This window comes from Pseudomonas sp. W15Feb34 (genome assembly GCF_023127765.1).
Taxonomy (GTDB): domain Bacteria; phylum Pseudomonadota; class Gammaproteobacteria; order Pseudomonadales; family Pseudomonadaceae; genus Aquipseudomonas; species Aquipseudomonas synxantha_A.
This window is the reverse complement of the sequence record NZ_SPKN01000045.1, coordinates 57,942-173,284: the sequence shown is the minus strand read 5'-3', so window position 1 is coordinate 173,284 and position 115,343 is coordinate 57,942. Positions and strand designations below refer to the sequence as shown.

97 protein-coding genes and 1 tRNA gene (2 of these 98 cut by a window edge) are annotated in these 115,343 nt (G+C 59.8%); 60 read left to right on the top strand and 38 right to left on the bottom strand.

Annotated elements, in window-relative coordinates:
• Both E4O97_RS22665 and E4O97_RS22660 read right to left on the bottom strand, forming a co-directional pair.
• Window positions 1-1,074 carry the 5' portion of an ATP-binding protein gene (locus tag E4O97_RS22665; protein ID WP_216092044.1) on the bottom strand. Its footprint begins 963 nt before the window's first position, so only the first 1,074 of its 2,037 coding nucleotides appear in the window; the start codon lies at window positions 1,072-1,074; its stop codon lies off the left edge, out of view.
• Window positions 1,075-1,120: 46 nt separating this feature from the next.
• The gene (locus E4O97_RS22660) at window positions 1,121-2,038 is read right to left on the bottom strand and encodes a putative 2-dehydropantoate 2-reductase (protein ID WP_248162315.1); all 918 of its coding nucleotides are present in this window, start codon (window positions 2,036-2,038) and stop codon (window positions 1,121-1,123) included.
• Between the two features lie 123 nt (window positions 2,039-2,161).
• Between E4O97_RS22660 and E4O97_RS22655 the strand changes: the two genes are divergently transcribed.
• Window positions 2,162-2,647, top strand: a complete 486-nt coding sequence (locus E4O97_RS22655) for a YajQ family cyclic di-GMP-binding protein (protein WP_003193880.1) — start codon at window positions 2,162-2,164, stop codon at window positions 2,645-2,647.
• Between the two features lie 136 nt (window positions 2,648-2,783).
• Window positions 2,784-3,626, top strand: a complete 843-nt coding sequence (locus E4O97_RS22650) for a mechanosensitive ion channel family protein (protein WP_005790935.1) — start codon at window positions 2,784-2,786, stop codon at window positions 3,624-3,626.
• Between the two features lie 181 nt (window positions 3,627-3,807).
• Here E4O97_RS22650 and E4O97_RS22645 read toward each other — a convergent pair whose 3' ends face one another.
• Entirely contained in the window at window positions 3,808-5,106 is a 1,299-nt protein-coding gene (locus tag E4O97_RS22645) for an OprD family porin (RefSeq protein WP_078822193.1), read from the bottom strand.
• Between the two features lie 741 nt (window positions 5,107-5,847).
• Between E4O97_RS22645 and E4O97_RS22640 the strand changes: the two genes are divergently transcribed.
• Together E4O97_RS22640 and E4O97_RS22635 are read left to right on the top strand one after the other, a co-directional pair.
• Window positions 5,848-6,273 (top strand): HIT domain-containing protein, encoded by a 426-nt coding sequence (locus tag E4O97_RS22640; protein ID WP_032879698.1) that lies wholly within the window; start codon window positions 5,848-5,850, stop codon window positions 6,271-6,273.
• A gap of 3 nt (window positions 6,274-6,276) precedes the next feature.
• On the top strand, window positions 6,277-6,483 hold the full coding sequence (locus E4O97_RS22635; protein ID WP_005790924.1) for a SlyX family protein: 207 nt from the start codon (window positions 6,277-6,279) through the stop codon (window positions 6,481-6,483).
• Between the two features lie 72 nt (window positions 6,484-6,555).
• Here E4O97_RS22635 and E4O97_RS27540 read toward each other — a convergent pair whose 3' ends face one another.
• The gene (locus E4O97_RS27540) at window positions 6,556-7,158 is read right to left on the bottom strand and encodes a cold-shock protein (protein WP_005790922.1); all 603 of its coding nucleotides are present in this window, start codon (window positions 7,156-7,158) and stop codon (window positions 6,556-6,558) included.
• Between the two features lie 428 nt (window positions 7,159-7,586).
• On the opposite strand from E4O97_RS27540, the gene E4O97_RS22625 reads away from it, so the two are divergent.
• The 30 genes from E4O97_RS22625 (at window position 7,587) to E4O97_RS22480 (ending at window position 47,751) form a co-directional block, all read left to right on the top strand.
• Window positions 7,587-8,060 (top strand): Dps family protein, encoded by a 474-nt coding sequence (locus E4O97_RS22625; RefSeq protein ID WP_003193874.1) that lies wholly within the window; start codon window positions 7,587-7,589, stop codon window positions 8,058-8,060.
• A 181-nt stretch (window positions 8,061-8,241) separates the two neighbouring features.
• Window positions 8,242-8,595, top strand: coding sequence for a ribbon-helix-helix domain-containing protein (locus tag E4O97_RS22620; protein ID WP_032803701.1), 354 nt, complete (start codon window positions 8,242-8,244; stop codon window positions 8,593-8,595).
• A gap of 170 nt (window positions 8,596-8,765) precedes the next feature.
• Window positions 8,766-8,987 (top strand): zinc ribbon domain-containing protein, encoded by a 222-nt coding sequence (locus E4O97_RS22615; protein ID WP_003193872.1) that lies wholly within the window; start codon window positions 8,766-8,768, stop codon window positions 8,985-8,987.
• A gap of 108 nt (window positions 8,988-9,095) precedes the next feature.
• Window positions 9,096-10,871, top strand: a complete 1,776-nt coding sequence (gene aspS, locus E4O97_RS22610) for an aspartate--tRNA ligase (protein ID WP_005790914.1) — start codon at window positions 9,096-9,098, stop codon at window positions 10,869-10,871.
• A 136-nt stretch (window positions 10,872-11,007) separates the two neighbouring features.
• Entirely contained in the window at window positions 11,008-11,754 is a 747-nt protein-coding gene (locus E4O97_RS22605; protein WP_032879699.1) for a YebC/PmpR family DNA-binding transcriptional regulator, read from the top strand.
• 171 nt (window positions 11,755-11,925) lie between these two features.
• Entirely contained in the window at window positions 11,926-12,450 is a 525-nt protein-coding gene (gene ruvC, locus E4O97_RS22600; protein ID WP_076949748.1) for a crossover junction endodeoxyribonuclease RuvC, read from the top strand.
• 68 nt (window positions 12,451-12,518) lie between these two features.
• Window positions 12,519-13,130: a Holliday junction branch migration protein RuvA gene (ruvA, locus tag E4O97_RS22595; protein ID WP_005790908.1), complete on the top strand. Its 612-nt coding sequence runs from the start codon at window positions 12,519-12,521 to the stop codon at window positions 13,128-13,130.
• Complete coding sequence (ruvB, locus tag E4O97_RS22590; RefSeq protein ID WP_005790907.1) at window positions 13,131-14,189, top strand: Holliday junction branch migration DNA helicase RuvB; 1,059 nt, start codon at window positions 13,131-13,133, stop codon at window positions 14,187-14,189. It abuts the gene before it with no gap.
• A gap of 140 nt (window positions 14,190-14,329) precedes the next feature.
• Window positions 14,330-14,785 (top strand): tol-pal system-associated acyl-CoA thioesterase, encoded by a 456-nt coding sequence (gene ybgC / locus E4O97_RS22585; protein ID WP_003175800.1) that lies wholly within the window; start codon window positions 14,330-14,332, stop codon window positions 14,783-14,785.
• Between the two features lies 1 nt (window position 14,786).
• Window positions 14,787-15,482, top strand: coding sequence for a protein TolQ (tolQ, locus tag E4O97_RS22580; RefSeq protein WP_003193865.1), 696 nt, complete (start codon window positions 14,787-14,789; stop codon window positions 15,480-15,482).
• A 23-nt stretch (window positions 15,483-15,505) separates the two neighbouring features.
• The gene (tolR, locus tag E4O97_RS22575; RefSeq protein WP_161793227.1) at window positions 15,506-15,958 is read left to right on the top strand and encodes a protein TolR; all 453 of its coding nucleotides are present in this window, start codon (window positions 15,506-15,508) and stop codon (window positions 15,956-15,958) included.
• The gene (gene tolA, locus E4O97_RS22570) at window positions 15,958-17,031 is read left to right on the top strand and encodes a cell envelope integrity protein TolA (protein ID WP_005790902.1); all 1,074 of its coding nucleotides are present in this window, start codon (window positions 15,958-15,960) and stop codon (window positions 17,029-17,031) included. The genes tolR and tolA overlap by 1 nt, the downstream gene beginning before the upstream one ends.
• Window positions 17,032-17,048: 17 nt before the next feature.
• Entirely contained in the window at window positions 17,049-18,329 is a 1,281-nt protein-coding gene (tolB, locus tag E4O97_RS22565; protein WP_032803700.1) for a Tol-Pal system beta propeller repeat protein TolB, read from the top strand.
• A 55-nt stretch (window positions 18,330-18,384) separates the two neighbouring features.
• A complete protein-coding gene (gene pal, locus E4O97_RS22560; RefSeq protein WP_003193861.1) occupies window positions 18,385-18,885 on the top strand; it encodes a peptidoglycan-associated lipoprotein Pal in 501 nt (166 codons plus the stop codon).
• A 6-nt stretch (window positions 18,886-18,891) separates the two neighbouring features.
• Window positions 18,892-19,722 (top strand): tol-pal system protein YbgF, encoded by an 831-nt coding sequence (gene ybgF / locus E4O97_RS22555; RefSeq protein ID WP_032879701.1) that lies wholly within the window; start codon window positions 18,892-18,894, stop codon window positions 19,720-19,722.
• Window positions 19,723-19,886: 164 nt separating this feature from the next.
• Window positions 19,887-20,534 (top strand): 7-carboxy-7-deazaguanine synthase QueE, encoded by a 648-nt coding sequence (queE, locus tag E4O97_RS22550; protein ID WP_032879702.1) that lies wholly within the window; start codon window positions 19,887-19,889, stop codon window positions 20,532-20,534.
• A 123-nt stretch (window positions 20,535-20,657) separates the two neighbouring features.
• Window positions 20,658-20,733, top strand: a tRNA-Lys gene (locus tag E4O97_RS22545).
• Window positions 20,734-21,132: 399 nt separating this feature from the next.
• Window positions 21,133-22,854 carry a ShlB/FhaC/HecB family hemolysin secretion/activation protein gene (locus E4O97_RS22540; protein ID WP_282445366.1) on the top strand — a complete coding sequence of 574 codons (1,722 nt, stop codon included), beginning with the start codon at window positions 21,133-21,135 and terminating at the stop codon, window positions 22,852-22,854.
• A 30-nt stretch (window positions 22,855-22,884) separates the two neighbouring features.
• A complete protein-coding gene (locus E4O97_RS22535) occupies window positions 22,885-36,078 on the top strand; it encodes a hemagglutinin repeat-containing protein (RefSeq protein ID WP_248162313.1) in 13,194 nt (4,397 codons plus the stop codon).
• 4 nt (window positions 36,079-36,082) lie between these two features.
• Window positions 36,083-36,466 carry a hypothetical protein gene (locus tag E4O97_RS22530; protein ID WP_248162311.1) on the top strand — a complete coding sequence of 128 codons (384 nt, stop codon included), beginning with the start codon at window positions 36,083-36,085 and terminating at the stop codon, window positions 36,464-36,466.
• 311 nt (window positions 36,467-36,777) lie between these two features.
• Window positions 36,778-37,059 (top strand): hypothetical protein, encoded by a 282-nt coding sequence (locus tag E4O97_RS22525; RefSeq protein ID WP_248162309.1) that lies wholly within the window; start codon window positions 36,778-36,780, stop codon window positions 37,057-37,059.
• A 37-nt stretch (window positions 37,060-37,096) separates the two neighbouring features.
• Entirely contained in the window at window positions 37,097-37,690 is a 594-nt protein-coding gene (locus E4O97_RS22520) for a hypothetical protein (RefSeq protein WP_248130808.1), read from the top strand.
• Window positions 37,691-37,891: 201 nt separating this feature from the next.
• Window positions 37,892-38,488, top strand: coding sequence for a hypothetical protein (locus E4O97_RS22515; RefSeq protein WP_248162364.1), 597 nt, complete (start codon window positions 37,892-37,894; stop codon window positions 38,486-38,488).
• Complete coding sequence (locus E4O97_RS22510; RefSeq protein WP_078822188.1) at window positions 38,485-39,072, top strand: hypothetical protein; 588 nt, start codon at window positions 38,485-38,487, stop codon at window positions 39,070-39,072. Before E4O97_RS22515 ends, E4O97_RS22510 begins: the two co-directional genes overlap by 4 nt.
• Window positions 39,073-39,140: 68 nt before the next feature.
• Window positions 39,141-41,744: an autotransporter outer membrane beta-barrel domain-containing protein gene (locus E4O97_RS22505; protein ID WP_248162307.1), complete on the top strand. Its 2,604-nt coding sequence runs from the start codon at window positions 39,141-39,143 to the stop codon at window positions 41,742-41,744.
• A 288-nt stretch (window positions 41,745-42,032) separates the two neighbouring features.
• Window positions 42,033-42,773: a helix-turn-helix transcriptional regulator gene (locus E4O97_RS22500; protein WP_248130812.1), complete on the top strand. Its 741-nt coding sequence runs from the start codon at window positions 42,033-42,035 to the stop codon at window positions 42,771-42,773.
• Between the two features lie 260 nt (window positions 42,774-43,033).
• Window positions 43,034-44,515, top strand: coding sequence for a TolC family protein (locus E4O97_RS22495; protein WP_248162305.1), 1,482 nt, complete (start codon window positions 43,034-43,036; stop codon window positions 44,513-44,515).
• Window positions 44,512-45,663 carry an HlyD family secretion protein gene (locus tag E4O97_RS22490; RefSeq protein WP_248162297.1) on the top strand — a complete coding sequence of 384 codons (1,152 nt, stop codon included), beginning with the start codon at window positions 44,512-44,514 and terminating at the stop codon, window positions 45,661-45,663. Before E4O97_RS22495 ends, E4O97_RS22490 begins: the two co-directional genes overlap by 4 nt.
• On the top strand, window positions 45,656-47,203 hold the full coding sequence (locus E4O97_RS22485; protein ID WP_248162294.1) for an MDR family MFS transporter: 1,548 nt from the start codon (window positions 45,656-45,658) through the stop codon (window positions 47,201-47,203). The genes E4O97_RS22490 and E4O97_RS22485 overlap by 8 nt, the downstream gene beginning before the upstream one ends.
• A gap of 86 nt (window positions 47,204-47,289) precedes the next feature.
• The gene (locus E4O97_RS22480) at window positions 47,290-47,751 is read left to right on the top strand and encodes an SRPBCC family protein (RefSeq protein WP_032879718.1); all 462 of its coding nucleotides are present in this window, start codon (window positions 47,290-47,292) and stop codon (window positions 47,749-47,751) included.
• A 144-nt stretch (window positions 47,752-47,895) separates the two neighbouring features.
• Here E4O97_RS22480 and E4O97_RS22475 read toward each other — a convergent pair whose 3' ends face one another.
• On the bottom strand, window positions 47,896-52,851 hold the full coding sequence (locus tag E4O97_RS22475; RefSeq protein ID WP_248162289.1) for a hemagglutinin repeat-containing protein: 4,956 nt from the start codon (window positions 52,849-52,851) through the stop codon (window positions 47,896-47,898).
• Window positions 52,852-52,957: 106 nt separating this feature from the next.
• A complete protein-coding gene (locus tag E4O97_RS22470; protein WP_216092022.1) occupies window positions 52,958-54,673 on the bottom strand; it encodes a ShlB/FhaC/HecB family hemolysin secretion/activation protein in 1,716 nt (571 codons plus the stop codon).
• A 471-nt stretch (window positions 54,674-55,144) separates the two neighbouring features.
• Between E4O97_RS22470 and nadA the strand changes: the two genes are divergently transcribed.
• The gene (gene nadA / locus E4O97_RS22465; RefSeq protein WP_032879720.1) at window positions 55,145-56,203 is read left to right on the top strand and encodes a quinolinate synthase NadA; all 1,059 of its coding nucleotides are present in this window, start codon (window positions 55,145-55,147) and stop codon (window positions 56,201-56,203) included.
• A 123-nt stretch (window positions 56,204-56,326) separates the two neighbouring features.
• Here the strand turns inward: nadA and E4O97_RS22460 are convergent, their stop codons facing one another.
• The 12 genes from E4O97_RS22460 to arcD (E4O97_RS22405) all read right to left on the bottom strand — a co-directional run bounded on the left by E4O97_RS22460 (window position 56,327) and on the right by arcD (E4O97_RS22405) (window position 70,709).
• Complete coding sequence (locus E4O97_RS22460) at window positions 56,327-56,815, bottom strand: RDD family protein (protein WP_005790850.1); 489 nt, start codon at window positions 56,813-56,815, stop codon at window positions 56,327-56,329.
• Window positions 56,816-56,909: 94 nt separating this feature from the next.
• A complete protein-coding gene (locus E4O97_RS22455) occupies window positions 56,910-57,122 on the bottom strand; it encodes a cold-shock protein (RefSeq protein WP_007253000.1) in 213 nt (70 codons plus the stop codon).
• Between the two features lie 393 nt (window positions 57,123-57,515).
• Window positions 57,516-58,640: a glycine cleavage system aminomethyltransferase GcvT gene (gene gcvT, locus E4O97_RS22450; RefSeq protein WP_248162288.1), complete on the bottom strand. Its 1,125-nt coding sequence runs from the start codon at window positions 58,638-58,640 to the stop codon at window positions 57,516-57,518.
• A 39-nt stretch (window positions 58,641-58,679) separates the two neighbouring features.
• Window positions 58,680-60,056 (bottom strand): L-serine ammonia-lyase, encoded by a 1,377-nt coding sequence (locus E4O97_RS22445; protein WP_005790847.1) that lies wholly within the window; start codon window positions 60,054-60,056, stop codon window positions 58,680-58,682.
• 159 nt (window positions 60,057-60,215) lie between these two features.
• Window positions 60,216-63,053, bottom strand: a complete 2,838-nt coding sequence (gene gcvP, locus E4O97_RS22440; RefSeq protein WP_248162286.1) for an aminomethyl-transferring glycine dehydrogenase — start codon at window positions 63,051-63,053, stop codon at window positions 60,216-60,218.
• A gap of 10 nt (window positions 63,054-63,063) precedes the next feature.
• Entirely contained in the window at window positions 63,064-63,447 is a 384-nt protein-coding gene (gcvH, locus tag E4O97_RS22435; RefSeq protein WP_032879722.1) for a glycine cleavage system protein GcvH, read from the bottom strand.
• A 350-nt stretch (window positions 63,448-63,797) separates the two neighbouring features.
• A complete protein-coding gene (locus E4O97_RS22430) occupies window positions 63,798-65,306 on the bottom strand; it encodes a sigma-54-dependent transcriptional regulator (RefSeq protein WP_248130828.1) in 1,509 nt (502 codons plus the stop codon).
• A gap of 208 nt (window positions 65,307-65,514) precedes the next feature.
• Entirely contained in the window at window positions 65,515-65,877 is a 363-nt protein-coding gene (locus tag E4O97_RS22425) for a DUF5064 family protein (RefSeq protein ID WP_005790842.1), read from the bottom strand.
• Between the two features lie 18 nt (window positions 65,878-65,895).
• Window positions 65,896-66,825 carry a carbamate kinase gene (arcC, locus tag E4O97_RS22420; protein ID WP_248162285.1) on the bottom strand — a complete coding sequence of 310 codons (930 nt, stop codon included), beginning with the start codon at window positions 66,823-66,825 and terminating at the stop codon, window positions 65,896-65,898.
• A 151-nt stretch (window positions 66,826-66,976) separates the two neighbouring features.
• A complete protein-coding gene (locus E4O97_RS22415) occupies window positions 66,977-67,987 on the bottom strand; it encodes an ornithine carbamoyltransferase (protein WP_005790837.1) in 1,011 nt (336 codons plus the stop codon).
• A 12-nt stretch (window positions 67,988-67,999) separates the two neighbouring features.
• Window positions 68,000-69,256 carry an arginine deiminase gene (gene arcA, locus E4O97_RS22410; RefSeq protein WP_216092020.1) on the bottom strand — a complete coding sequence of 419 codons (1,257 nt, stop codon included), beginning with the start codon at window positions 69,254-69,256 and terminating at the stop codon, window positions 68,000-68,002.
• 25 nt (window positions 69,257-69,281) lie between these two features.
• Window positions 69,282-70,709, bottom strand: a complete 1,428-nt coding sequence (arcD, locus tag E4O97_RS22405; protein WP_032879725.1) for an arginine-ornithine antiporter — start codon at window positions 70,707-70,709, stop codon at window positions 69,282-69,284.
• A gap of 404 nt (window positions 70,710-71,113) precedes the next feature.
• Here arcD (E4O97_RS22405) and arcD (E4O97_RS22400) point away from each other — a divergent pair, with 404 nt between their 5' ends.
• Window positions 71,114-72,541 (top strand): arginine-ornithine antiporter, encoded by a 1,428-nt coding sequence (arcD, locus tag E4O97_RS22400; protein ID WP_005790831.1) that lies wholly within the window; start codon window positions 71,114-71,116, stop codon window positions 72,539-72,541.
• A complete protein-coding gene (locus E4O97_RS22395; protein ID WP_248162284.1) occupies window positions 72,538-73,401 on the top strand; it encodes an AlkA N-terminal domain-containing protein in 864 nt (287 codons plus the stop codon). The genes arcD (E4O97_RS22400) and E4O97_RS22395 overlap by 4 nt, the downstream gene beginning before the upstream one ends.
• Window positions 73,402-73,503: 102 nt before the next feature.
• Here the strand turns inward: E4O97_RS22395 and E4O97_RS22390 are convergent, their stop codons facing one another.
• The 6 genes from E4O97_RS22390 to E4O97_RS22365 all read right to left on the bottom strand — a co-directional run bounded on the left by E4O97_RS22390 (window position 73,504) and on the right by E4O97_RS22365 (window position 78,540).
• Entirely contained in the window at window positions 73,504-74,853 is a 1,350-nt protein-coding gene (locus E4O97_RS22390) for a CoA transferase (RefSeq protein ID WP_248162283.1), read from the bottom strand.
• Between the two features lie 40 nt (window positions 74,854-74,893).
• Window positions 74,894-76,237 (bottom strand): HAMP domain-containing sensor histidine kinase, encoded by a 1,344-nt coding sequence (locus E4O97_RS22385; protein WP_078822170.1) that lies wholly within the window; start codon window positions 76,235-76,237, stop codon window positions 74,894-74,896.
• A gap of 65 nt (window positions 76,238-76,302) precedes the next feature.
• Window positions 76,303-76,761: a hypothetical protein gene (locus E4O97_RS22380; protein ID WP_005790823.1), complete on the bottom strand. Its 459-nt coding sequence runs from the start codon at window positions 76,759-76,761 to the stop codon at window positions 76,303-76,305.
• 103 nt (window positions 76,762-76,864) lie between these two features.
• Window positions 76,865-77,542 (bottom strand): response regulator transcription factor, encoded by a 678-nt coding sequence (locus E4O97_RS22375; protein ID WP_078822169.1) that lies wholly within the window; start codon window positions 77,540-77,542, stop codon window positions 76,865-76,867.
• 100 nt (window positions 77,543-77,642) lie between these two features.
• On the bottom strand, window positions 77,643-77,942 hold the full coding sequence (locus E4O97_RS22370) for a YciI family protein (protein ID WP_005790820.1): 300 nt from the start codon (window positions 77,940-77,942) through the stop codon (window positions 77,643-77,645).
• Window position 77,943: 1 nt separating this feature from the next.
• Window positions 77,944-78,540, bottom strand: a complete 597-nt coding sequence (locus tag E4O97_RS22365; protein ID WP_005790819.1) for a septation protein A — start codon at window positions 78,538-78,540, stop codon at window positions 77,944-77,946.
• Window positions 78,541-78,627: 87 nt separating this feature from the next.
• Here E4O97_RS22365 and E4O97_RS22360 point away from each other — a divergent pair, with 87 nt between their 5' ends.
• The 6 genes from E4O97_RS22360 to rluB all read left to right on the top strand — a co-directional run bounded on the left by E4O97_RS22360 (window position 78,628) and on the right by rluB (window position 83,585).
• Window positions 78,628-79,491, top strand: a complete 864-nt coding sequence (locus E4O97_RS22360; RefSeq protein WP_078822167.1) for a PHP domain-containing protein — start codon at window positions 78,628-78,630, stop codon at window positions 79,489-79,491.
• A gap of 13 nt (window positions 79,492-79,504) precedes the next feature.
• Window positions 79,505-80,134, top strand: coding sequence for an L-threonylcarbamoyladenylate synthase (locus tag E4O97_RS22355; RefSeq protein ID WP_003193796.1), 630 nt, complete (start codon window positions 79,505-79,507; stop codon window positions 80,132-80,134).
• A 120-nt stretch (window positions 80,135-80,254) separates the two neighbouring features.
• Window positions 80,255-80,953, top strand: a complete 699-nt coding sequence (locus E4O97_RS22350) for a ScpA family protein (RefSeq protein ID WP_164365898.1) — start codon at window positions 80,255-80,257, stop codon at window positions 80,951-80,953.
• A 12-nt stretch (window positions 80,954-80,965) separates the two neighbouring features.
• Window positions 80,966-81,880, top strand: a complete 915-nt coding sequence (gene scpB / locus E4O97_RS22345; protein ID WP_032879731.1) for an SMC-Scp complex subunit ScpB — start codon at window positions 80,966-80,968, stop codon at window positions 81,878-81,880.
• Window positions 81,881-82,028: 148 nt separating this feature from the next.
• Complete coding sequence (locus E4O97_RS22340) at window positions 82,029-82,220, top strand: DUF1289 domain-containing protein (RefSeq protein WP_216092016.1); 192 nt, start codon at window positions 82,029-82,031, stop codon at window positions 82,218-82,220.
• 144 nt (window positions 82,221-82,364) lie between these two features.
• Window positions 82,365-83,585, top strand: coding sequence for a 23S rRNA pseudouridine(2605) synthase RluB (gene rluB / locus E4O97_RS22335; RefSeq protein ID WP_248162281.1), 1,221 nt, complete (start codon window positions 82,365-82,367; stop codon window positions 83,583-83,585).
• A gap of 191 nt (window positions 83,586-83,776) precedes the next feature.
• On the opposite strand, the gene E4O97_RS22330 is transcribed toward rluB, so the two are convergent.
• Entirely contained in the window at window positions 83,777-84,736 is a 960-nt protein-coding gene (locus E4O97_RS22330) for a leucyl aminopeptidase (RefSeq protein WP_248162280.1), read from the bottom strand.
• 73 nt (window positions 84,737-84,809) lie between these two features.
• Entirely contained in the window at window positions 84,810-84,947 is a 138-nt protein-coding gene (locus tag E4O97_RS22325) for a hypothetical protein (protein ID WP_003237751.1), read from the bottom strand.
• Window positions 84,948-85,594: 647 nt separating this feature from the next.
• Between E4O97_RS22325 and E4O97_RS22320 the strand changes: the two genes are divergently transcribed.
• Entirely contained in the window at window positions 85,595-87,013 is a 1,419-nt protein-coding gene (locus E4O97_RS22320; RefSeq protein ID WP_032879735.1) for an amino acid permease, read from the top strand.
• 109 nt (window positions 87,014-87,122) lie between these two features.
• Window positions 87,123-87,536, top strand: coding sequence for an alternative ribosome rescue aminoacyl-tRNA hydrolase ArfB (gene arfB / locus E4O97_RS22315; protein ID WP_003193787.1), 414 nt, complete (start codon window positions 87,123-87,125; stop codon window positions 87,534-87,536).
• Here arfB and E4O97_RS22310 read toward each other — a convergent pair.
• The 3 genes from E4O97_RS22310 to E4O97_RS22300 form a co-directional block, all read right to left on the bottom strand.
• Window positions 87,533-88,729: an MFS transporter gene (locus E4O97_RS22310; protein WP_005790807.1), complete on the bottom strand. Its 1,197-nt coding sequence runs from the start codon at window positions 88,727-88,729 to the stop codon at window positions 87,533-87,535. The two genes, arfB and E4O97_RS22310, sit on opposite strands and share 4 nt — an antisense overlap.
• A gap of 103 nt (window positions 88,730-88,832) precedes the next feature.
• A complete protein-coding gene (locus E4O97_RS22305) occupies window positions 88,833-89,015 on the bottom strand; it encodes a hypothetical protein (protein ID WP_032879737.1) in 183 nt (60 codons plus the stop codon).
• 360 nt (window positions 89,016-89,375) lie between these two features.
• Window positions 89,376-89,687 (bottom strand): DUF962 domain-containing protein, encoded by a 312-nt coding sequence (locus E4O97_RS22300; protein WP_005790802.1) that lies wholly within the window; start codon window positions 89,685-89,687, stop codon window positions 89,376-89,378.
• Window positions 89,688-89,848: 161 nt separating this feature from the next.
• Here E4O97_RS22300 and E4O97_RS22295 point away from each other — a divergent pair, with 161 nt between their 5' ends.
• Window positions 89,849-90,907 carry an AraC family transcriptional regulator gene (locus tag E4O97_RS22295; protein WP_248162271.1) on the top strand — a complete coding sequence of 353 codons (1,059 nt, stop codon included), beginning with the start codon at window positions 89,849-89,851 and terminating at the stop codon, window positions 90,905-90,907.
• Here E4O97_RS22295 and E4O97_RS22290 read toward each other — a convergent pair.
• The 6 genes from E4O97_RS22290 to E4O97_RS22265 all read right to left on the bottom strand — a co-directional run bounded on the left by E4O97_RS22290 (window position 90,864) and on the right by E4O97_RS22265 (window position 97,980).
• Window positions 90,864-92,318, bottom strand: a complete 1,455-nt coding sequence (locus tag E4O97_RS22290; protein WP_032879741.1) for a TrkH family potassium uptake protein — start codon at window positions 92,316-92,318, stop codon at window positions 90,864-90,866. The genes E4O97_RS22295 and E4O97_RS22290 overlap by 44 nt on opposite strands.
• A 221-nt stretch (window positions 92,319-92,539) precedes the next feature.
• Window positions 92,540-93,868, bottom strand: a complete 1,329-nt coding sequence (locus E4O97_RS22285; RefSeq protein WP_248162269.1) for an imelysin family protein — start codon at window positions 93,866-93,868, stop codon at window positions 92,540-92,542.
• 126 nt (window positions 93,869-93,994) lie between these two features.
• Complete coding sequence (locus E4O97_RS22280) at window positions 93,995-96,046, bottom strand: GGDEF domain-containing phosphodiesterase (protein WP_078822163.1); 2,052 nt, start codon at window positions 96,044-96,046, stop codon at window positions 93,995-93,997.
• A gap of 193 nt (window positions 96,047-96,239) precedes the next feature.
• Complete coding sequence (locus tag E4O97_RS22275) at window positions 96,240-96,449, bottom strand: hypothetical protein (RefSeq protein ID WP_143508477.1); 210 nt, start codon at window positions 96,447-96,449, stop codon at window positions 96,240-96,242.
• A gap of 156 nt (window positions 96,450-96,605) precedes the next feature.
• A complete protein-coding gene (locus E4O97_RS22270) occupies window positions 96,606-97,202 on the bottom strand; it encodes a Fe-Mn family superoxide dismutase (protein WP_003212997.1) in 597 nt (198 codons plus the stop codon).
• A 178-nt stretch (window positions 97,203-97,380) separates the two neighbouring features.
• On the bottom strand, window positions 97,381-97,980 hold the full coding sequence (locus E4O97_RS22265) for a LysE/ArgO family amino acid transporter (protein ID WP_216092015.1): 600 nt from the start codon (window positions 97,978-97,980) through the stop codon (window positions 97,381-97,383).
• Window positions 97,981-98,080: 100 nt separating this feature from the next.
• Between E4O97_RS22265 and E4O97_RS22260 the strand changes: the two genes are divergently transcribed.
• The 10 genes from E4O97_RS22260 to E4O97_RS22215 all read left to right on the top strand — a co-directional run bounded on the left by E4O97_RS22260 (window position 98,081) and on the right by E4O97_RS22215 (window position 109,322).
• On the top strand, window positions 98,081-98,974 hold the full coding sequence (locus E4O97_RS22260; RefSeq protein ID WP_032879751.1) for a LysR family transcriptional regulator ArgP: 894 nt from the start codon (window positions 98,081-98,083) through the stop codon (window positions 98,972-98,974).
• A gap of 52 nt (window positions 98,975-99,026) precedes the next feature.
• Window positions 99,027-100,025, top strand: coding sequence for an NAD-dependent epimerase/dehydratase family protein (locus E4O97_RS22255; RefSeq protein ID WP_032879753.1), 999 nt, complete (start codon window positions 99,027-99,029; stop codon window positions 100,023-100,025).
• 126 nt (window positions 100,026-100,151) lie between these two features.
• Window positions 100,152-100,976 (top strand): ATPase, encoded by an 825-nt coding sequence (locus tag E4O97_RS22250; protein WP_032879754.1) that lies wholly within the window; start codon window positions 100,152-100,154, stop codon window positions 100,974-100,976.
• Window positions 100,977-101,161: 185 nt separating this feature from the next.
• Window positions 101,162-102,421: an AGE family epimerase/isomerase gene (locus E4O97_RS22245; RefSeq protein ID WP_248162267.1), complete on the top strand. Its 1,260-nt coding sequence runs from the start codon at window positions 101,162-101,164 to the stop codon at window positions 102,419-102,421.
• A 104-nt stretch (window positions 102,422-102,525) separates the two neighbouring features.
• Window positions 102,526-103,812 carry an ABC transporter substrate-binding protein gene (locus tag E4O97_RS22240; RefSeq protein WP_032879756.1) on the top strand — a complete coding sequence of 429 codons (1,287 nt, stop codon included), beginning with the start codon at window positions 102,526-102,528 and terminating at the stop codon, window positions 103,810-103,812.
• A gap of 166 nt (window positions 103,813-103,978) precedes the next feature.
• The gene (locus tag E4O97_RS22235) at window positions 103,979-104,887 is read left to right on the top strand and encodes a sugar ABC transporter permease (RefSeq protein WP_248092668.1); all 909 of its coding nucleotides are present in this window, start codon (window positions 103,979-103,981) and stop codon (window positions 104,885-104,887) included.
• Entirely contained in the window at window positions 104,880-105,725 is an 846-nt protein-coding gene (locus tag E4O97_RS22230; protein ID WP_005790778.1) for a carbohydrate ABC transporter permease, read from the top strand. The genes E4O97_RS22235 and E4O97_RS22230 overlap by 8 nt, the downstream gene beginning before the upstream one ends.
• Before the next feature lie 2 nt (window positions 105,726-105,727).
• Window positions 105,728-106,891, top strand: a complete 1,164-nt coding sequence (gene ugpC / locus E4O97_RS22225) for a sn-glycerol-3-phosphate ABC transporter ATP-binding protein UgpC (RefSeq protein WP_078822159.1) — start codon at window positions 105,728-105,730, stop codon at window positions 106,889-106,891.
• 137 nt (window positions 106,892-107,028) lie between these two features.
• A complete protein-coding gene (locus E4O97_RS22220) occupies window positions 107,029-108,378 on the top strand; it encodes a carbohydrate porin (RefSeq protein WP_078822158.1) in 1,350 nt (449 codons plus the stop codon).
• Window positions 108,379-108,476: 98 nt separating this feature from the next.
• Window positions 108,477-109,322 carry a D-hexose-6-phosphate mutarotase gene (locus E4O97_RS22215; protein WP_005790774.1) on the top strand — a complete coding sequence of 282 codons (846 nt, stop codon included), beginning with the start codon at window positions 108,477-108,479 and terminating at the stop codon, window positions 109,320-109,322.
• A 121-nt stretch (window positions 109,323-109,443) separates the two neighbouring features.
• Here E4O97_RS22215 and E4O97_RS22210 read toward each other — a convergent pair whose 3' ends face one another.
• A complete protein-coding gene (locus tag E4O97_RS22210; RefSeq protein WP_169856377.1) occupies window positions 109,444-110,304 on the bottom strand; it encodes a MurR/RpiR family transcriptional regulator in 861 nt (286 codons plus the stop codon).
• A 219-nt stretch (window positions 110,305-110,523) separates the two neighbouring features.
• On the opposite strand from E4O97_RS22210, the gene zwf reads away from it, so the two are divergent.
• Genes zwf through E4O97_RS22195 form a run of 3 tightly spaced genes read left to right on the top strand, consistent with a single transcriptional unit; the run spans window position 110,524 to window position 113,373 of the window.
• Complete coding sequence (gene zwf / locus E4O97_RS22205) at window positions 110,524-111,990, top strand: glucose-6-phosphate dehydrogenase (RefSeq protein ID WP_032879759.1); 1,467 nt, start codon at window positions 110,524-110,526, stop codon at window positions 111,988-111,990.
• Window positions 111,977-112,690, top strand: a complete 714-nt coding sequence (gene pgl / locus E4O97_RS22200; protein ID WP_032879760.1) for a 6-phosphogluconolactonase — start codon at window positions 111,977-111,979, stop codon at window positions 112,688-112,690. Before zwf ends, pgl begins: the two co-directional genes overlap by 14 nt.
• Window positions 112,691-112,707: 17 nt before the next feature.
• Window positions 112,708-113,373, top strand: a complete 666-nt coding sequence (locus E4O97_RS22195; protein WP_032803689.1) for a bifunctional 4-hydroxy-2-oxoglutarate aldolase/2-dehydro-3-deoxy-phosphogluconate aldolase — start codon at window positions 112,708-112,710, stop codon at window positions 113,371-113,373.
• Window positions 113,374-113,575: 202 nt separating this feature from the next.
• On the opposite strand, the gene E4O97_RS22190 is transcribed toward E4O97_RS22195, so the two are convergent.
• Window positions 113,576-114,751: an aminotransferase class V-fold PLP-dependent enzyme gene (locus E4O97_RS22190; protein ID WP_248130848.1), complete on the bottom strand. Its 1,176-nt coding sequence runs from the start codon at window positions 114,749-114,751 to the stop codon at window positions 113,576-113,578.
• Between the two features lie 10 nt (window positions 114,752-114,761).
• Entirely contained in the window at window positions 114,762-114,998 is a 237-nt protein-coding gene (locus E4O97_RS22185; RefSeq protein WP_005790761.1) for a DUF3820 family protein, read from the bottom strand.
• 204 nt (window positions 114,999-115,202) lie between these two features.
• Here E4O97_RS22185 and E4O97_RS22180 point away from each other — a divergent pair, with 204 nt between their 5' ends.
• Window positions 115,203-115,343, top strand: the 5' portion of a protein-coding gene (locus tag E4O97_RS22180; RefSeq protein WP_003175720.1) for a PA2169 family four-helix-bundle protein. The gene runs 327 nt beyond the window's last position; the window shows 141 of its 468 coding nt (coding positions 1-141); the start codon lies at window positions 115,203-115,205; its stop codon lies beyond the right edge, outside the window.

Here is a 115,343-nt window from a genome sequence, read left to right as displayed (position 1 = left end):
TATCCGCTCCACCGAGTGTTGCTCCACCGTTGCCTTGATTTGTGGCAGGTACGGCTTGAGCGGCTGGAAGGCCAGAAAGATCGGCTGGTTCAGGGCTTCGTCCAGGCGCGTGCCGGAGAGAGCAGTGGCTTCCTGGTTCCACTGAGTGACGTAGAGCTGTTCATCCAGGGCGATCAGCGCCGAGGGCATCGAGTCGATGATGCTGTTGAGGTAGTTCTGGAAACCGGTGAGTTTTTTCTCGATCTTGCTGCGCACCTGAACTTCCAGTTCGAGCTTGCGGTTGGTATGCCGGGTTTCTTCGGCCAAACCCTGGGCCTGGTCGTAGGCGGCCTGGGAGTCGTCGCGGGCGCGCTTGAGTTGCTGCTCGCGGGCTTCGATACGCGACAGCATGGTGTTGAAAGCTTCGGCCAGGCTGCCGATTTCATCATGGTTGCCGGGCCCTGCGCGCAGGGCGTAGTTCTCTTCGCGGGTGACCTGGCGCGAAAGCTCTTCCAGTTCATGGATGGGGCGGGTAATCAGGCGTTTGATCTGCCGGGCGATGACCAGCCACAGCAACACACTGAAGATCAGGATGCCCAGGCTCGCGGTCAGCGTGCCGGTATAGAAGGCCATCGGCAGCTCACTTGTGGCCACCAGCAACAAATGCCCGGAAGGCTGGTTGCCACGGGGCAGGGTGATGACCTGGTTGCTGCGAAACTCGGTAACACGCCACGCTTCAATATGCCGGTAGTGGTCCGGCAGGTGCAGGCGGTCGCCGTGTTGCATCTGCGCCAGGCGGTTGCCTTCGCCGTCATACAGGGCGGCGGCGCGCAACGGTGAATAGCTGGTCAGTTCGTTGAGCAGTGCCTCGGCCTTGGCCGGGGATTCAAGCGCCTGTGCGGCAAGCGACGGGTTGGACACCAGCCGACCGATGGCCTGCAAGGCCTGGGGGGCCATGCTTTCCTGGGAGATCCAGTAAGCAGCGCTGATAAACGTCAGGTTGGCCACCAGCAATACGGTGGTCAACAGTACTAGCAGGGCCGCCAGCAGTTTCTGTCCTACCGGTAGATTTTCAAGACGCTGGCGCAATGGCATCAGGGTTTTCCCAGGTGATAGACAGGTAGGCAGGGTAGCGCGTGCCTCAGTCGCTGGCCAATCCGCGTGCGAGCAAATGCGTCACCAGGCGCGTGTGCACCTGTTGCAGATGCGGCACTGCCAACTGATGGCGGGCCGCGGCCTGGCAAGCGTAGCCCAGCAGGTAGCTGATCTCGGTACGTCGGGCGTTGGCGACGTCCTGGTACATGGAGGAATAGTTGGCGGCGGTGGCCTGGATCACTCGCTCGACTTCGCTGTGCAAGTCCTGTGCAGCCGCAGGCTGGCCGCAGCGCTCCAGCAGTTCGGCCAGCTCGGCGCAGAGCGTGGCGACCTCGCAGTGGTGGGCGCTCAAACCGCCGTTGCGGCAGTGATACAGCACGGTCAGTGGGTTGATGGCGCAATTGAGCGCCAGCTTGCGCCACAGGCGCGTGAGGATATCGCTGGCCCAATCGTGGGGAATGCCGGCTGCTTGCAGGTCGTCCAGCCACAGCGGTGGCGTGGGGTGGCTCGCATCCCCCAGCCAGGTGTAGCCATGCCCGGCAAACCCCACCCGCCAGTCGCCTTCGCGAAACGCACCTTCAGTACTCGAGGCAAAGATACAGCGGGCCGACGGCACTTGTGCAGCCACTGCGTCCTGGCTGCCGAGGCCATTTTGCAGCAGGATCAGTTCGGCGTCGGGCGCCAGTCGATGTTGCAACTGGGCGATAGCGCTTTGGGCGTCGTAGGCTTTGCATGCGACCAGCAGGCGATGAATCGGCTCCAGGCTGTCAGGCGCTTCGCCGACTACCGGGTAAGTCTGTTCCACACCGTGCTCGACCAGGGTCAGCCCTTGGCCAGCTCGATAGTCGGCAAGGCGTGCCTCATTGCGCAGGATCAGCCTGACGGGCACCCCCGCGCGCGCCAGCCGCGTGGCCCACAGGGTGCCCAGGCTGCCGGCGCCAAGAATATGCCAGGGGGTCGACATCAGTGTGTACTCCATAAGGTCGCCAGCGGTGAACGGCGTGAAAGAACCGCTATAATGCCTCGGCATTTTAGCTCGGGCGCGCTCCATCTCTACTGAGCCCGCCCCTTATATTGGAGAAATCACATGCCTTCGTTCGACGTGGTATCTGAACTGGACAAACACGAAGTCACCAACGCCGTCGAGAACGCCGTCAAGGAACTGGACCGTCGCTATGACCTGAAAGGCAAGGGCAGCTTCGAATTCAAGGAAAAGGAACTGACCGTCAACCTGACCGCTGAAGCCGATTTCCAGCTGGAAGCGATGATCGAGATCCTCAAGCTGGCCCTGGTCAAGCGCAAGATCGACGTGCAGTGCCTTGAAGTCAAGGACGCCTATGCTTCCGGCAAGCTGATGAAGCAGGAAGCCGTGCTCAAGGAAGGCATCGATAAGGAGCTGGCGAAGAAGATCGTCGCCCACATCAAGGACGCCAAGCTCAAGGTCCAGGCCGCCATTCAGGGCGAGCAGGTTCGCGTCACCGGCAAGAAGCGCGATGATCTGCAAGAGGCTATTGCGGCCCTGCGTGCCAAGACTTTCGATATGCCGCTGCAGTTCAATAACTTCCGCGACTGATGGCACTTTGGGGAACCTGTGGGTGTTTTTGACGTCCCACGCCCCAGAATCAGTGCCTACAATTGAGCCCTTCGGGGCTCAATTGCGTTTTCAGGCAGTCAATAGAGCCCTATCGCCGCACCACAGGAGAAAGTAGATGGATTTGAACGCTGAAATGGATCACCTGATCAAGACCTCTCAGTCTTGGATCCCCATGATCATGGAATATGGCAGCCGGGTATTACTGGCAGTGATCACCCTCGCCATTGGCTGGTGGCTGATCAATGTCTTTACCCATCGTGTAGGCCGTTTGCTGGCCGTGCGCAACGCCGACCTGGCGCTGCAGCACTTCGTCACCAGCCTGGCGAACATCGCGCTGAAAGTCATGCTGATCGTCAGCGTGGCCTCGATGATCGGTGTGGCAACCACCTCGTTCGTCGCTGCCATCGGTGCGGCAACCCTGGCGATCGGCCTGGCATTGCAGGGCAGCCTGGCGAACTTCGCTGGTGGTGTGCTGATTCTGCTGTTTCGTCCGTTCCGCATCGGTGACTGGATCGAAGCGCAGGGCACCTCGGGTACCGTCGATAGCATCCAGATCTTCCACACCGTGATCCGTACCGGTGACAACAAGACAGTGATCGTGCCGAACGGCATCCTGTCCAACGGCATCATCACCAATACCAACCGCCAGCCGACCCGCAAGGTGGTTTTTGATGTGGGCGTGGACTACGAGGCCGACCTGCAAAAAGCCCGTGAAGTGTTGCTGGAGCTGGCCAAAGATCCCCGCGTGCTGGCTGATCCTGCGCCTGTAGCGGTGGTATCGACCCTGGGCGACAGCTCCATCACCGTTTCGCTGCGCTGCTGGACCAACACCCCGGATTATTGGGACGTGGTGTTTATGTTTAATGAACTGGCACGTGACCGTTTGAAAGCGGCAGGGATTGATATTCCGTTTCCACAACGGGTTATTCGAGTGATGCAGGAAAGTGCGCCGAAATAACTTGGCGTACTGCTGTCGAAGTTGGCCGAAAGGTCAGCTTTGATAAACTAGTTACTTAGCTTGCTAGTTGTTTTGTTGTTTGAAACAAAACTGCAATAAAAAAGCCGCTCCCTGTTAAACGCAGGAGCGGCTTTTTGTTTAAGGCCGAAGCCTCAAGCCATCGTTGTAATTAAACCGGCAATTACAAGATGTTCAGCGGGTAGTTCGCGATCAGGCGCAGTTCGTCGATCGAAGGCGAACCGTAGTAAACGCCATCCCCGGAACGATAAGTCGCTTGACGCAGGCGCAGGCTCAGGTTTTTTGCCGGGCCGCTCTGGATCACGTACTTGGCTTCGATGTCGCGTTCCCATTCTTTGCCGTTGCTGGTAGTGCCGGTGTTGGCGCCGCTACCGGTAACGTAACGCGTCATGAAGCTCAGGCCAGGAATGCCGAAGGTTGCCATGTTGATGTCATAGCGCGCCTGGTAGGACTTCTCGCCTTCGGCGTTGAAGTCGGAACGGGCGATGGAGTTGGCCAGGAACACCGTGCCGCCGCCGTCTACGCCGTAGCCGTAGTCGCCGTCACCGGTAACCTTCTGGGCTGCCAGGGTGAAGGTGTGCGCGCCGATGGTATAGGCACCCTGCAAGCTGAACGCGCGGTTGTCGAGCTTGGTCACGCCATCCTTCTCTGCACGTTGCAGGCCGGCGCCATCGCTCTTGGTATCGTAGATGTTGAAGTCCAGCGCGAACGACTGGTCATCGCTCAGGGCGTGGGTCCAGTTCAGGTTGCTGTAGTACTTGCGGAAGTAATCTTCGGTTTTCGCGTAGTACAGGCTACCGGTGACTTCTGGAGTGAAGGCATAGACGCCGCCGACAAAGTCGGTTTTGGTCAGGCCCAGGCTGTCATGGTAGGTCTGGTTTTGCGCGACGCTTGAGGTGAAGTGGCCGCCCTCAAGCTTCAGGCCCTTGATCTCGTTGCTGGTGATCGAGATACCTTGTGGCAGCTCCGGCAACAGACGGCTGTCATCAGAGGCGAACACCGGTGCGGTGGTGTATTGGTCACCCACTTTCAACACGGTATTGGAGATGCGGAACTTAACTGCGCCGCCGCCTTTGGAGTAGTCGTCCTGGGAGCGACCGTCGGAACCGGTAGGGAACAGACCTGTGCCGGCGCGACCCTTGCCGCTGTCGAGCTTGAGGCCCATCAGGCCGATAACGTCCACACCGACACCAATGGTGCCCTGGGTGAAGCCCGATTCGTACAGGGCATTGAAGCCCAGGCCGGTTTCTTCGGCGCGGCTTTTACGCTTGCCGTTGACGGTGCTGTAACCGCCCCCTGGCTCATTACGGAAGTCGCGGCTGAAGTACAGAGCGCGAGTATTGATGCTGAAAGTACTGTCTTCAACAAAGCCCTTGGAATCGTCCTGGGCGGACGCCATTGCGAACTGCGAGGTGCCTGCTGAAACAGCCAGGGCGATCATGCTCCACTTCATCACGCGCATCGTGATTTGCTCCTTTGGTTTTAGGAAGAGTACTGCCGTCCCACCTGTATTTTTATCTGGGCGGCTCTTTCTTTTTTTGCCGGCGCAAAGTTATCTCACGCAGGCTCTATTGACGATACTTACTCAATTATCCTTTCAGCTTCTTTACGAGGCTGTCGTAAATCGCTAGATCCATGTCGCAAATTCACAGCCAGAAATGTATCCAGGCTGACAACTTCAATGCTGTTTTCAGACTTCTTTCAAAGTTTGAACACTTCCTTGATACACACTGAAACGCCACTATTTTTATCGCGAAACACCTGCTTCCAGACGGGTGCCGTTGCCGACGATACGGGGGTGAATGCAACAAGCGTGCTCAAACCGGCAGCTGAATGTCATTTTTTCGTGAAAAACGTGATGGGAATGTAAAAACCGCATAAGCACGGGCCTTTTACGCCGTTTGGTTTGGGCTTGACTCCCAAGGTGTTACCGCTGTTCGGTGCTACGCAATACCTGCACCTGGGTAAAACGTTACCGGTTCACCCCTCTAAGTGGGTAATTGGCGGATCCCTTTGACGCACGAGTGGGTCATTTTGGTGCGTGCCGTTGAGGCCCGGTCTAGCGTAGATCAACTGTTTTTCTGCCTCCAAAAGGTGCATTTTTTCCCCCGCCCGCCTCAACAGTGCCAGGATTGGCCGTGAAGCCTTGGGCGTTCAAAGGTATGCTGGGCGCCTGTCCCGACCTGCCGAACGGAGTGCCCACGTGTTCGCCTTAGATCAACGCCTGCAACAAGACACCTTGGCCATTGGGGACTTCCCGCTCTGTCGCCTGCTGCTGTCCAATGACGCCAATTACCCCTGGTTCATTCTGGTGCCACGCATCGACGGTATCAGCGAAGTGTTTCAACTGGATGTCGCAGATCAACAAACCTTGTGGCAAGAAACGACGGCCCTGGCGCAACTGCTTAACGAGGGGCTGGCCGCTGACAAGATGAACATCGGTGCGCTGGGTAACGTCGTCAGCCAATTGCATGTGCATGTGATTGTGCGCAAACGCGATGACGCCGCCTGGCCGGCACCGGTGTGGGGCAAGCACCCGGCCCGGCCCTATACCCAAGAGCAAGTGGCGGCGATTCGCGCTCGATTGCGTGCGCTGTTGCCTGCCGATTTCATCTTTACCCAGGACTGAATCATGGACCTGCAAGAGCGCGTTACCGACCTGGAAAGCCGCCTGGCTTTCCAGGACGACACCATCGAGACCCTCAACGACATCCTGGTCACACAGCAGCGGGCGGTTGAACGCCTGCAATTGCAAATGACGGCCTTGCTCAAGCGCCAGGAAGAAATGGGCGGCCAGTTCGAGTCATCCGAAGAAGAAGCGCCGCCGCCGCACTATTGAATGTGCAGGCAATAAAAAACCGCGATCCAGCCAACGCTGGATCGCGGTTTTTTTTGCTGCGAAGGCTTGGGATCAGCGACGCGGCAGGGCAGCGATGACGTCTTCGGCTTGCAGGCCCTTGTCACGGTTCATCACCGAGAACTCCACGCGCTGGCCTTCGACCAGCACGCGATGGCCTTCGCCACGGATAGCCCGGAAGTGGACGAAGATATCGTCGCCCGAATCGCGGGAAATGAAGCCGAAGCCTTTGGAGGTGTTGAACCACTTGACGGTACCGGTATCCCGGTTGGTCATGTCGTAGTTTTGCGACGCGGCCGCCGGAGACGAACGGTAGAAGCTGATGGCCAGGTGAAGAACAATGGCAACCACAGCAATCACCAGGCTGAGCAGGATAGCCGGATGGCCACCCACTTCAGGCATAGGCGCCAAAAGGGTCAGGGTTTGAACTACAACAGTCAGCACCAGCAGCGCACTGACCAGGTTTTGCAGTTGATGACGCGTGCCTTTGTTCCAGTAAGGGATTACCGGTGCGAGCGTCAGGTTAAGAAGGCCAAACAAGGCCAGGTACAGAGCGTCATGTTGTTGCAGGTAGGGCAGGCTTTCAGGCTGCAGGCTCGGGATAAAGGACAGCAGCAAAGCTGCAACGCCCGTTAGCAGGTGGACGATTTTCAACATTTTGATTAACTCACGTTAAGACGGATCACAAGGAAGAGCTGACTGGCACGGTTCGCTTCTGAACAATGGGAGGCGTTGAGCACGTGCGCGGGTATCAGCCTATGTGAAGTGCCGCAGGAATAAACGGCAGCCACACGGCATCTATTTAACAGCAAAGGCTGTGCCTACTCAAATCAAGCATTTCGGGGTGTTGCGACGGCAACGGCATTTGTGCAGCAAACGCTTGTCCTAGACAGGTGCAGGATTTTTTGGCGGGCGTTGCGAGACCGTTCCTACGGCTAAAAAGGCTTGCCAATTCGCGAGTTGCAAGCGATGCGGGGCGATTTGCCGCAGGTCGCCTGGGTGTGACGGGCTGCATGCGGCTCGCTCTCTTGCTAGAGTGGTCCTGCACCTGATCAATGAATACTCGTCAATTGAAGGGGAAAAACATGGCAATCGATATTGGTATCAGTGAAGAAGACCGTAAGTCCATCGTCGACGGACTTTCACGACTGCTGTCCGATACCTATGTTCTGTATCTGAAGACCCACAACTTCCATTGGAACGTCACAGGCCCCATGTTTCGTACGCTGCACTTGATGTTCGAGGAGCAGTACAACGAATTGGCGCTGGCGGTGGACTCCATTGCCGAGCGCATCCGTGCCCTGGGCTTCCCGGCACCGGGCGCCTATTCGATCTACGCCCGCCTGTCTTCGATCAAGGAAGAGGAGGGTGTGCCGAGCGCCGAAGAGATGATCAAGCAACTGGTGGCCGGTCAGGAAGCGGTTACGCGTACCGCCCGAGGCATCTTCCCGCTGCTGGACAAGGTCAGCGATGAGCCGACGGCCGACCTGTTGACCCAGCGTATGCAGGTACACGAGAAAACCGCGTGGATGCTGCGTTCGCTGCTCGAAAACCAGTAACCGTCAAACCCGGGCGGCGCTGTTTCAGCGCTGCCTGCTTGTTTCCCTGCGCTTCCTGGCGTTGTCCTACGACTAACGACTCCCCGTCTTCTGGCTGCTGCACGCTGGGTGCTGTTTTATAGGCCCATCGTTCAATGGGAGAAGCCCATTGGCTGCTGTTTGGCAATGGAGTGTCGGGTGTATGTCACGTGGAATGGGTAAAGGAGTGATGGAAACCTGTGGTTTTCACAAGATAAAGGTCGACCCTTTTGCAAAAGGGTTCGATATGGGACTGGCCAAGCCGTTGTCGCGGTCGGTCAGGCTCAATGGGTTTTCGACCTGCCTGCGGCTTGAGCAGATCTACTGGAACATCCTGACGGAGATCGCCAGGATCAATGCCTGTTCGGTCAGTGCCTTGTTGTCCTATGTCGATCGGGAAGTGCATTTGCGTTACGGAGGCGTGAAGAACTTCAGTGGGCTGGTGAGGGTGGTGTGCGTGGTTCACGTGCTCAAGGGCCGGGTTGCTCCCGCCGCTGAGGGCACCTTCGCGTCGTAGCCCGGCGGCCCTGGGCCCGGCCTTCATCCTTGTGGGCCGGCCCCGGGGCAGAAAGCCGGCTGCGCTGTGTCGATTTACCAGATATAATCCCGCGCTTTGCTGCGCATGCCGGGGCTTTATGCACAGGGCAGGGCGTGGCGCTGTAACGATCTGATCGCCGAGACATCTCCATGCCCATGTACGACTATCAATGCGCTTCCTGTGGTCACCAGTTGGAAGCCATTCAGAAGATCAGCGCAGCGCCGCTGGTCGATTGCCCTGCCTGCCAGGCACCTGAGTTGAAGAAGATGTTGTCCATGCCGGGCTTCCGCCTGAGCGGCAGCGGCTGGTACGAGACTGATTTCAAGACCGGTGCCAAGAAGAACCTGGCCGGCGGCGACAAAGCAGACTGAGTTGAACTCTACGCGCAGGCTCCTGCATTATCCGTCCCCTGCTTTAATGTACGGTGACGAGGCGGGCCTGCCACCGAATTTCGAATTACGAGAAGTGAAACCACGACCATGATGCGCAGCCACTATTGCGGCCAACTGAACGAGACCCTGGAAGGTCAGGAAATCACCCTTTGCGGATGGGTTCACCGTCGCCGCGACCACGGCGGGGTGATCTTCCTCGATATCCGTGATCGCGATGGTCTGGCCCAGGTAGTGTTCGACCCGGACCGCGCCGAGAGCTTCGCCGCCGCCGACCGCGTGCGCAGCGAATACGTCGTCAAGATCACCGGCAAGGTTCGCCTGCGTCCTGCCGGTGCCGTGAACAAGAACATGGCGTCCGGCGGCATTGAAGTGCTGGGCTATGAGCTGGAAGTGCTGAACGAGTCGGAAACCCCGCCGTTCCCACTCAACGAATACTCCGACGTTGGCGAAGAAACCCGCCTGCGCTACCGCTTCCTGGACCTGCGTCGTCCGGAAATGGCCGAGAAGCTGCGCCTGCGTTCGCGCATGACCACCAGCATCCGTCGTTTCCTCGACGAAAACGGCTTCCTCGACGTCGAAACGCCGATCCTCACCCGGGCTACCCCGGAAGGCGCGCGCGACTACCTGGTGCCTAGCCGTACCCACGCCGGCAGCTTCTTCGCCTTGCCGCAATCGCCGCAGCTGTTCAAGCAACTGCTGATGGTGGCCGGCTTCGACCGTTACTACCAGATCGCCAAGTGCTTCCGTGACGAAGACCTGCGCGCTGACCGCCAGCCGGAATTCACCCAGATCGACATCGAGACCAGCTTCCTCGATGAAAAAGAGATCATGGGCCTGACCGAGCAGATGATCCGCAACCTGTTCAAGGAAGTGCTGGACCTGGAGTTCGGCGAATTCCCGCACATGACCTTCGAAGAAGCCATGCGCCGCTACGGTTCCGACAAGCCAGACCTGCGTAACCCGCTGGAACTGGTGGACGTGGCCGACCAGCTCAAGGATGTCGACTTCAAGGTGTTCAGCGGCCCGGCCAACGACCCTAAATGCCGCATTGCTGCCCTGCGCGTACCTGGCGGCGCGAGCATGCCGCGCAAGCAGATCGACGACTACACCAAGTTTGTCGGCATCTATGGTGCCAAGGGCCTGGCGTACATCAAGGTCAACGAGCGCGCCAACGGCGTTGACGGCCTGCAATCGCCGATCGTGAAAAACATCCCTGAAGCCAACCTGAACACGATCCTCGATCGCGTCGGTGCCGTTGACGGCGACATCGTGTTCTTCGGCGCCGACAAGGCCAAGATCGTCAGCGAAGCCCTGGGCGCGCTGCGTATCAAGCTCGGTCACGACCTGAACCTGCTGACCTGCGAATGGGCACCGATGTGGGTCGTCGACTTCCCGATGTTCGAAGAGAACGACGACGGCAGCTTCAGCGCGTTGCACCACCCGTTCACCGCGCCGAAGTGCTCCCCGCAGGAGTTGGAAGCCAACCCGGCAGGCGCACTGTCCCGTGCCTACGACATGGTGCTCAACGGTACTGAGCTGGGTGGCGGTTCGATCCGTATCCACCGCAAAGAGATGCAACAAGCGGTGTTCCGCCTGCTGGGCATCAACGAAGCGGAACAGGAAGAGAAGTTCGGCTTCCTGCTCGACGCCCTGAAATACGGCGCGCCACCGCACGGTGGTTTGGCGTTCGGCCTGGACCGTCTGGTGATGCTGATGACCGGCGCCCAGTCGATCCGTGAAGTGATCGCCTTCCCGAAAACCCAGAGCGCTGCGGACGTCATGACCCAGGCCCCGGGTGTGGTGGATGCCAAGGCGTTGCGCGAACTGCACATCCGTCTGCGCGAGACGCCGAAGGCTGAGTAAGGCTGCAGCGTGAAAGCGCGATAAGGTTGTACGCAGTCAAAAAGGCGCATCTTCGGATGCGCCTTTGCGTTTAAAAGAGGGAAATCCCGCCGGGGGCGGGATTGATAAGGTTTCTAGAGAATTTCGGAGTTGTGTTATGGCTGGCCATTCCAAGTGGGCGAACATCAAGCACCGCAAAGAGCGTCAGGATGCCAAGAAGGGCAAGATCTTCACCAAGTGGATTCGCGAACTGACCGTCGCAGCCCGTCAGGGCGGCGGTGACCCGGGCTCTAACCCGCGTCTGCGCCTGGCGCTGGACAAGGCGCTGGGTGCCAACATGAGCCGCGACATCATTGACCGCGCCGTGGCTCGTGGTGCCGGTGCGGCCGACACCGACGATATGGTCGAACTGACCTATGAAGGCTACGGCCCGGGCGGCGTGGCGGTGATGGTCGAGTGCATGACCGATAACCGCAACCGCACCGCCGCAGCCGTGCGCCACGCGTTCAGCAAATGCGGTGGCAACCTCGGCACGGATGGTTCGGTGGCTTACCTGTTCGAACGCAAGGGGCAGATCACCTTCGCTCCTGGCACCGATGAAGACGCGCTGATGGAAGCCGCGATGGAAGCGGACGCCGACGACGTGGTCACCAACGAAGACGGCTCTATCGATGTGTTTACCTCGTTCGCCAGCTTCTACGCCGTGCGTAATGCCCTGCAAGCTGCTGGTTTCAGCGGCACCGACGCGGAAATCGTGATGCTGCCGACCACCAGTGCCGAGCTGGACCTGGAGGGGGCGCAGAAGGTGTTGAAGATGCTGGATATGCTTGAAGACCTGGATGATGTGCAGAATGTGTATTCGAATGCCGACATCCCTGAGTCTGTGGCCGAACAGCTCACTTAAGAACGATGAATATCCCAATGTGGGAGGGGCTTGTGTGGGAGGGGGCTTGCTCCCGATGGCGGTGGGTCAGTCACAAATGTACTTACTGACACTCTCTCATCGGGAGCAAGCCCCCTCCCACATTAGAGTCTCTGTGTATCAAAAAATGTGTTTATCCAACCCGCAGGCGTTATGACTTTAATCCTAGGTATCGACCCCGGTTCGCGCATCACCGGTTTTGGCGTGGTGCAGCAGACCCCGCGCGGCTGCATCTATGTTGCCTCGGGCTGCATCCGCACCGGCGCAGGGGAATTGGCCGAGCGGCTGCAGATCGTCTATCGCGGCGTACGTGAAGTCATCCAGACCTACGGCCCGATCACCATGGGCATCGAAAAGGTCTTCATGGCCAAGAACGCCGATTCGGCGCTCAAGCTTGGCCAGGCCCGGGGTGCAGCTATCGTGGCAGGCGCCGAAGAGGGCATGGAAATCGCCGAATACACCGCGACCCAGGTCAAACAGGCCGTGGTCGGCACCGGTGCAGCCAACAAGGAACAGGTGCAGATGATGGTCATGCACATGCTCAAGCTCACTTCAAAACCGCAGATCGACGCCTCCGACGCCCTGGCCATCGCCATTTGCCATGCACATACCCGTTCCAGCCTGCTGCCTCACGGCTTGGGAACGGCACGTAGTCGTGGCGGGCGGCTGCGTCTCTGATAGCATCAGCGCATTGGTTATTTGCGGTCAGGCCCTGATCTGACCCCCAAGCTTTAAGGATCTGAACCGTGATTGGACGCTTGCGCGGCACCCTGGCCGAAAAACAGCCGCCGCACCTGATTCTGGATGTGAATGGGTTGGGTTATGAGCTGGAAGTGCCCATGACCACGTTGTACCGCTTGCCGTCGGTCGGCGAGCCGATAACCTTGCACACGCATTTGGTGGTGCGTGAAGACGCGCAACTGCTCTATGGTTTCATCGGCAAGCGCGACCGCGATTTCTTCCGCGAGCTGATTCGTCTCAATGGCGTGGGGCCCAAGTTGGCCCTGGCGTTGATGTCGAGCCTGGAAGTGGATGAATTGGTGCGTGCTGTATCCGCCCAGGATACTTCGGCCCTGACCAAGGTGCCGGGAGTGGGCAAGAAAACCGCCGAGCGCCTGTTGGTGGAGCTCAAGGACCGCTTCAAGGCCTGGGAAGTGGTGCCGAGCATGTTCGCCCTGGTACCGAACCAGCCGGATATGCCGGCAGGCCAGATCGCCAGTGCCGAAAGCGATGCCGTCAGTGCGTTGATCTCCCTGGGCTACAAGCCTCAGGAAGCCAGCAAGGCGGTATCGGCCATCAAGGACAAGAACCTGAGCAGCGAAGACATGATCCGCCGAGCCCTGAAGGGAATGATTTAAGTGATTGAAGCTGATCGTCTGATCGCGGCCACCGGCCCGCGTGACCGTGAAGAAGTCCAGGACCGGGCCATCCGCCCCCTGAGCCTGGCCGAATACATCGGCCAGCCTACCGTGCGCGAGCAGATGGAGCTGTTTATCCAGGCCGCGCGCGGGCGCAGTGAGTCCCTGGACCACACCCTGATCTTCGGCCCGCCGGGTTTGGGCAAGACTACCCTGGCCAATATCATCGCCCAGGAAATGGGCGTGTCGATCAAGTCCACCTCCGGCCCGGTGCTGGAGCGTCCCGGTGACCTGGCAGCGCTGCTGACCAATCTTGAACCTCATGACGTACTGTTTATCGACGAGATCCATCGGTTATCACCGATTGTCGAAGAAGTGCTGTACCCGGCGATGGAAGACTTCCAGCTCGACATCATGATCGGCGAAGGCCCGGCAGCCCGTTCGATCAAGCTCGACCTGCCACCTTTCACCCTGGTGGGTGCGACCACGCGTGCGGGTATGCTGACCAACCCGTTGCGAGACCGTTTCGGCATTGTTCAACGTCTGGAGTTCTATAGCACCGCTGATCTGGCGACCATCGTCAGCCGTTCGGCGAGCATCCTTGGCTTGCCCCTGGACCCGGAAGGCGCCTTTGAAATCGCCCGGCGCGCCCGCGGCACGCCACGTATCGCCAACCGTTTGCTGCGCCGCGTGCGCGATTTTGCCGAAGTGCGTGCCAAAGGGCACATCACCAAGGCGGTCGCGGACCTGGCCTTGAACCTGCTGGACGTGGACGAGCACGGCTTCGATCACCAGGATCGACGTCTACTCTTGACCATGATCGAGAAGTTCGACGGTGGCCCGGTCGGCGTGGACAGCCTGGCGGCGGCTATCAGTGAAGAGCGCCATACCATTGAGGATGTGCTGGAGCCGTACCTGATCCAGCAAGGCTATATCATGCGTACACCGAGGGGCCGGGTGGTGACGCGCCATGCCTATTTGCACTTTGGGCTAAACATTCCGTCACGATTGGGCGAGATGCCTGCGGTAGACGAATTCCTTGATGCAGTGGACGATTAAAAAGCTAACGCCGGACGATTTATCTGAGCTTTGTGCTGTCCCAGTGTCTGGCGTCGTCATTTGAGTCACTGCAAAAGCGTTCAGGAATGAAAAAACAGTTGTCCAGCCGGATTGGCAACCTGAGGAGTAAGCACTAGAGTATGCGCGCGCAAAACGGGGATCAGTCGTTCGCACATCGCTGTCGCGTTTATTACGAGGACACCGATGCCGGCGGCATCGTGTATTACGTCAACTACCTGAAATTCATGGAGCGGGCTCGAACCGAGCGGCTACGGGAGCTGGGCTTTGCCCAATCCACGCTGGCAGGGGAGGACCTGTTATTCGTCGTGCATTCCAGCGAGGCGCGTTATCACGCACCGGCGCGACTGGACGATGAATTGCTGGTCAGCGCTGAGGTCATCGAATTGAACCGTGCCAGCCTGCGATTCAAACAGCAGGTCAGGCGGGCAACGGATGCAACGCTGCTCTGTGAGGGGCAGTTCCTGGTGGCATGTGTACGCACCAACAGTTTGAAACCTCGGGCCATTCCCGAAACTCTACGCGCGGCCTTTGCCGCCGTGAGCGGCGCGGGTAAACAATCAAAGCAGGAGATTTAGCGTGGAACCTACCGTCGTCGACCATTCCTCCATGTGGAGCCTGGTCAGCAATGCCAGTGTCGTGGTTCAACTGGTCATGCTGACCCTGGTAGCCGCATCGGTTACCTCTTGGGTCATGATTTTTCAGCGCAGCAACATGCTGCGCGCCGGTCGACGTGCCCTGGAGAGCTTCGAAGAGCGCTTCTGGTCGGGTATCGACCTGTCCAAACTGTACCGCCAGGCCGGCAGCAACCCGGACCCGGATTCGGGCGTCGAGCAGATCTTCCGTGCCGGTTTCAAGGAATTCTCGCGCCTGCGCCAGCAGCCGGGTGTCGACCCTGAAGCGGTGATGGAAGGCGTGGCCCGTGCCATGCGCGTGGCCATCTCCCGCGAAGAAGAGAAACTCGAGCAGGGCCTGCCGTTCCTCGCCACCGTCGGTTCCGTCAGCCCGTACATCGGCCTGTTCGGTACCGTATGGGGGATCATGAACTCCTTCCGCGGCCTGGCCCAGGCCCAGCAAGCCACGCTGGCCACCGTGGCCCCGGGTATTGCCGAAGCCCTGATCGCCACCGCGATCGGCCTGTTTGCCGCTATCCCCGCAGTAATCGCCTACAACCGTTTTGCCGCAACCAGCGAAACCTTGATCGGCCGTTACTACACCTTCGCCGATGAATTCCAGGCGATCCTGCACCGTAAAGTGCACACCAGCGAAGAATAAGCAGGTAATTCCCAATGGCTTTAATCGCTCGAGCTCGCAAAAAGCGCAAGCCGGTCGCCGAGATGAACGTAGTGCCCTACATCGACGTGATGCTGGTGCTGCTGGTGATCTTCATGGTGACCGCGCCGATGCTCAACCAGGGCGTGAAGGTTGATCTGCCCAAGGTTTCCAGTGAAGCCTTGCCGCAGGACAACAACACGCAGGTCCTGACCATTTCGATCAAGGCTGACAAGACCTATTACTGGAACCTTGGCAGCGAAGTCGACACCCAGAAGCAGCAGGACAAGGCCCTGACTTTGCCGGCGATGACCGATGCGGTGACCAAGATCATTCGCTCCGGCAACGAAGGCGGCAAGCACACTCAGGTATTTATCCGCGGCGACAAATCGGTCGACTACGGCTCCGTCATGGGTGCCATGGGCGGGCTGCAGAAAGCCGGCGTCGGTAACGTTGGCTTGATTACCGAGGCGCCCTGATGCAGCAACAGCGAGAGCCGTCCGCCTCGGAAAGCTACTTCTGGCCTGGCGTGTGGGCGATAGCCCTGCACGTCCTGGTGTTCGGCATGCTGTTTGTCAGCTTTGCCATGACCCCGGACCTGCCGCCAGCCAAGCCGATCGTGCAGGCGACCCTGTATCAGCTGAAATCGAAAAGCCAGGCCACCACCCAGACCAATCAGAAGATTGCAGGTGAGGCCCAGAAGTCGGCTGCGCGCCAGACTGAAGTCGAGCAGATGGAACAGAAGAAGGTCGAGCAGGAAGCGGTGAAGGCTGCTGCGGAACAAAAGAAAGAAGAGGCGGCTCAAAAGGCCGAGGAATCGAAAAAGGCCGACGAAGCCAAGAAAGCCGACGAGGCGAAAAAGGCTGATGAAGCCAAGAAAGCCGAGAAAGCTGCCGAAGCCAAAAAGGCTGAAGAGAAACAATTGGCTGATATAGCCAAGAAGAAATCTGAAGAAGAAGCCAAGAAGGCTGCCGAGGAAGAGGCCAAGAAAAAGGCCGCTGAAGAAGCCAAGAAAAAGATAGTCGAAGACGCGAAGAAGAAAGCCGCCGAAGACGCCAAGAAAAAAGCTGAAGCAGACGAGGCGAAGAAGAAAGTCGCCGACGAAGCGAAGAAGAAAGCTGCCGCCGACGCCTCCAAGAAGAAGGCCCAGGAAGCAGCACGCAAATCCGCCGAAGAGAAAAAGGCCCAGGCCCTGGCAGATTTGCTTTCCGACACGCCGCAGCGTCAGCAAGCCTTGGCCGATGAGCGTGGCGATGAAGTCGCGGGCAGTTTCGACGATCTGATTCGAGCGCGGGCAGCGGAAGGCTGGACACGTCCACCTTCGGCACGCAAAGGCATGACAGTAGTGCTGCAGATCGGCATGTTGCCGGACGGTACGGTGACTTCGGTCAGCGTGGCCAAGTCCAGTGGTGACGGTACGTTCGACAGTTCAGCGGTTGCCGCAGTCAAGAATATTGGCCGGTTGACCGAGATGCAGGGAATGAAACCAAGTGACTTCGCTCCCTATCGTTCATTCAAGATGACATTCACACCTGAGGATCTAGCCTTGTGAGAAACCTTCTTCGAGGAATGCTTGTCGTTATTTGCTGTATGGCAGGGATAGCGGCGGCGGATGAAAAGAACATCCTGGTAACCAGCGGCAGCGATCGGGCTACTCCGATTGCAGTCGTACCCTTCGGTTGGCAGGGCGGCAGCGTGCTGCCGGACGACATGGCCCAGATCGTCAGCGACGACCTGCGTAACTCCGGTTACTACGCGCCGATTCCCAAAGGCAACATGATCAGCCAGCCCAACCAGGCCAGCGAAGTCGTGTTCCGTGACTGGAAAGCCGTGGGCGCGCAGTACGTGATGGTCGGCAATATCACGCCGGCCGGTGGTCGCCTGCAGATCCAGTACACCTTGTTCAACGTGGCCACCGAGCAGCAGGTATTGACCGGCAGCGTATCGGGTACCGCCGAGCAACTGCGCGACATGGCTCACTACATCTCGGACCAGTCGTTTGAAAAACTCACCGGTATCAAGGGGGCGTTCTCGACGCGCCTGCTGTATGTCACGGCTGAGCGTTTCTCTGTAGACAACACCCGCTACACCCTGCAGCGTTCGGACTACGACGGTGCACGTGCAGTGACCTTGCTGCAGTCTCGCGAGCCGATCCTGTCGCCGCGCTTCGCGCCGGACGGCAAGCGTATTGCCTACGTATCGTTCGAACAGCGTCGCCCGCGCATCTTTGTGCAGCACATTGATACGGGTCGTCGCGAGCAGATCACCAACTTTGAAGGCCTCAACGGTGCGCCAGCCTGGTCGCCGGATGGTTCGCGCCTGGCTTTCGTGCTGTCCAAGGACGGCAATCCGGATATCTACGTGATGAACATGGCCTCGCGCCAACTGAGTCGCGTGACCAGCGGCCCGGGCATCAACACCGAACCGTTCTGGGGTAAGGATGGTTCGACCATCTACTTCACCTCCGACCGTGGCGGCAAGCCTCAGGTCTACAAGGCAAACGTGAACGGTGGCGGTGCTGAGCGTGTGACCTTTATCGGTAACTACAACGCCAACCCCAAGCTTTCGGCCGATGAAAAGACGTTGGTGATGATTCACCGTCAGGACGGTTTCACTAATTTCCGGGTTGCGGCCCAGGATTTGCAGCGCGGAACCGTTAAAATCCTTACAGATACCAACCTTGATGAGTCAGCCACTGTTGCGCCCAACGGCACCATGGTAATCTACGCCACCCGCCAGCAGGGCCGGGGAGTCTTGATGCTCGTGTCCATCAATGGACGCGTAAGGCTCCCACTTCCTACCGCACAAGGCGAAGTCAGAGAACCATCCTGGTCCCCTTACCTGAACTGACGCGGCGCTACAAAAAGAAGTACTTAACACACTGGGGTTCATTAGGAGTTTCACGATGGAAATGCTGAAGTTTGGTAAGTTTGCTGCTCTGGCTCTGGCTCTGTCCGTAGCCGTTGGTTGCTCCTCTAAAGGCGGCGACAATGCCGGTGAAGGCGCAGCTGTTGATCCAAACGCTGGTTACGGCGCTAACACTGGTGCGGTCGACGGCTCCCTGAGCGAAGAAGCTGCTCTGCGCGCTATCACCACTTTCTACTTCGAATACGACAGTTCGGACCTGAAGCCAGAAGCCATGCGCGCTCTGGACGTTCACGCCAAGGACCTGAAAGCTAACGGCGCTCGCGTTGTTCTGGAAGGTAACACTGACGCCCGTGGTACTCGTGAGTACAACATGGCACTGGGCGAGCGTCGTGCGAAAGCCGTTCAGCGCTACCTGGTACTGCAAGGTGTTGCTCCAGGCCAACTGGAACTGGTTTCCTACGGTAAAGAGCGTCCAGTTGCAACTGGCAACGACGAGCAGTCGTGGGCTCAGAACCGTCGCGTCGAACTGCGTAAGTAATTCGTCATGCGAACGTGCCGTCGTGCTCTGACTGTATTGGCTCTCAGCCTCGCCCCGCTTGCGGTGTGGGCTGCGGTTCCTGTAACGGATAGCAACTCAGGCTATAACAATAGCGGGAGCAGTTATCCGCCAGCAGGTTATGGCACGAACGGCGCCTATGCGGGGGGAGCGGCTACGTCCGCTCCCTCGGCACAGGGCGAGCTGTTCAACCAGCTGCAACGCATGCAGGATCAATTGGCCCAGCAACAAGGCGCCATTGAAGTGCTGCAGAACCAGGTGAACCAGCTCAAACAAGAAGGCCTGGAGCGATACCAGGATCTTGATCGTCGTATTGGAGCCGGTGTTGCACCTGCCGCTACTCCTGATAATTCTGCTGCCGGTGGCGCGCCAAGCGCCGCTGCCGGTGGCGCAGCAGCAGGGGCCGCCGCGGCTGCCCCTGCCGCTAGCAGTGAACCTGGCGATCCGGCGAAGGAAAAACTGTATTACGATGCAGCCTTCGACCTGATCAAGGCCAAGGATTTCGATAAGGCCAGCCAGGCCTTCACCGCTTTCCTGCGCAAGTACCCCAACAGCCAGTACGCGGGCAATGCCCAGTACTGGTTGGGTGAGGTCAACCTGGCAAAGGGTGATTTGCAGGGCGCGGGCCAGGCTTTTGCCAAGGTCAGCCAGCTGTACCCCAAGCACGCCAAGGTGCCGGATTCGCTGTATAAACTCGCTGATGTAGAACGCCGCCTGGGTCATACCGACAAGGTCAAAGGCATTCTGCAGCAGGTGGTTGCCCAGTATCCGGGTACCTCCGCCGCGCAGTTGGCCCAGCGGGATCTGCAACGCTTGTAAGCAATACCGCCCGTTTAGAAGAAACCCGCGCCTGGCGCGGGTTTTTTCGTTAGAATCCACGCCCTTTTATGAAACACGCTTCCTGGGGTTGGCGCGTTGGCGCAATCCCTTGAAGTGCCTGACGGAGGCGGACAGCCTGTTTAGCTGTTACGCCCGTGGCGACTATGCAAGACACATTACGTATTACCGAAGTCTTTTACTCGTTGCAGGGTGAAACGCGCACTGCTGGCCTGCCCACCGTATTTGTACGGCTCACCGGCTGCCCATTGCGCTGCCAATACTGCGACAGCGCCTACGCTTTCAGCGGCGGCACCGTGCGCACCCTCGACGACATCCTGGAACAGGTTGCCGGCTACCGGCCGCGCTACGTCTGCGTGACGGGCGGTGAGCCATTGGCGCAACCCAATGCCATTCCCTTGCTCAAGCAGCTGTGTGACGCCGGTTACGAGGTCTCACTGGAAACCAGTGGCGCCCTGGACATCTCTGCGGTCGACCCGCGCGTCAGCCGAGTGGTTGACCTCAAGACCCCGGACTCCAAGGAAGCCCACCGCAACCGCTACGAGAACATCGACTTGCTGACGGCCAACGATCAGGTCAAGTTCGTCATCTGTTCCCGTGACGACTATGACTGGGCGACTTCCAAGCTGATCCAGTATGGTCTTGAGCGTCGCGCGGGCGAGGTGCTGTTCTCGCCCAGCCATCACGACCTCAACGCTCGCGACCTGGCGGACTGGGTAGTGGCCGACAACCTGCCGGTGCGCCTGCAATTGCAGTTGCATAAATACCTGTGGAACGACGAGCCGGGCCGCTGATCCGGCGGCTGTGAGAGGCGTTCTACCCACCGAATTACAGTTCAAATGCGTTTTTTCTGATTTATTTCAAATAAGGTGTTGAATAATCCTTAGAAATCAGTATTATACGCGCCACCACACAGCGGGTCGTTAGCTCAGTTGGTAGAGCAGTTGGCTTTTAACCAATTGGTCGTAGGTTCGAATCCCACACGACCCACCATTTTTGGCGGATTTAGAAAATCCGGAAGGCCCACACAAGTGAGGATTTCCGGGTTTTTTTTTGCCTGTCATTTGGCCTGTCCGAGTCGACCTTGGGTCAGCGGCTGCTCAGATTCCCGTTGTCGTCCAGACATTCCTTAAATCAATCAAATACTCATACGCGAACCGGTGTTGGCCGAATAGTCCGATCGTTTGTGTGCGTGTTGAATGTCTATCAAATCTGATACCGCTGGTCGGAAAATCCTTCAAGATTTCATTCAGTATTTATTCTTTTTTAATATTTTCGTTAAAAATCATAATGTTAGTAGTTTGTAGGAAATTTCCTAAAGTTTAGTCAGTTTATTGGCGCGCCATTCCCGCGATGTTAGTTTGCCATCCTTCGTCACGCGTTGGATCGAACATGTCTGCCTCACTGCCACGGACTCGGTATTCACTGAGCATTGCCCTGCTTGCCTGCCTCGCTTCCCACTGCGTGATGGCGGCAACCCTGCCGGGTGATCAGGACCTGATCCGCGAACGCCAAAACCGCCTGTTGGAAGATCAACAGCGCCGCCTTGAGCAGCTCAAGGAACTGCCTGGCAAAGAGGCCCGGCCCGAAGCGCCGGCAGCTCCGGTGGACAGCCGTTGCTTTCCGATCCAAACCATTGAACTCCAGGGTGCCGACCACCTGCCTGCCGCTGAACGCGAGCGTCTACTCAAGCCTTACACTGGTCAATGCCTGGGCGTCGCACAACTCAACGCCCTGCTCAAAGACATCACCAACTACTACATCGACAAAGGCCTGGTCACCAGCCGCGCCTACTTGCCGCAGCAAGATATGTCCAAAGGGCATCTGCAAGTTCTGGTGGTGGAAGGCAAGCTTGAAGGCCTGAAGGGCGCCGACAGCAGCAAGTTGTCGGATCGCGAACTGGGCATGGCCTTTCCCGGCAAAAGCGGCGAGATTTTGAACCTGCGAGAAATCGAGCAGGCTGTCGATCAGCTCAACCGTTTGCCGTCCAACCAAGCTCAAATGGAACTGACCCCGGGCGATGCCGTGGGCGGCAGCTCGGTGTTGGTCAAAAACAACCCGCAAAAGCCATGGCGTGCCAGCCTGTCGCGCAACAACGATGGCCAGAAAAGCACTGGCGAACAGCAGTGGGGCACCGGCTTTGAATGGGACAGCCCGCTGGGCCTGGCGGATCAACTGATTCTGCGCGGCGGCCACGACGCCGTCAGCGATCACCAGAAAACCTCCAAGAACGCGATGCTGTACTACAACGTGCCCTGGGGCTGGTGGAACTTCAGCTACAGCTACAACCAGAGCGACTACCGTTCGGTCGTCCAGGGCGATGGTTTCGACTTCAAGCAAACCGGGGACAGTGAAAACCATCAGTTGCGCGCTGAGCGGGTGATCCACCGTGATGCCGTGAGCAAAACCTCGCTCAACGTCGGCCTGTCCCACCTGCGTACCAACAATTACATCGAAGACAGCCGCTTGGCCGTCAGCAGCAATCGGCTCAGCGAGTTGCAGTGGGGCATCAACCACGGTCGGCGAGTTGGCAATGCTTTTGTCAACATTGACCTCGGTATGCAGGACGGCATTGGTTTGCTTGATGCCCAGGCCCAACATGAGCGCGATCAGAACGGCAATCGACTGGCCAACTCCCGCTACCGCAAATACACCGCCACCGTCAGCTACCTGCAACCGTTCACGCTGTGGGGCGAGTCGTTCAGTTTCACCAGCCTAGCCACCGGCCAGCGCAGTGAAGACGTGCTGTTCAGCCCCCAGCGCATGAGCCTCGGCGGCTCGGCGTCGATACGTGGCTACAAGGACCAGCAACTGACCGGCGACAGTGGCGGCTACTGGCGCAATGACCTGCGCTGGAGCCGCCCGGTGACCCTCGGTTGGCTGCGCCCGGTGTTCGGTGAATACGGTGCCAGCGTGGGCTACGACCAGGGCGTGATCCGCAACGGTCGCTACAACGGCGAAGTGCACGGCCGCGTCTCAAGCAACTCGCTTGAGCTGTTCGCCCGCGGCAAACACGTCAGTACCAGCGTGACCTTTGCCCACTCGCTGGAACGACCGGCCGCGCTATTTGAGCGTGAAGCACCGATCTACTTCCGCATGGATTTCTTCCTGTAATTCAACGCCCAGTTGCAACGAGAATTTGAAATGGATGTTCGCCAATTTGCCTTCCTGGTTCGCCAGCCTTCTGCTGCCCTGAAAAGCCGTGACGCGTTCCTCGGCCTGCCCAAACGTGGCCTGGCGCTGATCCTGGCCAATGCGCTGTTCTGGCAACCGCTGCTGGCCCAGGCCGAAGGCATCGTGGTCAGCGCGCCCGGCACCACCGTGGGCGCGGCGGGCAATGGCGTGCCGGTGGTGAACATCGCCACCCCCAATGGCAGTGGCTTGTCCCATAACCAGTTCAAGGACTACAACGTTGGCGCCAACGGGGTGATCCTCAACAACGCCACCGAACGCAGTCAATCGACGCAACTGGGCGGCATTATCCTCGGCAACCCGAACCTGCAAGGCCGCGCGGCCAACATCATCCTCAACGAAGTCAACGGTGGCAGCCCCAGCCAATTGCGCGGCTACACCGAAGTGGCTGGGCAGTCGGCCAAAGTCATCGTCGCCAACCCCTACGGCATCAGTTGCAACGGCTGCGGCTTCATCAACACCCCCAACGTCACCCTGACCACCGGCAAACCCATCCTCGATAACGGCCGCCTGGACCGCTACCAGGTCGATGGCGGTGCGGTGACCGTCGACGGCAAGGGCCTGGATGCCGGCAACGTTGACCACTTCGAAATCATCACCCGCTCGGCCAAGATCAATGCGCAGATCAATGCGCGCAAGTTGAGTGTGGTTGCTGGGCGCAATGATGTTAATGCGCAGACCTTGAGTGCAACCGCACGGGCCAATGACGGTAGCGCCAAGCCGGAGTTGGCGATTGACTCGACGGCGTTGGGTGGGATGTATGCCGGGGCGATCAAGCTGGTAGGGACCGAGGCCGGGGTTGGGGTGAAGCTCGACGGGGCGCTGATGGCCAGTGGGGGGGATATTCAGCTCGATGCCAGTGGGCATTTGAGGATGGCAGAGGCCAGAGCCAATAGCGGCGCTATCAACATCAAGGCCGCCAGTGTGCAGACGCAAGGGCATGTACATGCTGGCACGACACTGGATGTGCAAAGCCTCGGTGACTTGAATAATCAGAACAAACTCAGTGCCCGCGACCGCATCACGCTGTCCAGCGGCGGCCAACTGACCAACAGCGGGATTATCGAGTCCGGGATCAATCCAGACCTCATTCGCAACGCCATCGGCGATCTGAGCCTGAGCGCACAAGTCGTCAACAACAGCAACGGCGGCAGCGTGGTCGCCAGCCGTGACCTGACCGTCACCGCCACACAAACCCTGAACAATCAGGGCGGAACCTTGAGCGCCAAACAGGCCGCCAATGTCAGTGCCGGCACCCTGGACAACCAGAACAATGGCCGAGTGTTGAGCACAGGCAGTCTTGAGCTGAACGCCAGCCAATTGCTCAACGCCCAAGGTGGGCTGCTCAACAGTAACGGGCCGCTGACCGCCACCGTCGGCCAATTGAGCAACCGCAGTGGCAAGGTGTCCAGCCTGGGCGCCGCTACGCTGAATATCGCCACGCTGGACAACGTCGCAGGCTTAGTGACCGCCAATCAGGGCCTGCGCATCACTGCCAGCGGAGCCATCAATAACCAGGGCGGCAAACTTACCAGCCTGGATACATTGAACCTCACCGCCAAGGCCGTGGATAACAGTGCTGCAGGGCGCATTACCAGTACTCAGGCCCTGACCGCCAACGTCGCCAGCTTGAACAACAACGCCGGACACTTGACCAGTACCACATCGCTGACGCTGGACGTAAACAAGGGCCAGTTGAACAACCAGAAAGGTTTGATCAAAGGGTCGACGCTGGTTTTGAACAACCTCGCCGACGTCGGCAACCAGGGTGGTGAAGTCTCCAGTACACAGGGTTTCACCTTCGCGGCGAAGAGCCTGGACAACACCGGCGGCAAACTGCTCAGTGAGCAGGGTTTGACCGTGCGGTTGGATGGGGCGTTGACTAACACAGAAGGTGAAGTCTCCAGCGGCAACAGCACCGAGTTGCATGCTGCCGGCCTGGATAACCACGGTGGCAAACTCACCGGCGATACCGGATTGACGGTCAATGTAAGCGGTGCGCTGAACAACCGAGAAGGCGTGCTCGGTAGCGGCCAGACGGTATCAATCAGTGCCGCCAGCCTGGACAACAGCCACACCGGCAAAGTGATCAGTGACGCCAGCCTTACCACGCGTATTGCGGGCCTGCTGGACAACCAGAGCACCGGCTTGCTTAGCGCCAAAGCCAAGATGGATGTGCAGGCGGGCAGCCTCGATAACCGTGGCGGCAGTTTGAGCGGTAAAGACTTGCTGACCCTGACCACCGCCAGCCTCGACAACCGAGGCGGCAATGTCCGCGCTGACAAGGACATGCAACTCAACGTCGCCAGCTTGAACAACCAGGGCAAAGGCCTGCTGGTCGGGCAGGCGGCGGTCCGTTACCAGGGCACGACCCTGAATAATCAGGGCGGCTTGCTCAGCGCCGTCGGGCCGGTGCGCCTGGACGCGACGACCGTAGAAAACGCCAGCGGGCGTATCTCCAGCAAAGGCGATCTGATCGCCAATGTCACCCATTTCAATCAGCAAAAGGGCGAGTTGGTTGCGTCAGGCACCATGATGCTGACTGGCAGCACGCTGGATAACAGTAACGGTGGCACGATAGGTGCGACAAAAGCGCTGACGCTGACCGTCGATGACATCAATAACCAGGCCGGGGCAATCTCCAGCGCCATAGACGTCAACCTGGCGGGCACGTACCTGAATAACAGCCGTAAGGGCAAGCTGCTGGCTGGCACTGACTTGGGCCTCAAGGTGGCGCAAGTCATCAACCAGAGCGAAGGCCTGTTGTTCGGTAACGGCAAGGTGACCCTGCAAGGTAAGAGTCTGGACAACAGTGGCGGCACAGTATCCGGTGTACACGGTCTGGCCCTGACCCATAGCGGTGACGTGGATAACACCAGTGGTTTGCTCACCAGCGAAAGCGGCATCACCGCCACCACCGGCGGACTAAATAATACGTCAGGCAAAGTATCGAGTACCGGAGCTGTTGCACTGAGCGCCACGGGTGCGCTGACTAATCACAATGGGGCAGTGACCACCGATAAAGGGTTGACCCTCAACAGTGCCAGTCTGGAGAACCGCAGCGGCACACTCAGCGCCAAGGGCGCGGTCAAAGTGACCACCGGCGCTTTCAACAATACCCAGGCCGGTAGCCTGATCAGCAAGGACACGCTGACCCTGACCGCTGGCCAGGTCAGCAACGGTACGAATAGCCGCATCGTCAGCGACAACGCACTGACCGCCAACGTCACCGGTTTTGACCAGCAGGGCGGGAAGCTTACCAGTGTGACGTCACTGAGCCTGGACCTGAACAACGGCCAACTGAATAACCAGCAAGGCATGATCAATGCTCCTTTGTTGGTGCTGAAAAATCTCAACGGGGTTAACAACCAGAACGGCGAAATTTCCAGTACCCAGGCGTTCACCCTGGCCAGCAAAAGCCTGGATAACAGCAACGGCAAGCTCATCAGCAACCAGGCATTGACCCTGCGCATCGACCAGGCCATTAGCAACATCAAAGGCAAAATTTCCGCTGCGGCGTTGCAGATTAATGGCGCCAGCCTGGATAACAGTGAAGGCATGTTGAGTAGCCGGGGCCAGTTGACGATCACCGTCGATGGAGTACTCAAGAACCAAGAGGGCACGATAGTAAGCGACGCGGGCATGAAGCTGACGGCGGCCAGCCTGGAGAACAATGACGGGGAGATTTCCAGCAAAGGCGACCTCACCGCAGACATCACCAATATCACCAACCAGAACGGTAAGTTGATCGCACAAGGCGCGTTATCCCTTGACGGCCAGACGCTGGATAACCAACGAAAAGGCTACGTGAGCGCCACCCAAAAGACCGACGTCAAAATGACCAAGGTGGACAACCGGGGCGGCGAGATCTCCAGCAAGGCCGCTGTTCAGATAACCGGTCAAGGTTTGGATAACAGTGACGGCGGCATGGTGCTCGCCGCGACCGACTTGACGCTGAACGTCGATGACGTACTCAACCGTAACAAGGGCCAACTCAGCGGCCAGAGTGGTGTGACCCTGGAAGGCATCACGCTGGACAACAGCGGCGGCAGCCTTATCAGCCAAACAGACCTTGGCCTTGAACTCAGCGGCGAGCTGAATAACAACCAAGGTCGGCTGAGCAGTGAAGGTCTTTTGACCGTCGAGGCTGGGAGTCTGAACAACCGCAAAGGCAAGCTGTCCAGTGCTGGGGCATTGGACGTCACCGCCCACGGCGCCGTCGATAACCAGGGCGGTGAGATGGTCACCGACGCAGGCCTGACCCTGAACAGCACCAGCCTGGACAACAGCCAGAAAGGTACGTTGAGCAGCAAAAGTGCGTTGGTCATCACTACCGGCACATTCGACAACAGCCACTCCGGTAACGTCAGCACCCGCGACACGCTGAATATCACCGCAGGGCAATTGACCAACCACGACGGTGGCCGCCTGACCAGCGAAAAAGCGCTGACTGCCAATGTCACCGGCCTGGATCAACAAGGCGGGAAGCTGTTCAGCAACACGTCTGTCGCACTGGACCTGAAAAACGGTCAGTTGAATAACCAGGGCGGCCTGATCAACGGCCCGCTGTTGATGTTGAAAAACCTCAAGGGCGTGAACAACCAGGGCGGTGAAATCTCCAGTGCCCAAGCCTTCACATTGACCGCTGACAGCCTGGATAACAGCCGCGGTAAATTGCTCAGCTACCAGGCCCTGACCCTGCGCATCACCCAGGCCCTGAATAACCTCAAAGGCCTGATTGCCGCCCAGTCCGTCGACGGCCGCGCTGCCACCCTGGACAACAGCGGCGGCACGCTGACCAGCCGTGGCGACACGTTGCTTAATGTCGACGGCCAGCTCACCAACCAGGATAAGGGGTTGATCAACGCGGCTAATGCTCTAACCCTCAACAGCGCGGGTGTGAACAACCAGGGCGGTTCTGTCTTGGGCAAGTCGATAGCCATCGACCTGGGCGGCGGTGACCTGAACAACACCAAGGGCCTGATCACCACCGAAGGTCAACTGACCATCAAACGCCTGCGCGACCTGAGCAACCAGAGTGGTGAGATTTCCACCGCGCAAAACCTCACCCTCAACGGCCGCACGCTGGATAACAGCGCAGGCAAACTGATCAGCAACACTGTGCTCACTCTGGACGGCACCAAACTGACTAACCAAGGTGGCCTGATCTCGGGTTGGGAAGGTGTCAGTGTCAATGGCGTGGACTTGGACAACCGCAACCAAGGCACCGTCTCCAGCCGTTTTGGCAACGTCGATGTAACGCTGAGCAACAGCCTGCTCAACAGCGGCGCCGGTGCGCTGGTCAGCCAAAAAGCGCTGACCGTCAAAGCTGACAGCCTCGACAACAGCGACAAAGGCATCCTCTCCAGTGCGGGCGGGCAAACCCTGACCGTCACCGGGGTGCTCAACAACGCCCAAGGTGGATTGATCGACAGCGGCGCGGCCCTCGATCTGAACGTGCATACACTCAACAACGCAGGCGGCACGGTCAATGCGCAACAGGCCCTCGGCCTTATCGGCACCACCCTCGACAACAGCGCTGGCAACCTGATCGGCAACGGCAGCGTAACCCTCGACCTGCTCGGCGCCCTGACCAACACTGACGGCAAACTTGCCAGCGCCGGTGCGCTGCTGCTCAAACGCGCCACTGAGGTCAACAACCAGGGCGGCCAACTGGTCAGCCAAAGCTTGTTGACCCTGTTCGCGGGCAGCCTGGACAACCGTAAGCGCGGCACCGTCGCGTCCAACGGCACGCTGCTGGCCACCACCACCGGCACCATCCAAAACGACGGCGACGGGTTGATCTACAGCCAGAACGCCGACCTGAAACTCAAGGCCGCCAGCCTCGACAATGCCAAGGGTTCGATCCAAAGCCAGACCGCCCTGAACCTCGACATCAGCGGAGCCCTCGACAACCAAAGCGGCAAAGTCATCGCGCAAAACGGCGCTGTCGACATCAAGGCCACATCCATCGACAACCGTGGCGGCACCCTGGCCAGCCTCAAGGGCACTCTGCAAGCCAAGGCGCTGGGTGGCTTGCTGCGCAACGACTTCGACCTGAACAACAACCGTCAGGCCGGCATCATCCAGGCCCAAAGCCTGATCCTCACCAGTGCCAGCCTCAACAACAACGGCGGCCGCATCGCCGCGCAAACCGGCGACAACGACGTCACCACCGGCGCCTTCGACAACCGCGATGGCGGGCTGTACGCCAAAGGGACGGTCAAGGTCATCGGCAGCAGTTTTGATAACAGCGGTGATGTACGCGGCCAGGTGGCAGGCGGGCAGGTTGACCTCAAGCTCAGTGGCGGGGCACTGAACAACCAGAAAGGCATTATTGAAAGTGACACCACGCTGAAGGTCGAGGCGGATAGCGTGGATAACCAGGGCGGGCAACTGCGGGCTTTGGGCAAGAACGGCAAGACTGACTTTCAGATTGGGGGTGTGTTTGATAACCGCAACGGTGTACTGGAAACCGCCAACAGCGACTTGACGTTGAAGGCCAGTGGCTTCCAGAACGTGGGCGGCAGTCTGTTGCATGTGGGCACCGGCACGTTTGATATCAGCACGGCCAACCTGACGAATGTGGGCGGGAACGTTGTCACCCGAGGTGGCTTGACCCTGACGGCTGACGACTGGACCAACAGCAGTGTGATCCAGGCAGGGCGGTTGACGGTGAACGTCAACACTCTCAACCAAACGGCAGAAGGGCAGTTGCTGGCTTCCGATAGTTTGGTGGGTAAAGGTATTAACTGGTCCAACGATGGCTTGATTGCCAGTGATGGCAGCCTCAACGTGACGCTGGACGGGACCTATAGCGGTAGTGGCCGTATGAGTAGTTTGGGCGATCTGAGCCTGAGCGCCGCGCAATTAAAACTAAGTAAAACGACGAGTATTGGCGGTGGTGGCAACGCGACGGTCAACATCTCCGGAAGTGTGGATAACCAGGGGCGTTTAACCGCAACCAAGGATCTGAATCTGACGGCAGGCGCCATCAATAACTACGGCACGCTGGGCAGCGGTCAAAAACTTACCGCCACTACTGGCGCGCTACTTAACGACCATGCGCTGATTTTCAGTGGTTCGGACATGAGCCTGCGCGTTGATTCGCTGAGCAATAGCTACGCGGATATTTACAGCCTGGGCGACCTGAGCATCGACCGGGATGGTAAAGGCGGCGTTGCCCGCAGCATCATCAACAGCTCTTCGACCCTACAGAGTGATGGCAACCTGAGCCTCGCAGCGAGCACGATCAAAAATATCAGAGCGGTCTTGAACACCAGCAACCAAGACATTTATACCGCTCGGATTACCGAGATCGCTTGTATTGCGGGGTACGATTGTGACGGTGGTAAGGAAAACCATACTTGGGAGATTGCTCAACGCGAAAAACTTGAAGTCATTGAGGCCAGTGCAGCGTCCAGCATCACCTCAGGTGGCAATGTGACCATCAATGGTGGTGATCTCTCGAACCAAAGCAGCACCATTGCCGCCGCAGGAGAATTGTCGGTAACAGTCAACAATCTGGTCAACAGTGGTCTTGAAACGGGAGATATTGAAACTACCCGCGTGTTTGTATCAGAGAGAACCCGGCATCCAGAGAATTGGTATAACCCGGCAAACGCGTTCAACAACAAATATTGGTTCCAGAGCGCCGGCTATACGCCCAATGATTTGGGTGGGTTGCAGGCTGCAATGGGCAACTTTATAGCCATTACCGGTCCTCCGGTAGCTCCGAAGGGGATCGGGGAGCTGCCGCACCTTAGAACGACAAAAAAATTAGCAGATGGTGATCAGCGTTACGCCGCAGTGATTCAGGCCGGTGGGGCTGTCAACGTAACGGCGGGCAACAACATCGACAGCAGTGTGGTCCGTCCGGGCTATACCTATGTGGGTAGCGGCCCACGAACCGATACCAACGCCTCCGGTGCTGGCTTTTCAACCCGTATTACGCTTAACCAACAATTGCCGCCGGACCTGGCCCAGCAACAGGTCAATCCCCTGTCATTACCAGGCTTTAGCTTGCCCACGGGGCAGAATGGTTTGTTTCGCCTGAGCGGCCAGGGTGCTGCAACGCCAGCTAATCAAGGGCCACAAAGCTGGACCATGGGCGGGGCGTCCATCGACACTGCCCAGCGTGATCAAGCCGTGCCTGCCCGTGGTGGTAGGGATGTCCTAGTGAATGATGCCGCTCACATCGCAATGGCCACGCAAGAGCCGGTGCGCACGGCTGATCTGGCGACCTCAGTTGCAGCCATCATCGCGCCGCTGAACGTGGTCCCGATCGTAGATCCCATCACGGGTGCGGTAGTACCTGACCGCTCGAAGGTCGACGCTGTCGCCTCGACTACTCCGGTCGAAGGCTTGGCCACAGTGGCTGACACGTTGATCGTTAACCGCGTGCAGGGATTACCTGACGGCAGCTACGTCTCCAACCCCCACAAATACCTGATCGAAACTAACCCGGCTTTGACCGACCTGAAGCAATTCATGAGTTCGGACTATTTGCTGTCGAAACTGGGTTACAACCCGGATACCAGTTGGAAGCGTTTGGGTGATGGTCTTTATGAGGATCGGTTGATTCAGCAAGCCGTCATTGCTCGTACCGGTCAACGCTTCCTCGATGGGCAGACCAGCGACGCTGGGCAGTACAAATACCTGATGGACAACGCGATCGCCAGCAAGCAGCGATTGAACCTAGCGGTGGGCGTAAGCCTCACCGCCGAGCAAGTCGCGGCGCTGACCCACGATATCGTATGGATGGAAAGCGCCATGGTAAATGGCGAAAACGTCCTGGCACCTGTTTTGTATCTGGCCCAGGCCAATAACCGCCTGGGACCCAACGGCGCATTGATCGCCGGTAGCGACGTCAACCTGATTGCCGGAGAAAACCTCAACAACGTCGGCACCCTGCGTGCTACCAAAAACCTATCGGCCAGCGCCGGCGCCAACCTGGTCAACAGCGGCCTGATCGAAGCCGGTCATCGCCTGGACCTGCTGGCGGGCAACAACCTGGTCAACAAAGCTGGCGGGATCATCTCGGGGCGCGACGTGAGCCTCACGGCAGTTAACGGCGACGTGATCAACGAACGCACCGTCACCCGTCACGAGAGCAGCAACAGCGGTTATCGCACCGAACGCATGGACTTTGTAGACAGCGCAGCCCGCATCGAAGCGGCCAACAACCTGAGCATGCAAGCCGGACGTGACGTCAACAGCGTTGGCGGCGTGTTGAAAAGTGGTGCAGATACCACGATCAAGGCCGGTCGCGACGTCAACCTGATTGCCGCCGAGCAACGTAACGCCGGTGTGTCCCGGGACAGCAGTGTCACTCAATACGGCAATGTGATTGAAGCCGGGCGCGACTTCCGCGTGCAGTCCGGACGCGACATCAGCGCCATCGCCAGTCAAATCGACGCCAAGCGCGATGTTGCGATGGCGGCTACCGGCGACCTGACACTGGCTTCGGGCGCGAACGAACAGCACTCCTCGTTCAACAGCAAAAAGGTCAAGAGCCAGGAAGACCATGTTCAGCAGGTGTCCACCACGGTCAAGGCCGGTGGCGATGTGGCGCTGAGCGCGGGCGAGGACATGGCGTTGATCGCCAGCCGTGTAACGGCCGGGGATGAGGCGTACTTGTACGCAGGTGAAAATATTGAGCTCAAGTCCGCTGAGAATGAGGACTACAGCTTTTACAGCAAGACCAAAAAATCCTCCTCGGGCAAGAAATTCCGTCTCGATGAAACCGATAGCACCACCAACGTGGGCAGCCTGGTCGAATCGGGTGGCAATAGCACCGTGGTCGCTGGCAAAGATCTGCTGTTGGCCGGCAGCGCGGTGGCCGCTGACAAAGGTGCAGCGAAGTTGGTGGCGGGTGAAGACGTACAGATTCTTGCCGTAACCGACTCCGACAGTGCGCGCCATGAGCGCAAGCAAAGCAAGAGCAGTTGGGGCGGGTTCAAGTCGAGCAAAGTCCAGGACAAGGTCGACGAGACACGCACCACGGCGGTGGGCAGCATGGTCTCTGGTGAGACGGTCAGCGTTGCGGGCGCGCAAGACGTGACTGTGACGGGTTCGGCGCTGGTCAGTACCGGTGACCTGACTGTTCAGGCCGGGCGTGACCTGACCATCGATGCGGCGCAGAACACCTTCTCGCGCACCGACATGCACAAGGAAAAGAACCGCGACCTGACCGGTGTGTTGACCGGCAACAAGCTGGGCCTGGATGACATCACTGGCAATCAGCATCTGTTCATCAACAGCCAGAAGCACAATGGTACAGCGGCAGAAACTACCCTCACTGGCAGCACGGTTGGTTCCAGTGCGGGGAATGTGACGCTGGAGGCGGGGCGTGAAGTTAAGGTAGTGGCCAGTGATGTGGTCAGTACCAAGGACATGGATATCACCGGCTCCAATGTGACCATTGCTGCCGGGACTGAAACGGCTAACCAGACCAGTAAGGACAGTTCCAAAAGCTTGGCCGTGGGGCGTGTGATCGGCGGAACGGTCGTCGATACCGCCAGGAGCATCCGCGATGGCGTTGAAGCAGCCAACAATGCCGATGACCCTCGACTCAAAGCCGTGAAGCTGGCGCAGGTAGCCTTGAACACTTACAACCTGGGCGGCCAAATGGCAGACGCCAACGGTCAGGGTTCGGGTTTCAAGGACAAGCAAGGTGGCACGGCCAGTAATGGTTCGCTGATTAAAATTGGCACCGAGCTGGGCAGTACCCACAGCAAAAGCACCAGCGACTACCGCAGTGAAACGGCTAAGCAAAGCACACTCAACTCAGGTCAAAACCTGTCTGTTGTAGCGACGGGCAAGGCCGCCGAAACTCAGGGCGATATCCATGTCATCGGCAGCGAATTGAAGGCTGCCAATACCACGCTGGTCGCTAAAAACGACATCATTCTGGAAAGCGCGCAAAACACCACCGAGCGCAAAAACGACAGTAAAAACGACAAAACCAGCATCGGTGCCAGCTTCAATATCGGCGAACAAAACGGTTTCACCCTGGACCTTGGTGCGCAAATCGCCAAAGGCATGGGTTCCGGCAGTTCTGTGACTCAGGTTAACAGCAAGCTGGATACCGGTGCGCTGGTTCTGAGCAGTGGCCAAGACACCACCCTGGCCGGTGCCCAGGTGCGTGCTGACAGCATCAAGGCGGATATCGGCGGCAACCTCAATATCGCTTCGCGCCAGGATATCGACACTCAAAAGAGCAAGCAGAGCAGCGCCGGTGCTGGCGCGAGCATCTGTGTGCCACCGTTCTGCTACGGCACAACGGTAACGGCGTCCGGAAGCATGTCGGCCGGCAACATGAGCAGCGACTACAAGGCGGTCACTGATCAGACGGGGCTGTATGCGGGCAAGGATGGCTACACCTTGGACGTGGGAAAAAACACCACGCTACAGGGTGCCGTCATTGCGAGCGAAGCCAGCGCCGACAAGAACTTGCTGATTACCGATCGCTTGCTGACCAGTGACATCAAGAACACCAGCAAGATCAACAGCACTTCGGCAAGCGCAGGTATTGCCGGTGGGTCCAGCGGTATCGCAATGGGCCCGCCGATGGGCGCGGTGCTGAGTGAGTCCGACAGCAGCAAAACCCGGGCGGCGGTCAGCGAGGGCACGATTATTGTGCGTGATCCTGAGGGGGCCAACGACCTGGTGGGCCTCAATCGCGATACGCAAAACGCCAATAAGCACCTCGACAAGCCGGATGAAAAGGCCATGCGCGAACGCATGGACCTGATCAACAGCTCTGCGCAACTGGCCATAACGATCGGAAGCACCATTGGCAAGGCGAAGATCGACGAGTCTGAAGACCCCAACAGCGACGCTGGTAAAGCGGCTCGGCAGAAGTTGCTGGAGAGTGGCATCAGTGACCCGACCACCTTGCAGGTGAGGCAACAGGCTGAACGGGATTACGGCGTTGGCAGCAGTTTCCAGCGCACGACACAGACCGTGACGGCCATCGTGCAGGGGATTGCCGGTGGCAATGTGGGAGCGGCCATTGCGGGCGCATCCGCACCCCTCCTCGCGCAAAAAGTAAAAGACCTGACGGCAGGTGATGACGCCGCCAACCTCATGGCCCATGCGGTGTTGGGAGCGGTGTTGGCCAGGGCGGGTGGTAATTCGGCGCTGGTGGGGGCCGGTGGTGCGGTAGCAGCGGAAGCCACGGCGAGGTTGATTCGTAGTGAGCTGTACGGGAACGTCAGTAATGACGATCTGACTGCAGAGCAGAAGCAAACGATCTCTGCGTTGTCGACGTTGGCGGCGGGGGTTGCGGGTTCTGCGGTGGGCAAGGACGCGCTGAGTGCGGTGGCGGCGGCTCAGGTTGGGAAGAATGCGGTTGAGAATAACTTTCTAAGCTCTAAAGATGTGCTGAATCTGCACAAGGAACTTGAGGCTGCTGACAAAACCGGCGCTGACAAGCAGGATATCTACGAGAAGTATGCTGAGATCAGCAAGAAAAACAGAGACGAAGCGGTAGCGGACGATTGTTCCGGTAATCCGTTCTGCGCAAACGGAGCGCTGTCAGAGGTCGGGGCAGGTTCGGATGTTGCGAACACTCTGAAACGTCTTCCAGTATTTTCTAACCTGAGCAGTGACGACTTAGCGCAGCTTGACCGGTTCGTACTGGCCGAAAATGAGGACAGTGCCAGAGCTATTTACCAAGCGATACCGGATTATGTAAAGGTTGCTCTGAACGGTAAGGAAGCAGTAGAAGTTATAGGACTGGGCGCTGCAGTTGGTGGTAAGGCGTTGGCGGCACTGGGCGTGGTTGGTAAGGTTAAATCCGACCCCCTGCCGGGAAGTAAAATTGAACAAACACTTACCCCTGAAAAAAACTGGGAAAGCGCTCGAAACAAAGCATTAAGTATTGTCGGTAATTTAGGCTCAGATGCGAAACCTGTTATTGGACGACTAGAGGTAAGCGCAGGAAATGGGAAGGTTATCGGGCGCCAATCTAATGATGGTAAAGTAGGCTGGCGTGTTGATTATGACCCTGATAAAGGCACTCATATTAATATATGGGACTATTCTCAAGGTAAAGGGCCAGGTAAGGCAATAAAGCAGGTTGTACCGTTTGAGGGTAATGAGAAAGCCTTTGAGACGATATTGAAACAGTTGAATAGGTAACGATATGACTTTGTTTGAAGAGTGCAAAGAAGCACTTCGTGCAGATTTCAATGTTGTTGAAGGTCAAGCTCGTCAAGAAGCTATCGATATTTTATATAGCTATCCCTTTTCGCGCGGGAGGGTGGATTGGTCCGAAATTAATTTTTCGGATTATGAGAGTATCGATGCTCTATTGAGTGCAAATCCTACGATAAATAACGATGTGTTCGTTTTTGTGGACGATGCGAGCATCCCTGTTTTTAGGACGGGACTAATTTTGATTTCCGAAAATATTTATGATGTTATATCTCTGTCGCCAAAATTATTCATTTTTAATAATGAGGTGATATTGGAACCCCTGTTTCCAACTGAAATGTTTCGGTTAGGTGTAAAGTCTAATGCTCCGTAGAGCAAGTCTTGGCCACGGTGCAAGGTATTTTTTATAGATACACCAGTGGCTTTTTAGTTATCAGCTGAATATTCAACTGGTAATCACATGCATCTTCCGCGAAAGGGGGGGCAGATTTATTTTCAGCTGCCATACAAGGTACCGGTCACGATCGAGGGCGTGTTGTACACCCCGCGCTTTATGTCAGGTGGCAGTGCTGAACGTATCGCGGTCGGCGCCAACGTCGACCTGGCTGACGTCAAGACGCTGAAGGGTACTGTGGGGGTGTGGGACAAGTTGGTTGAACGCCTCAAAGGTCAAAGGTGGTTAGCATGATCGCGAACCTATACAAATATCAGCACGGCATTGGCCTGGTCTTACTCCTGGCTGCGCTACTCAATGGCTTTCTACGATTTGACGGTAACTGGAAGCGCTTTTTCCTCATGGTGCTGGTGCAGTTGTGGTTTGGCCAGGTGGTCTACAGCTATGCGCGAGGCGCCAGGGTGGCCATCGCGCCGGGCGGCATGAGTAAGGATGCCGACCCGGAGTGGCGAGCGGCGTTGGCCGGCTTCGCCCTGTTTTTATACGGGGTCGTATTTTTTTTGAGTTTTTGATCCTTGCATGGCCCATGTATCTATACGGAAAACCCTTATGAGAAAAGTTGCCTTTATCCTCTCGGCCCTGATCCTCGCGGGCTGTCACTCCAATGCTCGCGACTCGTCATCCAGCCTGCTCAAAGACGGCGTGCAGTTGCAGCAGAACAAGGTCGTGGCCGATGCCGAGCAAGCCAAGGTGATCATGCGGGCCACCGGTTTTACCTACCCTGTGCAGTTCTCCGTGCGCCGTGGCGGTGATGCCGATCAGCGGCCGGAGATCCTCGGCATGGTGGTGGATTCGGGCCGGGGCAAGGTGTTCGGTTGGATCGCCAAGATGAGTGAGGTTGTCAACAGCGCGGCGGTCAAGCGCTTCCCGCAGTTAGAAGTGTTGGCTGATCCGGGGCAGACAATCGAGGTGTTGGGTGAGTCGCGGGTGTATGACTCGAACTACTACCGCTACGCCGAAAAAATTGTCTACGCCTGCGGTCCTATGAGCTCGGAGTTCAAGCCGCAGAAGCAGAAGGTTTACCTGGTGGAGTTCGTGATCGTCGGCGCGGGCTGTGAGCAGCATGTGTATGACATCACCGACCCCGCGCAGCGTATTCCCGTCCTCGCACTTACAAGAATGGACCGCCAAAAAAGGGAATAGATTTGAATGGCACTTACTTAGCATTTACGGCTATCCATTTTGCTAACCCCTGCCATTTATAAAGGCTGCACATCAGAGATGTATGGCATCCCTGCGATACATCCCTTATTCCGCTCCTCCAAAAGTTTCACTCCAACAAATCAAAACACTCAATAAGGACATTCCGTGCTCCAAACCTTCTTCAAAACCGGCGCACTCCTCATGGCATTGTCCCTGACCGGCTGCGTCTCCTACACCGTCACCGGTCCATTGAGCGCTCCTCCGCACCCCGCAAAGGTCAACAGCCCCCGAGCCGCGCAAATCGCCGACGTTTCTGTCGCCATCCCTGACACTGACGACGCCACCCGCACCGCCATCAGCCGTTCACTCACCCATCAGCTCAACCAGTACGTCAAGGCCGGTGGCTATTTCAAGGATGTCACCGAATACCCGGTGCGCCTGGGCGAGAACGATGTGGTGCTCAAGTTCAACATGACATCGCTCAAGGGCCATCGCGCGCCGCACCCTGCTTACATCCCGGGGGCTTTATTGACGCTGACGATGTGGATTTGGGTAAACGGGCCCATCTACGTCGATAGTTTCGATATGGCCGGTGATCTGGCGATCGTTGACCGTAACGGCAAAGAACTGGCCGCCGCCAAGGAGCAGATCAAGTTTGAGCACAATGTGGGGCTTTACGGACGGGAGTATTGGTCGCCGGTGATGGGGGTCAAGAAGTTGAATGAGCTGGTTTCAACGCTGCTCGATAACGCCACGGCAAAGTTGGCACAACCACAACTTAAGGAAGAACAAAAATGATCGGTTCAATCAAGCACTGTGTGGTGCTCGCTGCGGTTCTGTTGTCTGGCTGCGTGACGTATTCGCAAAGCGAGTTACCTCCCGTGCAGGCGTGGCCACCCACGGCCAATGTGCCGCAGCAGAAGCTGAAGGTGTTCGTGCGCACCACGGTCATGAATCAGGTCAACGGTGGGCCGGCCAATACGGCTGCGGGGGCTGCGGCAGCGGTTGGGGAAGCGACGGTAGCCGAGGGCTTTCGTGAATCTGGGCGTTTTGCGTGGGTGAGTACGGATAAGGCCGAGGCGGATCTCTATGTTGAGGCCACCTTGTACAACAACGAACAGTTCAGCATGGCGTCGGCCATCATCACCGGGGTGACGTTTTTCATTATCCCTTCTACCGCGAAGAACACCTTCACCCTGGAGACTGTATTCAAGGACAAGGACGGCAAGGAGCTGGGCCGCGTGCGCAAGAGTGAATCACTGCGTACCTGGATGCAGTTGCTGTTGATCGTTGCCGTGCCTTTCCGCCAGGACACCCATGAGGTGGTGCAAGCCCTGACCCGCAGCACGTTGGATGAGGCGGTGCAGCGGCGCTTGTTGTAGTCGATTGTTTTATACCTCTAATCGCCAGGGTTCATGGCGATGCCATCTGTCGTACATGGAGTTTTCAAATGAAGCGAAATCCGTTCAAGCAAAAACTGTTGGCCGTAGTGGTCGGTGCAATCAGCAGCCAGGCATTGGCCGTTGAAGTGGATCTGGGTCAAGGCAAAACCTCATGGAAGGGCGAGACGTTTAACGAGTCTCTGACCTTCACCGGGAGGCTGACTGAAGCAACCAATCAAACGCCCACCCCTGAATCTGGCACTACTGCGTTGATGGGGGTCAGTGTTTCCAATACCAGTATTCAAGGTTCGCTGATCAATCGTGCTGATATTGTGATGACCTCTGACGGACGTTCCATTCGGGCGTTTGCCGTGGACCCATTCGGTTTTGCAAACGACGGATCAACCCCTAGTACGATTACGGGCGATCTGATTCAGGCCGGTAACATCACCATGAACAATGGCGGTTACGAAGGTTTTGAGATCGGTGATGCCGTGATTGGTGGCAGCGTAATCAACTCCGGCACCATTAAAACAACTCCCGTTGTATCGGGCACTTCTGCTTTTGGTGGCACGGTTGGCGGCGAGGGTATGTTCCTGCATAACACCCAAGTGGCAGGCGACGTTGCTAACACGGGCGTGATCGAGGTGGTCGGCGATGAAGTAGTGGCGCTGGCAGTGGATGGCCCGAGTGATTTCCCGATCAGTATTGGCGGCAAAATCATCAACTCCGGGACTATCAATGCAACGGGCCAGCGCGCCTGGGGCATAGAGGTGGAAACCACAACAAGTGCACTGCGTATCGAAAACAGTGGCCTGCTGTCTGTGAACGGCGCAGATGCTTCCGGTATTGTTTTTTATGCAGGCACCGTCGACTCCATCCTCAACACCGGCACCCTCGAAGCCAACGGTACAAACGCCAAAGCCTTTGACTTAAAAGGCGCCACCTTCACCCAAAACAGCCCCACCGGCTCCCGCGGCATCATCAATCGCGGCACGATCGTCGCCGATGGCACGGCCATCTCTGTTGACGCAGCCGAGCAAACTTCCATCTTCGAAATCAACCAACAAGCCGGTGAAATCCGCAGCAATTCCGGCATTGCCATCGACGCAGCCAACCGCGCCACTCTGAACTGGACCGGCGGCAAAATCGTCGGTGATGTGCTCAACGTCAACGCAATGAACATCGCCGGCCAGGCTGACTTTTCCGGCAGCCGCATCATCGCGCCGGTGTCGATCAACTCGGGCTCTCTGAACCTGTCGGCCCCTGGCACTGTGCTCACCGGTGACCTCAACGTCGCCAGCGGTGCAGGCATTGATATGCGCCTGGCCAACAGCGTAGTGCCGACCACGCCGTACCTGACGGTCAACGGTGCGGCGAATTTCGCCCAGGCATCGAAAGTGACCTTGAGCGCCACCCCTGGCGATTTCACCGCCGTGCCAAGCGGCACCGAATACACCTTGCTGCAAGCCAGCAGTGTGCAGAACAACGGCCTGTCGGTCGCCAGCACTTCGTCGTTGCTGGATGTGCTGAGTTACTCGGCCGACGCGCAAACGGTCAAGGCCGTGGTGGGTTTGAAGAGCAATCAGCAAGTGCAAGAGGAACTGACCGGCGCGGGCGTCACTGAGCCGGTCGTTACTGTGGTCAACGAAGCAAAAAATGATGTGCTCGGGCAGTTGGCAACAGATGATCCAGTGTTCCAGGCCTTGGCCAACGCGGGCACCGCGCAGCAGTTGGCGCAGGTGGGCGAGCAACTCAAGCCGGACGTCAACCGTGGCGCGCTGGACGTGGCCTTGTCGGGCCAGACGGTGGTCAATGGCGCGATCCTCAATCGCCTCTCGGGCCAGCGTGATAATCGCGAAGCCGTGGGTGTGTGGTTGCAAGGCTTGAGCAGCAACATGGATCAGGATGGCCGTAGCGGCGACAACGGTTATTCGGCCAACAGCAGCGGTATGGCGGTGGGTGTGGATGGTCGGTTGAACGACAGCACCACGGTGGGTGTGGCTTACAGCTACCTCAATTCCAACATCCATTCGGACCTGGGCACCAAGACCGACGTGCAGGGCCATGCGCTGTCGTTGTACGGCAACTGGTCGCTGCAGAACTGGTTCGTCGACGGCAGCCTGAGCTACGGCCATAACGACAATGACAGCAAGCGTCGTGTGGCGGGTACTACCGCCAAGGGCAGCTACGACAGCAATGTGTTGTCGGCCAGCGTACTGGGCGGCTACAGCTTCAAGCTGTCGGATGCTGCCGTGATAGAGCCGCGAGTGGCGGCGCGTTATTCCAACGTGCGCATGGACAGCTTTACCGAGAAGGGCTCTTCGGCGGCGCTGAGCACCGGCTCGCAACGCTATGAAGTGGGCGAGTTGGGCGCGGGTGTGCGCTTGGCCGGCAACTTCCCGTTGGCCACCGGCAGCCTGCAACCGGAAGCGACCTTGATGGCCTACCACGACCTGATGGGCGACCGCGTGGCGCAAACCTCCAGCTTTGTGCTGGGCGGTTCGGCGTTTACCGTCACGGGCGCTTCGGTCGCACGTGACAGTTACGAGGCCAGCCTGGGCCTGAATTATCAGGTGTCGGCGCTGACGGTGGGCGCCAGCTATACCCGCCAGGCGCGTAGCGGGTTTGATGCTGATGGGGTGATGGTCAAGGCGCGTTACGCGTTTTAGGGTTCAACCCGAACAGGGGCTCTTTGCGAGCCCCTGTTATCCCCAAAAGCAATAATCTTTTTTTCTTGAAATTTGCTCGCCGATATTTTGGTTTTTTTAATTTTTACTCGACGTTTTTTCACAGTCCCCACCCTAATACGCAATTTCCCGCACCCTTTCTTTGTTTAGTATTGGACCTAGTGGCTACTGAGTCCCAATGGGTCACTCTGTTCAAAAAAAGGAGAAGCGACATGATGCCCAAGGATCCTTCCAGCAGTGGCCGGCCTGACCTGCTCGCGGCTTGCTGAAATGAACGTGCATACCCCGTTGGCGGCCCTCGCCGGTAACTATCTTCACGGCGACATTGTGGCTGCTCACCGACATGACGAGGGTCAGTTGGTCTATGCCATCAACGGTGTGATGCTGGTGTCGGTGCAGCAGACAACCTGGGTGCTGCCTTCCGGGCACGCCCTGTGGGTGCCCCCGGCGATGGAGCATCAGATCCGCATGACCGGCGAGGTGCGTATGCGCACCTTGTTGATCTCGCCGGGGGCGCATCGCGGCTTGACGCATGAGTGTCAGGTCATAAGGGTTTCGCCGTTGTTGCGCGAGCTGATTGTTGCCGCGGGCGATGAGCCTGACAGTGAGCCGGCGTTGCTGCGCCATCTACAGATTGTCGATCTGATTTTCTCCGAGCTCGACCGCGCGAAACGGGTGCTGGCGCATGTGCCGATCCCGGATGAGCCGCGGCTCAAGGCGCTGTGTGCCGACTTTATCGACAACCCTTCCCAGGAATCGACACTGGAGAGTTGGGCGGCGCAACTCAATATGAGTTCACGCACCCTGGCTCGGTTGTTCCAGAAAGAGCTGGGTATGAGTTATGGCGAGTGGCGCAAGCGCACGCGGTTGCTGCTCAGCATGCAGCGGCTGGCCTGTGGTGTGTCGATCCTGGAAGTGGCGCTGGAGCATGGTTATCAGAGCCCGAGTGCGTTTACTGCGATGTTCAAGCGCACTATGGGTTACCCCCCGAGTAACTGTCGATTGGTGTGATTTGACTTGGCGATAGGCTTCCCTGTCAGCCTCGGTTCAAATGTGGGAGGGGGCTTGCCCCCGATGGCGGTAGGTCAGTTACAGATTTGCTAACTGATACTCCCTCATCGGGAGCAAGCCCCCTCCCACATTTGCCCCGAGTACTGCCAAGCCACCCCGCACCTTGTCCCAATCAAAACGATGGTTGTCCGGAACTCGAGAGATTCGTACCTCGTTGCGCTCTTACCCTGGGTCTCTACTTGGCCTTCTGGATTTCTTCGATGGGTTCGCCTTCTTTTCCCCCATGGCATGGCCGTGTTGCGCTGCTGGGCATTGCGCTGGCGTTGTCGGCGGGTTGTTCGTCCTGGGTTGCTCACCCGCCTGCACAGTCACATCCAGAGCGCATCAATGCCCTGAGCCACTTGCCGCAAGGTGTATCGGCCCAGGCGTTACCCGAGCGCTGGTGGCAGTTGTACAACGACCCGAAACTCGATGGGCTGGTGCAGCAGGCATTGCTGCACAACCGTGACCTGGCGGCAGCCCAGGCCCATGTGCAGGCGATGCTGGCCGGGATCATGCAGGCTGATGCCGAGCGTTGGCCGGCCACCCAGGCGTCACTGGGGGCGGCTTATGGCAAGACCGCCGATGATCAGACCCTGGCCAAGGCCACCGATAGCCATGCGCCGTCAGAATGGGCGTTCAACCCCGGCATGGAATTGGCGTATCAAGTGGATGTGTGGGGCCAGGTTCAGCGCACGATCGAACGAGCCCAGGTGCAAGCCGCGGCGGCGCAGGACGCCGAAGACCTGTTGCGCATCACGGTCGTGGCGCAAACCACCCGCGCCTATGTGAATGCTTGTGCCCTCGGTGCTCGTGCCAAGGTCCAGCGTCATTCATTGGACGTGGTCGGGCGCAGCCTGGTGTTGATCGATCGCCAGCGCCAGGCCGGTGTGGTGACGGACCTTGAATACACGCGTATGCAAGCCTTGCAGGGCGAAACCCAGGCCTTGCTGCCGATGCTGGAGGCGCGTCGACAGGCTGCGCTGTATGAACTGGCAATGCTGACCGGCGTGGCTGATTTGGAACAAGGCGCTGGCGCTGCGAGCTGTGAGGTGGTTCCACACCTCAATGCCGAACTGCCGGTGGGCGATGGCTGGCAATTATTGGCGCGCCGCCCCGATATCCGTCAGGCCGAGCGAGCGTTGCAGGCGGCCACGCTGCAAGTGGATATCGTCCAGGCCGACCTGTACCCGAAGGTGACCTTCGGCGCCTCGGTGTCTTCATCGGCCAACAGGCCCCATGAGCTGGGCGACAGCAGCGCGGTGATGTTCGGCATCGGCCCGCTGATCACCTGGCAGTTCCCCAATTGGCGCGCCAACCGCGCACGGGTCAGCCAGGCGCGGGCGCTTGAGCAGGTGGAGGTGGCGCAATTCGAGGCCAGCGTACTCAAGGCGCTCAAGGAGGTGCGCCAGGCCCTGGCCTTGTATGACGGCGAACGCCAGCGCCACGCGGCCTTGAGCCAGGCACTGGACAGCAGCCGCCACGCCTACAGGTTGGCCCAATTCAACTATGACGCCGGGTCTATCGACTTTCTGGATGTGTTGGACAGCGAACGTGAACTGATCCGCTTGCAGGCCACTCGCGCCGACGCCGACGGCCAGTTGCTGCAACGCCAGATCAGCCTGTTTCGGGCGCTTGGCGGTGGTTGGCAGCCTTCAGCGCCCACCCACGCTCACACCACTTTTTCCGGTACCCAACCATGAATATCGCCGTTGATGAAAAAACTGCTGTCCAGGATGAACAGGCGAATACGCGCAACCCACGTCGCAAAAGGCATCTGCTCCTGCTGGGCGGCGCTGCGCTGTTGATCGCTGCGCTGGTGTTCGGCGTGTACTGGATGACGGTCGGCCGCTACCTGGAACAGACCGATGATGCGTATGTGCGCGCCGACTGGATTCCCATCAGCCCGAAGGTCTCAGGCTATGTGGCCGAGGTGGTGGTAGAGGACGATCAGCCCGTCAAGGCAGGGGATGTGCTGGTGCGCATCGAGGACCGTGACTACCAGGCCCGCTTGGCACAAGCTCGTGCAGAACTGGCCGAGACCCAGGCCTCGGTGGCAGCGCAAGAGGCCAACCTGCACGTCACCGATAGCCTGATCGCCCAGCAAAAAGCCGGCGTTGCCCAGGCTGAGGCTCACGCCCGCAGTGTGGCCGCAGAATTGCGCCGCGCAAGCCTCGACCAGCGCCGCTACGAAGGCTTGGTGCGCGACCACGCCGCCAGCGCCCAGCGCCTGGAAACGGCGGCCGCCAGCTACACCCAGGCCAATGCCGCGGTAGAAATTGCCAAGGCCATGCAACGCCAACAGGAAACCCGCTTGACCGTGGCCGTCACCCGACGCCAATTGGCCGAAGCTTCGCTCCAGCAGCAGATTGCCCGGCGCAGTCAGGCCCAGGCGCAGTTGAACCTGGCGACCCATGCGCAGGAAGACACCTTGATTCGCTCGCCCATCGACGGCGTGGTAGGGCAGCGCAAAGTGCGCACCCGCCAGTACGTCGCGCCAGGCTTGCCGCTGCTGGCAGTGGTGCCCTTGCAGCAGGCCTACGTGGTGGCCAACTACAAAGAAACCCAATTGCGCGATATGCGTGCCGGCCAACCGGTGGATATCAGCGTCGACAGTTATTCGGGACGCAAGCTCAAAGGCCATGTGGTGAGCTTCTCGCCAGGCTCCGGGGCGGTGTTCGCACTGTTGCCGTCGGATAACGCCACCGGGAATTTCACCAAGATCGTGCAGCGCTTCCCCGTGAAGATCGTCATTGATGAGCATGACGAAGGCGGACCTATTCTGCCGGGCATGTCGGTGATCACCACGGTGGACACTCGCGCAGATAAGCAGGGCGCTGCACATGACTGAAGCGGCTGAAAAGAGCGTCTCCTTTCGCGCCTGGGTGGCGGTAATCGGGGGGCTGTTCGGCTGTTTCATGGCCGGCATGAACGTGCACGTGACCAGCGCCGCGCTGCCGGAGATCGAGGGTTCCCTGGGGGCGACGTTCGAGGAAGGCTCGTGGATCTCCACCGCCTATCTGGTCGCGGAGATTGTGATGATCCCGCTTACCGCGTGGCTGGTGCAGGTGTTCTCTCTGCGGCGTGTGATGCTCGTGGGCTCGTTTGTGTTTTTGGTGGCGTCCATTGCCTGCTCCTGGGCGCCCAACCTTGCGGTGATGATCATCATTCGAGTGATCCAGGGCGCAGCCGGCGCGGTACTTATCCCCTTGTCATTCCAGTTGATCATCACCGAGCTGCCGCCAAGCAAGATTGCCATGGGCATGGCCTTGTTCGCCCTGTCCAACAGCGTTGCCCAGGCCGCCGGGCCGTCCATCGGCGGCTGGCTGACCGATGCCTATTCCTGGCGCTGGATCTTTTACCTGCAACTGGCCCCTGGCATTCTCTTGCTGTTGGCGGTGGCATGGTCCATCGATGCCAAACCCATGCAGTTGAGCCTGCTCAAGCGCGGCGACTGGGGCGGCATCATCGCCATGATCGTCGGCCTGGGGGGCTTGCAGATTGTGCTGGAAGAGGGCGGGCGCAAGGACTGGTTCGGCTCCGATTTCATCGTATGGATGTCGCTGGTCGCAGGCGTTGCCCTGGTGTACTTCGTACTGTCGCAGCTGTATGGCCGCCGCTCTTTTATCAACCTGCGCCTGCTCAAGAGTTACAACTTCGGAGTGGCCAGCGCGGCGATGTTCATCTTCGGCGGGGCCACGTTCGGCCTGGTGTTCCTGGTGCCCAATTACCTCTCCCAGTTGCAGGGCTACAACGCCCGGGAGATTGGCATCAGCCTGATCGCCTACGGCATGGTGCAACTGGTACTGGCGCCGTTCATGCCGCGCCTGATGAAGTGGCTCAACCCGAAACTGATGGTCGCCAGCGGCTTTTTCATCATGGCCCTGGGGTGTTACCTCGGTGCGCACCTGGATGTGGATAGCGCCGCCAACGTGATTATTCCATCCACCGTGGTGCGGGGTATCGGGCAGCCGCTGATCATGGTGGCGCTGTCGGTACTGGCGGTGTCCGGGCTGGCCAAAGACGAAGCCGGCTCTGCCTCGGCGTTGTTCTCCATGCTGCGTAACCTTGGCGGTGCCGTGGGTACGGCAGGCCTGACGCAGATCGTCGCCCTGCGCGAACGCTTTCACTCCGAGCGGGTAGGGGAGTCGATCACACTGTTTTCCCCGTCCTTGCAGGAACGCCTGCGCGCCAGCATGGCTGACAGCGAGGGTTTTATCTTCAACCAACTGTTGCCCGCTCAACAGCAGGTTATCGAGGGCTTGATCCACACCGTGCGTCGCGAGGCGTACCTGATGGCCTACAGCGATGCGTTCTATGTGTCCTGTATCGCGTTGATCTTGTGTGGTGTCGCGGCCTTGGCATTACGGCAGTCAGCCAAGAACACATAACCACGCCAAGGAGGTGTTGAACTTGTACAGCCCACTGCGTTTGATTGGAGCCCACTATCTGCCCCCCGGAAAAGAGGAGCTCTCTCATGCAACAACCCGATACCCTGGTCCGTAACCCGCTCGGCAACCCTGTAGTCGCCCGCGTCACCGTGAATGGCGATGCGCGCAGCGTGTGGAGTATCGTCGGAGATTTTGCGGGTTTCGCGAAATTCATTCCGGCGTTGTCCCATATCGAAATGACGGGCGAGGGTGTGCGTTCGGTCCGCAAGAAACTGTTCAAGGACGGCAACGTGGTGATTGAGCAACTCAACACCCGTGACGACCAAGCCATGACGATGACCTGGTCACTGATTTACACCTCACTGAATATCGGCAACCTGTGGGCGCTGATGGAAGTAGCGCCGCAAGGCCCGAACCAGAGCCTGGTGACCTGGACCATCATTGGCCAGCCCTGCACTGGCGGCAAGGTGGATCTGCCGGCGTTCGAAGCGTTCCTGCAAGGCTTTGCCGATGATGCGATGAAGAACCTGCAGGCGCTGTTCAACTGACATAGAACGAGCAGGCAGTGGCTGATTCCGTGGCGAGGGAGCTTGCTCCCGTTGGGGCGCGAAGCGGCCCTGAGAAATAGGACTGCTGCGCAGTCCAGCGGGAGCAAGCTCCCTCGCCACAGAAGCATTCTGCTGTTTTAAGCGTTAGTTGACGGCCTGATCAATCCCCGCCTGCAAGGCCTGGCTCTCTCGATGGCCACCGGCGCGCAGAAGGCCCAGGTTCAAGGCTTGATCCTTGCGCGTGGCGTCGTCCTGTTTCTGGGTCAGTTCGTCCTTGGCCCCGAGTGCGAGGTTGACCGGTGATTTGGAGACATTCAGCCCGACATCGGCGCGGTAGTCGCTGCCTGCCAGTGTGGTTGCGGTGACCCTGGAACCGCCCAGCTCGACCTTGCCATGCTCGGCACTGATCCGCGCACCCGTGAGGCGCGTATCACCACCGACCTGCAGGCTGACGCCCTGGCTGCCGCGAATACCTGACGCCTGAGCGACGCTGTCCTTGATCACATGGCTGACGTCCAGGTTCAGGGTCGGGGTGTAGTTGGTGTTGCCACTCTTGTCACCGAACAACACGCTTTCAGCCGTATCGGCCACCTTGCTGCCGGTGGTGTTCTTGCCGCTGACAACGTAGCTGTCGCTGGTTGTTGGCCAGACCTTGTCGTTGAAGCCCGACAGGCGCGTGCCCAGCGCATCCTTCTTGTCTGCCAGGTAAGCCTTGGCCTTGTCCACGCGGGTGCCGAAGGCGCCGCGGGGTTCGGGGTTCACGTCGTAACTGCCGCTGCGGGTGAGTTTTTCTTCGAGGCGTTCCTTGGCGTTGACCACGCTGTCGAGCACTTTGTCCTTGGCCGCAGCCAGGTGCCCGGTGCCCTTGTCGACCACGTTCTCCAATTTGTCGCGATGCTTGTCGAACGCGCCTTCGGCCTTGGCTTTTACGGTGTCCTTGAGCGGGCCGCTGGCCTTGGCGAGTTTATCGACCACGCCAGGCTGGTTTTTCTCGACATCCAGTTTGGCATCGACATGAACCTGGGTGCTGTTGACCTGGTCCTTGCGGCTTTCTACAACGAGGTCGCCGCCTACCTTGCCGCTCACCTGCTCGGCGTCGATGCGTGCGCCCGCCAATCGGGTATCGCCGGCACTGTTGATGACCACGGTATCGGCCTTGATCAGGCTGTCGTGCTGGGTGGTGCCTTGCACGTGATCCACATCGACCTTGGCCCGCGCATTGATGCCGCGTTGGGTCTTGGGTGTCTCGTGTTCACCGGCGTCGGCCAAGGTGGTCTTGCCCACACTGGCGCCCGCGCCCAGGGTCACGCCCCAGCTGTCATGAGCCTGGGTCGACTGTGCCGACTCCTGCAGGACGCCGCCGTTTTGTGCGTCTAGATTGACGCTGGCCGCGCTGACCTGAGTACCCTGCAAGTGAATGGCATCGGCTGCATCGGCACCGCTGGCGAGGCTGACCTTGCCGTTGCTGTGCAGTTGCCCGACGACTACGCCCTGGTCATCTTCGGCCACCTTGCCGATGTTGAAATTGGCGCTGAGGTTGCCGGTCTTGCTGCTGCTTTCGGCGCTGCTGGTTTTGCCGGCGCCAAGGGTCAGGCCGCCGCCCAGGTTGCTGCCGTTGCTGACGTGGCGGTGGGTGGCGGCTTGCAGGTCCAGCTTGCCGCCGGCATTGAGGCTGATATCGCCGGTCTTGGCGGTGCCGGAGCCGATCTGCGTGCCTTGCAGGGTCATGTCGCCGCCGCTGCCGAGTTGGATCGGCCCGTTGCCCTGGAGCGTCGCGACGCGGGCCTGGCTGTCCTGGGTGTCGAGGCGCTGGTTATCCAATTGCACACCGGCACCGAGGTTGATGTTGGTGCCATTGGCGCCGGGCGCTGTGCCCACGGTCAATGACGCGTTACCGCGCAACGTGCTGCTGGTGTTGCTCTGGGTGTCGTTAGCCTGGTTGAGCGCCAACTCACCGCCGGTCTTGAGGTTGACGCCTGCCTGGCCGCCGTTGAACTGGCTGCCTTCATAACTTGCATCGCCCTTGGTCTGGAGGCTCACGCCCTGGGTGCCCGCGTAGCTGCCGACCACTGCCGTGCTGCTGGCTTGGCGTACATCACGGCTGCCGCCGCTGCCGCTGCCGCGTACATTCACGTCCTCGCCGGTGGTGGTGTAGACCCGCACGCCGACCTTGGCGTCCACGCCTTGCTCGCTGCTGCTGTGGGTATTGGCTGCCGCCTTGGCGATATGCTCGCCGGCATTGATGGTCAGCCCGCCATCGGTGGCGCGGTACTGCGTGCCCTCATCCTGCAACTTGCCGGCGCTATCGACCTGCACCGTGGCGCCACTGAATTGGCTGACCACGGCGGTGTTGTCCTGCGTTGTGCCGGTTTTGTTCGTGTGGCCAACTTCCACATCCAGGCCGACATTGGGTTGCTCGAACGCATCCAGCAAACCGGGCTGATGGAACTTGGCCTGGGCCACACCCTCGACGGCTTTTTCGATCGGGCGGGTAATGCCTTTGTATTCGACATTGGCGCCGACGTCGGCGGTCCAGCCGTTTTGCTTGTGGGTACTGGTCTCGGTGGAATGGGCGGCCAGGTTGTCGATCTGGCCCGCGTTGACGCGCAGCTCGGCGCCGGCCTTGGCCTGTGCACCCTCGCTGGTGAAGGTGTTGCCAGCATTGATGGTCAGCTTGCCGGTCGCGGCCACGGCGCTGGTTTGCGCGGTGGTTTTTTCAGCGGTGTCGTGGTTGCTCTGGTGGCTGAACTGAGCACCATTGCCTGCCCGATCAATGCCGCCGGTGTAGTAGAAACTGCCGCCGGTGGTGGTCTTGTCTACGGCTTCGGTGCGCTGGTCATGGGCGGCCAACAGCTCGACGTTTTTGCCGCTCAGGCTGGCATCGCCTTCGGTTGCCTGGAGGTTGGAGCCGCTGATGCTGACGTCACCACCGGCGTTAACCGCCACACTGGCGCCGTTGATGCTTGAAGCCTGCTGCCGGGTGGTGTCGGTCTGGCGGGTTTGCTGCTGGTCTTCATAGCTCAGGCCTGCACGGTACTGGCGGCTGACACCTTCAGTTTCCTTGGCGTAGCCATCGAAGCCGCGGGTATGGGTACTGGTGGTGTCGTGGGCGGTGTTCTGCGCCGCAGCGACCTTGATATCGCCCTTGGCATTCGCTTGCAGTTCACCCGCGGCGGACACCTGGGAGCCACTGACCGTGATGTCCTTGGCGCTTTGCAGCTTGAGGTTGCTGTCCGAGCGCAGGTTACTTGCAACCACGGTGCTGTCCTTGAGGTTCTTGCGGCTTTCATCCTTGGAGATGCCGAAGAACTTACTGTCATTGCTGTAGCGGTTGTCGTGGGAGGTGTCTTGTACGCCGTCGATCATCAGCGAGCCTTTGTCGCTGATGACACTGGCCTGCTTGCCGCCTCGGGCCTGGCTGCCGCTGATGCGCACGTCGTCTGCCTGGACGATCAGCTTGCCGTCGGCATTCACCTTGCTGGCGGTGTTCAAGGTCTTGCCCTGGTTGCCGTCGCCGTTCTTGCCGAAGAAGCTGCCGCCGGTGAGGTCGCCTGCGTAGGTGTTGTCACTGCTGCTTTGGGTGCGGCTGGCGCTGGTGATGTCCACTTGGCGGCCTGCCAATTGGATGTCCCCTGGGGTTTTCAGCTCGGCGCCCTGCAATTGCAGTTTCTGTTTACTGGTCAGCTCCAGCGTGTGGCCGGCCTTGAGGCTGCTGGTGATGCTGCGCTGTTCGCTGCTGGATTTGTCCCAGTTGGCTTTCCACAGGTGCTTGCGATGGTTGCCATGGTCGCGGGTCTCATGGGTTTCGGTAGCGGCGGTCACCTGCAGGTCGGCGCCGCTGTTGACGCGCAAGGCGTAGCCCGCTTCGACGTGGCTGGCTTTGATGTCGGCCTTGGCGCCGGAAGACAATGCCGCGTCCTGTTGGGCGACGAGCGTGTTGCCGTGCTGGCGGGAATCCTTGTCGGTGGTGGTGCGGTCGTAGGTTTCGTAGGTGAACAGCAAGTTGCTGTTGTCCCACTGTTCACGCTTTTCCTGAAGCCTGCGGCTTTCCAGGCTGCTGAGGGTCAGGTTGCGCCCGGCATCCAGCTTGACGTTGCGCCCGCCTACGTCAGTGGCGGCCAGGTTCAAGTCCTTGGCGCTGTGCAAGTCGACGTCGCCCTGGCGGCTCTGCACCCCGGCGCGGGTGGCGTCGAGGCTGTTGGCGTGGACTTGGCCGCTGACATCGAGGTCACCGGCCGAGCTGATCTTTACACCGTCAGTGCCTTGCACCTGCACACCACCCACACGTACCCCGGCCCCTTCGGCGGTGCTGATGATATTGATGCGCCCGGCCTGCATCGCGCCGAACAAGCGTGCGTCGATGCGTTGCTCCTGGGCCTTGCCGGCGGGGTCGACCTGGCGTACTTCGCCGCTGGCGAAATCCACCTGGTTGCGACCGACCGTGAGGTTCAATTGATCACGGGCACTGAGGCGACCCTCGCTGTCGATGCGTGGTGCGATCAGCTTGATGGAACCCTCGCGGTTGTGCAGGCCCTGGCCCTGGATCGTCAGTTGGCCGTTGGCATCGCGGGTGCTCAAGGCTTGCAGCTTGCCGTCGTTGAGTTCAGGGCGGCCGACCACCAGGTTGGCATTGGGCGTGTTGATGAAGCTGCCGCCATTGACCGAAATGCCGTTGGGGTTGGCCAGCACATAATCGGCGGCCTGGCCGAAAATCTCCTGGGCGCCGTTGAGGGCCGAGGCATTGCGGCTGATCACTTCGTTGAGGATCACGCTCGCCGCCTGGCCCTGGAACTGCGGGTTGGCGGCCAGTTGCCCGGCCAGTTGGGATTGGCCGGCCTGCAAGGCGTTGTTCAACACCAGGCCCTGGCGGTCGACGTTGTAGTCCAGAAACTGGTTGTGGGACAGGCCGCCGGCATTCGGCGCGACAATGTTGACGATGGGCACACCGCCCTGGTCTTGCAGTTGCGGCGTGCCGCCGGGGCCTGTGACGACGGTCACGCCGCCAGCCAGTACCAACTGTGGCAGCAGAAACAGGCTGGCAATGGCCCAGCGCAGTTTGCCCTGGGGAGAAAGGTGAAAGCTGTGTGAAGTAGTCGGCATAAATAATTTCGCTCTGTGTTGGCTGATCCGCGACGTGCGTTGTTCGTTGCAACGCTGCTGGGGTGGTCAGGTACGGCGGTGACTCAGGCTAAAAACGGGTGTGGGCTCATATCTGCACGCTAAGGCGCGTCAGCCAGACCTCCGGCTCCTGGCGAAAACCTGTTGGGGTGTTGAGGTTGCGTTGGTAGTCGACGTCGAGCTGCACGTTCTTCCAGCTCAGGTTGAGCCCAGCACTGGCACCGCTCAGGCGTTGGCTCTGGGCGCCGTGTTCGTGCTTGACCCACGCATTGTCCAGGCCCAGGCGCGGGGTGATCTTCACCGGCAAGCCCGTGTCGAGCGGCAGGCGCAAGGTGTTGCGCCATACCGCGCCAATGGCGCCGGAGCTGCTGTTTTCGCGGTAGCCACGCACGGCCGAGTCATCGGTGATCAGCAGTTGTTCGATGGCGGGCAATGCATCCTCGCTGTACTGCACCGACAGCTGGCTTTGCCACTGCCATGGCTGCGCTGACCATTGGCCGTTGCGCCATTGGGTGAGGTTGGCGCGGTACTTGTGGAACTGCGCCTTGGGGTGTTTTTTTTGCACCTGGTCGGCATCCCGATCGGCGCCGAACCACGTCAGGCCCTGGGCGTAATTGACGTCCAGGTTCCACACCGCACTGTTGAGCCAGAACAGGTTGAGGCCCGCTTCTGCCACCGTGAGCGTCGGGCTCTGAATGTCCAGATGGACCTTTTGCAGGTAACTGTCGACGTCCTTGTAGGCCAGTTGCAGGTTGGCGCTCAGTTGGTGGCTCTGGTCGCGCCACAGCACGCGGTCGCTGCGCAGGCTGAGCTGATCGGTGCGGCCACTGTTGTAAAGCGTCGTGCGGCTGAGCTTGAACGGTGAGCGGTATTCGGCATGGCTGGCGAACAGGCTGTAGGTCCAGTAACCGTAAGGGATGGAATAGAACAGGCTGTGGCTGCGGCTGTAGCGTGGCCCATGGTTGAGCGTGTCACTGAAGCTCAGGTTGAGCGAGTCGTTGATTTGCAGCGGGCTGTCCAGGCTCACGCTGATGGCGTTGCGCTCACGCCCGGTGCCGGCGCTGCCGAGGTTATCGACCCCAAGCCCGAGCGCCCAGCGCGAGGCACTGCTGCGCGAGCGCAGGATGATGCGTGAGGCGCCGGGTGTGCTGCCGGGGGCGATGTCGGCGGTCAGGTCCACCGAGCGCAGGCGGTTGAGCTGGTCCAGGCCCTGCTCCAGGTCGCGCAGGTTCAGTGGTTTGCCGAGCATCCCGGGGAATGCCCCGCCCAGCGCCACCGGCAGGCTCTGATCGGCCAACTCGATGGCCTCCAGGTAGCCTTCTTCGACATGAATATCCAATGGCTGCCCGGCGGCCGGCGCACTGATCAGGTACGGCCGGCTGGCGATGTAACCGGCCTCGACGTACAGCTGGGTAATCTGCGCCAGCAGGCGGTTGATCTGCGTGACGCCCATGCACGGGGCCACGTAGGGTTGGATGTGTTTGTCCAGCTCGCTGCGGGTGAACAGCGTAACTCCGGCCAGACGCGTACCGCTCAGGGGCCAGCAACCTTCATCCTTGGCACTCTCTTTTGGCAAGGCCGGCAGGGCCGGTTGCGTGCCGAAACTGCCGCGCTGCATTTGGCGCTGGCGTTGCTCCAATTGTAATTGCTGCAAATCGCGCTGCTGTTGCTGCTGCAAGCGCAGGGCTTCCTGGCCAGGCTGTGGGCCATCGGCGGCAGCCACCGGCAGCGCCCACAGGCAGAGCAGGGCGATGCCCAGTTTCCGGGTACAACACAGGTGTGCGGTTGAGAGCTGATGTGGCACTCGACTTCCTTAAACGTAGAAATACACGCGATGCATCCGCCCGAGCCAAATAGTGAACTCAGCGGGACTTGCCACACTTGAGTGAGTGGTAGACGGTTTGTTACATCGCTGTAGGATTTATCACACAATACGTAAGAAAGGTCGCGTAATTAAGTGCTTTTATGCACATTTTTGGTGCGGCCTGAGGTGTGCAGGCCCGTCATTCCTGCGCTTAAAGGCGTGTAAGTGGCAGAGGGATGGTTTGGATTGTTGTCAAGACTTCGCCTAATCGGCTGGGCCCGATCAAGGGACGGCAGCTTGCCTCGTTGCCAGATTAGGCTTTTGAATCCATTGGATATTCTGTAGCCTTGCGCAGCTTCAGCTTTACCCGTGCTTGATGAACAAAAACACTTCGTCCGGCGGCGCCCGAAGGGCTCCCGAGCCGGTGGTACACTCGACTTTCGCGCTACTGCGCCTGCAGGTCTTGCGAACATGACGCACATTTCCGAACGCCTACTGGTTCAAGCCCACCTCGACGCCAAACAGCCCAAGGTTCTCAGCGTTGCTGAAGAGGCAAGCTTGCGTACTGCCATCGCCGCCGAGCTCAAGGCTCAGGACGCGGTGTTGGTCGCCCACTTTTACTGCGACCCGGTGATTCAGGCCCTGGCCGAAGAAACCGGCGGCTGTGTTTCCGACTCCCTGGAAATGGCCCGCTTCGGCGCTGCCCACCCAGCCAAGACCGTGCTGGTGGCCGGTGTGCGATTCATGGGGGAGACCGCCAAGATCCTCACCCCGGAAAAACGCATCCTGATGCCTACCCTGGAAGCGACGTGCTCCCTGGACCTGGGGTGCCCGGTGGATGAGTTTTCCGCATTTTGTGATCAGCATCCCGAGCGCACCGTGGTGGTGTACGCCAACACCTCGGCCGCGGTCAAAGCCCGTGCCGATTGGGTGGTGACCTCCAGCTGCGCACTGGAAATCGTCGAGAGCCTGATGGACAACGGCGAGACCATTATCTGGGGCCCTGACAAACACCTGGGCACCTACATCCAGCGCCAGACCGGCGCCGACATGCTGCTGTGGGACGGTGCCTGCATCGTGCACGAAGAGTTCAAGTCCAAGCAGCTGGAAGACATGAAGGCGCTGTACCCGGATGCGGCGATCCTGGTGCATCCGGAGTCACCGACTTCGGTGATCGAATTGGCGGACGCGGTGGGTTCCACCAGCCAACTGATCGCTGCGGCGCAACGCTTGCCGAACAAGACCTTTATCGTGGCGACTGATCGCGGCATCTTCTACAAGATGCAACAGCTGTGTCCGGACAAGGTCTTCATCGAAGCACCCACCGCCGGCAACGGCGCCGCGTGCCGCAGCTGCGCGCACTGCCCGTGGATGGCGATGAATACGCTGGAGCGTACATTGCAGTGTTTGCGTGAGGGCAGTAACGAGATTTTCGTCGAGCCGTCGGTGATTCCCCAGGCGGTGCGGCCGCTCAAGCGGATGTTGGACTTCACCCAGGCTGCGCGGTTGAAACTGGCCGGCAACGCCTGAACACAAATCAAAATGTGGGAGCTGGCTTGCCTGCGATAGCGGAGTAACAGTCACAGGTGTTTGGCTGCAAGACCGCTATCGCAGGCAAGCCAGCTCCCACAGTTGATCGGCGATGTGCTTGAGTTACTTCTTTTGCTTCGGGATCCGCACCAGTTGCGTATCCGAATAGATGTCATGCCAACTGCGTTTGTGTTTATCGAACAACGACCAGATAAACCCCAGCCCCACGCACAACCACGACGCAATCGACACCACAAAACGCAGCAACGCCTGCCACAGGCTGATCCGCGAGCCGTCGGCGTTTTGCACGCGTACGCCCCACACCTGCATGCCCAGGGTTTGCCCCGAATGGGTCCAGAACTTGGCGAAGAAACCAAACAGCACAAACAACAGGATCGTCGACAACAACGGGTCACCGTCCAGCGCGCCGGACTCGGTGAGTGTGCGCATCTTCGCTTCGCCGATGAAGGCGATCCACACCAGCTTGTAGATGAACGCCGTGACGATCAGCAGGGCGGTGCATAACAGGAAGTCATAGAACATCGCTGCCAGGCGACGGCCCAAGCCAACGGCGGGGAATTCGCCCTGGGGGCTCAACAGGGGTTTGGACATGGCAGGGCTCTCTGGAGAAAGCACGCAGTTTACGCAATGGCGCCCATAAAAAAGCCCCTGATGTCATATCAGGGGCTTTTTGTCGCAGCAAGGATCAGCCTTCTGCTTGTACTTCGTCAGCTTGCAGGCCTTTCTGGCCCTGAACTGAAACGAAGGTGACCTTCTGGCCTTCCTTCAGGCTCTTGAAGCCATTGCCCTGAATAGCGCGGAAATGCACGAACAGATCCGGGCCGCTCTCAGGAGTGATAAAACCAAAGCCTTTTTCGTCGTTGAACCACTTGACGGTACCGCTCTGACGCTCAGCCATTTTCTTCTTTCCTTTGACGCTAAAAATTAATGACAGCCCCTTTCACACGAAAGAGTACTGGGCTGGGTTGCAGGAAAGTTAAGAGACGTCGAACGGGTTGTAGCAACTACTTCAGCTACTGCCCAGGTCCAGGTTCCAAGCGACCCATGCAAACACAGTGAGCAAACTCTACGCCAACTAATATGAAAAAAACAAGCCCCGCGCAAGGCCCCGGTTTTACTGGGGTGCATGACACTTTGTTGAATGCTGAGCAGCTGACTTATTCGATAGAGTAGTTCACTTGTTATAGGGCTATTCCTTTAAAAATGACTATCGCAAATGCACTGTTTTATGGCGGTTGCGTTACAGTTTAGTGCACGTTAACGCAACCGCGTTACTTATGGAAACAATCCGTCAGCCGCGATAGTAACGTTGCGGCACAAATGGCATTTTACTTACACGTAGTGGCACCTTTTTCCCACGCACCAACGCAGACACTTCGGTATCCAGCGCAGTGAAGGCCGTGTCCAGGTAACCCATGGCCAGCGGGCCCCCCAGGCTCGGGCAAAAACCGCCGCTGCACACGGTGCCGATCACGGTGCCGTGTTCGTCGACAATCTCTGCACCTTCACGCACCGGGGTGCGCTCCTGAGGCAGCAGGCCCACGCGCTTGCGGCTGACGCCAGCTTGTTGCTGAGTGAAGATCCGGTCGGCGCCGGGGAAAGCGCCGGCACGCGGGCCATCGGCACGCCGGGCCTTGGAGATCGCCCACAGCAGGCTGGCTTCGATCGGGGTGGTGTCGGTGTTCATGTCGTGGCCGTACAGGCACAGGCCGGCTTCCAGGCGCAGCGAATCGCGGGCGCCCAGGCCGATAGCCTGTACTTCGGCTTCGGCCAGCAGGCTGCGTGCGAGGCTTTCGGCATTTTCAGCCGGCACGGAGATTTCGAAGCCGTCTTCACCGGTATAGCCGGAGCGGCTGACATAGCAGTCCACGCCCAGCAAACGCATGGTGGCGAATTGCATAAAGGTCATCCGGGTGACTTCAGGTGCCAACCGCGCCAGCACCTTCACCGCAGCCGGGCCTTGCAGGGCCAGCAGGGCGCGTTCTTCGAACAGCGGTTCGATGGTGCATTGGTCGCCGATATGTTGACGCAGGTGTGCCAGGTCCTGGTCCTTGCAGGCGGCATTGACCACCAGGAACAGTTCGTCGTTGCCCAGGTTGGCCACCATCAAGTCGTCGAGGATGCCGCCTTGCTCGTTGGTGAACATGGCGTAGCGCTGCATGCCCACCGGCAGGTCGATGATGTCGACCGGCACCAGGGTTTCCAGGGCCTTGGCGGCATTGGCACCGGTCAGTCGGATCTGGCCCATGTGCGACACGTCGAACAACCCGGCCTGATCACGGGTGTGCTGGTGTTCCTTCATCACACCCAGCGGGTACTGCACCGGCATGTCGTAGCCGGCGAAGGGCACCATGCGTGCGCCCAGTTCGAGGTGCAGGGCGTGCAGAGGGGTTTTCAACAGGGTTTCGGTGGACATATTCAGCTCCTGAAAAACGTGCCGGCGCGCTTGTGGGCGTCAGCACTCGATAATGTTGACCGCCAAACCGCCACGGGCGGTTTCCTTGTATTTGCTTTTCATATCGGCGCCGGTCTGGCGCATGGTGCGGATGACCTTGTCGAGGGATACAAAATGCTGCCCGTCGCCCCGCAGGGCCATGCGCACCGCATTGATCGCCTTTACCGAGCCCATCGCATTGCGCTCGATGCACGGCACCTGCACCAGCCCGCCAATCGGGTCGCAGGTCAGGCCGAGGTTGTGTTCCATGCCGATCTCGGCGGCGTTTTCCACTTGGGACACGCTGCCGCCCAGCACTTCGCACAGGGCGCCCGCGGCCATGGAACAGGCCACGCCCACTTCACCCTGGCAGCCGACTTCGGCGCCCGAGATCGAGGCGTTTTCCTTGTACAGGATGCCGATGGCGGCGGCGGTGAGCAGGAAGCGCACCACGCCGTCTTCGTTAGCGCCCGGGATAAAGCGCATGTAGTAATGCAGCACCGCCGGCACGATCCCCGCTGCACCGTTGGTGGGCGCGGTGACCACGCGCCCGCCATTGGCGTTTTCTTCGTTGACCGCCAGGGCGTAGAGGTTGACCCAGTCCAACACCGACAGCGGGTCGCGCAGGGCGGACTCGGGGTTCTTGCACAACTGCCTGTGCAGCGCCGCCGCCCGGCGCTTGACCTTCAAGCCTCCGGGCAAGATGCCTTCGTTGCGACAGCCGGCGTCGACGCAGTCCTGCATGACCTGCCAGATTTTCAACAGGCCGCTGCGGGTTTCCGCTTCAGGGCGCCATGCGCTCTCATTGGTCAGCATCACCTGGCTGATGGACAGGCCATAGGTGGTGCAATGGCCGAGCAGGTCCTTGGCGTGCTTGAACGGGAAGGTCAAGGGCGTGGCGTCTTCGACGATCCGGTCGGCGCCGGCAGCGTCTTCATCCACCACAAACCCACCACCGACCGAGTAGTACTCGCGGCTGCGAATCTGGATACCGGCGGCGTCAAAGGCGCGGAAGATCATGCCGTTGGGATGATAGGCGAGGGGTTTGCGAATCATCGCCAGGTGTTCTTTCTCGTTGAACGCAATGCTGTGTTCACCGAGCAGGTTGAGGCGCCCGTCACTGCGCATCTGCGCCAGGCGGGCAGCTACGGTTTCGGTATTGACGGTGTCCGGGTGTTCGCCTTCCAGGCCCAGCAGTACGGCCTTGTCGCTGCCGTGGCCTTTGCCGGTGGCGCCGAGCGAGCCATAGAGTTCCACTTTGATGCCGGTGGTGGCGCTCAGCAGGTTGTCACGCTTGAGGCCCTCGACGAATCGAGCCGCCGCACGCATCGGGCCGACGGTGTGGGAGCTGGAGGGGCCGATGCCAATCTTGAACAGGTCGAACACGCTAAGGGACATGGTTGTTCTCCGGTTTCTTATTATTCTTGAGGCCGTACTCGGTCAAGTGTGGGAGGGGGCTTGCTCCCGATGGCGGTGCGTCAGTCACCAGATCTAATAACTGACCCTCCGCTATCGGGAGCAAGCCCCCTCCCACATTTAGACTGAGTACCTCTTCAGTTATGCATAGCTCTCGATCGACGGGCACGCACACACCAGGTTGCGATCGCCAAACACGTTGTCGACCCGGCCAACCGGTGGCCAGTATTTGCCTTCGATCAATGACGGCACCGGGTACACCGCTTGTTCGCGGGTGTATGGATGCGTCCACTCACTCACCAATTCAGCTGCGGTGTGTGGTGCGTTTTTCAGCGGGTTATCGTCCTTGTCCAACGTGCCGTTTTCCACTGCACGGATCTCTTCGCGGATGGCGATCATGGCGTCGCAGAAGCGGTCCAGTTCTTCCTTGGATTCACTTTCGGTCGGCTCGATCATCAAGGTGCCGGCCACCGGGAACGACATGGTCGGCGCATGGAAACCAAAATCGATCAGGCGCTTGGCCACGTCGTCCACACTGATGCCGCTGCTGTCTTTCAACGGACGCAGGTCGAGGATGCATTCGTGGGCCACCAGGCCGTTGCTCCCGGTATAGAGCACGGGGTAATGCTCTTCGAGGCGACGGGAAATGTAGTTGGCATTCAGGATCGCCAACTGCGACGCGCGCTTGAGGCCGGCGCCGCCCATCATGCTGATGTACATCCAGGTGATCGGCAAAATGCTCGCGCTGCCGAACGGGGCTGCGCATACCGCGCCTTCCTTGCGTTCCATGGCCGCGTGGCCGGGCAGGAACGGTGTGAGGTGCGACTTGACGCCAATCGGGCCAACACCCGGGCCGCCACCGCCGTGGGGGATGCAGAAGGTCTTGTGCAGGTTCAGGTGGGATACGTCGCCACCGAACTTGCCCGGTGCGCAGAGGCCGACCATCGCGTTCATGTTGGCGCCGTCGATGTACACCTGGCCGCCGTTGTCGTGGATGATCCCGCAGATTTCGCGGATGCCTTCCTCGAACACACCGTGAGTGGACGGGTAGGTGATCATCAGCGCGGCGAGGTGCTCGCGGTGCTCGATTGCCTTGGCGCGCAGGTCTTCGATGTCCACGTTGCCGCGCGCATCGCACGCGGTCACCACTACGCGCATACCGGCCATGTTGGCGGTGGCGGGGTTGGTGCCGTGGGCCGACGACGGGATCAGGCAGATGTCGCGACGTTCTTCGCCGCGGCTCTGGTGATAGGCGCGGATGGCCAGAAGGCCTGCGTATTCACCTTGGGAGCCGGCGTTGGGCTGCAAGGAGATCGCGTCGTAGCCGGTGGCCGCGCAGAGCATGGCTTCCAGTTCGGTGGTCAGTTGCAGGTAGCCGGCGCTTTGCGCGGCGGGGGCGAAAGGGTGCAGGGCACCGAACTCGGCCCAGGTCACCGGGATCATTTCGCTGGCGGCGTTGAGCTTCATGGTGCACGAGCCCAGCGGGATCATGGTGCGGTCCAGTGCCAGGTCCTTGTCGGCCAGCTTGCGCAGGTAGCGCATCAGCTCGGTTTCCGAGTGATAACGGTTGAACACCGGGTGGCTGAGGATCGGCGACTGGCGCAGCAGGGCGGCAGGCAGGGTGCTGTCGGTTGCAGCAAAGGCCGGCAGGGTTTTGCCGTCGGCGAAAATGGCCCACAAGGCCTGGATATCAGCCTGGGTAGTGGTTTCGTCGACCGACAGGCCAACACGCTCGGCGTCCACGACGCGCAGGTTGATGCGCTGGGCGCGGGCCTTGTCATGCAGGGCGGCGGTGTGGGTGCCGGTGTTGATTGTCAGGGTGTCGAAGAAGTGTTGCTGCTCGACTTTCAAGCCCAGGGCCGTCAAGCCCTTGGCCAGGATCGCGGTCAGTTGGTGAATGCGCTGGGCGATCTGGGTCAGGCCCTTGGGGCCGTGGTACACGGCGTACATGCTGGCGATATTGGCCAGCAGCACTTGGGCGGTGCAGATATTGCTGGTGGCTTTCTCGCGACGGATATGTTGCTCGCGGGTCTGCATGGCCAGGCGCAGGGCCGGCTTGCCGAAGCGGTCTACCGACACGCCGACCAGACGGCCTGGCATATCGCGCTTGAATGCATCCTTGGTGGAGAAGTACGCCGCGTGCGGGCCACCGAAGCCCAGCGGCACGCCGAAGCGTTGTGCGCTGCCAATGGCGACGTCGGCGCCGAATTCACCCGGCGGGGTCAGCAGGGTCAGGGCCAGCAGGTCGGCGGCCACGGCTACCAGTGCGTTGGCAGCGTGGAAGCGCTCGGTCAGTTCGCGGTAGTCGAATACATCGCCGTTGCTGGCCGGGTATTGCAGCAGGGCGCCGAAGAATGCGCTGACGTCGGTCAGCTCGCGCTCATCGCCGACCACCACATCGATGCCCAAAGGTTCGGCACGGGTGCGCAATACGTCGAGGGTTTGCGGGTGGCTGTGCACCGAAGCGAAGAACGCGTTGCTGCCTTTGTTCTTGCTCAGGCGCTTGCAGAAGGTCATGGCTTCGGCGGCGGCGGTGGCTTCGTCGAGCAGGGAGGCGTTGGCGATCGGCAGGCCGGTAAGGTCGCTGATCAGGGTCTGGAAATTGAGCAGCGCTTCCAGGCGGCCCTGGGAAATCTCGGGTTGATATGGCGTGTAAGCGGTGTACCAGGCCGGGTTTTCCAGCAGGTTGCGCAGGATCGGCGACGGTGTATGGCAGTTGTAGTAGCCCTGGCCGATGTAGGTTTTGAACAGTTGGTTCTGCCCGGCAATGGCCTTGATCTTGGCGAGGGCCTCGGCTTCGCTCAAGCCGTCTTCCAGGCCGAGCACGCTGGTGCCCTTGATGCTTTCCGGGATCACGCTGGCGCTGAGGGCTTCGAGGGAATCAAAGCCCAGGCTGGCGAGCATTTGCTGCTCATCTTCCTGGCGCGGGCCGATGTGGCGGGCGATGAATTCGTTGGCGGTGGTCAGATTAACGGTCATGGCGCGCTCCTCAAGCTTCAGCGTTGGCTTTGATCAGACGGTCGTACGCATCCTGATCCAACAGCTTAGCCACTGCCTCGGCGTCGGCGGGTTTAAAGCGGAAGAACCAGCCTTCGCCCATCGGGTCTTCGTTGACCAGTTCCGGGCTGCCATCGAGTTTGTCGTTCACTTCCAGCACTTCACCGTCCAGCGGCATGTAGACGCCGCTGGCGGCTTTGACCGATTCCACGGTGGAGGCTTCGGCGCCCTTGTCGTAAGCCTGCAACTCCGGCAGTTGCACGAAAACCACATCACCCAGCGCGTTCTGCGCAAAAGCGGTGATACCCACGGTGACGCTGCCATCGGCTTCGGCGCGCAGCCATTCGTGATCTTCAGTGAAACGCAACTCGCTCATGGAAACTCCTCAGGGCCAGAATCGTCTGGTGGACGGGATTGGAATAATGGGGAGTTGCTTAGCAATATTGCGGCCAAGGTTATTAATTCGTTATAAATCAACAGGTTAATAAAATCGGTTATGACGTTAGTGCATTTAGCTGTAGCGATTTCGCTACAGTCGAGTGCTTGAAAAAAAGCCTATGTGGATCAAAGCCTTGCATGGCGCGTAAAAAACAGGGTTGTAGCGATATCGTTACGCTGTAGCGCTTTCAGTACACTGAATGTCGTTCCTGGACCAAATTTTGGAATGCTCTCCAAATGTGGGAGGGGGCTTGCTCCCTCCCACATTTGTTTGTATTCCAACTTGAATCAGGGCTTGTTGGGGATGCCGTATTTGCGCAAGCGATGGGCAATTGCGGTGTGTGAGGTCTGTAGGCGGCTGGCGAGCTGGCGCGTCGAGGGGTAGCTGGCGTAGAGCTTTTCCAGCAGATCGCGCTCGAAGTCTTCCACCGCCTGTTCCAGGCTGTCGACTTCGCCATCGCTCTGGCGCGCCACCGACGTACCGGCGATGTCCAGGTCGCCGATGTCTACCAGGCTGCCCTCGCAGATGGCGGCGGCGCGGAAGATCACGTTTTGCAGCTGGCGCACATTGCCCGGCCAGCGGTTGCCCAGCAGCGCTGGATAGGTGCCGGGCGCCAGGCGGCAGACCGGGCGCTGGATCTGCGCGCAGGCTTGCTGCATGAAATAGCGGGCCAGCAGCAGAATGTCCTGGCCGCGTTCGCGCAGTGGCGGCACTTCAACGTTAAGCACGTTGAGGCGGTAGAACAGGTCTTCGCGAAAGGTGCCCTCAGTGACCATTTTTTCCAGGTCGCGGTGGGTGGCGCTGAGGATGCGCACATTGACCTTCACCTCACGGTCACCGCCCACCCGACGAAAGCTGCCGTCATTGAGAAAACGCAGCAACTTGGCTTGCAGGTACGGTGACATCTCGCCGATCTCATCGAGAAACACCGTGCCCTGGTTCGCCAGTTCCATCAGCCCTGGCTTGCCACCGCGCTGGGCGCCGGTAAAGGCGCCAGGGGCGTAACCGAACAACTCGCTTTCGGCGAGGTTTTCCGGCAGCGCCGCGCAGTTCAACGCCAAAAACGGTGCACTGTGGCGCGTGCTGATCGCGTGACAGGCGCGGGCCACCAGCTCCTTGCCGGTGCCGGTTTCGCCCTGGATCAGCAGCGGTGCATCCAGCGCCGCCACCCGTTGTGCCCGGGCCTTGAGGGTGCGGATCGCCGGGGATTCGCCCAACAGCGCATCAAAACCTTCGGCATGGTCGTGGTGCAGCGCCGATAGCTGTTCGCCGATGCGGTTGGGCTGGTAGAGGGTGAGCAGGGCTCCGGCGTCGGTGATCGGCGTGGCGTCCAGCAGCAGGGTCTGGCCATTGACGCTGATCTCGCGCAACGGCAAGCGAAAGCCATGCTCCAGCAAGGTCTCCAGCAGCGCGGGGTCGTTGAACAGCTCGGCGATGCTTTCGCCGGCCGGTTCGCGCCCGTACAGCGTGATCAATGCCGGGTTGGCCAGCAAAATCTTGCCCGCGCTGTCCAGGGCCAGCACCGGGTCGGTCATGGCTGCCAGCAGGGCGTCCAGTTGCAGGTGGCGGCGTTGGCCCGGAAGGATGTCGACCACCTTCACCGCTTGCACGCCGTGCACGCTGAACAGCGCATCGCGCAGTTCTTCAAGCACCTCGGCGCTGAGGGTGGGGGCGTCTATATAGACGTTGGGCGGCACCATCTCCACCGCATCCAGGTTGAGATTGCGCCCACCGAGCAAGGCCAGGACTTCCTGGGTGATGCCGACGCGGTCGATGAAGCTGACGTGGATACGCATGGGGTGCTAGCAATTCTGGAGAGCAGAGGCGGCAAGTATGCCTTGGCGCGGGGCGCAGGTGAAATCTGACAAATGATGGAGATCAAAATGTGGGAGGGGGCTTGCTCCCGATTGCGGTGGATCAGCCAATCAACCTGTGGCTGACACACTGCTATCGGGAGCAAGCCCCCTCCCACATTTTGAACTGTATTGTGTCAGTGCAGGCGTGTTACTCCAGGTGTTCGGGTTTGACCGGGTCGCCTGGCTTCACATCCAACTGATGCCGCACATCCTCGAACATCAAGTCGTACTGCTTGTGCATCGAGCCGTTCAACACCGCGACTTTCGGCATGCCGTATTTCTGCGCGATGTTCATCGCATGCCGCGCAAAGTCGAATGCCTGGTCCTTGGGCAGGAAGAACTCCTCCTTGAGGTCCTTGCCCTGCACCGAACCGTGCAGTTTGAATAACATGCCTTTGCCTTCCTTGGGGTCCTGGCTGACTTCATAGTCGATGCACAGGTTGTAGCTGTAGTCGTCCTTGTTGAGCGCGTGACGTTCGACGTGCAAGTGACCGGGTTCAAAGATAGCCATAGGCGTTTCTCCTCTACTTCACAGATAGGTGATGCCAGGTGTGGCCGTGCTGATGCGGGTGCCGGCGCTGCCCTGGACGATGGCTTCGATGTCCGAGAGTGAACCGATCACCGCGGTTTTGCCAGTCTGGCGGGCGAACTCGCAGGCTGCCTGTACCTTGGGGCCCATGGAGCCCGCGGCGAAGCCGAGTTTTTCCATGTCGTCCGGGTGGGCCTGGCCGATGGCCTTCTGGGTTGGCTTGCCGAAGTCGATAAAAGCGGCATTGACGTCGGTGGCGATTACCAGCAGGTCGGCGTCCAGTTGCGCGGCCAGCAAGGAGGAGCACAGGTCTTTGTCGATCACCGCTTCAATGCCGCGCAGCTTGCCGTCTTCGCCATACATCGTCGGGATGCCGCCGCCGCCGGCGCAGATCACGATGGCTTTTTTCTCCAGCAGCCAATTGATCGGGCGGATTTCAAAGATGCGTTTGGGGCGCGGGCTGGCAACCACACGGCGGTATTTGTCGCCATCGGGTGCGATGGCCCAGCCTTTTTCGGCGGCGAGTTGTTCCGCCTCGGCTTTGGCATACACCGGGCCAATAGGCTTGGTGGGGTTCTGGAAGGCCGGGTCCTTGGCGTCCACTTCCACCTGGGTGAGCAGGGTGGCGAACGGCACTTCAAAGTCCAGCAGGTTGCCCAGTTCCTGTTCGATGATGTAGCCGATCATGCCTTCGGTTTCAGCGCCCAGTACGTCCAGCGGGTAGGGTGAGACGCTGGTGTAGGCCGCCGCCTGCAACGACAGCAGGCCGACCTGCGGGCCATTGCCGTGGGCGATCACCAGTTCGTTGCCGGCGTGGATCTTGGCGATCTGTTCGGTAGCGATGCGGATATTGGCGCGTTGGTTGTCTGCGGTCATGGGTTCACCACGGCGCAGGAGGGCATTGCCGCCCAGGGCTACGACGATGCGCATAATGCAATCCTTTTAGGGTGTGAGCAGAGCCCAATGTGGGAGGGGGCTTGCTCCCGATGGCGGCAGGACAGTCAATCTATCTATAGCTGAGCCACCGCTATCGGGAGCAAGCCCCCTCCCACATTTTTGAACCCTGTTCCGACAGTGAGAGTTAGATATCCGCCAACGCCGACACCAGGATCGCCTTGATGGTATGCATGCGGTTTTCCGCCTGCTCAAACGCGATATTGGCCGGCGACTCGAAGACTTCCTCGGTCACTTCCACACCATTGGCCAGGTGCGGATAGCGCGCAGCGATGTCCTTGCCGACCTTGGTTTCGCTGTTATGGAACGCCGGCAGGCAGTGCATGAATTTCACCCGGGGGTTGCCCGAGGCTTTCATCATCTTGGCGTTGACCTGGTACGGCAGCAGTTGCTCGATACGCTCGTCCCACGCTTCCACCGGCTCGCCCATGGACACCCAGATATCGGTGTGGATGAAGTCCACGCCCTTCACTGCTTCTTTCGGGTCTTCGGTGATGGTGATGCGTGCGCCGCTTTCCTCGGCAAAGGCCTGGCACTGTTTGATGAAATCTTCATGGGGCCACAGCGCTTTCGGCGCGCCGATGCGCACGTCCATGCCGAGCTTGGCGCCGATCATCAGCAGCGAGTTGCCCATGTTGTAGCGGGCGTCCCCCAGGTAGGCGTAGCTGATGTCATGCAGCGGCTTGTCGCTGTGTTCGCGCATGGTCAGGGTGTCGGCGATCATCTGGGTCGGGTGGAATTCGGCAGTGAGGCCGTTGAACACCGGCACACCGGCGAACTTGGCCAGCTCTTCGACGATTTCCTGTTCGAAGCCACGGTACTCAATGGCATCGAACATCCGACCCAGGACGCGGGCGGTGTCTTTCATGCTTTCTTTGTGGCCGATCTGCGACGACACCGGGTCGATATAGGTGACGTGGGCGCCCTGGTCATGGGCCGCGACTTCGAAGGCGCAGCGGGTGCGGGTCGAGGTTTTTTCGAAGATCAACGCGATGTTCTTGCCTTGCAGGTGCGGACGCTCGGTGCCGGTGTATTTGGCGCGTTTGAGGTCGCGGGACAGGTCCAGCAGGTAGTTCAGTTCGCGAGTAGTGTGGTGCATCAGCGACAGCAGGCTGCGGTTGCGCATATTGAAAGCCATGATGGAATCTCCTTAATAGTCGATAGGGTCGCGGATGATCGGGCAGGTCATGCAGTGGCCGCCGCCACGGCCACGGCCGAGCTCACCGGCGCTGATGGTGATGACTTCCACACCGGCCTTGCGCAGCAAGGTGTTGGTGTAGGTGTTGCGGTCGTAACCGATCACCACTCCGGGTTCCACGGCCACTACGTTGTTGCCGTCATCCCACTGCTCGCGTTCAGCGGCGAAGCTGTTGCCGCCGGTCTCGACGACACGTAGCGCCTTGAGGTTGAGGGCCGCGGCGACGGTTTCGAGGAAGTTGGTTTTCTCCCGTTGAATGTCGATACCGTGAGGCTTGCTTTCGTCAGGGCGCAGGGTGAACGGCACGATCTGGTTGACCACTTCCGGGAAGACGGTGACCAGGTCGCGGTCGCAGAAGCTGAACACGGTGTCCAGGTGCATCGCTGCGCGGGATTTGGGCAGGCCGGCCACGATGACGCGCTCCACCGCTTTGTTCTTGAACAGGTTGCGCGCCAGTTGGCCGATGGCTTGGTGGGACGAGCGCTCGCCCATGCCGATCAACACCACGCCATTGCCAATCGGCATCACGTCGCCGCCTTCCAGTGTGGCAGCGCCGTGCTCCTGGTCGGGGTCGCCGTACCAGATCTGGAAGTCCGCGTTGGTGAATTCCGGGTGGAACTTGTAGATGGCGGAGGCCAGCAGGGTTTCCTGGCGTCGCGCCGGCCAGTACATCGGGTTGAGCGTTACACCGCCGTAGATCCAGCAGGTGGTGTCGCGGGTGAACTGGGTGTTGGGCAGCGGCGGCAGGATGAAGCTGGCGTGGCCGAGGAAGTCGCGGAACATCTCGATGGTCTTGCCACCAAAGCTGCTCGGCAGGTCATCGGCCGATACGCCACCGATCAAATACTCGCTGATCTTGCGCGGCTCCAGGCTACGCAGCCACGAGCCGACTTCGTCGACCAGGCCCAGGCCCACGGTGTTGGCGGTGATCTTGCGTTGCAGGATCCAGTCCAGCGCTTCGGGGATGGCGACGATATCGGTGAGCAGGTTGTGCATTTCCAGCACATCAATATCCCGCTCGCGCATCTTGGTCACGAAGTCGAAGTGGTCGCGTTTGGCCTGGGCCACCCACAGCACGTCATCGAACAACAGCTCGTCGCAGTTGTTGGGGGTCAGCCGCTGGTGGGCCAAACCTGGGGAGCACACCATGACTTTGCGCAGTTTGCCGGCTTCGGAATGTACGCCGTACTTAACTTTTTCCGTGGTCATTACAGATCCTCCAGTGAACATACAATTACAGAGTCAGGAAGCCGTCGTAGAGCCCATAGGCCGCCACCAGGGCGCCAATGACCACTGCGGCGAAAATCAGCTTCTCGACGTTGGTGAAAATCGGTTTGCCCAGTTCACGCTTGGCCTTGGCGAACAGGATCGCGCCGGGGGCGTAGAGCAGGGCGGAGAGCAGCAGGTACTTGGTGCCGCCGGCATAGAGCAGCCAGATCGCGTAGATCAGGGCGACGGCGCCGATGAACAGGTCTTTCTTGCGCTCCTTGAGCGCGTTTTCGTAGGTTTCGCCACGCACCGCCAGCAGCAGGGCGTAGGCCGCCGACCACAGGTAAGGCACCAGGATCATCGAGGTGGCGAGGTAGATCAGCGACAGGTAGGTGCTCGCGGAAAACAGTGTGATCACTAAAAATATCTGCACCATCGCGTTGGTCAGCCACAGGGCGTTGACCGGCACATGGTTGGCGTTTTCCTTGCGCAAGAACTCCGGCATGGTGTGGTCCTTGGCGGCGGCAAACATGATCTCCGCACACAGCAGCACCCACGACAGCAACGCGCCCAGCAGCGAGATGATCAAGCCGACGCTGATCAGCACCGCACCCCAATGGCCGACCACATGCTCAAGCACGGCAGCCATCGACGGGTTCTGCAACTTGGCCAGTTCCGGTTGGGTCATGATCCCCAAAGACAGCACGTTCACCAGCATCAGGAACAGCAGCACCGTGATAAAACCAATCACGGTGGCCTTGCCCACGTCGCTGCGTTTCTCGGCACGGGAGGAAAAGATGCTCGCGCCTTCGATGCCGATGAACACCCACACAGTGACCAGCATCATGTTGCGCACCTGGTTCATCACGCTGCCCAGGTCGGGGTTTTTTACGCCCCAGATGTCTGCGGTGAAGATGTCCAGCTTGAACGCGAATAGGGCGATGAGCACGAACAGCAGCAGCGGCACCACCTTGGCAACGGTGGTCACCAGGTTGATGAACGCTGCTTCCTTGATGCCGCGCAGCACCAGAAAGTGCACCGCCCACAGCAGTACCGAGGCACCTATCACCGCCGCTGGCGTGTTGCCTTCGCCAAAGATCGGGAAGAAGTAACCCAGGGTGCTGAACAAGAGTACGAAGTACCCGACGTTGCCCAGCCAGGCACTGATCCAGTAGCCCCAGGCTGATGAAAACCCCATGTAATCGCCGAAACCGGCCTTGGCGTAGGCGTACACCCCGCCGTCGAGATCGGGCTTGCGGTTGGCGAGGGTCTGGAACACGAATGCGAGGGTCAACATGCCGATGGCGGTGATCACCCAACCAATCAACACGGCGCCTACGTCGGCACTGGCGGCCATGTTTTGCGGAAGTGAAAAGATCCCGCCGCCAATCATTGAGCCCACGACAAGTGCAACCAGCGCACCAAGCCTAAGTTTTCCGGGAGAATCAGACATTGCGTGACTCCAATGCAGGAGAAGAGAGATCACAGAATAATTCCGTGCGCTAATAAAACAGCTGACTCAGATCACTTCATTGGCACATTCCATTGTGAATTAACGACTTAGGGTGGCAGTTGCGGGGCGACACGGCCTGTGCAAAGGCGCTCGCTAGAGCGGTCTCCTACAATGTGGTTAATCATTTGGTCCGGGGCATGGGTGTTGACGCTAGTTCGTATTTGCGAATGTGCAAACTTTTTGGATGTTGCCTGACGAGCGCTTCATAATTGCCGTATTTAAATTCTAAATAAGCCTAAACTTCCTGCGTTTACATACCCTTATGTTATGAAACGCTAGCGTCATTAAATTGAATTAGTTGAGTGCGCGGTGGCCGGCTCAAACATTTATTGCGAGGAACCTGCATGTCCCAACCAGCCCAGAAACTTCGGCTCAGTGCCCTGATCGCCCTGGTAGTAGGTTCGATGATCGGCGGCGGGATCTTCTCGCTCCCGCAAAACATGGCGGCCCGCGCCGAAGTAGGCGCGGTGCTGATCGGTTGGGCCATTACCGCGGTTGGCATGTTGACCCTGGCGTTTGTGTTCCAGACCCTGGCCAACCGTAAACCGGAACTGGATTCCGGGGTGTATGCCTACGCCAAGGCCGGCTTCGGCGATTACATGGGGTTCTCGTCGGCCTGGGGCTACTGGATCAGTGCGTGGATGGGCAACGTCGGCTATTTCGTGTTGCTGTTCAGCACCCTGGGTTACTTTTTCCCGGCGTTCGGTCAGGGCAATACACCACTGGCCATCGGTTGTGCATCGCTGTTGCTGTGGGCGGTGCATTTTCTGGTGATGCGCGGGATCAAGGAAGCGGCGTTCATCAACCAGATCACCACCGTGGCGAAGATCGTGCCGCTGCTGATGTTTATCGTGATTGCCGCCGTAGCGTTCAAGGCCGACATCTTCACCCGTGATATCTGGGGCCTGGGCAATCCGCAGATGGGCAGCGTGGTCGAGCAGGTGCGCCACATGATGCTGGTCACGGTGTTTGTGTTTATCGGTATCGAAGGCGCCAGTGTGTACTCGGCGCGGGCCGAGAAACGCTCGGATGTGGGGCGCGCGACGGTGATTGGTTTCCTGGGCGTGCTGGCGCTTCTGGTGCTGGTGAATGTGCTGTCGTTGGGCATCATGGGCCAGCCGGAACTGGCGCAGTTGCAGAACCCGTCCCTGGCGGGCGTGCTGGAACACATTGTCGGGCCCTGGGGCGCGATATTGATCAGCCTCGGCCTGGCGGTTTCGCTGCTCGGGGCATTGCTTTCGTGGGCGTTGCTCTGCGCGGAAATCCTCTATGCCACTGCCCATGACAAGACCATGCCGGCGTTCCTGAAAAAGGAAAATGCCAATCAGGTGCCGGTTAACGCGTTGTGGCTGACCAATGTGATGATCCAGGCATTTCTGGTGATCACGCTGTTTTCGGCCAGTACCTACACCACCCTGATCTACCTGGCGTCGTCGATGATTCTGGTGCCGTACCTGTGGTCGGCGGCCTATGCGGTGCTGTTGAGCGCGCGCGGCGAAACCTATCAAGGCGCTCAGCGCCGACGCATGAAGGATCTGCTGGTAGGCTTGATTGCCCTCGGTTACGCGGTGTGGCTGTTGTATGCGGGCGGTTTGAAATATTTGCTGCTGTCGGCGCTGCTGTATGCACCGGGTGTGATCCTGTTTGCCCTGGCCAAGCGGGAGCAGGGCCGCCCGTTGTTTACCTCGCTTGAAAAAGGCATTTTCGGTTGTGTGATCGCGGGCGCCGGGTTGGCTGCGTACGGGCTGTATAGCGGGGTATTGTCGCTGTGAGGTTGGCGTATCAACCGCCTTATGACTGGGCGGCGATGGTGGAGTTCTTATCGGCGCGGGCAATCACCGGGTTGGAAACCGTGGTGGCCGGTGTGTATCGACGCAGCATCAGTGTGGCCGGGCGACATGGCTGGATCAGCGTCGCGCCGGGGGCGGGGGACTGGCTGGAAGTGACGGTGGACTTTCCCGAGCCGGCCGCGCTGCCCGAGATCGAGCGGCGCCTGCGCAGGATGTTCGATCTGGATGCCGTGCCCGCCGTGATCAACCTGCAATTGGCCAGGGACCCGTTGATGGCGCAACTGGTTGCGGCTCGACCAGGGCTGCGGTTGCCGGGTACATGGGACGGCCTGGAGTTGGCCATTCGCGCAGTGCTGGGCCAGCAGATCACGGTGGCGGCGGCGATCCGGTTGGCGGGCAAGCTGGTGGCGCAGTATGGCCAGCCGTTGCAAACCCCCCACGCCGGTATTACTCACCTGTTCCCGGCACCCGAGGTGCTGGCGGCGGCGGACCTGGCGGCCCTGGGCATGCCCAAGGCGCGAGGTCGTACCTTGTCCGGTGTGGCTCAGGCGTTGTTGGATGACCCTCGGATTTTCGAGCCCAAGGCCAGTCTCAAGGACGGTGTTGCACGCTTGGTGGCATTGCCGGGGATTGGCGATTGGACCGCGCAGTACATCGCCATGCGCCAGTTGCGCGAGGCGGATGCGTTTGCGTCGGGGGACATCGGCTTGATCAATGCGCTGACGGCGCTGGAAGGCGGGCCGGTGTCGGCACGGCAGTTGCTGGCGCGGGCCGAGGCGTGGCGGCCGTTGAGGGCGTATGCAGCGCAGCATTTGTGGACGTCGTTGAATCGCGGGGATTGATAGTGACTGTGATGGCCTCATCGGGGGCAAGCCCCTCCCACATTTGATGTGTGAATACATTCAAAAGTGGGAGGGGGCTTGCCCCCGATGGCGGTCTTCAGTTCACCACTGAGGCCGGTGCGCGCCCAATTCCCCTGCCGGCAAATCCCACTGCAACGGCGTGCCACTGATGCTCAGCGGCGCCAGTAACCGATGGGCCTGGCCCCAGGTGGTCTGCTCTACCACCAAGCCTTGATCATTGATGTCTTCGCCGCGCAACGCTGCCTGCTGCGGCACCTGTCCTGCGTCCACCAGCAACTTGGCCGTGCGCGCCAGTGACAACCGCGCCGAACCGCCCCGACCTGACGCAAACCGCTCGCTCAAGGCCTGGATCGCACTGGCGGCCATCAGGTAACCGGTAGCGTGATCCAGCGCCTGCACCGGCAGCGGCACGGGCTTATCCGCTTGCTTGCAGGCCATGCCCGCCTCGGCGATCCCGCTGCTCATCTGCACCAGGCTGTCAAAACCGCGACGGTTACGCCACGGGCCACTCCAGCCATAGGCATTGAGGCTGACGTCAATCAGGCCGGGGGCGATATGTTGGCGCTCGCCGAGGGTGTAACCCAGCTGTTCCAGTGCATCGGCGCGGTAACCATGGAACAGTACGTCAGCGTGCTTGAGCAAGGCTTCGAATACCTGCCGGCCTTCAGGGCTTTTCAGGTCGAGGCGGGCACAGCGCTTGCCCAGGGTCATCTCCGGTACCACGCCCGGTTCGTTCCAGGTTGGCGAATCAATGCGCAGTACATCTGCACCCAATCCGGCGAGGAAACGACTGGCCACGGGGCCGGCCAATACGCGGGTCAAGTCCAGCACCTTGATACCGGCCAGCGGGCGCGCAGGTGAGCCAAGCCAGGGTTTGTCGATACCAGTGTCGAAGACCTGACGCTGTATCAACTCTTCGGCATTCACCGCCAAGCCTTGCGGATGCTGCTGCCAGGCTTGCCACGTACGCATCTGCGCCGCACAACCGCCGGCGTCGACAATGGCCTGTTCCAGTTCTGCGGCGTTCCATGTAGCGACTTTGGTCGCCATCTCGGCGCGGTCGGCCACAGGCCCAAGCACCCGTTCGGCCGCTGCACGGTGATGGGGTGCATTGGTGTGCAGACGAATCCAGCCCTCGGCGCTGGCGTAGTCACCGGCCACTGGGTCCCACAGCGGCGGTACTTGCCAACCCACTGGGCGAATCGACGAAGAAAACCACAGCGAGGCGAGACGCCGATCCACGCTGACGCTGGGCAGCCGCCCGGCCTGTTGCTGGATCAACTGGGCAACAGCCTGGCCAGCGGCGCCGATGCTGGCGACGGCCAGGTCGGTCACGGCGAAGGACGAGGGCAGCGCGCCTGCCGAGGTCTCGGGCAGCGCAATGTGCGGTAAATCGAGTGCAGCTTGGATGGGAGTCAGCAGGTCAGTCATCTAAGGCCCTCCGTAAGAGAAGGGCCACTATAGAAGAACATCACACCGGTGTGGCAGCCCCTGGGATCAAGGGCAGTTCGATACTGGCGATAAAACCGCCGTCGGGATGATTGGCCAGGATCAGGGTGCCGCCATGGCGCTCGGCAGCACGGCGGGCGATGGCCAGGCCCAGGCCATGACCTTGCGCAGTCTGGCCCGGCGCACGGTAAAACGGCTCGCCCAGTTGGCCCAGGTGCTCGGCATCAACGCCGGGGCCGTGGTCGCGTACGCTGATCAGAATGCGCCCGTTTTGATGCTGGGCCTGCAATTGAATCGGTTGGCCGGCCGGGTTGAAGCGTTGGGCATTGCGCAGAAGGTTATCCACGGCGCGCTCGATCATGGTCGGCCAGCCCTTGAGCCGCAGGTCGACGTCGGTGCTGAGGTGCACCACTTGCTCGGGCGCGCCGAGCTGGGCGTCCTTTTGCAGGGTCTTGAGCAATGGGTTGAGGTCAATGTCTTCGGCGCTGGCGTTGTCGGCGTCGACCCGCGCCAGGACCAGGATTTCGCTGATCAAGGCTTCCAGGCGGTCGCATTCGCGGGTCAGGCGTGGCCAGAGTTTTTCCCGTTCTTCGGGGCTGGCGCGCTCGGCCAGGGCCAGGGCGATACGCAAGCGTGCCAGGGGCGAGCGCAGTTCGTGGGACACGTCGCGCAGCAACTGGCGCTGGCTACCGATCAGGCTTTGCAGGCGCGCGCCCATGCGGTTGAAGTCATTGGCCAACACACCGAATTCGTCGCGCCTGTTGGCCAGTTGCGCCAAGCTGTTTTGTTGATAGGTGGTTTGCCCCAGGTCATGCACCGCGCCGCGCAGGCGGCTGAGTGGGCGGGTGATGGACAAGGTCACCAGCAGGCTGAACAGGGTCAACACCACCAGGGTGATTGCCAGGGCACTGAGCGGCCACAGCAGGCTACTGCGGTGCCAGGCTTCCAACTCCGGGTGGGGAATGCGGTAGATCAGCAGGTAGGTGTCGCCGGTTTTGTCGCTGGTGTACTCGGCGGTCAGGCGCCGCCAGGGCAGGTGGCCGTCCTGGCTGTCATTCTGCCGGGCTTCAAAGGCGGCGGCGCGACGCGGGAAGGTACCGCGCACCACCGGCTCGCCGCTCTCGTTAAGCACTTGCACATCGATGTGGTACTGGCGTTTGCGCTGTTGCAGCAAGTCCTGGGCGGCGTCCTCACCCTGGGCTTCGTAGAGTTGCGTCCACTCTTGCGCCAGGTTGTTCAGGCCGGGGTGGCGGCTGAGAATCCAGGCGTCCTGGTTGAGCATATGCCCAAGCAGAATCGACAACCCGCCAACCAGGGCGATGGCCAGCCAGAAACTCGCCAGGATACGCCAGAACAATGAACGCACAGGAAACCCTCAAACAGGAAAAGCCCAGTGGTGTGAACCACTGGGCCGTAGGCATTACGTTTGCATTATTGCGCTTTTTGCGCTTGCTGGGCTTTCCATTCCTGGAATTGCTTCCACTCGGCGCGGCGCTCGGCTTGCTTCTTGACGATCTCGTCGTATTGCTTCTGCTGGTCAGGCTTGAGCACGGCGCGGATATTGGCCTGGGTTTTCTGCTTGCCGGCGGCGATCTCGTCCTGCATGGCTTTCTGGTCAGCGGCCGGGAGTTTGTCCAGGTACTTTTGGGTCAGGTCCTTGCGAGCGTGCCATTGGTCACCCATCAGCTTGCGGATCTGCTCGCGCTGTTCCTTGCTCAAGTCTAGCTGGCTGAACGGGCCGCCTTTACCACGCGGGCCGTGTTCACCGTGGCCCGGGCCGCCCATCATGTGGCCTTCGTGGCCGCCCATCGGGCCTGGGCCTTCAGGCATGGCCATGGCAACGGTAGGCAGTGCAGCGGCGAGCATCAAAGCGATAAGGGTCTTGCGCATGGTGATTCTCCTGTCTCTATTCCGGTGAGTCCGGATGTGAGTAGGTTACGCAGCGCAAGGTCAGCCGCCGTCAGCGGAGGGTAAAGATTTGGTAAGGCTGCCTCTAGAGGCTGTAGTAGTAGCCGCGACTGCGCAGCGCCACGATCCGCGGCCGGCCATCCGGGTGCGGGCCGATCTTTTTGCGCAGGTTGCTGACGTGCATGTCCAGGCTGCGATCGTAAAGGGTCAACTTGCGGCCCAGGGCGATCTGCGCCAGTTCCTGTTTATCGAGGGGCTCGCCGGGCTGGCGCAGCAAGGCTTCGAGCAGGCGGCTTTCGGAGACGGTCAGGGTGAACTCCTGGTCATCGATGCTCACCACGCCGCGCACCGGGCTGAAGCACAGGTCGCCCAGCTCAAGCTGGGTCGAGACCGCGGTCGGGTGGCTGCGGCGCAATACGGCACGCAGGCGGGCGGTCAGTTCGCGCGGATCGCAAGGCTTGGCCAGGTAGTCGTCGGCGCCCAGCTCCAGGCCGAGGATGCGGTCCAGGGGTTCGCCCCGCGCCGAGAGCATCAGCACCGGCAGTTCCGGGTGGTCGTTGCGCAGTTGCTTGAGCAGCTCCAGGCCGCTGCCGTCGGGCAACATCACGTCGAGCACCACCGCCGCCGGGGCGGCTTCGGCCAAGGCTTTGCGGGCGCTCAGGCCATCGTGGCAGGCGCGCACCTGGAAGCCTTCCTGGCTCAACCAACTGTTCAGCAGCTCACAGAGCTCCTGGTCATCATCTATCAGTAACAGCTCGCTCATGACTCACTCGATTTAGCCATTGTCGACGGCGACGACCCCACCGGTGCCGCCGTGAGCCATTAGGAGTGCGCCGAAACGATTAGGTTCGACGCAGCCGGGTTCAAGGCAGGACTTGCTTGAACGGCTTGATCACCACATCAGCGTAGACGCCTGCTGCGACATAGGGGTCGGCCTTGGCCCAGGCCTGGGCGTCGGCCAGGGAGGCGAACTCGGCGACAATCAGGCTGCCGGTGAAACCGGCGTCGCCCGGGTCATTGCTGTCGACCGCCGGGTGCGGGCCGGCCAGTACGATACGGCCTTCGGCTTGCAGCTGTTTAAGGCGCTCGACGTGGGCGGGGCGTACGCTCAGGCGTTTTTCCAGCGAGTTGGCAATATCGGTGGCAATGATGGCGTAGAGCATGTCAGTCCTCGGTTTTCGGCGTGGTAGGCGCGGTGTCATGCAGGTGACGCGACAGGTAGATCCCCTGGCCGATCAGGAACAATACGGTCATGCCCAGGCTGCCGAACACCTTGAAGTCGACCCAGTAGTCCTGGAAGGTAAAGGCCACGAACAGGTTGGCGGCACCGCAGAACAGGAAAAACACGATCCAGGCCACGTTCAGGCGCACCCACACCGGTTCCGGCAAGGTCAGCGCGTGGCCCATGATCCGCTTGATCAGCAGGCGGTCACCGATGAAGTGGCTGCCGATAAAGACCAGGGCAAACAGCCAGTTGACCACCGGGGCTTTCCATTTAAGGAAGGTTTCGCTGTGGAAGGCCAGGGTCAGTCCGCCAAAGACCAGGCAGGCGATAAGGGTCAGCCATTGGCTTTTTTCCAGCTTGCGCTGGGAGATGAAGATGGCGCCGTAGACCACGATGGAGCTGATGATCAATACGGCAGTGGCACTGTAGATACCCCCGAACGACAGCTCGTGACCGGCGATTTCGATGACCCTGGGGTCGAGTTTGGTAACGATGAAAAACAGCAACAGCGGGATGAAGTCGATGAATTGTTTCACAGTAAGAGCCAGAAGCTGGATGTGGCGGCATAATAACAAACATCCTTGGTTGCGATAGCGCCAGCTGACTTGAGGTTACATACCCACGTGAATGTTGATTTGCACTGCCACAGCACGGCCTCCGACGGCGCCCTGGCGCCCGCGGTACTGGTTGCGCGTGCGTTTGAAAAAGGCGTGCAAGTGCTGGCGTTGACCGACCACGACACCCTCGAGGGTCTCGATGAAGCCCGCGAAGCCGCGCGTTCTTTGGGCATGCAACTGGTCAACGGGGTGGAATTGTCCTGCACCTGGGGCGGCGCCACCATTCATGTACTTGGCTACGGTTTCGATCAGAATGCCCCGCCGTTGGTGGCGGCCATTGCCCAATTGCACGATGGCCGCTGGCTGCGGTCCGAAGAAATAAGCCGCAAGCTCAGCCTTAAAGGTATGCCCGGCGCCCTCGACGGCGCCCGTGCCATCCAGCAGGAACTGGGTGACAGCGGCAACGCACCGGCCCGTCCGCACTTTGCCGACTGGATGGTGCGCGAAGGCTATGTCAAGGATCGCGCCGAAGCCTTTCGCAAATGGCTGGGGGCCGGCAAGTTGGGCGATGTGAAGCTGCATTGGCCGACCCTGGAAGACACCGTCCAGACCTTGCGGGCTTCCGGGGCCTGGGTCAGCCTGGCGCATCCCTGGCATTACGATTTCACCCGCAGCAAGCGCCGCAAGCTGATCAGCGACTATATTGGTGCGGGTGGCCACGCGATCGAGGTGGTCAACGGGCATCAACCGGCGGAACAGGTCGGCAGCCTGGCGATCCTTGCTCGCGAATTTGGTCTGCTGGTCAGTGCCGGCAGTGATTTTCATGGCCCAGGCGGCTGGTCCGAGATTGGCGAGTATCGCCAGGTCCCGGAAGATCTGCCGCTGTTGTGGGGGCGATTCAAGCATGACCCCATTATTGCCACCGTCTGAACAGGTAGAGCACGTGAGTCAATTCTTCCAGATTCATCCGGAAAACCCTCAGGCGCGCCTGATTAAACAGGCCGTGGAGATCATCCGAGCCGGCGGCGTGGTGATCTATCCAACTGATTCGTCCTACGCCATCGGTTGCCAGATCGGCGACAAAGGCGCGGTCGAGCGTGTAAGGCGCCTGCGCCAGCTGGACGACAAGCACAACTTCGCACTGATTTGCAGCGACTTGTCTCAACTGGGCCTGTTCGCCAAGGTCGACACCGGTACGTTCCGCCTGCTCAAGGCCCATACGCCGGGGCCTTATACCTTCATTCTCAATGCCACCCGCGAAGTGCCGCGCCTGTTATTGCACCCCAAGAAGCGCACCATCGGCCTGCGCGTGCCGGAACACCCGATAGCCCTGGCGCTGTTGGCCGAGCTGGGTGAGCCGCTGATGAGCGTGTCGTTGATCCTGCCCGGTGAAACCGAACCGTTGTACGACCCTTACGAAATGCGGCGCCTGCTGGAAAAGCATGTCGACCTGATCATCGATGGCGGCTACGGCGGCAACAAAGCCTCGACGGTGATCAACCTGGCTGACGGCGAGCCTGAAGTGGTGCGTGTGGGCTGTGGCGATCCGGCGCCATTTATGGTCGAGGCCTGAATGTCGGCCGTGGAAACCGCTGATCCCCAGGCCGGCGCCCAGCAGGAACTGCCGTTCGCCATGGTCTATGGCCAGGCGGTCATGGAAATGCCCCTGGACCTGTACATTCCACCGGATGCCCTGGAGGTCTTCCTGGAAGCCTTCGAAGGCCCGCTGGACTTGCTGCTGTACCTGATCCGCAAGCAGAACATCAATATCCTCGACATCCCGGTGGCAGAAATCACCCGTCAGTACATGGGCTACGTCGAGCTGATGCAGTCGGTGCGCCTGGAGCTGGCCGCCGAGTACCTGGTGATGGCCGCCATGCTCGCCGAGATCAAGTCGCGCATGTTGTTGCCGCGTTCGGAGACCGTCGAAGCCGAAGAGGATGACCCGCGCGCCGAACTGATCCGCCGCTTGCAGGAGTACGAACGCTTCAAGGCCGCCGCCGAAGGCATTGACGGCCTGAGCCGCGTGGGCCGTGATGTGGTGGTGCCCAAGCTCGACGCACCCGAGGCCCGTGCGCGCAAATTGCTGCCGGACGTGAGCCTGGAAGAATTGCTGATGTCCATGGCCGAGGTGCTGCGCCGTGGCGATATGTTTGAAAGCCACCAGGTCAGCCGCGAAGCGCTGTCTACCCGCGAGCGCATGAGTGATGTGCTGGAGCGCCTCAAGGGTGGTGGGTTTGTGCCGTTTGTCGAGCTGTTCACCGCCGAAGAAGGCCGACTAGGTGTGGTGGTGACCTTTATGGCGATCCTCGAACTGGTCAAGGAATCCTTGGTCGAGCTGGTGCAGAATGAGCCTTTTGCGGCTATCCACGTGCGGGCGCGAGCCGAATAACGAGCTGAATCGATGAATCTGACTGAACCCCGCGAACTGGCACCCTTGCTGGAGGCCTTTCTCCTGGCCTCGGGTAAACCGCAATCCCTGGAGCGCCTGTTCGAACTCTTTGAAGAAGCTGAACGCCCGGAGCCGCCGGTATTCAAGAAGGCGCTGGAGATCCTGCGCAAGTCCTGCGACGGCCGTGCCTTTGAGTTGCGCGAAGTGGCGTCGGGTTATCGCCTGCAGATCCGTGAGAAGTTTTCGCCGTGGGTGGGGCGCTTGTGGGAAGAGCGGCCGCAGCGTTATTCGCGGGCAATGCTGGAGACCATGGCGCTGATCGCCTATCGCCAGCCGATTACCCGTGGCGAAATCGAGGACGTGCGTGGTGTGGCGGTCAACAGCCATATCGTCAAGACCCTGCTGGAGCGCGAGTGGATCCGCATCGTGGGTTACCGCGACGTGCCCGGCAAACCGGCGATGTTCGCCACCACCAAGGTGTTCCTCGATCATTTCAACCTGAAGAACCTCGACGACCTGCCGCCCCTGGCTGAACTGCGCGAAATGGAGGCCGAGCCGGTGCTCGACTTCGACGATGCGCCGGTGCCGCAAAGCCTGCAGGAACTGGCCGATGCCAGCGCCGAGCCGGAGGAGCCCAAGGACGAAACCAGCTTCCATACGCTGTTGTTGGAGCTCGATGATATGGAGCAAGGGATCAAGACTGATTTTGACGACCTGTTGCGTGATGCTGCCGACGAGCCGCAGACCGAGGTGAACGTTGAACCCGAGCCCGAAGTCGAAGAAGACATCCTCGGCGTCGCCGATGCCCGGGAAAAACTGCTGGCCGCCGTCGCCGCCCTGGAACAGCCGCCGCTGAGCGACGAAGAAGACGAAGCCCGGGCGCTGGCCGAAGCCATCGAAAACGAACGCCGCCAACTCGAAGACTGACGCAATAAAAACTGTGGGAGGGGGCTTTCTCCCGATAGCGGAGTGTCAGGCAGCAGATGCATCAACTGATCCACTGCTATCGGGAGCAAGCCCCCTCCCACATTGGATCTCCATTGTCTCCATTGGTCTGGATTGTCTGGGAGAAAACATGAGTTCCACCAAAGACCCGTGCATCAGCATCTGCAAGTTCGCCAACGACATCTGCGTCGGTTGTGGCCGCAGCAAGCGCGAAATCCGCGCCTGGAAGAAGCTCGACAAAGTCGACAAGCGCACGGTGCTGGCTGAAGCCGAGCTGCGATTGCTGGCGCTTGGTGCCACCGGTCGGCGGAAAAGCAAATGACTTGGACGTTATCGACTAGTCTGTGATGCGCAACACGCGCCATGCGCGTATGATTCGCGACCCCTTGCCGACCTATTCGGCCAAGGCCCCGCTTTCAAGACCCCTCAGGCCACGCCTGAATCGACCCACCGGGAGGTGCTTACGATGAATGACCAAGACCAGAAAGACCAGGAAATCGGCCCAGCAGGCGAAAAGCTGCAAAAAGTGCTGGCGCGTATCGGCGTGGGCTCGCGCCGCGACGTCGAAGCCTGGATTACCCAGAAGCGCATCAAGGTCAACGGCGTCGAGGCTACCCTCGGCCAGCGCGTCGACCTGCACGATGCAATCACCATTGATGGCAAGGTCATCAAGCGTGAAGAGGCCGCCGAATCGGTGCGCCGCGTGATCATGTACAACAAGCCCGATGGCGAAATCTGCACCCGTGACGACCCGGAAGGCCGTCCGACCGTGTTCGACAAGATGCCCAAGCCCAAGGAAGGCCGCTGGATCAACATCGGTCGTCTGGACATCAACACCACCGGCTTGCTGATGTTCACCACTGACGGCGAACTGGCCAACCGCCTGATGCACCCGTCGTACGAGATGGATCGTGAATACGCCGTGCGTGTACGCGGTGAAGTCGATGACGAGATGATCGAACGCCTCAAGGCCGGCGTGGTGCTGGAAGACGGCCCGGCCAAGTTCACCGACATCAAGCAGGCGCCAGGCGGCGAAGGTTTCAACCACTGGTACCACTGCGTGGTGATGGAAGGGCGTAACCGTGAAGTGCGTCGCCTGTGGGAATCCCAGGGGCTGGTGGTCAGCCGCCTCAAGCGCGTGCGTTTCGGCCCGGTGTTCCTGAACTCCGACCTGCCGATGGGCCGCTGGCGCGAAATGAGCCAGTACGAAGTCGACATCCTCAGCGCCGAAGTTGGCCTGACGCCTGTCGCCATGCCGCAGATGAACGCCAAGAGCAAAGACAAGCTTGAGCGTATGCAGCGTAAATCGTCGCGCCCTGTTGCGCGTACCGAGCGCGTGGCTCGCACCTTGCGCCCGGCGCTGAATGCACCGGCAACCGGCGGTCGTATTTCTCGCGAGCCGCAGATCGAAGGTGAGCGTCGCCCAACCGCACCGTCCCGCCAGGAAGGTGATCGTGCACCACGCACACCGCGCCCGGCCCGTGGCGAAGCGCCAAGCGGCGGTCGCAGCAACCGTGGTGAAGCCGATCGCCCGGCCGACAATGCCAGTACCAAGCGTCCAGCCAAGCCAGCGGCGAACAAGCGCCCTGGCCCGAAACTGGTAGCTGATGTACCGTCGGGCAAGCGCCGTGGCGCCCCGGCAGGTTCGGGTCAGCGTCCTGGTTTTGGTCGCAAGAAGCCGCAGTGATGCGTTAAGCGCTGCATAAAAACGCCAACCCTAGGGTTGGCGTTTTTTTTGATCTGAATTTGAAATGCAATCAACTGTGGGAGCTGGCTTGCCTGCGATAGCGGTGTGCCAGTCACCTTTGTGCTAACTGACCCACCGCTATCGCGGGCAAGCCCGGCTCCCACAGGGATATCTACATGTCTGATGATCTTTTAAAAGGCAAAGGAGCCATCAAACACCGGCTTGTCATCCAGCGCCAACACCCCACTGGCAAAGATCAAATCCAAGTGATGACTGCCTTTCTGCCCGCCGCCCAGGCCCAGGTGCAGCCCGCAATGGCGCTCCTCGAACCCGGCATTGCGCGCATACAGATCCTTGACCCCTTCGTTGGTGCCAATCCCTAGCTCCTCCACCCGACGGTTGGACGGGTTGGCATTCAGGTACTTGTTGAAATCATCCGCCAGCCCCGGCACGTCGCTGGCCACGCTGCAAATGGTCGAGTTCTCGATCCACAATTCCAGCGGTGATTGCAGCACGCCGTATTTGCGCGCAAACGGAATAGTGCTGAGGAAGGTACCGACAAACCGCACCTGGCCGTTGATGGCTTCACTGTGGGTGGCGATTTCGCCGGGGGCCAGGTCGTGGTTGCCCACGCCGTTGATATTGGTCCACTTTTTGATGCTGCTCATCGGCGCTTCAAGACGTGAACCGTGCTTGTCGGTAAAGCTCAGTACATTGGCCTGGGACATGCGTCGGATCAGCGTGGCGTTAAGGTCGGCAATACGCTGTGGCTCGACGCTGAAGGTGTCGTAGAAGTAATCACCATAATCCTTGAATAGCAGGGATTTCTTCCAGTGCTCGGCCATCACGCCGTGCAGGGCGCGGATAAAGTCCGGGCCTTCGGCGCGTGGGTTGGGCAGGGTGGAAGAGTCGTAGAGAAACAGGTACAGGTCACAGTCTTCGATGGCTTGCACCAGGGCTTCGCTGGGAGCCAGGTCCAGGCGTTGCAACTGGAAGTTGAAGTGGGCGGCGCTGCCGTGGGTGATTGCCTGGGCGATGGCGTCGTAGCGTTCGGTATGGCCCAGCAGCACGGTGGGGCGACTCAGGCCGCTGAGGGCTGGGTGGTGTGCGAGGTAGTAGAGAAAGTGTTCGACGGCGCGGGCCTTGTCCATGACGGGTGTCCTTCTGTGCCTTGGGTAAGGGGGCAGGTGCCGTGCACAGCACCTGCCGGATGCCTGCCGGGTATTAGAAAGGCCACATCGCGGTGCCGAAAGGCACAACGGCATCGGCTTGCATCATTTCAACGGCGGCCTCATGGGTCGGCGCTTCAAACCAATCGTCGAGTTGCAGTTCGGTTTCCAGGTCTTTTTCCAGTGCTTGCATGGTGTATCTCCTAGAGGACGTTGATTGAGAACGGCTTGCCCGCGGGCTTCGTGGGCAAGTGGAAAGAACCTAGAAGAGAGTGTTTCGAAATGCAAAAAAAATATTGACACGGTTTCATTTGGATTTTTTCTTCTGTTTTTGGCGAGCTATTTTTTATTCAGAAAAAACAGCGTATTGGCTGAACCGTTTATTCAGAAAATCCCCACTGACAATTTTCCGTTGGCTGACCGTAAAACCTGGCTGTAACGCAGTGTTTCCGCATTGTAACGATAAGTTTACGAATTTGCCCCGAGAGTCTTGAGCGACCTGTAGCTGTAAGGATTGGCTGACAGTTTGTCGCGTGCACTCTGTTGGGGCGTGCCGAAGCTGTCGAGCGGTGTACAATGCGCCGCGTTTTACTGTGACTCCCCTTGCGTACCCACGCAAAAGGCCAAGACCTCAGGGTTCGATCCCCCTGATCACTCCGCCTGGCCACGAGCCGGACGGGTTCGATTTCGTCACAGATAAAAACAAACAGGTGACGCATGACCGTTAGAAAGACGCTGTACTCCTGGTGCCTGCGCTGGGGTTTGAACGGCGCTGCTTGAGTCGGTAATTCAAGGCAGCAACCTGCATTCATATCCTCAAACCTTGCGTGAGACCCTTTCATGAGTGGAACCCATTCCTCTTCAGGCGAGCTGAAACGCGGCCTGAAAAATCGGCATATCCAGTTGATCGCCCTCGGTGGCGCCATCGGCACCGGTCTGTTCCTGGGCTCGGCCGGGGTGCTCAAATCCGCCGGCCCGTCGATGATCCTGGGCTATGCCATCTGCGGCTTTATCGCCTTCATGATCATGCGCCAGCTTGGCGAAATGATCGTCGAGGAGCCGGTAGCCGGTTCGTTCAGCCATTTTGCCCACAAATACTGGGGCGGTTTCGCCGGCTTTCTGTCGGGCTGGAACTGCTGGATTCTTTACATTCTGGTGGGAATGTCGGAGCTGACCGCTGTCGGCAAATACGTGCACTACTGGTGGCCGGAGATCCCGACCTGGGTGTCTGCGGCGGCTTTCTTCGTGCTGATCAACGTGATCAACCTGGCCAACGTCAAGGTCTTCGGTGAAGCCGAGTTCTGGTTTGCCATCATCAAGGTGGTGGCAATTGTCGGCATGATTGCCTTGGGCAGCTACCTGCTGGTCAGTGGCAGCGGCGGCCCGCAAGCCTCGGTGAGCAACCTGTGGGACCACGGCGGGTTTTTCCCCCATGGTGTTGGCGGGTTGGTGATGGCCATGGCGATCATCATGTTCTCGTTCGGCGGCCTGGAAATGCTTGGTTTTACCGCCGCCGAAGCCGATCAACCACGCACCGTGATCCCCAAGGCGATCAATCAGGTGATCTACCGCATCCTGATTTTCTACATCGGTGCCCTGGTGGTGCTGTTGTCGTTGACGCCGTGGGACAGCCTGCTGGCGACTCTCAACGCCTCTGGCGATGCCTACAGTGGCAGCCCGTTCGTGCAGGTGTTCTCGATGCTGGGCAGCAATACCGCCGCGCATATCCTCAACTTCGTGGTGCTGACGGCGGCGCTGTCGGTGTACAACAGCGGCACCTACTGCAATAGCCGTATGTTGCTGGGCATGGCCGAGCAGGGCGACGCGCCCAAGGCCCTGGCGAAGATCGACAAGCGTGGCGTGCCGGTGCGCTCGATCCTGGCCTCGGCGGCGATCACCCTGGTGGCGGTGCTGATGAACTACCTGATGCCCCATAACGCGCTGGAACTGCTGATGTCGCTGGTGGTGGCCACGCTGGTGATCAACTGGGCGATGATCAGCTTCTCGCACTTCAAGTTCCGCCAGCACATGAATCGCACCGGCCAGGTGCCGCTGTTCAAGGCGCTGTGGTATCCGTATGGCAACATTATCTGTGTGGCGTTCGTGGTGTTTATCCTGGGCACCATGTTGATGATTCCAGGCATTGACCGCTCGGTGTACGCGATCCCGGTGTGGGTGGCGTTCATGGGGGTGTGTTACTGGATCAAGAACAAGCGGGCGCAGCAGTCCGTGGATATGGCGGTCCCCGCGGTGAAGTAAGCGTCAATGTTGTTAAGCAGACCCGGCCTTGTGCCGGGTTTGTTGTTTGAGGGGATGGCCAAGGTGCATTCGCGTATCCTAGGGCTTCTTCCGGAGGACCGTGTTACTCATGCTGGTGATTTCCAATAACGTACAGCTGCCCGATGCCGAGATCGAGCTGACCGCAATCCGCGCCCAGGGCGCCGGTGGTCAGAACGTCAATAAAGTGTCGAGTGCGGTGCACCTGCGGTTTGATATTCCGGCGTCTTCATTACCGGAGTTCTACAAGGAACGCTTGCTGGCGCTGCGCGACAGCCGTATTACCAGCGAAGGTGTGCTGGTGCTCAAGGCCCAGCAATACCGTACCCAGGAGCAGAATCGTGCCGATGCGTTGGAGCGCCTGGTGGAATTGATCCAGAGCGCCACCAAGGTCGAGAAAAAGCGCCGTCCGACCAAGCCCACCCTGGGGTCCAAGAAGCGCCGCCTGGAGTCCAAGACCAAGCGCGGCAGCATCAAGGCCGGGCGAGGCAAGGTCGACTTCTAGGCATCGCGTGTTTCCCGGGCCTTGGGTGCCTGGCGGTACAGGTACAGACTCAGCAGCAAACCGGCGGCGGCGGCGAGGGCGGCGAACAGGAAGATCGATGCAAAGCCGAAACCTGCTGCCACGGCGCCTGCCAGTGGCCCGGTGATGCCCAGGGACAAGTCGATAAACAGCGAATAGGCGCCTACCGCCGAGCCACGGCTGGAGGCGGGCACCAGGTTGACCGCCTCCACGCCCAGCGCCGGAAATACCAGAGAAAAGCCGAAGCCGCTCAACGCCGCGCCAGCCAGCGCCAGTTGGGCATCCGGCGCCAGCCACAGCAACAGCAGGCCGAGGACTTCCACCGACAGGCAGGCAATCGCGACGCGAAAGCCGCCAATGCGGTTGATCAAATTGCCAAACAGCAAGCGTGCGCCGATAAAACTGGCGCCGAACAGGCTCAAGGCCCACACCGCGTTATCCCAGTGCTGGGTGGTGTAATACAGGGTGATAAAGGTGGCGATGGTGCCAAAGCCGATGGAGCCCAGCGCCAGCGCGCAACCGTGTGGCAACACGCGGCCCAGCACATTCATGAACGGCAGACGTACGCCGGGTACAATCGGCGCGGCTTGTTTTTTCCAGGCCAACAACACGCCCAGCACGGCGAGCAGAATGATGCTCACGCCCATGCTCCACAGCCCGAACCGGCTGACCAACAGCACCCCCAATGGTGCGCCGACCGCCAGCGCGCCGTAGCTGGCGATACCGTTCCAGGAGATGACTTTGGCGGTGTTCGCCGCGCCAACGCGGCCGATGCCCCAGCCGATCGCGCCGGAACCCACCAGGCTTTCGGCGCTGCCCAGCACCAGTCGACCGATCAACAGGCTGCCCAGGCTCACTGCCGGCAGGCTGGAAAACCACGCCGCCAGCAACATGAACACGCCACTTGAACCGCAGCCCACCAGGCCAATCAGCACGGCGCGCTTGCTGCCCAGGTTGTCGATAATCTTGCCGGCATAGGGGCGGCTCAACAGGGTCGCCAGGTATTGCACGCTGATGACCAGCCCGGCGATCACGGCGCCATAGCCCAATTGGCTATGCACATAGCCCGGCAGTACAGCCAGGGGGATGCCGATATTCAGGTAGCCGATAAAGGTAAACAGCACGATGGAAACGACTTGCAGCGTGACGGCCATGGGTCGCTGGGTATCTGGCATGGGAGAGGTCCACTGTCGCAGCAGGTAAAGATAGGCTGCTAATGATACCGGCGCGCAGGCCGGGCAGGGCGGCAAAAATGTAAAACCTCGGATCAAAGATGCATCAGGCTTGGGCGGGAGCCAGCAATTGAGTCGTCACCAGGGCCGCCAGGGCATTTTCCTGGGTGCCGAAGCGCTTGAGCAGTGCGGCTTGCTTGTCTGCACTGAGGCGGTTCCAGACTTCGACCATCTGCAAGGCAGCGTCGAGCACGGCGGCATCCGGCGTATCGGGAAGGGTTGTGGTCATGATGAGCGTCTCGAATGATTCAGGCAGTGTGGAAAGCGCTCAAAGGTGCGCTTTCCACACGGTCTGGTACGGCGTCAGTCTTGGCGTTTGCTGTCGACTGGTTTTGCTTCTTTGGTCGCAGGCTGCTTGTTGCTGGCCTGCTGCGGTGTTGGCTGCTCGGTTGGGTGCAGGCTTGGGAAGGGGAGATTAGGTATCTCGTGCATCGTCGTCGCTCCTCGCAAGGTCTGTTTTCAATCGCAGGTGATTGCGCGCTCTCAAAAAGCCTTGGCAGGATACAGCACCGTAAATGACAAAAAGACTTTTATCTCGGCGGACGCACAATTTTTAATACTTGCGACGCAAGTGACATGAGAACGCCCCCTAGAACGGTACCTTGCCCAGGATCATGTCGCGGTACATCACGAAATCCCCCAGCAAGCTATAGAACGGGTGCTGAAAGGTCGCCGGACGGTTCTTTTCGAAAAAGAAGTGGCCAATCCAGGCAAAGGTGTAGCCAGCGATTGGCAAGGCCAGCAACAGGAGCAGTGACCCCCGGCCTATGGCGTACGCGAGGATACCGATCACCAGGGTGGTGCCGATGAAATGCAAGCGCCGGCAGGTGCTGTTGCCATGTTCGCTCAGGTAGTACGGGTAAAACTCGGCAAAGCTGTTGAATTTCCTGGTGTTTTCCACGGTGGCCGGCCCTCTGGTTGTTGTGCCGCCCAACAGGTGTTCGGCGGGGAGCTTATTTGAGTCTAGAGTGATCAGTGGTATCAGCCAGTGACAATAGATGCCACTTTAGTATCCTTGGCTTCCTGGCTGCCGTTTGAGCCTGCTTTCAATAAGAAGACGCCATGAGCGAACGAACAACTTCTGCAAGCTGGGCGATGGGGATAGTCAAGGCGTTGGAAATGGACGGCCTGGATTGCCGTGCGTTGTTCAAGCAACTGGGCCTGGACTATGCCGCCCTCAGTGACCCGGACGCGCGTTTTCCCCAGGATTCCATGACCCGCCTGTGGCAGCGGGCGGTGGAGGTGTCAGGCAACCCGGCGATTGGCTTGAACATGGGCAAGGTGGTGCGGCCGGCCTCGTTCCATGTTGCCGGTTATGCGCTGATGTCCAGCAACACTCTGGCTGAAGGCTTTATGCGATTGGTGCGCTACCAGCGCATCATCGCCGAAAGCGCTGACTTGAGCTTCCGACTCTTGCCCGAAGGCTATGCGTTGATTCTGACAGTGCATGGCGATCATCTGCCGCCGACCCGGCAAAGCGCCGAAGCCTCGCTGGCCAGTGCGCTGGCGCTGTGCGGCTGGCTTACCGGGCGCATCCTGCAACCGCGCAAAGTGCTGCTGCAGGGCGATCAACCAGCGGACCTGGCGCCGTACAAACAGGCCTTCCATGCGCCGCTGCAATTCAATGCACCCTATGACGCGCTGATCTTCGAGCAAGCCGACATGGATGCACCGCTGCCCACGGCCAACGAGGCCATGGCGCTATTGCATGATCGTTTTGCCGGTGAATACCTGGCGCGTTTCTCTGAAAGTCGCGTCACCCACAACGCGCGACAGGTGTTGTGCCGCCTGCTGCCCCAGGGGGAGCCCAAGCGCGAAGCGGTGGCCCAGACACTGCATCTGTCCCAACGTACCTTGCAAAGACGTTTGCAGGAGGAGGGCACCAGTTTCCAGGCCTTGCTCGATGACACCCGCCGCGAGCTGGCCGAGCAATACCTGGCGCAGCCAAACATGACCTTGCTGGAAATTGCCTACCTGCTGGGGTTCGCCGACCCGAGCAACTTCTTCCGCGCGTTTCGCCGCTGGTTCAATGCCACGCCCGGCGAGTACCGGGCACGGCTGCAGGAAATGTCGTCGGTCAGTGGCGCCAAAATGCCGGAATACACAGCACAAACACGGTAATGATCTCCAGTCGACCCAGCAGCATGCCCAGCGACAGAATCCACTTGGCTGCATCCGGCAGGGTGGCGAAGTTGCCGGCCGGGCCGATGGTTTCACCCAGGCCCGGGCCGACGCCGGACACGGTGCTGGCGGCACCGGTCAGCGCGGTCATCCAGTCCACGCCCAGCAGTGACAAGGCCAGGGCGATGGTGCAGATGGTAATGGCAAAGAAAAATGAAAAGGTCAGGATCGACCGCACAATTTCTTCGTCGAGGCGATGACCGTTGTACTTTTGCTTGATTACCGCACGTGGGTGGATCAACTGGTTCAAGTTGGCCTTGAGCAGGATATAGGCGACCTGGAAACGGAAGATCTTGATGCCGCCGGCCGTGGAGCCCGAGCAGCCGCCGATAAAGCCCAGGTAAAAGAACAGCATCAGTGAGAAGTTGCCCCACAGGCTGTAGTCCCCCAGTGCAAATCCGGTGGTCGTCATTACCGAAGTCACATTCAGCGCCACATGGCGCAAGGCATCGAGCCAATGCAGGTCGGTGGTCCACCAGTACCAGGTGCCGAGCACCAGCCAGGTCACGAGCAATAGGCCGAGCAAGCCTTGCACCTGCTGGTCCTTGATCAGCGCTCGACGGTTGCCGCGCAACGTGGCCACATACAGGGCGAACGGCAAGCTGCCGAGGATCATCACCACCACCGCGACCCAGTGCACGGCCGGTTGTTTCCAGTGCGCGAGGGACTCATCCGAGGTGGAGAACCCGCCGGTGGAAATCGCCGACATTGCGTGGTTGATCGCATCGAACAAACCCATTCCGGCCCACCAGAATGCCAGGCTGCCGAGGATGGTGATGCCCACATACGCCGCCACGATCAGCCGCGCCACCATGTGCGAGCGGGGCATGACCTTTTCCGAGCGGTCCGAGGATTCGGTCTGGAACAGGCGCATACCACCAATACGCAGCAGCGGCAGGATCGCCACCGCCATGCCGATAAAGCCGATACCGCCGAGCCAGTGCAGCAGCGAACGCCACATCAGGATGCCCGGCGACATGCTGTCCAGGCCGCTCAGCACGGTGGAGCCGGTGGCGGTGATGCCGGACATGCTTTCAAAGAACGAGTCGGTGTAGCTGATGTGCTGGGTCAGCAAAAAGGGCAGGGCGGCGAAGATGCACACCACCACCCAACTGCTGACGGTCAGCAGGTACATGTCCCGGGGGCGCAAGTGCACATGCTCCGGGCGACCGGGGATGACCAGGGCCAACCCGGCGATAAAGGTGATCAGGCTGGCCCACAGGAATGAGGGCAGGTCGCTGGTGCGTTCGAAGATCACCAGGGTGGCCATCGGGATGACCATGGCGACGGCAAGGGTGATCAGGAAGATGCCGATGATGAAACCGATGATACGTAGGGTCGGCAACGCCATGAAGTTCGCTCGGGTGATTGGGCAGAGGCGCCATTCTACCGACGGTGCTGGGCATGTAAACCAGAGTGCTTGAGGTTATACGCAGCAAAATGTGGGAGGGGCGGTGCGACGGTTCGACTTGCTCCCGATAGCAGCTGATCAGAGCAGAATGTATCTGCTGATCCACCGCTATCGGGAGCAAACCCCCTCCCACAAGGTCACCTTTTTCAGTACCGCAGGGATCAGAACTCGTGATCAGCGCTGTCCGGGTTCAGGTCACTGATGCCCAGCTTGCCGGCAGCGGCCTCGATCGAACCGGTCTGCTTGACCAGGGCGGCAATCGCGTCGCGTACGATCTGGTTGCCCTTGTCGTTGCCTGCGGCGATCAACTGGTCGTAGTGCTCGCCGGCGTTGGCGCGGTCGACCATGACCTGGATCTTCGCTTCGGTTGCCGCCAGGTCCGCCTTGAGGGCGCCATCGGCAGCCGGATCGGCCTTGGCTACCAGGGACGACAGGCTGGCGCCGGTCAGCTTGGTGCCGTCAACGCGGGTGTATTCACCCAGATAAACGTTGCGGATGCCCTTGGCGTCGTAGAACTGCGAGTTGTGGGTGTTATCGCTGAAGCAATCATGTTCGTCTTCCGGCGAATTGGCTTCCAGGGACACCTTCATGCGCTCGCCGGCCAGCTCGCCCAAAGACAGGCTGCCCATGCCGAACAGCATTTTACGCAGGCCGTCGGTAGCCGGATCCGACTCCAGGGTGGCGCGGTAGTTGTCTTCGACGTTGGGTTTCCAGTTGCCGACCATTTCTTCCAGGTCGCTGACCAGCAGTTGAGTCACTGCGCGCAGGTAAGTGCGGCGGCGCTCATTGTGACCGCCGGTGGCACCGTCACCCGTCAGGTAGTCCGAGGCCGGACGGTTGCCCGCGCCTGGGCCGGTGCCGTTGAGGTCCTGGCCCCAGAGCAGGAATTCGATGGCGTGGTAGCCGGTGGCAACGTTCGCCTCGGAACCGCCCAGCTCATTGAGGCTGGCGAGTTTTTCCGGGGTGATTTCCTTGACGTCGATCTTGTCTTCGCCGACCTGGATCTCGCTGTTGGCAATGATGTTCGCGTTGGCGCCCGGGTTACCCAGGGCGTGCTCGTAGGACTTGTCGACGTAGTCGATCAAGCCTTCGTCCAGGGGCCAGGCGTTCACTTGACCTTCCCAGTCGTCGATGATGGTGTTGCCGAAGCGGAACACTTCACTTTGCAGGTACGGGACGCGCGCGGCGATCCAGGCGGTACGGGCCGCTTTCAGGGTTTCGTCGTTCGGGTTGGCGAGGAAGGTGTCGACCGCTGTCTGCAGGGTTTTCGCGGTGGATTCGGCATCGCTGTATACCGCAAACACCATGTCTGCGTAGTGCGCGACAACCGCCTTGGCGGCTGCTTCGTCGACCTGGCCGGCAGCCGGTGCGGTTGTGCTGGCGGCGGCGGGTGCTTGAGGCGCGGCGGCCTTGTCTTTACCTTCGCCACAACCGGCGAGAGAAATGGCAATGGCCAGCAGACTGGCGGTGGCCAGGGGCATACGAATCATGGCGAACATCCTGCTTCGAGTGTGAATAGGGCGCGCGGGGAGCGCAAAAGCTGCGACATAATGCGAAAGATTTGCATTTTGTGTAAAGGCTTATACGCGGGAAATATTTGGTATTGGTTGGTTAATTCACAGACTCACCGCGTTATTACGCTCGGACTGCTTCAAATAAGCCGCCAGCTCCCGCGCCTGCAGCGGTTTGCTGTAGTGATAACCCTGACCCTCATGGCAGCCTTCGGAGATGATGTACGCCTCTTGTTCGGCGGTCTCCACGCCTTCGGCAATCACCTGCATACCCAGGCTTTTGCCCAGTTGGATAATGGCGCGCACGATCGTTGCGTCATCGTCATCATCCTGCAGGTCCTGGACGAAGCTTTTGTCGATCTTGATCTTGTCCAGCGGCAAGCTTTTCAGGTAGCTCAGGGATGAATAACCGGTGCCGAAGTCATCAATGGCGATCAGCGCCCCGGAGCGACGCAGGCTCAGCAGGTGCTGGGCGGCGGTGCTGATGTCTTCCATCAGGCCGGTCTCGGTCACTTCCAGTTCCAGGCTGCGGGGCGGCAAGCGATAGATCTGCATCAGGTTGTTGACCACCCTCGGCAACTCGGTGTGGTGCAGTTGCACGGTGGACAGGTTGACGGCGATGCGCAGCGTGGTGAAGCCCTGATCATGCCATTCGCGCAGTTGCCGGCACGCCTGGTCCAGCACCCATTCGCCGATCGGGATGATGGTGCCGTTCTGTTCCGCCAGCGGAATAAACAGATCCGGCGGTACCAGGCCGTGTTCCGGGTGTTGCCAGCGCAACAGGGCCTCTACGCCGACTACGCGATGGTCGCGGTAGCTGATTTGCGGCTGGTACACCAGGTGGAACTGGTCGCGGCTCAGCGCATCGCGCAGGTCCTTTTCCAATTCGCGGCGCCGGCGCATTTCGCTGTCGACGCTGGCGATGTAGAACTGATAGCGGTTGCGCGAGCGGCTCTTGGCCAGGGTCATGGTCTGCTCGGCTTTTTGCAGCAACTTCTCGGTGCTGTCGCCATCTTCAGGGAACAGCGTGATGCCGATGGTGGCACGCAGCCTGATCAGGTCATGCTCAAGTGCGAACTCCGCCTCCAGGTCATCCAAAATGCTTTGCGCCAGTTCGGCGGCTTCGTAAGGCTGGTCGATATCGGCCTGCACCAGGGCGAACTGGTCGCCTCCCAAGCGGGCAAGCGTGCCGAGGCGTCCGCTGTGGGCGCGCAGGCGATCGGCCAGGGCCAGTAGCAGTTTGTCGCCGGCCTGGTAGGTGAATTGTTCGTTGACGCTCTTGAAATCATCCAGCCCAACGCACAACACCGCCACCCGGCGCTGCCTGCGGCCGGCGTCAGTGAGGATCTTGTCCAGCTGTTCCTGCAGCTTCTGGCGGTTGGGCAGGCCGGTCAGGAAGTCATATTGGGCCATGCGCAACAGGCTGGATTCGGCCTCGTGGCGCAGGTGGGTATTGCGCTCGATGGACTCGAGCAACTGGTTGGCGGTGTTTATCCACTGCCCCAGTTCGTTGCGTTCGTGGCCCTTGAGCTGAGGGATCTTGTGTGCGCTGGGGCGGTCCGGGTTGATCGAGGTCAGGTGCTGGATAATCCGTGACAGCGGTTTGGTCAGCATCCAGTGATACACCAGGTACAGCACCAGCCCCATGGCCAGGGCGCGCAATACGCCCGAGATAAAGATGATGACCGAGCTGACCAGAAAACCTCTGCCATAGGTGGCGGTATCCAGGGTGATACTGAGGTCGCCGTAATATTCGCTGTAGGGGCCTTTGCCGACCAATGCGGTGGTAAAGGAGCGTTCCTGGCCGAGAATCAGGTCGGTCAGCCAGCGGCTGGGGGATTGCTGCAACGCACGGCTTTTTTCCGCCAGCATGGTCTCGTTGGGATGACCGATGGAGGCCATGCGCACGGCGTCGTCCTGGAACAACCCTTCGATCACTTGCATACCCATCTCGCGGTCCAGGCTGTAGACGGCCTGGGTCGAGGGGTCGCGAAACATGTCGAGGATACGTTGCGCATCGCCAGCCACAGCCTGGCGCGTCTTGTAGGCATCAAAAACAATCTGCGCCACGCTCAACGCCACGCCGACGATCAAGGCCGACAGCAGCACAACCCGTAGCAACTTCACCGACAAGCTGTTTTTGAGTTCCAGCTTCAAAGGGGCATTCCTTGTCTCATGCGGGTGGCCGTCAATATGCCATGAGTATTGGCAATCTGAGGATGGCAGTCAAAGGGACATTGGGGCCGCAGCTTAATTGAGGTTTTGGCCGGATAAACGCAGGAAAGATCAGGGGGCTCAAAGCCCTGCAGCGGAGAAGGCGGAGGAGGTCCGCCTTCGAGTGGGTGACGATTTAAGAAAAATCGATTTTACCCTGGGGCTTTGGCGCTTCCCCACCGATCTTGGAGCTTTCACCGGCCATGTCCAGGACTTTGCTTGCCATGTCCAGGACTTTGTTTCCGGCATTCATTGCACCGTTTGCCAGATCCAGCCCTTTATCAACAACACCCGCGACCATTGGGATCGCACCTGCAACCCCTGCTGCCATCGAAATAGGATCCATCGTTATTCTCCACATTTAATTAGAATCAGGAGGTTTATTCCTCCTGGCGTTTGTGTGGTGAATTGTTACTGTTGAGTTCCGCTATTTCTGGGCGGTCTGCCTGGCGAGCACAAAAAAGCCCGGCAATCGCCGGGCTCTTTTTACTGAACGCGCTGCTTAGGCAGTGAAGGTCTTGCCTTCGAACTGCTCAGCCACGAACTTCCAGTTGACCAGGTTCCAGAACGCTTCCACATACTTTGGACGCACGTTGCGGTAGTCGATGTAGTAGGCGTGTTCCCATACGTCGCAGGTCAGCAGCGGGGTGTCGCCGCTGGTCAGCGGGTTGCCGGCGCCGATGGTGCTGGCCAGGGCCAGGGAACCGTCAGCCTTTTTCACCAGCCAGCCCCAACCGGAACCGAAGGTGCCGACGGACGTCTTGGTGAACTCTTCCTTGAACTTGTCGAACGAACCGAACGCCGCATTGATGGCCTCAGCCAGTGCGCCGGTTGGTTGGCCGCCGGCGTTTGGCGCCAGGCAGTTCCAGTAGAAGGTGTGGTTCCAGACCTGAGCGGCGTTGTTGAAGATGCCGCCCGAGGAAGACTTGACGATTTCTTCCAGGGTCTTGCCTTCGAACTCGGTGCCAGGCACCAGGTTGTTCAGGTTCACGACATAGGTGTTGTGGTGCTTGTCGTGGTGGTATTCCAAGGTTTCCTTGGAGATGTGCGGCTGCAGGGCATCGTGTGCGTAGGGCAGCGGCGGCAATTCGAAAGCCATGATGATTCTCCTAATCAGGTCAGTTGCGGTGAGCGCAAGGCCGATCACGGGCGGCCAAACATGCGCCGGGGAGTTTGTACTCTTTGCGGCGCAGGGGTCCGATCATAGCACCGGGGGTGCGGCATAACCACGCAACAACTGTGTGGGATAGAGGTTCCAGCGCGTTTTCAACTATTGGTCAGGCGCTGATCAATTGGTAGGCCACCGAGAACATCATCACCGCCACCAGCAAGTCCAGCAGGCGCCAGGTGGCGGGGCGTGCCAGCCAGGGTGCCAGCCACGCCGCGCCGAGTGCCAGGGTGGTGAACCACAGGAGCGAAGCGCTGGCGGCACCGGCCACGTAAGCCCCCGGCTGCGTTTGTTGCGCGCCCAGGGAACCGATCAGCAGCACGGTGTCCAGGTACACATGGGGATTTAGCAGGGTCACCGCCAGCGCGCTCAACAGGACCGCGCGCAATGAGCGGGTCTTGAGAGTGGCATCCTGATCCAGGCTTTGTTTCGAACAGGCCCGGCGTAGCGCACATGCGCCATACCACAGCAGGAACGCTGCGCCGCCCCAGCGTGCCACCGCAAGCAGTATCGGGCTCTGGGCCAGCACGGTGGCCAGGCCGAACACCCCGGCGGCCACCAGCAGCGCATCGCAGATCACGCACAAGGCCGCGACGGGCAAGTGATGCTCGCGGCGCAGGCTTTGCGCGAGGACGAACGCGTTCTGGGTGCCGATTGCCATGATCAGCCCGAGGGCCACCAGCAAGCCGTTCATATAGCTCTGCCACATACTGAAGGATCCTTGTTGATGCTTAAACGATGCTGGCTATGGTGCGGGTCGGACCTGTATAAGAAAAACCAATATTGCTGATCGCTCATTAGGAAAACTGATGTTCGACTATAAGTTGCTTTCCGCCCTGGCGGCGGTGGTGGAACAAGCCGGCTTCGAGCGCGGTGCCCAGGTGCTGGGGCTGTCGCAGTCGGCGATCTCCCAGCGCATCAAACTGCTGGAGGCGCGTATCGGGCAGCCGGTGCTGGTACGGGCCTCGCCCCCAACCCCGACCGACATCGGCCGACGCCTGCTCAACCATGTGCAACAGGTGCGTTTGCTGGAGCGTGACCTGCAAAGCCAGGTGCCGGCGCTGGACGAGGAGGGTATGCCCGAGCGCTTGCGCATCGCCCTGAATGCCGACAGCCTGGCCACATGGTGGGCCGAGGCCATCAGCGACTTCTGCGCCGAACAGCACTTGCTGCTGGACCTGGTGGTCGAAGACCAGACTGTGGGCCTCAAGCGTATGCGCGCCGGTGAGGTTGCGGCGTGTATCTGTGCCAGCGAGCGCCCGGTGGCTGGTGCTCGCAGCCTGTTACTGGGCGCCATGCGTTATCGGGCGCTGGCCAGCCCGGCGTTTATTGCCCGGCATTTCCCGGCGGGCGTGCGCGCCGATCAATTGGCGCGCACGCCGGCGCTGGTGTTCGGCCCGGATGATTTCCTGCAACACCGTTACCTGGCTTCCCTCGGGGTGAACGGAGGTTTTGAGCACCATCTATGCCCGTCGTCCGAAGGTTTTATTCGCCTGACGGAAGCCGGTCTTGGGTGGGGCCTGGTGCCCGAGTTACAGGTGCGCGACCAGATGGAAACCGGCGTATTGGTGGAGTTATTGCCAGATAAGCCCATCGATGTGCCGCTGTACTGGCATCATTGGCGCAGTGGCGGGCAACTGTTGGGCTTGTTGACCGACCATCTGGCCCAGGTTTGTGGCCACTGGTTGGTGCCGTTGAAGTGATGGCGGGCGTCAAGGCCACAGCGATGAAAAACGAAAGAACACGGAGTACTACATGAAAATTCTGGTCACCGGCGCAAGCGGCTTCATCGGCGGGCGCTTTGCGCGTTTTGCCCTTGAACAGGGCCTGGATGTGCGGGTCAACGGGCGACGCGCCGAGGGTGTCGAACACCTGGTTCGGCGCGGTGCCGAGTTTATCCAGGGTGACTTGAATGATGCCGACCTGGTGCGTGACCTGTGCCGCGACGTTGAAGCCGTGGTGCATTGCGCCGGCGCCGTCGGGTTGTGGGGCAAGTATCAGGACTTTCACCAAGGCAATGTGCTGGTGACTGAAAATGTGGTCGAAGCCTGCCTCAAGCAGCGCGTGGGGCGCCTGGTGCACCTGTCGTCGCCGTCGATCTACTTCGACGGCCGCGACCATTCAGGCATCACCGAAGAGCAGGTGCCCAAACGTTTCAAGCATCCTTATGCCGCCACCAAATACCTGGCCGAGCAGAAGGTCTTCGGTGCCCAGGAGTTCGGTCTTGAGGTGTTGGCGTTGCGCCCGCGTTTTGTCACCGGTGCCGGCGACATGAGCATCTTCCCGCGGCTGTTGAAGATGCAGCGCAAGAACCGCCTGGCCATTGTCGGCGACGGCCTGAACAAGGTCGACTTCACCAGCGTGCACAACCTCAATGAAGCGCTGCTCAGCAGCCTGCTCGCACCCGGCTCGGCGCTGGGCAAGGCGTACAACATCAGCAACGGCGCACCGGTGCCTATATGGGATGTGGTCAATTATGTGATGCGGCAAATGGAGCTGCCCCAAGTGACCCGTTATCGGTCTTACGGTTTGTCCTACAGCGTGGCGGCCTTGAATGAGGCGTTCTGTGCGATGTGGCCGGGGCGGCCGGAGCCTTCGTTATCGCGTTTGGGCATGCAGGTGATGAACAAAGATTTCACCCTCGACATCAGCCGTGCCAGGCATTATCTGGACTACGACCCCAAGGTCACCCTGTGGGCCGCGCTCGATGAGTTCTGCAGTTGGTGGAAAGCCCAGGATCCGGGCCTCAAGTAAGTTCATAACCAGCAACACATCGGGAACCGAATTCGCCGGACCGTGTCGACCTATGCGTCTGGAGCACGGTTTATACTTGCGCCGCTCGGCCTCTGAGCAGCCACCTCATTGATTCAAGGTAGATTCATGCGTAACGATGCAAAAGACGACTTCGACAACGTGCCCAGCCTGCGGGCAGACCTCGGGGACGACGATGATTTCGTGCCGACTGCCGCCACTTCGGTGCGCTCGCGAACCACACCAGTGGTCAAAGTTAAAAGTGCCAGCACCGGCCCGTTGTGGGCGTTGGTAGGCGCATTGCTGATTGCCTTCGCCGGCCTGGCCTGGTGGAGCTTCCAGCAGATTTCCCTGATGGGCCAGCAACTGGTCGCCACCCAGGAAAGCTTCGCCCGCATCAGCGAGGAAGCGGCGGGGCGCCTGCAGGATATTTCCGGCAAGGTCGTGGCCAGCGAAGCCAGCGTGAACAACGGCAGCGAGGCGCTGAAATTGCAGATCAAGCAGTTGCAAGCCCAGTTGCAGGAGCAGGGCAAGCAACAGTTGGGCGTCGCCGGCCAAGCCACCGAGCTGGATAGTCGCCTGGCCCAGATGAGCGCCAGTACCACCGAACTGACGGCTGCCAATGCCAAGCTGCAAGGCCAGGTGCAGGCCCTGACCGACGCTGTCGCCAGCCTCAAGGCGGCCCAAGGTGAGATCAAGGACTTGTCCACTGATGTGGCTGCCTTGAAGAAGCAGGGCAATCCAGGCGCCGCCATCGCCCGTCTTGAGCAGGATTTGCTGGTACTCAAGAGTGCCCAGGAAAACCAGCCTGCCAACGTCGATGCGCCGACCAACAAGGAGTTTGATGTGTTCCGCATCCAGACCACGCGCAATATCACCACCTTGCAGAGCCAGGTGCAGAATCTGAACCAGCGCCTCAATGCGCCTGCTGCGGCCACACCGCTGGGTCAATGAACGAAGTTATGGCCTTTGAATGAGATCTAAATGTAGGAGGGAGCAAGCCCCCTCCCACATTTTGGATTTTCACTTGGAGATTGATTGTCACCAGATAGTGACATTTCTTCTCCCCTTCGTTACTTGCCCCTACCGCGCCCTTGTTTAGACTCCGGTCATCCCACAAAAAACAATAAGGGCCACCCATGACCACCCATCCACTGCCTGCCAGCAGTTGGCTGAACGCACCTGCCCACCACGCCTGGCTCGCCGCTGAAGGCCAGCGCCTGTTGGCGTTCGCCAAGGCATCGCGCCTGCCGGACGGGTTCGGCAACCTCGACGATAAAGGCCAGTTGCCCGCCGATGCCCGCGCCGAAACCATGAACACCGCCCGTATGACCCACAGCTTCGCCATGGCCCATGCGATGGGGCTGCCCGGTTATGCCGAGCTGGTGGCGCATGGCGTGACGGCTCTCAGCGGCCCGCTGCGCGACAGTGAGCACGGTGGCTGGTTCGCCGCGCCCCAAGCCCTGGATGGCAACACCGGCAAAGCAGCGTACCTGCATGCATTCGTGGCCCTGGCCGCCAGCTCTGCGGTGGTGGCTGGCGCGCCGGGTGCGCAAACCTTGTTGAACGACGCCATCCATATCATCGACCAGTTCTTCTGGAGCGAGGAGGAGGGCGTCATGCTTGAATCTTTCGCCCGGGACTGGAGTGGTGTCGAAGGCTATCGCGGCGCCAACAGCAACATGCACGCCACCGAAGCCTTCCTGGCCCTGGCCGATGTCACCGCTGACAGCCGTTGGCTGGACCGTGCGCTGCGCATCGTCGAGCGGGTGATCCACACCCACGCCGCCAGCAACCAGTTCATGGTGATCGAGCACTTTGATGCGCAGTGGAAACCTCTACTGGGCTACAACGAAGATAACCCCGCTGATGGGTTTCGCCCCTACGGCATCACCCCCGGGCACGGTTTCGAATGGGCGCGGCTGCTACTGCACCTGGAAGCTGCGCGCCTGCAGGCCGGGCTGGATACGCCGGCTTGGTTGGTTGACGACGCCAAAGGGCTGTTTGCCAGCGCCTGTGAATATGCCTGGGCCGTGGATGGTGCACCGGGCATTGTCTACACGTTGGATTGGAGTCGGCGCCCGGTTGTACGCGAGCGCTTGCACTGGACCCACGCAGAAGCCAGCGCCGCTGCTCAGGCACTGCTCAAACGTACGGGTGAACTGCACTACGAGATCTGGTACCGACGCATCTGGGAGTTTTGCGAAACCCACTTCATCGACCGGTTTCATGGCAGTTGGCACCACGAACTCAGCCCGCATAACCAACCCAGCAGCAAAATCTGGGGCGGCAAACCTGATCTGTACCATGCCTGGCAAGCGGTCGTGCTGCCTGCGGTACCCTTGGCACCCAGCCTGGCCAGTGCATTGGGCAGCGGACGTTATGTCACCAAGTGGTGACATTTGTGCGTCCCTTTGTTACCTGCGCCTGGAAAATCCCTGTTTAAACTCCGTGCAGCGCAAGCTCTAGACTTGCATGCATAACAACAAGAAAAGGTACTCAGATGAACGCGATTAATCGCCTCGCCGTTGCTATTTCCATTGCCTCGTTGTTTCCCCTCAGTGCATTTGCCGCCGACTCCAAAGGTACGGTGGAAGTGGTGCATTGGTGGACCTCCGGCGGTGAAAAAGCAGCTGTGGATGTCCTGAAGGCCCAAGTTGAGAAAGACGGCTTCACCTGGAAAGACGGTGCCGTTGCAGGTGGCGGTGGCGCCACGGCCATGACCGTGCTGAAAAGCCGTGCAGTTGCCGGCAACCCACCGGGCGTAGCCCAGATCAAAGGCCCCGACATCCAGGAATGGGCGTCCACTGGCCTGCTCGACACAGACGTGCTCAAAGACGTCGCCAAAGAAGAAAAGTGGGATTCCCTGCTCGACAAGAAAGTCTCCGATACCGTGAAGTACGACGGTGACTACGTAGCCGTACCGGTGAATATTCACCGCGTGAACTGGCTGTGGATCAACCCGGAAGTCTTCAAGAAAGCCGGTATCACCAAGAACCCAACCACCCTCGAAGAATTCTACGCAGCCGGCGACAAGCTCAAAGCTGCAGGCTTCATTGCGCTTGCCCACGGCGGCCAGCCTTGGCAGGACAGCACCGTTTTCGAAGCGGTAGTGCTCTCGGTCATGGGGGCTGATGGCTACAAGAAAGCCCTGGTCGACCTGGATAACGGCGCGCTGACCGGCCCGGAAATGGTCAAGGCACTCACCGAGCTGAAGAAAGTCGCGACCTACATGGACGTGGACGGCAAAGGCCAGGACTGGAACCTCGAAGCCGGCAAGGTCATCAACGGCAAGGCCGGTATGCAGATCATGGGTGACTGGGCCAAGTCCGAGTGGACTGCCGCCAAGAAAGTCGCTGGCAAGGACTACGAGTGCGTAGCGTTCCCTGGCACCGACAAAGCCTTCACCTACAACATCGACTCCCTGGCGGTGTTCAAGCAGAAAGACAAAGGCACTGCTGCTGGCCAGCAGGACATCGCCAAAGTCGTGCTGGGTGAAAACTTCCAGAAAGTGTTCAGCATCAACAAGGGCTCGATCCCTGTGCGTAACGACATGCTGACCAAGATGGATTCCTACGGCTTCGACTCCTGCGCCCAGACCGCCGCCAAGGACTTCCTGACCGACGCCAAGACCGGCGGCCTGCAGCCAAGCATGGCGCACAACATGGCCACTACCCTGGCGGTGCAAGGTGCGTTCTTTGACGTAGTGACCAACTACATCAACGACCCGAAAGCCGACCCGGCCGACACCGCCAAGAAGCTGGGTGCTGCGATCAAGTCGGCCAAGTAACACTTGGTAGCGGATTTTTGTGGGAGCCGGGCTTGCCCGCGATGCAGACAACTCGGTGTACCGGTGACACCGCGGTGATGCCATCGCAGGCGAGCCAGCTTCCACACAAACCGCGTTCGACAAGAGACTCACCTTGTAGTCCTTTTTCCCTGTAGTGGATTTTCCCATGAGTTCTGTTGCTGTGTTCAGCAAGGCCTCGCCGTTCGATGTGCTGCAACGCTGGCTACCCAAACTGGTGCTGGCGCCGAGCATGTTCATCGTGCTGGTAGGCTTTTACGGCTACATCCTGTGGACGTTCGTGCTGTCGTTCACCACTTCCACGTTCCTGCCCAGCTACAAGTGGGCGGGCCTGGCTCAGTATGAGCGTTTGTTCGACAACGACCGTTGGTGGGTGGCGAGCAAGAACCTGGCCGTATTCGGCGGCATGTTCATCGGCATCACCCTGGTGATCGGTGTGCTGCTGGCGATTTTCCTCGACCAGAAAATCCGCCGCGAAGGCTTTATCCGCACCATTTACCTGTACCCGATGGCGCTTTCGATGATCGTCACCGGTACCGCCTGGAAATGGCTGCTCAACCCGGGCATGGGCCTGGACAAACTTCTGCGGGATTGGGGCTGGGAAGGCTTCCGTCTCGACTGGCTGATCGACCCCGACCGCGTGGTCTACTGCCTGGTGATCGCCGCTGTGTGGCAAGCCTCGGGCTTTATCATGGCGATGTTCCTGGCTGGCCTGCGTGGGGTTGATCAATCGATCATCCGCGCCGCCCAGATCGACGGTGCCAGCCTGCCGCGCATCTATTGGAGCGTGGTGCTGCCAAGCCTGCGTCCGGTGTTCTTCAGTGCAGTGATGATCCTGGCGCACATTGCGATCAAGAGCTTCGACCTGGTGGCGGCGATGACCGCGGGTGGCCCGGGCTATTCGTCCGATCTGCCGGCGATGTTCATGTACTCGTTCACCTTCAGCCGTGGCCAGATGGGCATGGGCTCGGCCAGTGCAATCCTGATGCTCGGTGCGATCCTCGCGATCATCGTGCCGTACCTCTACTCCGAGCTGAGGACCAAACGTAATGACTAGTCTCGCCTCCAAACCCGCCATCAGCCTGAGTCGTATCGCGATCTATGCGGTGCTGATCCTCGCCGTGCTGCTGTACCTGGTGCCGCTGGTGGTGATGCTGCTCACCAGCTTCAAGACTCCCGAAGACATCAGCAGCGGCAACCTGCTGAGCTGGCCGACCGTGGTCAGTGGCATCGGCTGGGTCAAGGCCTGGGCCACTGTGGATGGTTACTTCTGGAACTCGATCAAGATCACCGTTCCAGCCGTGCTGATTTCCACCGCCATCGGGGCCTTGAATGGCTATGTGTTGTCGTTCTGGCGCTTCCGAGGTTCGCAACTGTTCTTTGGATTGTTGCTGTTCGGCTGCTTCCTGCCGTTCCAGACCGTGCTGCTGCCCGCGTCGTTCACCCTCGGCAAGATGGGCCTGGCGAGCACCACCACCGGCCTGGTGTTTATCCACGTGGTCTACGGCCTGGCGTTCACCACGCTGTTCTTCCGTAACTACTACGTAAGCATCCCGGATGCGCTGATCAAGGCGGCACGCCTGGACGGTGCGGGTTTCTTCACCATCTTCCGGCAGATCATTCTGCCGATGTCGACGCCGATCATCATGGTCTGCCTGATCTGGCAGTTCACGCAGATCTGGAACGACTTCCTGTTCGGCGTGGTGTTCTCCAGTGGCGACTCGCAGCCCATCACGGTGGCGCTGAACAACCTGGTCAACACCAGCACCGGGGCCAAGGAATATAACGTGGATATGGCGGCGGCGATGATCGCCGGGCTGCCGACCCTGCTGGTCTATGTGATCGCAGGCAAGTATTTCGTGCGCGGCCTCACGGCCGGCGCGGTCAAGGGGTAATCATGGCTACGCTTGAACTTCGCAATGTAAACAAAACCTACGGCGCCGGCCTGCCCGACACCTTGAAGAACATCGAACTGTCGATCAAGGAAGGCGAGTTCCTCATCCTGGTTGGCCCGTCTGGCTGTGGTAAATCCACGCTGATGAACTGCATCGCCGGCCTTGAGACCATCACCGGCGGCGCGATCATGATCGGTGATCAAGACGTGAGCGGCATGAGCCCCAAGGACCGCGACATCGCCATGGTGTTCCAGTCCTATGCGCTGTACCCGACCATGAGCGTGCGCGAGAACATCGAGTTCGGCCTGAAGATTCGCAAGATGCCGCAAGCCGACATCGACGCCGAAGTCGCACGCGTGGCCAAGCTGCTGCAGATCGAACACCTGCTCAACCGCAAGCCGGGCCAACTGTCCGGTGGCCAGCAGCAGCGTGTGGCCATGGGCCGAGCGCTGGCGCGCCGGCCGAAGATCTACCTGTTCGACGAACCGCTGTCCAACCTCGACGCCAAATTGCGCGTCGAGATGCGCACCGAAATGAAGCTGATGCACCAGCGTCTGAAAACCACCACCGTCTACGTCACCCACGACCAGATCGAAGCAATGACCCTGGGCGACAAAGTGGCGGTGATGAAGGACGGCATCATCCAACAATTCGGCACGCCGAAAGAAATCTATAACGACCCGGCCAACCTGTTTGTGGCAAGCTTTATCGGTTCACCACCGATGAACTTCGTGCCTTTGCGCCTGCAACGCAAGGACGGTCGCCTGGTCGCGCTGCTGGACAGCGGCCAGGCCCGTTGCGAGTTGCCGCTGAGCATGAATGACGCCGGGCTTGAAGACCGCGATGTGATCCTCGGCCTGCGCCCGGAGCAGATCGTGCTGGCGGCGGGCGAGGGCAATGGCTCGTCGAGTATTCGTGCCGAAGTGCAGGTGACCGAGCCGACCGGCCCGGACACGCTGGTGTTTGTGCAGCTCAACGACACCAAGGTCTGCTGCCGTTTGGCGCCGGACGTCGCGCCGCAGGTGGGTGAGACACTGACGCTGCAATTCGACCCGGCCAAGGTGTTGCTGTTTGACGCCAAGACCGGTGAGCGATTGGGGACTGCTGGCTCACGGGGGGCATCTGTGGGAGCCGGGCTTGCCCGCGATGGCGTCACCGCGTTGTAACTGCAGGACCGAGGCGCCTGCATCGCGGGCAAGCCCGGTTCCCACAGGAAAAAGAAGATAACCAGTTGTTTTAGTTAAAAAATGTAACCCGCGTTAGATAAAAACAGTTTAATAACAATAAAGACGAGGATGTAGGGATGAAAAAGCAACACAACAACACCCGGCTGATCTGCCAGCTGTCAGCGGTAGCAGCCCTGGTTTTGTCCGCCAATGCGATGGCGGATGAAGCCTTCAGTGCCGATTCCAAATGGATGACCGGCGATTGGGGCGGTGAGCGTACCAAGCTGATCGAGCAAGGTATCGACATCAAGGCCGACTACGTTGGGGAGATGGGCTACAACGCCCACGGCGGTTATAACGACGACAAGACCGGTCGCTACTCTGACCAGTTTGGTCTTGGCGTGGCACTGGACCTGCAAAAACTGTGGGGCTGGGATAACACCCAGGCCAAGATCCAGTTGACCAATCGTAATGGCGAGAACATCTCCAACGACCGTGTTGGTGACCCGCGTGCTGGCACCTTGAGTTCATCGCAGGAAGTGTATGGCCGTGGCCACATGGTGCGTCTGACCCAACTGTGGATCCAGCATCAGTTCCTCGACGGCAAGCTGGACGTCAAAGCCGGTTACTTCGGTGAAGGCGAAGACTTCAACACCTTCCCCTGCGAGTTCCAGAACCTGGCGTTCTGCGGTTCCCAAGTGGGTAACTGGGCCACCAACATCTGGTACAACTGGCCCGTCAGCCAGGCCGCTCTGCGTGTGAAATACCACATCACGCCTGAACTGTATGCGCAAATTGGCGCGTACAACCAGAACCCATCGCAAACCGAAATGGGCAACGGCTTCAAGCTCAGCGGCAGCGGCACCAAGGGCACCGTGTTGCCAGTTGAATTGGTGTGGTCGCCGAAGGTCAATGGCCTGCCGGGCGAGTACCGCGTGGGTTACTACAAGAGCACGGCTGACGCTGATGATGTGCGCGAAGACGTCAACGGCGGCGACGCTGGCGCCACTGGCGATGCCCTGCGCGTTCGCAACAGCAAAAGCGGCTACTGGGGCGTGGTGCAACAGCAACTCACCACTCACAATGGTGATGCCTCCCGTGGTCTGAACGTTGCGGCTAACGTCACCTTCCACGACAAGGACACCAACTTCATCGACAACTATCAGTCGCTGATGTTTGTGTACAAGGGCCCGTTCGATGCGCGTCCAAAGGATGACATCGGCATCGGTTTTGCCCGTATCCATGTCAACGATGACGTGAAGAAAACCGCAGAGCTACGTAACGCGGCAGGTGGTTTCACTGACTACAGCCAGGCCGGTTACATGCCGCTGCAAGGTACCGAATACAACTACGAAATCAACTACGGCTTCCATGTCACCAATTGGCTGACCGTACGCCCTAACCTGCAATACATCACCCACCCAGGTGGTGTGGATCAAGTCGACAACGCCTTGGTCGCCGGCCTGAAAATTCAGTCTACCTTCTAACGCTGTTGCGATAAGCTCCTCTCTCTGTGCGCATTTGCGGGTAGCCATGGCTATCCGCTTTTTTTTGGCTTGCACTGTGATATTCGGAACCTGTGCACATGCATGAGCAACCGCTGCAACGCTTTTTCAAATCCCTGCGCGAGCGACCGGTGTTCGCCTGGGAGCGCTTTCAGATGCGCGATGTGTTGGTGATCGACCACCCCCTGTGCCAGGCGGTGTTCAGTCGCCAGGGTGCGCAATTGCTGCACTTTCAACCTACGGGCCAGAAGCCGTGGCTGTGGTGTGCCGCCAAATGGCCGCAAGTCGGGGCTATCCGTGGTGGCGTACCGGTGTGCTGGCCGTGGTATGGCCGTCACCCCAGCGAAAACGCATGGCCGTCCCATGGCTGGGCGCGCCTGATTGACTGGAAGCTGCTCGACAGCAGCACCGATGACGATGGCGTGCGCCTGCACTGGCAATTGCAATTGTGCGACTGGCAGGTGGACTTGCACGCGCACTTGGGCGAAACCCTGGAACTGCGCCTGAGCACCGAGCACCAGGACGAGTTGCCGTGCCAGTTGAGCCATGCTTTGCACGCTTACTGGCGTATTGGTCACGTTGACGAGGTAGCGCTGTCTGGGCTCGACGGCGCGCAAGGTTATGATCAGCTCAACCGTCAGGTCTGCCAGCAGGAAGGTGAACTGCGGGTCGATGGCGGTTGCCAGCGGGTGTTCCAGCATGAGGGCGAACTACAGCTCAAGGACCACGCCTGGCAGCGTGAACTGTGCATCGACACCGGCGACAGCGCCGACACGGTGGTGTGGCATCCAGGTAGCCGACCGCTGTTGGGCGTGAGCTTTAACGAGGCGTCGGGGTTTGTGTGCGTGGAGTCGGCGATGGCCGGTGCGAGCCTGGCGCCGGGGGAGAGGGCGCATTTGAGTCTGCAGGCTCGGGCTGGAGCTTAGCGGTGTGGCTGATGGCGCTATCGCAGGCAAGCCAGCTCCCACATTTGAAGGTATTCACACATCAAACTGTGGGAGGGGGCTTGCTCCCGATGAGGCCAGTGCAGCCAACACAGGTCCAGGCTTAGTTGAACTCATCCCCCACCGGATACCGGCTGTCATTCAAACTCTCTTTGATCTTGCGCAAATGCGGCTGGAAATCCACCCCGCGACGCAGGGTCATGCCGGTCGCCAGCACATCCAGCACGGTCAATTGGATGATCCGAGAAGTCATCGGCATGTAGATATCGGTGTCTTCCGGCAACGGGATGTTCAGGCTTACTGTACTGGCCTTGGCAAGCGGCGAGTTTTCGGCGGTCACGCCCAACACTGACGCACCGTTTTCCCTGGCGATACGCGCCACTTCCACCAGTTCGCGTGTGCGTCCGGTGTAGGAAATGATCACGAACAGCTCGCCGGTATGCGCTACCGAAGCGATCATGCGCTGCATCAGCACGTCCGCATGAGCGGTCACCGCCAGGTTGAAGCGGAAAAACTTGTGCAGCGCATCCATGGCCACCGGCGCCGAGGCGCCCAGGCCGAAGAAGTGGATCTGGCGCGCCTGGATCAACAAGTCCACCGCCTTGCTGATCAGCGCCGGGTCCAGGGCCTGGCAGGCGCTGTCCAGGGACGCAATGGCGCTGCCAAAGATCTTCTGGGTGTAGGCCTCGGGGTTATCATCGGCCTCCACGGCACGGCTGACATACGCGGCGCCGCTGGCCAGGCTTTGCGCCAACTGCAATTTAAGTTCAGGGTAACCGCTGACGCCGAACGAACGGCAGAAGCGGTTGACCGTCGGTTCGCTGACCGAGGCGGCCTGGGCGAGGGCGGCGATCGAGAAGCGTGTAGCCTGCTGCGGGTTGAGCAGGATGACTTCAGCGACTTTGCGCTCGGCCTTGTTTAATTCTTCGAGGCGGTTCCGGATCTGTTCCAGAAGATTTCGCACGCGGTCCATTCAGTCTTTCCTTCGGGCGACGATGCAAATAAAGGGCGGCAACCAATCGACGACTGGCTTTTCGCGGTGGCCTATCCTACTGAGGGTAGCTGAACACCACCACTCGCAATGCGTATTTCCGGAAAATGTTGTGGTTATTACTACATTTTTCCTTGAGTGATGCCTTGAAAAAAGGTATTTGTAGCTTAACTTGATAAAAGAACAAACATCATGCCTTCGATAACCGTAGAACCCTGCACCTTTGCCCTGTTTGGCGCCTTGGGTGATCTGGCGCTGCGCAAGTTATTTCCTGCCCTCTATCAACTCGATGGCGCCGGGCTGCTGCACGACGATACGCGCATCCTGGCCCTGGCCCGTGAAGCCGGCAGCGAGCAGCAACACCTGGCCCATATCGAAAAAGAATTGCGTAAATACGTCGGCAAGGAACTCGACGAGGCCGTGGCCGCGCGCTTCCTTGCGCGCCTGGCCTACGTGCATGTCGACTTCATGAAGGCTGACGACTACGTCGCCCTTGCCGAGAAGGTCGGCGGCGAGCAACGCCTGATCGCCTACTTCGCCACCCCCGCGGCGGTGTACGGGGCTATCTGCGAGAACCTGTCCAAGGTGGGCCTGGCGGAAAACACCCGCGTGGTCCTGGAAAAGCCCATCGGTTCGGATCTGGAATCCTCGCGCAAGGTCAACGATGCGGTGGCGCAGTTTTTCCCGGAAAACCGCACCTACCGTATCGACCACTATCTGGGCAAAGAAACCGTCCAGAACCTGATCGCCCTGCGTTTCGCCAACAGTTTGTTCGAAACCCAGTGGAACCAGAACTACATTTCACACGTGGAAATCACCGTGGCCGAGCAGGTCGGCATCGAAGGCCGTTGGGGCTACTTCGACAAGGCCGGCCAACTGCGTGACATGATCCAGAACCACCTGCTGCAGTTGCTGTGCCTGATCGCCATGGACCCGCCGGCCGACCTGTCCGCCGACAGTATCCGCGACGAGAAGGTCAAGGTGCTCAAGGCCCTGGCGCCGATCAGCCCCGAGGGCCTGACCACCCAGGTGGTACGCGGCCAATACATTGCCGGCTACAGTGCGGGCAAAGCCGTGCCGGGTTATCTGGAAGAAGACAATTCCAACACCCAGAGCGACACCGAAACCTTCGTCGCCCTGCGTGCCGATATTCGCAACTGGCGTTGGGCCGGGGTGCCGTTCTACCTGCGTACTGGCAAACGTATGCCGCAAAAGCTGTCGCAGATTGTCATCCATTTCAAGGAACCGTCCCACTACATCTTCGCCCCCGAGCAGCGCCTGCAGATCAGCAACAAGCTGATCATCCGCCTGCAGCCGGACGAAGGTATTTCCTTGCGCGTGATGACCAAGGAGCAGGGCCTGGACAAGGGCATGCAACTGCGTAGCGGGCCACTGCAACTGAATTTTTCCGACACCTATCGCAGCGCACGCATCCCTGATGCCTACGAGCGGTTGTTGCTGGAAGTGATGCGCGGCAATCAGAACCTGTTTGTTCGCAAAGATGAAATCGAAGCTGCGTGGAAGTGGTGTGACCAGTTGATCGCCGGCTGGAAAAAGTCCGGTGATGCACCCAAGCCGTATGCGGCGGGGTCCTGGGGGCCGATGAGCTCGATTGCACTGATTACGCGGGATGGGAGGTCGTGGTATGGCGATATCTGAATTGAAACTGCCTCAGGGCGTTACTGCCCATGAGTACCGTACGCCCACGCTGCTGGCCGATGGCCTGGCCCATGACGTGGCCGAACAACTGCGCGCTGCCATCAGCGCCCGTGGCGAGGCGACGCTGGTGGTGTCCGGTGGACGCAGCCCCGTGGCGTTTTTCCAGAACCTGGCCAAGCAGGGGCTGGACTGGTCCAGGGTCACCGTCACCCTGGCCGATGAACGCTGGGTACCGGTCGAACACGCCGACAGCAATGCCGGCCTGTTGAAGCAGCACCTGCTGCAAGGCCCGGCAGCCGCGGCCAGGTTCCTCAGCCTGTACAGTGCCGCCGCCAACCTTGAAGACGCTGCCGAGCAGGCTGATCGCCTGCTGGCCGAACTGCCGGGCATTGATGTGCTGGTGCTGGGCATGGGCGATGACGGCCACACCGCCTCGCTGTTCCCCAACAGCCCCAACCTGGCAGAGGCACTGAAGGCCGACGGTACTCGCCGTTGCTGGCCGATGCTGGCGCCAACCGTGCCGCACCAGCGTCTGACCATGAGCCGTGCGCTGCTGGCGACGGCCAACTACACCGTGCTGTCGATTTCCGGCAGTTCGAAATTGACCACCTTGAGCGCAGCGCTGGCCAGCGACGATGTTGCTGCCATGCCGATTCGCGCGTTTTTGCAACCTACTCTCGAGATTTACTGGTGCCCATGAGCCAAGGATCAGCCGCTATGAAAAGCCCTCAACCGACCGTGTCCATGGCGGATAAAGTTGCCTTGATCGACAGTCTCTGCGCCAAGGCGCGGATCCTGCCGGTGATTACCATCGCCCGCGAGCAGGACATCCTGCCGCTGGCCGATGCCCTGGCAGCGGGCGGTTTGACCGCGTTGGAAGTGACCCTGCGTTCCGAGTTCGGCCTCAAGGCCATTCAGGTCTTGCGCGAGCAACGTCCTGAGCTGTGCACCGGTGCCGGTACCGTGCTTGATCGTCACATGCTCGAAGCGGCCGAAGTGGCGGGTTCGCAATTTATCGTTACCCCTGGCATTACCCGCGACCTGCTGGAAGCCTCGGTACACAGCCCGATCCCGCTGCTGCCGGGCATCAGCAATGCCTCCGGTATCATGGAAGGCTACGGCCTGGGTTACCGCCGCTTCAAGTTGTTCCCGGCCGAAGTCAGCGGCGGCGTCGCGGCCATCAAGGCGCTGGGCGGCCCGTTTGGCGAAGTGAAATTCTGCCCGACCGGCGGCGTTGGCCCGGCCAATATCAAAAGCTACATGGCGTTGAAAAACGTGATGTGCGTGGGCGGTAGCTGGATGCTTGATCCTGAGTGGGTCAGGAACGGCGACTGGGCACGCATCCAGGAAGTTACCGCACAGGCGCTGGCGCTGCTGGACTGAGCGGATTTACAGAATCGTTGTTGCTGTGCTTAACGGCATTTTTGCGGTGCACTTGGTCGGTGTGCCGCTTTTTTTTGCCTGCAGAAACCTCAAGAACACCGATGTTCAACTGTGGGAGCTGGCTTGCCTGCGATAGCGGTGGGTCAGCTGACATCTCTTGCGCTGATACACCGCCATCGCAGGCAAGCCAGCTCCCACATGTTTAATCTGTGCTCAACTGGTTAATGGCGTTGACTAGCACGTCGATGTCCGCTGCCGATGTCACCAACCCTGGTGTCACCCGAATACAGGTGCCAAACGACGCACCCACACGCGTGGTGGTAAACAAGTCGTAGTCCCTGAGCATACGATCCACCATCACCTGCTGATCCCGCCCGAGGAACTTGAACGCGGTGATCCCGCAGTACAGCCGCGGATCATCCGAGGTCAGCACTTCAATGCCCGGCAAGGGGCGCACCTGGTTTACCCACAGATCCCGCAGGTAATTGACCCGCGCACCCTTGGCCGCGGCGCCACCCAATTGCCGATGTTCTTCAAACACCAACGGCAAGGTCATCAGCGCGGGAAAGTTCGGTGTGCTGTAGGACGTACGAGCGCGCACATCCGTGGCCGGGTAGTGAAACTCGCCCATGTCCGGGTCGATATCGGCCAGGCGCTCGGGGGCGATATATAAAAAGCCCAGGGTCAGCGGTGCACCCATCCATTTGTGCAGGTTGAACCCCGCGAATTGGATGCCCAGTTCAGCCAGGTTGAACTCGAACTGGCCCAGGGCGTGGGCGCCGTCGAGGATCACGTCGATATGCTGTTCGCGTGCGGCCTTGGCAATGGCCGCAACGGGCATCACCAGGCCGGTGCGGTGAGTGACATGCGTCAGGGCCATCAGTTTAAGACGCGGATACTGCGCGAACGCCTTGTTATACGTCTGCACCAGGCTGTCGAAACTGGCCGGGTGGGTGTGTGACACCTCGATCACCTCCACGCCGCGAACATCGGCAAGCCAGCGCATGGCGCCCTTGACCGTGTCGTACTCCAAATCGCTGATCAGCACCTGGTCGCCGGGTTGCAGGCGGTTGTAGTTGCGGATCAGCGACTGTAAGGCTTCGGTAGCGTTGCGCGTGAAGGCGATCGACTCGGGGTCGACGTCAATCAATGCCGCCAGCGTGCGGCGAATCTCGACGTTTTCACCTTGCTCGAAACGTTGGCGCACATGCACCGAGTTGCTGCGGTTGATAAAGCTGATGTGCTCAAGGTATTGCGCTTGCACTGCACGGCTCATACGCCCGAAGTAGCCGTTTTCCAGGTTGATCGGCCCGGGTTGCAGCTCATAGCGCTGGGCGATGGTGTGCCAGTGGCGTTCGTTGTCGGCATTCCTTGGCATGGCGAGTCTCTTAATGGCGGGGGGCAGGTTTGCCGTGTTTGGCCCGCAGTGGTTCGAGCAGTTCGGCCAGGCCGTTGTGGTCGATTTCCTGCATCAAGGCCAGCAGACCGCCCAATTCGCCGTGGGGGAAACCTTCACGGGCAAACCAGTTCAGGTAGGGGCCAGGCAGGTCGGCGATGATCCGGCCCTTGTATTTGCCGAAGGGCATTTCGCGGGTGATCAGCAGTTCGAGTTTTTCAGGATTCATGAGCTTCGCGGGATTGAGGCGAGGTCTTCGAAAATACAGGCATTCTGCATGAAGGCCAAATGACAGATCATGCAAATAACGCACATACAGATGGTTCAATATTTCATAACTTGTTGAAATTAAAGGATAAATTAATTTTTAAAAACCTGGCACGGGCGCTGCAATAACCAAGACACCCTTCTAACCCGTACAAGGAATTGAAAAATGACTGACATCAATAAAGAATCGATCTCCGTACTGAACGACCTGATCGAAACCAGCATCGACGGCCAAAAGGGTTTCAAGGAATGCGCTGAAGATATCAAGCATCCGGAACTCAAGGCCCTGTTTGCCAAGCGCTCTGCT

Bases quoted from the DNA above. Each gene is read 5' to 3' on its own strand.
- E4O97_RS22660 (WP_248162315.1), bottom strand. From the start codon at position 2,038: ATGTCGACCCCCTGGCATATTCTTGGCGCCGGCAGCCTGGGCACCCTG.
- E4O97_RS22655 (WP_003193880.1), top strand. From the start codon at position 2,162: ATGCCTTCGTTCGACGTGGTATCTGAACTGGACAAACACGAAGTCACC.
- E4O97_RS22650 (WP_005790935.1), top strand. From the start codon at position 2,784: ATGGATTTGAACGCTGAAATGGATCACCTGATCAAGACCTCTCAGTCT.
- E4O97_RS22645 (WP_078822193.1), bottom strand. From the start codon at position 5,106: ATGCGCGTGATGAAGTGGAGCATGATCGCCCTGGCTGTTTCAGCAGGC.
- E4O97_RS22635 (WP_005790924.1), top strand. From the start codon at position 6,277: ATGGACCTGCAAGAGCGCGTTACCGACCTGGAAAGCCGCCTGGCTTTC.
- E4O97_RS27540 (WP_005790922.1), bottom strand. From the start codon at position 7,158: ATGTTGAAAATCGTCCACCTGCTAACGGGCGTTGCAGCTTTGCTGCTG.
- E4O97_RS22625 (WP_003193874.1), top strand. From the start codon at position 7,587: ATGGCAATCGATATTGGTATCAGTGAAGAAGACCGTAAGTCCATCGTC.
- E4O97_RS22620 (WP_032803701.1), top strand. From the start codon at position 8,242: ATGTCACGTGGAATGGGTAAAGGAGTGATGGAAACCTGTGGTTTTCAC.
- E4O97_RS22615 (WP_003193872.1), top strand. From the start codon at position 8,766: ATGCCCATGTACGACTATCAATGCGCTTCCTGTGGTCACCAGTTGGAA.
- aspS (WP_005790914.1), top strand. From the start codon at position 9,096: ATGATGCGCAGCCACTATTGCGGCCAACTGAACGAGACCCTGGAAGGT.
- E4O97_RS22605 (WP_032879699.1), top strand. From the start codon at position 11,008: ATGGCTGGCCATTCCAAGTGGGCGAACATCAAGCACCGCAAAGAGCGT.
- ruvC (WP_076949748.1), top strand. From the start codon at position 11,926: ATGACTTTAATCCTAGGTATCGACCCCGGTTCGCGCATCACCGGTTTT.
- ybgC (WP_003175800.1), top strand. From the start codon at position 14,330: ATGCGCGCGCAAAACGGGGATCAGTCGTTCGCACATCGCTGTCGCGTT.
- tolA (WP_005790902.1), top strand. From the start codon at position 15,958: ATGCAGCAACAGCGAGAGCCGTCCGCCTCGGAAAGCTACTTCTGGCCT.
- tolB (WP_032803700.1), top strand. From the start codon at position 17,049: ATGCTTGTCGTTATTTGCTGTATGGCAGGGATAGCGGCGGCGGATGAA.
- pal (WP_003193861.1), top strand. From the start codon at position 18,385: ATGGAAATGCTGAAGTTTGGTAAGTTTGCTGCTCTGGCTCTGGCTCTG.
- ybgF (WP_032879701.1), top strand. From the start codon at position 18,892: ATGCGAACGTGCCGTCGTGCTCTGACTGTATTGGCTCTCAGCCTCGCC.
- queE (WP_032879702.1), top strand. From the start codon at position 19,887: ATGCAAGACACATTACGTATTACCGAAGTCTTTTACTCGTTGCAGGGT.
- E4O97_RS22540 (WP_282445366.1), top strand. From the start codon at position 21,133: ATGTCTGCCTCACTGCCACGGACTCGGTATTCACTGAGCATTGCCCTG.
- E4O97_RS22535 (WP_248162313.1), top strand. From the start codon at position 22,885: ATGGATGTTCGCCAATTTGCCTTCCTGGTTCGCCAGCCTTCTGCTGCC.
- E4O97_RS22530 (WP_248162311.1), top strand. From the start codon at position 36,083: ATGACTTTGTTTGAAGAGTGCAAAGAAGCACTTCGTGCAGATTTCAAT.
- E4O97_RS22525 (WP_248162309.1), top strand. From the start codon at position 36,778: ATGATCGCGAACCTATACAAATATCAGCACGGCATTGGCCTGGTCTTA.
- E4O97_RS22520 (WP_248130808.1), top strand. From the start codon at position 37,097: ATGAGAAAAGTTGCCTTTATCCTCTCGGCCCTGATCCTCGCGGGCTGT.
- E4O97_RS22515 (WP_248162364.1), top strand. From the start codon at position 37,892: ATGGCATTGTCCCTGACCGGCTGCGTCTCCTACACCGTCACCGGTCCA.
- E4O97_RS22510 (WP_078822188.1), top strand. From the start codon at position 38,485: ATGATCGGTTCAATCAAGCACTGTGTGGTGCTCGCTGCGGTTCTGTTG.
- E4O97_RS22505 (WP_248162307.1), top strand. From the start codon at position 39,141: ATGAAGCGAAATCCGTTCAAGCAAAAACTGTTGGCCGTAGTGGTCGGT.
- E4O97_RS22500 (WP_248130812.1), top strand. From the start codon at position 42,033: ATGAACGTGCATACCCCGTTGGCGGCCCTCGCCGGTAACTATCTTCAC.
- E4O97_RS22495 (WP_248162305.1), top strand. From the start codon at position 43,034: ATGGGTTCGCCTTCTTTTCCCCCATGGCATGGCCGTGTTGCGCTGCTG.
- E4O97_RS22490 (WP_248162297.1), top strand. From the start codon at position 44,512: ATGAATATCGCCGTTGATGAAAAAACTGCTGTCCAGGATGAACAGGCG.
- E4O97_RS22485 (WP_248162294.1), top strand. From the start codon at position 45,656: ATGACTGAAGCGGCTGAAAAGAGCGTCTCCTTTCGCGCCTGGGTGGCG.
- E4O97_RS22480 (WP_032879718.1), top strand. From the start codon at position 47,290: ATGCAACAACCCGATACCCTGGTCCGTAACCCGCTCGGCAACCCTGTA.
- E4O97_RS22475 (WP_248162289.1), bottom strand. From the start codon at position 52,851: ATGCCGACTACTTCACACAGCTTTCACCTTTCTCCCCAGGGCAAACTG.
- nadA (WP_032879720.1), top strand. From the start codon at position 55,145: ATGACGCACATTTCCGAACGCCTACTGGTTCAAGCCCACCTCGACGCC.
- E4O97_RS22460 (WP_005790850.1), bottom strand. From the start codon at position 56,815: ATGTCCAAACCCCTGTTGAGCCCCCAGGGCGAATTCCCCGCCGTTGGC.
- E4O97_RS22455 (WP_007253000.1), bottom strand. From the start codon at position 57,122: ATGGCTGAGCGTCAGAGCGGTACCGTCAAGTGGTTCAACGACGAAAAA.
- gcvT (WP_248162288.1), bottom strand. From the start codon at position 58,640: ATGTCCACCGAAACCCTGTTGAAAACCCCTCTGCACGCCCTGCACCTC.
- E4O97_RS22445 (WP_005790847.1), bottom strand. From the start codon at position 60,056: ATGTCCCTTAGCGTGTTCGACCTGTTCAAGATTGGCATCGGCCCCTCC.
- gcvP (WP_248162286.1), bottom strand. From the start codon at position 63,053: ATGACCGTTAATCTGACCACCGCCAACGAATTCATCGCCCGCCACATC.
- gcvH (WP_032879722.1), bottom strand. From the start codon at position 63,447: ATGAGCGAGTTGCGTTTCACTGAAGATCACGAATGGCTGCGCGCCGAA.
- E4O97_RS22430 (WP_248130828.1), bottom strand. From the start codon at position 65,306: ATGCGTATCCACGTCAGCTTCATCGACCGCGTCGGCATCACCCAGGAA.
- E4O97_RS22425 (WP_005790842.1), bottom strand. From the start codon at position 65,877: ATGGCTATCTTTGAACCCGGTCACTTGCACGTCGAACGTCACGCGCTC.
- arcC (WP_248162285.1), bottom strand. From the start codon at position 66,825: ATGCGCATCGTCGTAGCCCTGGGCGGCAATGCCCTCCTGCGCCGTGGT.
- E4O97_RS22415 (WP_005790837.1), bottom strand. From the start codon at position 67,987: ATGGCTTTCAATATGCGCAACCGCAGCCTGCTGTCGCTGATGCACCAC.
- arcA (WP_216092020.1), bottom strand. From the start codon at position 69,256: ATGACCACGGAAAAAGTTAAGTACGGCGTACATTCCGAAGCCGGCAAA.
- arcD (WP_032879725.1), bottom strand. From the start codon at position 70,709: ATGTCTGATTCTCCCGGAAAACTTAGGCTTGGTGCGCTGGTTGCACTT.
- arcD (WP_005790831.1), top strand. From the start codon at position 71,114: ATGTCCCAACCAGCCCAGAAACTTCGGCTCAGTGCCCTGATCGCCCTG.
- E4O97_RS22390 (WP_248162283.1), bottom strand. From the start codon at position 74,853: ATGACTGACCTGCTGACTCCCATCCAAGCTGCACTCGATTTACCGCAC.
- E4O97_RS22380 (WP_005790823.1), bottom strand. From the start codon at position 76,761: ATGCGCAAGACCCTTATCGCTTTGATGCTCGCCGCTGCACTGCCTACC.
- E4O97_RS22375 (WP_078822169.1), bottom strand. From the start codon at position 77,542: ATGAGCGAGCTGTTACTGATAGATGATGACCAGGAGCTCTGTGAGCTG.
- E4O97_RS22370 (WP_005790820.1), bottom strand. From the start codon at position 77,942: ATGCTCTACGCCATCATTGCCACCGATATTGCCAACTCGCTGGAAAAA.
- scpB (WP_032879731.1), top strand. From the start codon at position 80,966: ATGAATCTGACTGAACCCCGCGAACTGGCACCCTTGCTGGAGGCCTTT.
- E4O97_RS22340 (WP_216092016.1), top strand. From the start codon at position 82,029: ATGAGTTCCACCAAAGACCCGTGCATCAGCATCTGCAAGTTCGCCAAC.
- rluB (WP_248162281.1), top strand. From the start codon at position 82,365: ATGAATGACCAAGACCAGAAAGACCAGGAAATCGGCCCAGCAGGCGAA.
- E4O97_RS22330 (WP_248162280.1), bottom strand. From the start codon at position 84,736: ATGGACAAGGCCCGCGCCGTCGAACACTTTCTCTACTACCTCGCACAC.
- E4O97_RS22325 (WP_003237751.1), bottom strand. From the start codon at position 84,947: ATGCAAGCACTGGAAAAAGACCTGGAAACCGAACTGCAACTCGACGAT.
- E4O97_RS22320 (WP_032879735.1), top strand. From the start codon at position 85,595: ATGAGTGGAACCCATTCCTCTTCAGGCGAGCTGAAACGCGGCCTGAAA.
- arfB (WP_003193787.1), top strand. From the start codon at position 87,123: ATGCTGGTGATTTCCAATAACGTACAGCTGCCCGATGCCGAGATCGAG.
- E4O97_RS22310 (WP_005790807.1), bottom strand. From the start codon at position 88,729: ATGCCAGATACCCAGCGACCCATGGCCGTCACGCTGCAAGTCGTTTCC.
- E4O97_RS22305 (WP_032879737.1), bottom strand. From the start codon at position 89,015: ATGACCACAACCCTTCCCGATACGCCGGATGCCGCCGTGCTCGACGCT.
- E4O97_RS22295 (WP_248162271.1), top strand. From the start codon at position 89,849: ATGAGCGAACGAACAACTTCTGCAAGCTGGGCGATGGGGATAGTCAAG.
- E4O97_RS22290 (WP_032879741.1), bottom strand. From the start codon at position 92,318: ATGGCGTTGCCGACCCTACGTATCATCGGTTTCATCATCGGCATCTTC.
- E4O97_RS22285 (WP_248162269.1), bottom strand. From the start codon at position 93,868: ATGATTCGTATGCCCCTGGCCACCGCCAGTCTGCTGGCCATTGCCATT.
- E4O97_RS22275 (WP_143508477.1), bottom strand. From the start codon at position 96,449: ATGGATCCTATTTCGATGGCAGCAGGGGTTGCAGGTGCGATCCCAATG.
- E4O97_RS22270 (WP_003212997.1), bottom strand. From the start codon at position 97,202: ATGGCTTTCGAATTGCCGCCGCTGCCCTACGCACACGATGCCCTGCAG.
- E4O97_RS22265 (WP_216092015.1), bottom strand. From the start codon at position 97,980: ATGTGGCAGAGCTATATGAACGGCTTGCTGGTGGCCCTCGGGCTGATC.
- E4O97_RS22260 (WP_032879751.1), top strand. From the start codon at position 98,081: ATGTTCGACTATAAGTTGCTTTCCGCCCTGGCGGCGGTGGTGGAACAA.
- E4O97_RS22255 (WP_032879753.1), top strand. From the start codon at position 99,027: ATGAAAATTCTGGTCACCGGCGCAAGCGGCTTCATCGGCGGGCGCTTT.
- E4O97_RS22250 (WP_032879754.1), top strand. From the start codon at position 100,152: ATGCGTAACGATGCAAAAGACGACTTCGACAACGTGCCCAGCCTGCGG.
- E4O97_RS22245 (WP_248162267.1), top strand. From the start codon at position 101,162: ATGACCACCCATCCACTGCCTGCCAGCAGTTGGCTGAACGCACCTGCC.
- E4O97_RS22240 (WP_032879756.1), top strand. From the start codon at position 102,526: ATGAACGCGATTAATCGCCTCGCCGTTGCTATTTCCATTGCCTCGTTG.
- E4O97_RS22235 (WP_248092668.1), top strand. From the start codon at position 103,979: ATGAGTTCTGTTGCTGTGTTCAGCAAGGCCTCGCCGTTCGATGTGCTG.
- E4O97_RS22230 (WP_005790778.1), top strand. From the start codon at position 104,880: ATGACTAGTCTCGCCTCCAAACCCGCCATCAGCCTGAGTCGTATCGCG.
- ugpC (WP_078822159.1), top strand. From the start codon at position 105,728: ATGGCTACGCTTGAACTTCGCAATGTAAACAAAACCTACGGCGCCGGC.
- E4O97_RS22220 (WP_078822158.1), top strand. From the start codon at position 107,029: ATGAAAAAGCAACACAACAACACCCGGCTGATCTGCCAGCTGTCAGCG.
- E4O97_RS22215 (WP_005790774.1), top strand. From the start codon at position 108,477: ATGCATGAGCAACCGCTGCAACGCTTTTTCAAATCCCTGCGCGAGCGA.
- zwf (WP_032879759.1), top strand. From the start codon at position 110,524: ATGCCTTCGATAACCGTAGAACCCTGCACCTTTGCCCTGTTTGGCGCC.
- pgl (WP_032879760.1), top strand. From the start codon at position 111,977: ATGGCGATATCTGAATTGAAACTGCCTCAGGGCGTTACTGCCCATGAG.
- E4O97_RS22195 (WP_032803689.1), top strand. From the start codon at position 112,708: ATGAAAAGCCCTCAACCGACCGTGTCCATGGCGGATAAAGTTGCCTTG.
- E4O97_RS22190 (WP_248130848.1), bottom strand. From the start codon at position 114,751: ATGCCAAGGAATGCCGACAACGAACGCCACTGGCACACCATCGCCCAG.
- E4O97_RS22185 (WP_005790761.1), bottom strand. From the start codon at position 114,998: ATGAATCCTGAAAAACTCGAACTGCTGATCACCCGCGAAATGCCCTTC.